The sequence below is a fragment of the Snodgrassella sp. ESL0304 genome, from assembly GCF_013344995.1.
GTDB classification, from domain to species: Bacteria; Pseudomonadota; Gammaproteobacteria; order Burkholderiales; family Neisseriaceae; genus Snodgrassella; species Snodgrassella alvi.
Genome location: NZ_JAAEDR010000012.1, coordinates 115,343 through 230,685, shown reverse-complemented (window position 1 = coordinate 230,685; position 115,343 = coordinate 115,343). Strand labels below are relative to the sequence as shown.

Annotated in this window: 97 protein-coding genes, 3 tRNA genes and 1 other RNA gene (2 of these 101 running past the window's edge); 33 read left to right on the top strand and 68 right to left on the bottom strand. The window is 40.7% G+C overall.

Translation table 11 applies throughout. The annotated features are described in order from the left end of the window. From hemL to GYX91_RS04610, 4 genes are all read left to right on the top strand, one after another. Window positions 1–947, top strand: the 3' portion of a protein-coding gene (hemL, locus tag GYX91_RS04625) for a glutamate-1-semialdehyde 2,1-aminomutase (RefSeq protein WP_100125622.1). 343 nt of this gene lie to the left of the window's left edge; 947 of the gene's 1,290 nt are visible here — the last part of the coding sequence; its start codon lies off the left edge, out of view; it ends in the stop codon at window positions 945–947. Between the two features lie 434 nt (window positions 948–1,381). Continuing rightward, the gene (locus tag GYX91_RS04620; protein ID WP_084551580.1) at window positions 1,382–1,642 is read left to right on the top strand and encodes a hypothetical protein; all 261 of its coding nucleotides are present in this window, start codon (window positions 1,382–1,384) and stop codon (window positions 1,640–1,642) included. A gap of 128 nt (window positions 1,643–1,770) precedes the next feature. Beyond that, window positions 1,771–2,433 (top strand): response regulator transcription factor, encoded by a 663-nt coding sequence (locus tag GYX91_RS04615; protein WP_084551581.1) that lies wholly within the window; start codon window positions 1,771–1,773, stop codon window positions 2,431–2,433. Continuing rightward, window positions 2,409–3,818 carry an ATP-binding protein gene (locus tag GYX91_RS04610; protein ID WP_084565571.1) on the top strand — a complete coding sequence of 470 codons (1,410 nt, stop codon included), beginning with the start codon at window positions 2,409–2,411 and terminating at the stop codon, window positions 3,816–3,818. The genes GYX91_RS04615 and GYX91_RS04610 overlap by 25 nt, the downstream gene beginning before the upstream one ends. 267 nt (window positions 3,819–4,085) lie before the next feature. On the opposite strand, the gene upp is transcribed toward GYX91_RS04610, so the two are convergent. The 6 genes from upp to murI all read right to left on the bottom strand — a co-directional run bounded on the left by upp (window position 4,086) and on the right by murI (window position 8,566). Next, window positions 4,086–4,718, bottom strand: coding sequence for a uracil phosphoribosyltransferase (upp, locus tag GYX91_RS04605; protein ID WP_084551583.1), 633 nt, complete (start codon window positions 4,716–4,718; stop codon window positions 4,086–4,088). Between the two features lie 75 nt (window positions 4,719–4,793). Next, the gene (gene grxD, locus GYX91_RS04600) at window positions 4,794–5,105 is read right to left on the bottom strand and encodes a Grx4 family monothiol glutaredoxin (RefSeq protein WP_174830052.1); all 312 of its coding nucleotides are present in this window, start codon (window positions 5,103–5,105) and stop codon (window positions 4,794–4,796) included. Window positions 5,106–5,127: 22 nt separating this feature from the next. Next, entirely contained in the window at window positions 5,128–6,390 is a 1,263-nt protein-coding gene (locus GYX91_RS04595) for an RsmB/NOP family class I SAM-dependent RNA methyltransferase (protein WP_174830166.1), read from the bottom strand. 9 nt (window positions 6,391–6,399) lie between these two features. Continuing rightward, complete coding sequence (locus GYX91_RS04590; RefSeq protein ID WP_174830051.1) at window positions 6,400–7,074, bottom strand: DUF3108 domain-containing protein; 675 nt, start codon at window positions 7,072–7,074, stop codon at window positions 6,400–6,402. Window positions 7,075–7,091: 17 nt separating this feature from the next. After that, the gene (gene purN, locus GYX91_RS04585; protein WP_174830050.1) at window positions 7,092–7,733 is read right to left on the bottom strand and encodes a phosphoribosylglycinamide formyltransferase; all 642 of its coding nucleotides are present in this window, start codon (window positions 7,731–7,733) and stop codon (window positions 7,092–7,094) included. Window positions 7,734–7,756: 23 nt separating this feature from the next. Next, window positions 7,757–8,566 carry a glutamate racemase gene (gene murI, locus GYX91_RS04580; RefSeq protein ID WP_084565570.1) on the bottom strand — a complete coding sequence of 270 codons (810 nt, stop codon included), beginning with the start codon at window positions 8,564–8,566 and terminating at the stop codon, window positions 7,757–7,759. A 235-nt stretch (window positions 8,567–8,801) separates the two neighbouring features. On the opposite strand from murI, the gene tsaE reads away from it, so the two are divergent. Then, the gene (gene tsaE, locus GYX91_RS04575; protein ID WP_174830049.1) at window positions 8,802–9,272 is read left to right on the top strand and encodes a tRNA (adenosine(37)-N6)-threonylcarbamoyltransferase complex ATPase subunit type 1 TsaE; all 471 of its coding nucleotides are present in this window, start codon (window positions 8,802–8,804) and stop codon (window positions 9,270–9,272) included. 3 nt (window positions 9,273–9,275) lie between these two features. Further along, on the top strand, window positions 9,276–10,598 hold the full coding sequence (locus tag GYX91_RS04570; protein ID WP_174830048.1) for an N-acetylmuramoyl-L-alanine amidase: 1,323 nt from the start codon (window positions 9,276–9,278) through the stop codon (window positions 10,596–10,598). 354 nt (window positions 10,599–10,952) lie between these two features. Here the strand turns inward: GYX91_RS04570 and GYX91_RS04565 are convergent, their stop codons facing one another. The 21 genes from GYX91_RS04565 to GYX91_RS04465 form a co-directional block, all read right to left on the bottom strand. Next, on the bottom strand, window positions 10,953–11,594 hold the full coding sequence (locus tag GYX91_RS04565; RefSeq protein WP_174830047.1) for a hypothetical protein: 642 nt from the start codon (window positions 11,592–11,594) through the stop codon (window positions 10,953–10,955). A gap of 9 nt (window positions 11,595–11,603) precedes the next feature. Further along, window positions 11,604–12,845, bottom strand: a complete 1,242-nt coding sequence (locus GYX91_RS11045) for a phage tail protein (protein WP_238791318.1) — start codon at window positions 12,843–12,845, stop codon at window positions 11,604–11,606. Beyond that, window positions 12,845–13,423: a phage tail protein gene (locus tag GYX91_RS04555; RefSeq protein WP_174830046.1), complete on the bottom strand. Its 579-nt coding sequence runs from the start codon at window positions 13,421–13,423 to the stop codon at window positions 12,845–12,847. Before GYX91_RS04555 ends, GYX91_RS11045 begins: the two co-directional genes overlap by 1 nt. Beyond that, window positions 13,416–14,561 (bottom strand): baseplate J/gp47 family protein, encoded by a 1,146-nt coding sequence (locus GYX91_RS04550; RefSeq protein WP_174830045.1) that lies wholly within the window; start codon window positions 14,559–14,561, stop codon window positions 13,416–13,418. Before GYX91_RS04550 ends, GYX91_RS04555 begins: the two co-directional genes overlap by 8 nt. Continuing rightward, window positions 14,558–14,929 carry a GPW/gp25 family protein gene (locus GYX91_RS04545; protein ID WP_174830044.1) on the bottom strand — a complete coding sequence of 124 codons (372 nt, stop codon included), beginning with the start codon at window positions 14,927–14,929 and terminating at the stop codon, window positions 14,558–14,560. Before GYX91_RS04545 ends, GYX91_RS04550 begins: the two co-directional genes overlap by 4 nt. An 83-nt stretch (window positions 14,930–15,012) precedes the next feature. After that, a complete protein-coding gene (locus tag GYX91_RS04540) occupies window positions 15,013–15,642 on the bottom strand; it encodes a phage baseplate assembly protein V (RefSeq protein WP_037475427.1) in 630 nt (209 codons plus the stop codon). After that, entirely contained in the window at window positions 15,626–16,723 is a 1,098-nt protein-coding gene (locus tag GYX91_RS04535; RefSeq protein ID WP_174830043.1) for a phage late control D family protein, read from the bottom strand. The genes GYX91_RS04540 and GYX91_RS04535 overlap by 17 nt, the downstream gene beginning before the upstream one ends. Beyond that, window positions 16,711–16,932 (bottom strand): tail protein X, encoded by a 222-nt coding sequence (locus tag GYX91_RS04530; RefSeq protein ID WP_025330549.1) that lies wholly within the window; start codon window positions 16,930–16,932, stop codon window positions 16,711–16,713. The genes GYX91_RS04535 and GYX91_RS04530 overlap by 13 nt, the downstream gene beginning before the upstream one ends. Window positions 16,933–16,934: 2 nt before the next feature. Continuing rightward, window positions 16,935–17,831 carry a phage tail protein gene (locus GYX91_RS04525; protein WP_084547233.1) on the bottom strand — a complete coding sequence of 299 codons (897 nt, stop codon included), beginning with the start codon at window positions 17,829–17,831 and terminating at the stop codon, window positions 16,935–16,937. Further along, the gene (locus GYX91_RS04520; RefSeq protein ID WP_174830042.1) at window positions 17,831–20,356 is read right to left on the bottom strand and encodes a phage tail tape measure protein; all 2,526 of its coding nucleotides are present in this window, start codon (window positions 20,354–20,356) and stop codon (window positions 17,831–17,833) included. Before GYX91_RS04520 ends, GYX91_RS04525 begins: the two co-directional genes overlap by 1 nt. Before the next feature lie 165 nt (window positions 20,357–20,521). Next, the gene (locus GYX91_RS04515) at window positions 20,522–20,728 is read right to left on the bottom strand and encodes a GpE family phage tail protein (protein ID WP_078474951.1); all 207 of its coding nucleotides are present in this window, start codon (window positions 20,726–20,728) and stop codon (window positions 20,522–20,524) included. Then, complete coding sequence (locus GYX91_RS04510) at window positions 20,670–20,954, bottom strand: phage tail assembly protein (RefSeq protein WP_025330546.1); 285 nt, start codon at window positions 20,952–20,954, stop codon at window positions 20,670–20,672. Before GYX91_RS04510 ends, GYX91_RS04515 begins: the two co-directional genes overlap by 59 nt. Window positions 20,955–21,075: 121 nt before the next feature. Beyond that, a complete protein-coding gene (locus GYX91_RS04505) occupies window positions 21,076–21,591 on the bottom strand; it encodes a phage major tail tube protein (protein ID WP_037475438.1) in 516 nt (171 codons plus the stop codon). A 9-nt stretch (window positions 21,592–21,600) separates the two neighbouring features. Further along, a complete protein-coding gene (locus GYX91_RS04500) occupies window positions 21,601–23,004 on the bottom strand; it encodes a phage tail sheath subtilisin-like domain-containing protein (RefSeq protein WP_084547230.1) in 1,404 nt (467 codons plus the stop codon). An 8-nt stretch (window positions 23,005–23,012) separates the two neighbouring features. Further along, the gene (locus GYX91_RS04495) at window positions 23,013–23,519 is read right to left on the bottom strand and encodes a Gp37 family protein (RefSeq protein WP_174830041.1); all 507 of its coding nucleotides are present in this window, start codon (window positions 23,517–23,519) and stop codon (window positions 23,013–23,015) included. A gap of 248 nt (window positions 23,520–23,767) precedes the next feature. Beyond that, complete coding sequence (locus tag GYX91_RS04490; protein ID WP_084547100.1) at window positions 23,768–24,145, bottom strand: hypothetical protein; 378 nt, start codon at window positions 24,143–24,145, stop codon at window positions 23,768–23,770. A gap of 256 nt (window positions 24,146–24,401) precedes the next feature. Continuing rightward, window positions 24,402–24,492, bottom strand: a tRNA-Ser gene (locus tag GYX91_RS04485). Window positions 24,493–24,560: 68 nt separating this feature from the next. Next, window positions 24,561–25,016, bottom strand: a complete 456-nt coding sequence (locus tag GYX91_RS04480; RefSeq protein WP_037475441.1) for a DUF441 domain-containing protein — start codon at window positions 25,014–25,016, stop codon at window positions 24,561–24,563. Between the two features lie 111 nt (window positions 25,017–25,127). Next, window positions 25,128–25,625, bottom strand: coding sequence for a DUF1841 family protein (locus GYX91_RS04475; RefSeq protein ID WP_174830040.1), 498 nt, complete (start codon window positions 25,623–25,625; stop codon window positions 25,128–25,130). A gap of 384 nt (window positions 25,626–26,009) precedes the next feature. Beyond that, window positions 26,010–26,363: an STY0301 family protein gene (locus GYX91_RS04470; RefSeq protein WP_084551596.1), complete on the bottom strand. Its 354-nt coding sequence runs from the start codon at window positions 26,361–26,363 to the stop codon at window positions 26,010–26,012. Next, window positions 26,350–26,667 (bottom strand): BPSL0067 family protein, encoded by a 318-nt coding sequence (locus tag GYX91_RS04465; RefSeq protein ID WP_174830039.1) that lies wholly within the window; start codon window positions 26,665–26,667, stop codon window positions 26,350–26,352. The genes GYX91_RS04470 and GYX91_RS04465 overlap by 14 nt, the downstream gene beginning before the upstream one ends. A 133-nt stretch (window positions 26,668–26,800) precedes the next feature. Here GYX91_RS04465 and ssrA point away from each other — a divergent pair. Next, window positions 26,801–27,161, top strand: a transfer-messenger RNA (tmRNA) gene (gene ssrA / locus GYX91_RS04460). A gap of 437 nt (window positions 27,162–27,598) precedes the next feature. Here ssrA and GYX91_RS04455 read toward each other — a convergent pair. From GYX91_RS04455 to GYX91_RS04435, 5 genes are all read right to left on the bottom strand, one after another. Further along, complete coding sequence (locus GYX91_RS04455; protein WP_078474177.1) at window positions 27,599–28,033, bottom strand: M15 family metallopeptidase; 435 nt, start codon at window positions 28,031–28,033, stop codon at window positions 27,599–27,601. Window positions 28,034–28,078: 45 nt separating this feature from the next. After that, window positions 28,079–28,420 (bottom strand): hypothetical protein, encoded by a 342-nt coding sequence (locus GYX91_RS04450; RefSeq protein WP_084549714.1) that lies wholly within the window; start codon window positions 28,418–28,420, stop codon window positions 28,079–28,081. A 3-nt stretch (window positions 28,421–28,423) separates the two neighbouring features. Next, a complete protein-coding gene (locus GYX91_RS04445; protein WP_078474179.1) occupies window positions 28,424–28,912 on the bottom strand; it encodes a hypothetical protein in 489 nt (162 codons plus the stop codon). A 298-nt stretch (window positions 28,913–29,210) separates the two neighbouring features. Next, window positions 29,211–30,113, bottom strand: a complete 903-nt coding sequence (locus GYX91_RS04440) for a phage antirepressor N-terminal domain-containing protein (RefSeq protein ID WP_174830038.1) — start codon at window positions 30,111–30,113, stop codon at window positions 29,211–29,213. 835 nt (window positions 30,114–30,948) lie between these two features. Further along, on the bottom strand, window positions 30,949–31,377 hold the full coding sequence (locus GYX91_RS04435) for a hypothetical protein (RefSeq protein ID WP_110414151.1): 429 nt from the start codon (window positions 31,375–31,377) through the stop codon (window positions 30,949–30,951). A gap of 378 nt (window positions 31,378–31,755) precedes the next feature. Here GYX91_RS04435 and GYX91_RS04430 point away from each other — a divergent pair, with 378 nt between their 5' ends. From GYX91_RS04430 to GYX91_RS04410, 5 genes are all read left to right on the top strand, one after another. Next, a complete protein-coding gene (locus tag GYX91_RS04430) occupies window positions 31,756–32,373 on the top strand; it encodes a LexA family transcriptional regulator (protein WP_174830037.1) in 618 nt (205 codons plus the stop codon). Between the two features lie 681 nt (window positions 32,374–33,054). Then, window positions 33,055–33,732, top strand: a complete 678-nt coding sequence (locus GYX91_RS04425; protein ID WP_078474570.1) for a LexA family transcriptional regulator — start codon at window positions 33,055–33,057, stop codon at window positions 33,730–33,732. Window positions 33,733–34,175: 443 nt separating this feature from the next. Beyond that, window positions 34,176–34,397 carry a hypothetical protein gene (locus tag GYX91_RS04420; protein ID WP_078474571.1) on the top strand — a complete coding sequence of 74 codons (222 nt, stop codon included), beginning with the start codon at window positions 34,176–34,178 and terminating at the stop codon, window positions 34,395–34,397. A gap of 395 nt (window positions 34,398–34,792) precedes the next feature. After that, a complete protein-coding gene (locus tag GYX91_RS04415) occupies window positions 34,793–35,041 on the top strand; it encodes a hypothetical protein (RefSeq protein ID WP_174830036.1) in 249 nt (82 codons plus the stop codon). 234 nt (window positions 35,042–35,275) lie between these two features. Further along, entirely contained in the window at window positions 35,276–36,010 is a 735-nt protein-coding gene (locus GYX91_RS04410) for a hypothetical protein (protein ID WP_084552749.1), read from the top strand. A gap of 169 nt (window positions 36,011–36,179) precedes the next feature. Here GYX91_RS04410 and argH read toward each other — a convergent pair whose 3' ends face one another. Together argH and tgt are read right to left on the bottom strand one after the other, a co-directional pair. Beyond that, the gene (gene argH, locus GYX91_RS04405; protein ID WP_084552748.1) at window positions 36,180–37,562 is read right to left on the bottom strand and encodes an argininosuccinate lyase; all 1,383 of its coding nucleotides are present in this window, start codon (window positions 37,560–37,562) and stop codon (window positions 36,180–36,182) included. 123 nt (window positions 37,563–37,685) lie between these two features. Next, on the bottom strand, window positions 37,686–38,801 hold the full coding sequence (tgt, locus tag GYX91_RS04400) for a tRNA guanosine(34) transglycosylase Tgt (protein ID WP_174830035.1): 1,116 nt from the start codon (window positions 38,799–38,801) through the stop codon (window positions 37,686–37,688). A 240-nt stretch (window positions 38,802–39,041) separates the two neighbouring features. Between tgt and thrS the strand changes: the two genes are divergently transcribed. The 9 genes from thrS (at window position 39,042) to GYX91_RS04355 (ending at window position 47,136) form a co-directional block, all read left to right on the top strand. After that, window positions 39,042–40,949: a threonine--tRNA ligase gene (gene thrS, locus GYX91_RS04395; protein WP_078474576.1), complete on the top strand. Its 1,908-nt coding sequence runs from the start codon at window positions 39,042–39,044 to the stop codon at window positions 40,947–40,949. A gap of 22 nt (window positions 40,950–40,971) precedes the next feature. After that, window positions 40,972–41,490 carry a translation initiation factor IF-3 gene (infC, locus tag GYX91_RS04390; protein ID WP_110414147.1) on the top strand — a complete coding sequence of 173 codons (519 nt, stop codon included), beginning with the start codon at window positions 40,972–40,974 and terminating at the stop codon, window positions 41,488–41,490. Between the two features lie 287 nt (window positions 41,491–41,777). Then, window positions 41,778–41,975, top strand: coding sequence for a 50S ribosomal protein L35 (rpmI, locus tag GYX91_RS04385; protein ID WP_025330522.1), 198 nt, complete (start codon window positions 41,778–41,780; stop codon window positions 41,973–41,975). Window positions 41,976–41,987: 12 nt separating this feature from the next. Then, complete coding sequence (gene rplT / locus GYX91_RS04380) at window positions 41,988–42,344, top strand: 50S ribosomal protein L20 (protein WP_025330521.1); 357 nt, start codon at window positions 41,988–41,990, stop codon at window positions 42,342–42,344. 276 nt (window positions 42,345–42,620) lie between these two features. Continuing rightward, window positions 42,621–43,610, top strand: a complete 990-nt coding sequence (gene pheS / locus GYX91_RS04375; RefSeq protein ID WP_078474578.1) for a phenylalanine--tRNA ligase subunit alpha — start codon at window positions 42,621–42,623, stop codon at window positions 43,608–43,610. A 341-nt stretch (window positions 43,611–43,951) separates the two neighbouring features. After that, window positions 43,952–46,309, top strand: a complete 2,358-nt coding sequence (pheT, locus tag GYX91_RS04370; protein ID WP_174830034.1) for a phenylalanine--tRNA ligase subunit beta — start codon at window positions 43,952–43,954, stop codon at window positions 46,307–46,309. A gap of 102 nt (window positions 46,310–46,411) precedes the next feature. Next, window positions 46,412–46,714 (top strand): integration host factor subunit alpha, encoded by a 303-nt coding sequence (locus GYX91_RS04365; protein ID WP_025330518.1) that lies wholly within the window; start codon window positions 46,412–46,414, stop codon window positions 46,712–46,714. Continuing rightward, window positions 46,698–47,024 carry a hypothetical protein gene (locus GYX91_RS04360; RefSeq protein WP_078474580.1) on the top strand — a complete coding sequence of 109 codons (327 nt, stop codon included), beginning with the start codon at window positions 46,698–46,700 and terminating at the stop codon, window positions 47,022–47,024. Before GYX91_RS04365 ends, GYX91_RS04360 begins: the two co-directional genes overlap by 17 nt. 35 nt (window positions 47,025–47,059) lie before the next feature. Beyond that, window positions 47,060–47,136, top strand: a tRNA-Pro gene (locus GYX91_RS04355). Between the two features lie 79 nt (window positions 47,137–47,215). On the opposite strand, the gene tssE is transcribed toward GYX91_RS04355, so the two are convergent. The 25 genes from tssE to panC all read right to left on the bottom strand — a co-directional run bounded on the left by tssE (window position 47,216) and on the right by panC (window position 87,287). Continuing rightward, entirely contained in the window at window positions 47,216–47,623 is a 408-nt protein-coding gene (tssE, locus tag GYX91_RS04350; protein WP_084550793.1) for a type VI secretion system baseplate subunit TssE, read from the bottom strand. A gap of 112 nt (window positions 47,624–47,735) precedes the next feature. Then, window positions 47,736–48,476 (bottom strand): type VI secretion system lipoprotein TssJ, encoded by a 741-nt coding sequence (gene tssJ / locus GYX91_RS04345; protein WP_078474582.1) that lies wholly within the window; start codon window positions 48,474–48,476, stop codon window positions 47,736–47,738. Further along, on the bottom strand, window positions 48,477–49,439 hold the full coding sequence (locus tag GYX91_RS04340; protein ID WP_084585984.1) for a type VI secretion system baseplate subunit TssG: 963 nt from the start codon (window positions 49,437–49,439) through the stop codon (window positions 48,477–48,479). Then, window positions 49,436–51,196: a type VI secretion system baseplate subunit TssF gene (tssF, locus tag GYX91_RS04335; RefSeq protein ID WP_174830033.1), complete on the bottom strand. Its 1,761-nt coding sequence runs from the start codon at window positions 51,194–51,196 to the stop codon at window positions 49,436–49,438. Before tssF ends, GYX91_RS04340 begins: the two co-directional genes overlap by 4 nt. 9 nt (window positions 51,197–51,205) lie before the next feature. Continuing rightward, entirely contained in the window at window positions 51,206–52,783 is a 1,578-nt protein-coding gene (locus GYX91_RS04330) for a TssA family type VI secretion system protein (RefSeq protein WP_174830032.1), read from the bottom strand. Further along, window positions 52,773–56,015, bottom strand: coding sequence for an ImcF-related family protein (locus GYX91_RS04325; protein WP_174830031.1), 3,243 nt, complete (start codon window positions 56,013–56,015; stop codon window positions 52,773–52,775). Before GYX91_RS04325 ends, GYX91_RS04330 begins: the two co-directional genes overlap by 11 nt. A 21-nt stretch (window positions 56,016–56,036) precedes the next feature. Then, a complete protein-coding gene (locus GYX91_RS04320) occupies window positions 56,037–57,158 on the bottom strand; it encodes a hypothetical protein (RefSeq protein WP_084550810.1) in 1,122 nt (373 codons plus the stop codon). Then, window positions 57,145–57,783 (bottom strand): tetratricopeptide repeat protein, encoded by a 639-nt coding sequence (locus GYX91_RS04315; RefSeq protein WP_025330509.1) that lies wholly within the window; start codon window positions 57,781–57,783, stop codon window positions 57,145–57,147. Before GYX91_RS04315 ends, GYX91_RS04320 begins: the two co-directional genes overlap by 14 nt. 13 nt (window positions 57,784–57,796) lie before the next feature. Further along, a complete protein-coding gene (locus tag GYX91_RS04310; protein ID WP_078474588.1) occupies window positions 57,797–58,570 on the bottom strand; it encodes a DUF4123 domain-containing protein in 774 nt (257 codons plus the stop codon). Between the two features lie 3 nt (window positions 58,571–58,573). Continuing rightward, on the bottom strand, window positions 58,574–61,003 hold the full coding sequence (locus GYX91_RS04305) for a type VI secretion system Vgr family protein (protein ID WP_174830030.1): 2,430 nt from the start codon (window positions 61,001–61,003) through the stop codon (window positions 58,574–58,576). Window positions 61,004–61,538: 535 nt separating this feature from the next. Continuing rightward, window positions 61,539–65,960: a DUF2235 domain-containing protein gene (locus GYX91_RS04300; protein ID WP_174830029.1), complete on the bottom strand. Its 4,422-nt coding sequence runs from the start codon at window positions 65,958–65,960 to the stop codon at window positions 61,539–61,541. A 23-nt stretch (window positions 65,961–65,983) separates the two neighbouring features. Beyond that, entirely contained in the window at window positions 65,984–66,739 is a 756-nt protein-coding gene (locus tag GYX91_RS04295; RefSeq protein WP_174830028.1) for a DUF3304 domain-containing protein, read from the bottom strand. Window positions 66,740–66,870: 131 nt separating this feature from the next. Continuing rightward, window positions 66,871–67,620 (bottom strand): DUF3304 domain-containing protein, encoded by a 750-nt coding sequence (locus GYX91_RS04290; RefSeq protein ID WP_174830027.1) that lies wholly within the window; start codon window positions 67,618–67,620, stop codon window positions 66,871–66,873. 31 nt (window positions 67,621–67,651) lie between these two features. Then, the gene (locus GYX91_RS04285) at window positions 67,652–68,404 is read right to left on the bottom strand and encodes a DUF3304 domain-containing protein (protein ID WP_174830026.1); all 753 of its coding nucleotides are present in this window, start codon (window positions 68,402–68,404) and stop codon (window positions 67,652–67,654) included. Window positions 68,405–68,953: 549 nt separating this feature from the next. Then, complete coding sequence (narI, locus tag GYX91_RS04280; protein ID WP_025330500.1) at window positions 68,954–69,643, bottom strand: respiratory nitrate reductase subunit gamma; 690 nt, start codon at window positions 69,641–69,643, stop codon at window positions 68,954–68,956. Between the two features lie 12 nt (window positions 69,644–69,655). Next, the gene (gene narJ / locus GYX91_RS04275) at window positions 69,656–70,291 is read right to left on the bottom strand and encodes a nitrate reductase molybdenum cofactor assembly chaperone (RefSeq protein ID WP_174830025.1); all 636 of its coding nucleotides are present in this window, start codon (window positions 70,289–70,291) and stop codon (window positions 69,656–69,658) included. A gap of 9 nt (window positions 70,292–70,300) precedes the next feature. Continuing rightward, window positions 70,301–71,854 (bottom strand): nitrate reductase subunit beta, encoded by a 1,554-nt coding sequence (gene narH / locus GYX91_RS04270; protein ID WP_037488730.1) that lies wholly within the window; start codon window positions 71,852–71,854, stop codon window positions 70,301–70,303. A gap of 13 nt (window positions 71,855–71,867) precedes the next feature. After that, on the bottom strand, window positions 71,868–75,563 hold the full coding sequence (locus GYX91_RS04265) for a nitrate reductase subunit alpha (protein ID WP_174830024.1): 3,696 nt from the start codon (window positions 75,561–75,563) through the stop codon (window positions 71,868–71,870). Window positions 75,564–75,661: 98 nt separating this feature from the next. Next, entirely contained in the window at window positions 75,662–77,032 is a 1,371-nt protein-coding gene (locus GYX91_RS04260; RefSeq protein WP_078474597.1) for a NarK family nitrate/nitrite MFS transporter, read from the bottom strand. Between the two features lie 12 nt (window positions 77,033–77,044). After that, window positions 77,045–78,268, bottom strand: coding sequence for a nitrate/nitrite transporter (locus tag GYX91_RS04255; RefSeq protein WP_110414136.1), 1,224 nt, complete (start codon window positions 78,266–78,268; stop codon window positions 77,045–77,047). Between the two features lie 189 nt (window positions 78,269–78,457). Continuing rightward, window positions 78,458–79,111 carry a response regulator transcription factor gene (locus GYX91_RS04250; RefSeq protein ID WP_174830023.1) on the bottom strand — a complete coding sequence of 218 codons (654 nt, stop codon included), beginning with the start codon at window positions 79,109–79,111 and terminating at the stop codon, window positions 78,458–78,460. 17 nt (window positions 79,112–79,128) lie between these two features. Further along, on the bottom strand, window positions 79,129–81,060 hold the full coding sequence (locus GYX91_RS04245; RefSeq protein ID WP_084550840.1) for a histidine kinase: 1,932 nt from the start codon (window positions 81,058–81,060) through the stop codon (window positions 79,129–79,131). Window positions 81,061–81,556: 496 nt separating this feature from the next. Then, on the bottom strand, window positions 81,557–81,934 hold the full coding sequence (locus GYX91_RS04240) for a DUF805 domain-containing protein (RefSeq protein ID WP_100125346.1): 378 nt from the start codon (window positions 81,932–81,934) through the stop codon (window positions 81,557–81,559). Window positions 81,935–82,707: 773 nt separating this feature from the next. Continuing rightward, window positions 82,708–86,394 (bottom strand): DNA translocase FtsK, encoded by a 3,687-nt coding sequence (locus GYX91_RS11040; protein WP_238791317.1) that lies wholly within the window; start codon window positions 86,392–86,394, stop codon window positions 82,708–82,710. A 53-nt stretch (window positions 86,395–86,447) separates the two neighbouring features. Next, entirely contained in the window at window positions 86,448–87,287 is an 840-nt protein-coding gene (gene panC, locus GYX91_RS04230; RefSeq protein WP_037391876.1) for a pantoate--beta-alanine ligase, read from the bottom strand. A gap of 243 nt (window positions 87,288–87,530) precedes the next feature. Here panC and GYX91_RS04225 point away from each other — a divergent pair, with 243 nt between their 5' ends. The 3 genes from GYX91_RS04225 to GYX91_RS04215 all read left to right on the top strand — a co-directional run bounded on the left by GYX91_RS04225 (window position 87,531) and on the right by GYX91_RS04215 (window position 91,104). Beyond that, window positions 87,531–88,328: a basic amino acid ABC transporter substrate-binding protein gene (locus GYX91_RS04225; RefSeq protein ID WP_084551603.1), complete on the top strand. Its 798-nt coding sequence runs from the start codon at window positions 87,531–87,533 to the stop codon at window positions 88,326–88,328. A gap of 183 nt (window positions 88,329–88,511) precedes the next feature. Next, complete coding sequence (locus tag GYX91_RS04220; RefSeq protein WP_084551604.1) at window positions 88,512–89,513, top strand: 2Fe-2S iron-sulfur cluster-binding protein; 1,002 nt, start codon at window positions 88,512–88,514, stop codon at window positions 89,511–89,513. Window positions 89,514–89,520: 7 nt separating this feature from the next. Next, entirely contained in the window at window positions 89,521–91,104 is a 1,584-nt protein-coding gene (locus GYX91_RS04215; RefSeq protein ID WP_174830022.1) for a phosphoethanolamine transferase, read from the top strand. Between the two features lie 222 nt (window positions 91,105–91,326). Here GYX91_RS04215 and clpA read toward each other — a convergent pair whose 3' ends face one another. Both clpA and clpS read right to left on the bottom strand, forming a co-directional pair. Continuing rightward, window positions 91,327–93,621 carry an ATP-dependent Clp protease ATP-binding subunit ClpA gene (clpA, locus tag GYX91_RS04210; protein ID WP_025330481.1) on the bottom strand — a complete coding sequence of 765 codons (2,295 nt, stop codon included), beginning with the start codon at window positions 93,619–93,621 and terminating at the stop codon, window positions 91,327–91,329. 145 nt (window positions 93,622–93,766) lie between these two features. After that, on the bottom strand, window positions 93,767–94,072 hold the full coding sequence (gene clpS, locus GYX91_RS04205; RefSeq protein WP_025330480.1) for an ATP-dependent Clp protease adapter ClpS: 306 nt from the start codon (window positions 94,070–94,072) through the stop codon (window positions 93,767–93,769). Window positions 94,073–94,298: 226 nt separating this feature from the next. Between clpS and GYX91_RS04200 the strand changes: the two genes are divergently transcribed. Next, window positions 94,299–94,502, top strand: coding sequence for a cold-shock protein (locus GYX91_RS04200; RefSeq protein WP_025330479.1), 204 nt, complete (start codon window positions 94,299–94,301; stop codon window positions 94,500–94,502). A 308-nt stretch (window positions 94,503–94,810) separates the two neighbouring features. Here GYX91_RS04200 and GYX91_RS04195 read toward each other — a convergent pair whose 3' ends face one another. After that, entirely contained in the window at window positions 94,811–96,031 is a 1,221-nt protein-coding gene (locus GYX91_RS04195; RefSeq protein ID WP_078474813.1) for a uracil-xanthine permease family protein, read from the bottom strand. A 201-nt stretch (window positions 96,032–96,232) separates the two neighbouring features. On the opposite strand from GYX91_RS04195, the gene GYX91_RS04190 reads away from it, so the two are divergent. From GYX91_RS04190 to GYX91_RS04165, 6 genes are all read left to right on the top strand, one after another. Continuing rightward, a tRNA-Thr gene (locus GYX91_RS04190) sits at window positions 96,233–96,308 on the top strand. Window positions 96,309–96,752: 444 nt separating this feature from the next. Further along, on the top strand, window positions 96,753–98,486 hold the full coding sequence (locus tag GYX91_RS04185; RefSeq protein ID WP_084551606.1) for an MFS transporter: 1,734 nt from the start codon (window positions 96,753–96,755) through the stop codon (window positions 98,484–98,486). A 17-nt stretch (window positions 98,487–98,503) separates the two neighbouring features. Further along, the gene (locus GYX91_RS04180; RefSeq protein WP_084551607.1) at window positions 98,504–99,763 is read left to right on the top strand and encodes an HlyD family secretion protein; all 1,260 of its coding nucleotides are present in this window, start codon (window positions 98,504–98,506) and stop codon (window positions 99,761–99,763) included. Continuing rightward, window positions 99,760–101,154, top strand: a complete 1,395-nt coding sequence (locus tag GYX91_RS04175) for an efflux transporter outer membrane subunit (RefSeq protein WP_174830021.1) — start codon at window positions 99,760–99,762, stop codon at window positions 101,152–101,154. The genes GYX91_RS04180 and GYX91_RS04175 overlap by 4 nt, the downstream gene beginning before the upstream one ends. Before the next feature lie 145 nt (window positions 101,155–101,299). Next, window positions 101,300–102,142, top strand: coding sequence for an RnfABCDGE type electron transport complex subunit B (locus GYX91_RS04170; RefSeq protein WP_110414125.1), 843 nt, complete (start codon window positions 101,300–101,302; stop codon window positions 102,140–102,142). Between the two features lie 90 nt (window positions 102,143–102,232). After that, window positions 102,233–102,667 carry an META domain-containing protein gene (locus GYX91_RS04165; RefSeq protein ID WP_078474818.1) on the top strand — a complete coding sequence of 145 codons (435 nt, stop codon included), beginning with the start codon at window positions 102,233–102,235 and terminating at the stop codon, window positions 102,665–102,667. Between the two features lie 134 nt (window positions 102,668–102,801). Here the strand turns inward: GYX91_RS04165 and fumC are convergent, their stop codons facing one another. Continuing rightward, window positions 102,802–104,190, bottom strand: a complete 1,389-nt coding sequence (gene fumC / locus GYX91_RS04160; RefSeq protein WP_084551610.1) for a class II fumarate hydratase — start codon at window positions 104,188–104,190, stop codon at window positions 102,802–102,804. A gap of 371 nt (window positions 104,191–104,561) precedes the next feature. Here fumC and GYX91_RS04155 point away from each other — a divergent pair, with 371 nt between their 5' ends. After that, a complete protein-coding gene (locus tag GYX91_RS04155; protein ID WP_084551611.1) occupies window positions 104,562–106,331 on the top strand; it encodes a sodium:proton antiporter in 1,770 nt (589 codons plus the stop codon). A gap of 205 nt (window positions 106,332–106,536) precedes the next feature. Here GYX91_RS04155 and sbmA read toward each other — a convergent pair whose 3' ends face one another. The 5 genes from sbmA to GYX91_RS04130 all read right to left on the bottom strand — a co-directional run bounded on the left by sbmA (window position 106,537) and on the right by GYX91_RS04130 (window position 112,850). Continuing rightward, window positions 106,537–107,739, bottom strand: coding sequence for a peptide antibiotic transporter SbmA (gene sbmA / locus GYX91_RS04150; RefSeq protein WP_100125337.1), 1,203 nt, complete (start codon window positions 107,737–107,739; stop codon window positions 106,537–106,539). A 480-nt stretch (window positions 107,740–108,219) separates the two neighbouring features. Continuing rightward, window positions 108,220–108,948 (bottom strand): 5'-methylthioadenosine/adenosylhomocysteine nucleosidase, encoded by a 729-nt coding sequence (locus GYX91_RS04145; RefSeq protein WP_084551613.1) that lies wholly within the window; start codon window positions 108,946–108,948, stop codon window positions 108,220–108,222. Between the two features lie 145 nt (window positions 108,949–109,093). Beyond that, complete coding sequence (recD, locus tag GYX91_RS04140) at window positions 109,094–110,875, bottom strand: exodeoxyribonuclease V subunit alpha (protein ID WP_174830020.1); 1,782 nt, start codon at window positions 110,873–110,875, stop codon at window positions 109,094–109,096. 36 nt (window positions 110,876–110,911) lie between these two features. Continuing rightward, on the bottom strand, window positions 110,912–111,607 hold the full coding sequence (gene lolD, locus GYX91_RS04135) for a lipoprotein-releasing ABC transporter ATP-binding protein LolD (protein WP_174830019.1): 696 nt from the start codon (window positions 111,605–111,607) through the stop codon (window positions 110,912–110,914). Further along, window positions 111,600–112,850, bottom strand: coding sequence for a lipoprotein-releasing ABC transporter permease subunit (locus GYX91_RS04130; RefSeq protein WP_037393993.1), 1,251 nt, complete (start codon window positions 112,848–112,850; stop codon window positions 111,600–111,602). Before GYX91_RS04130 ends, lolD begins: the two co-directional genes overlap by 8 nt. 470 nt (window positions 112,851–113,320) lie before the next feature. Between GYX91_RS04130 and GYX91_RS04125 the strand changes: the two genes are divergently transcribed. Next, window positions 113,321–115,343, top strand: the 5' portion of a protein-coding gene (locus GYX91_RS04125) for a flavocytochrome c (RefSeq protein WP_174830018.1). It continues 755 nt past the right edge of the window; only the first 2,023 of its 2,778 coding nucleotides appear in the window; it begins with the start codon at window positions 113,321–113,323; its stop codon lies off the right edge, out of view.

Sequence of the window (115,343 nt, the reverse complement as noted above, 5' to 3'; positions counted from 1 at the left end):
GTACAGAAGCAACCATGAGTGCAATCCGTCTGGCCAGAGGTTTTACCGGCAGGGACAATATCATCAAATTTGAAGGCTGTTATCATGGTCATTCAGATAGTCTGTTGGTTAAAGCCGGATCTGGTCTGCTAACCTTTGGTAATCCCAGCTCTGCCGGCGTACCTGAAGATTTCAGCCGCCATACCCTGGTATTACCTTATAATGACGTTGAGGCTTTACAACAAACGTTTGCCAGCAAGGGCGACAGTATTGCCTGTGTTATTGTCGAACCAATTGCCGGTAATATGAACATGATCCCCGCCACAACTGAGTTTGTTCAGGCACTGCGTGAACTTACAGAACAGTATGGAAGTGTTCTTATTTACGATGAAGTAATGACTGGTTTTCGCGTTGCTCTGGGCGGGGCACAATCTATCCATGGTATTAAGCCTGATTTAACGACAATTGGCAAAGTAATTGGCGGAGGCATGCCAGTAGCAGCTTTCGGTGGCCGTGCAGACATTATGGCCTGTATATCGCCTTTAGGTGCTGTTTATCAGGCAGGTACCCTTTCTGGTAATCCGGTATGTGTAGCAGCCGGACTAAAAACACTGGAAATCATACAACGACCGGATTTTTACACTACACTCAGCAAACATACCCGACAGTTGAGTGATGGTCTGACGGCAATCGCACGTGAAGCCAATATCCCTTTCAGCAGCCGCAGTGAAGGCGGAATGTTTGGTTTTTACTTTACTAATAATCTGCCATCCTGTTTTGCAGATATGCAAAATACCAATCAGATATTATTTAAAGAGTTTTTCCATGCCATGCTGTCACGCGGTGTTGCATTTGCACCATCAGCATATGAAGCGGGTTTTGTTTCAGCTGCTCATAGCAGTGAAATCATTGCAGATACACTGGGTTTAGCTGCCGAAGCATTTACGGAAATTGCACGCACTGTCTGAGACATTTATTCTTACCAGTGTATGTCAAAAGTAAAACATACACTGGTATCATAGATAATAATCAACTCTGAACTAATAATCACGTAATTTAAATATCTTTATATTTATACTTTTAGCAGTCACATATTAAGACAAGATTAAGTTCCATTTTCTATAAAAATCTCATTTATTTTTTATTAACGAATAGATTTCAATAGCATATAAATAATAGTCTTTATTCAATATATCAAACATAAACCATTATAAATGCATATTATTTTAAATTTTAAACTAATAAGCGAATCTATACTTACTCTAAATAATAACATTTAATTACATTAAATTAACAATAAACAACATTTAGCTAAGTCTTGCCTAAGTATTTAAAGCCATACTGTGCATCAACAAGAACCGAGATGGTTATTGTCTTTAATTACTTTTAATGGAGATCTGTCATGAAAAAAATCACTGCTGCTGTTGTAAGTGCTATCTTTGGTTTAACTGCTGCTGCTGCCTTTGCTACTCCCCCTAAACCAGCTACAGCTACCACCACTACTACAACCACTACAGCTGAAAACACCAGTGCTAAAACTGTAAAACCAGCTGTTAAAAAAGCACCAGCAAAAAAAGTACATACTAAAAAAGCACATGCCAGAAAAGCAGCTGCTAGTACTACTACAACTAAACAAACTACTACCACTACTGAAACTAACTAATCAGTCGCTGGTTAACGTTTGAATAAAACCGTTTCAGGAATCCTGAAACGGTTTTTGTTATCATAGATATCTCACAGTCTGAAACAATACAGACTGGTTTACAAGTCTATGCGGAAAAATGTTAACTCATGCGAATTTTACTTCTTGAAGACGACAAAATGATTGCAGAGGCATTAAGCGATATGCTGCATGCTGCCGGTTTTGCCGTTGATTGTGTTGCTAACGGTATTGCAGCTGAAAATGCATTGCAACCAGAAATTTATGATATTGCCCTACTGGATATTGGTGTACCCGGACAGGATGGTCTAAGTGTTTTACGCCACTTGCGTGTAAAAAACTGTGATTTACCCGTTATTCTGATTACTGCCCGAGACACAGTGGAAGAACGCATTAATGGTCTGGACAGCGGTGCCGATGACTATGTAATTAAACCTTTTTCGCCTTCCGAATTACTGGCGCGTATCCGGGCTTTATTACGCCGCCGTAGCGGACATGCAACTCCTATACTAAGCAATGGCACCATTACCCTGAATCCTGCTACTCGTGAAGTCAGTGCCAACGGACAGGTTACCCGGCTGTCAGCACGAGAATATGCTTTGATGTACAGTTTATTGCTCCAACCCGGCACGATACTGTCTCGACAGGAACTGGAAGAAAAGCTATACGGCTGGAATGAAGAAGTAGAAAGCAATGCCGTAGAAGTAGTTATTCACGGAATTAGAAAAAAACTGGGCAGTAATGTGATTAAAAATGTACGAGGACTAGGATGGCTGGTAGACCGACGCGGATAGTCTCATCACTACAGTGGCGCTTATTACTGGTTTTAACCATCGTAGTAACTTCAATCGCTATTATTGGTGACATTCTTGCCTATCAGACTGCTTTTCGGGAAACACAGGATTTACAAGATGCTCAGCTGGAGCAGATAGCCCATTTACTTGATCCGCGCAGTTCCATACTGCGCAGAGATACACAGGAAGATCTCAACTTTCCTGAAAGCGCCAGAACACTGCCCAAACCGCGCGTGCTGGCACAGACACTAGATTCACCTTATCTCAATATTCTGATGGGAGATGATAATGCTGTGCAGAACCTTCAGCAATTACCTGATGGTTTTCATAACTTTACTACGGTAGCTCGTCATTGGCGGGTTTACCTGCTCACCCGTGAACGTGAGCGGATTATTGTTGCTCAGCGTACAGCATACCGAAATCATATAGCCAAAGACAGTGCATTAAGTGTAGTCTGGCCATTTCTTATTCTAATGCCTATTCTATGGCTGTTTACAGCTATCTGGATTCGCCGCCTGTTTCGGGCAACGCAGGAAATGAGTAGCGAATTAACCGCACGCAACGCCAATGATTTATCACCTTTGGATACCAGGCACGTACCGACAGAAATCCGCCCTTTCATTACCGCACTTAACCGCCTGTTCAGTCAGCTACAGGCTGCAATGGAGCATGATAAAAAATTTATCAGTCATGCAGCACATGAATTACGTACACCAATTACCGCACTTACCTTGCAAATAGCACGTTTTGATGAACCGGAATTAACTATTCAGGATCAACACAAACTTATTGAACAAATCAAAGCAGGTATTGCAAGAACCGAACAGCTGCTTATCCAATTATTATCTATGGCCAGAGCACAGCATCAGCAGCAGCAACATCTGATAGCGAACAATGCTCAGAAAACTGCACTAATGCCCTTACTGCGTGATTTAATTGCCGAATTATTGCCGCTGGCCGAACAAAAAAAACAGAACTTAAGTTTCGACATTAGCGAAGATGTTTTTCTGCCAGTCAGCAGTAATGATTTATATACTATTTTGAAAAATATACTGAGTAATGCCATCAAATACACTCCTGTTGATGGGCAAATATGCATTGGCATTAGACCAACTACAGATAATAAAACGATTTTACTTATAGAAGACAATGGTCAGGGAATCTCTGAAACTGAACGCCAGCTAGTATTTGAACCGTTTTATCGTATTTTGGGCAACAATGAAAGCGGAAGCGGTCTCGGGCTGGCAATCGTTAAAACCCTGTGTGATCAGTGGCACATCAGTATCAGTCTGGCAGACTCTGGCCTGCGAAATTCAGAACAGAAAGCAGGACTGGCTGTAAGCCTGATATTCAGCCCAGATAAGCTGCAAGCACAAAACAAATAACATCTTAAATCTTACAAAATGATTGCATCAAATTGTAATTAACCGGCAAATATTTGATTTATCATCTTATAAACAAAAACTTATTTCTTATCCAACAAACCAATTCTATTTAGAATATTTATCTGATACCCATATCCATTTTTAAAAACAAATCTGGATTTAATTCAGCATAATAAAAAACACAGAATCTTCCATACAGAAAATTCTGTGTTTTTTATTAGCAGATTCTTTCAGCAATCAGACTGCATGAAATAATCTGAATTTAAATTACCAGTGCTTAGTACCAAAAATCTTGTCACCAGCATCGCCCAAACCAGGAATAATATAGCCATTATCATCCAGATGATCATCCAGAGCCGCTGCATAAATAGTCACATCAGGATGAGCTTCATTGACAGCCTTTACCCCCTCAGGAGCTGCTACAAGAACCAATGCCTTAATATCCTTGCAACCTTTTTTCTTAAGTAACTCAATAGTTGCATTCATGGATCCGCCTGTTGCCAGCATTGGATCAATGATCAATGCCGGGCGTTTATCCATCTGACTGACAAATTTTTCAAAATAAGGTACCGGTTCCAGCGTTTCTTCATCGCGCTGTAAACCTACTACACTGATTTTAGCTGTAGGGATTAAGTCCAGTACGCCATCCAGCATACCCAGCCCTGCCCGCAGAATCGGTACAATAGTAACCGTTTTGCCTTTAATCTGGTAAGCATCAATCTCACCACACCAGCCCTGCATTTTGACAATTTCCACATCAAAATCACGGCTGGCTTCATAAGCCATTAAGCGTGCCAGTTCTTTAGTCAGCGTACGAAAACGATAAGTACTGCAATCTTCTTCTCGCATTAATGACAGCTTGTGCTTCACCAGAGGATGGTCAATCACATTTATATTCATAGCCAGTTCCAAAAAATAATTGCTATAAAACCTGAATAAAACAGCTACCGGAAAATATTTCCGAACAAAACTCTGTCAGACAGACGCCAGCAAAGTCTGCAATTCACCTGCTTCGTACATCTCCAGCATAATGTCAGAACCACCGACAAATTCACCTTTTACATACAATTGCGGAATTGTCGGCCAGTCTGCATATTCCTTGATACCCTGACGGATATCTTCATCTTCGAGCACATTAACAGTATAGAACTCTTTTAAACCGGCAGCTTCCAATATTTGTACAGCACGGGATGAAAAACCACACTGTGGAAACTGCTTAGTGCCTTTCATGAACAACACAACCGGATGTTCAGTAACAAGCGTTTTAATTCTTTCCTGAGTACTCATGTACATTCCTTCTTATATCACTTTATTTAATGCGTGTAAGTACAGCGGCAAAAAAACCGTCTGTATGATGTTCACCGGTGTTCAATTGCAGATAGTCACCCTGCATATCGGGTAAGACATTACTTTTAAGCAAAGTCTGCACCGGTTCTATATGCCAGCCTGTATTGGCTGCCAGAAAATTATTTAACTGTTGCTGATTTTCCGTTTCCAGAATACTGCAAGTTGCATACACAAGCCTTCCGCCCGGACGTACCAGTTCAGAAGCTGCCTGTAAAATTGATTGTTGCTGCTCGAGCAACGTCTGGATATTGTCATTACTCTGACGATATTTTAAATCAGGATTACGGCGCAAGGTGCCCATGCCGGAACAGGGCGCATCAACGAGCACACAATCTGCCTTATGCTTTAATCTGGCAATACGGGCATCATGCTCATTATCAATCCGCTGCGGATGAATATTAGTGAGACCTGCCCGAACCATTCTCGGCTTCATATTAGCCAAACGTTTTTCAGCCACATCAAAAGCATACAGCCGTCCGCTGCCAGCCATCATTGCCCCCATCGCCAGTGTTTTACCACCGGCTCCGGCACAGAAATCGACAGCAATCTGACCGCGTTTAACGCCTGTTAGCAACGCCAGCAGCTGACTGCCTTCATCCTGAACTTCCAGCACACCGTCTAAAAACAGCGGATGCTTGTTTAAAGCCGGTTTATCAAATAGCCGGATTCCCCATGGCGAAAAAGGCGTAGCTTCAGCACGCAATCCTTCTGCCTGTAACGCAGACAGAATCTTATCACGTTTGCCTTTCTGAGTATTTACCCGTACATCCAGCGGCGCCGGCTGCATAACACTGCGACCGTAAGTAGCAATCTGATTATCATCCCAGCCCTGCTGTTGCAGACACTCAATTAACCATTGAGGCAGCTCAGCAGCTGTTGTCAGATCGGAAGCAAAAGCAGACTTTTGCTCTTTAACATCAATCAGCCACTGCTTTTCTTCTGAGTCACAAAGTGATTCTACACCGTGTACACTTATTCCCCGCCCTAAAACCAATGCAGCCAAAGCTGCCCGACGTGGTTTTTGATGCGGTTTTGGCAGCATCTTCTGAATTTTCTGCAAATGGCGGATAGTAGCGAACACAGTTTCAGCTATTTCCTGCCGGTCACGCATACCCAGCTTGCGCTCACGCCGGAAAAAAGCTGAGAGCACAACATCTGCAGGCTGTCTGAATGTTAACACCTGTGCCAGCGCAGAAGTAGTTAAATCAAGTTGTTGTGCATTTATCATAATTTCTTAAAAAACCTTCCCGTTAATCCGGCCGCCTTTCAGTTGCAATGTATATACTTTACCATTGTCCACATAGCTAATCCGTACCGGAATATTTTCAAGCTGGGGAGCGAATGCATATTCCACTACATCATCGCCACGACTGATACTGTACTGTCTGATCTCAATTTGCCGTCCGTTTAACATCAGCTGATCACTACCACGGCCGTTAACTGCATCCAGTTGGTATACTTTTTTACCATTAGTCAGATAAGTATTTGCGGGCAATTTACCTTGATTAAAGCCCAGCTGCCAGCCAAGAGCAAACATATCATATACCGGTCCATTCACCGACATATGTTTAACTGCTTCGGAAACCTTACCATAATCAACCCCATGCTCAGAAAAACGTGCCTGAGCATATGGTTTGCCAAAGCGGCTGTCAGTGTAGGAAAGCGGATTTAAAACTGAGTCTTTTACGGTTCCGGACGAAATAAACTGCATCTGGTAAAAAATCAAATTAATTTGCGTATTAATCTGATACTGACCATCCTTTTGCACAAAATCCATATTTACCGGCAAACCATAACTGTCGACAAACTGCAATTGTGCCTGCTGAGGCAGATCTGCTGCTTGTACCATAGGTATGAACAGCAAATTTATCCAGACAAATATCAAACCTGAATATACTTTCAACTTCATATTTTTCTCATAACATCTCAGTTTTTCAGGCAGGCCACATTATCCGTAACAGCATCAGCAAGATTTTTAACTCTGTTACCTTCAACTACCAGATTTCCAGCAACAAAATCAGCCACTGCTTTTGGTAAAAGCTGATGTTCAATCTTTAATACCCGCTGTGCCAAAGTTTCGGCTGTATCCCCGTTCAGAACAGGTACTACACCCTGGGCTATAATCGGACCGCAATCCAGCTCGGCAGTGACAAAATGAATCGTACAGCCTGCCACCCGGCAGCCACTATCCAGTGCACGCTGATGAGTATGCAGTCCGGTAAAAGCGGGCAATAATGACGGATGAATATTAATTAACCTGTCCGTATAATGTTTGCAAAACTCAGGTGTTAAAATGCGCATAAAGCCAGCCAGTACCACCAAATCAGGCTGATAAGCATCAATATGCTTTATCAATGCCGCATCAAATGCTTCACGGCCTGGATAATCATGATGGCTGATTGCCTCGGTTGTCAGCCCGTGTTGCGCAGCCCACAGTAAACCGGCTGCATCATACCGATTACTGATTACTGCCACAATTTCTGCCTGCGCAATATCGGCTTCTACAAGAGCCTGCATATTGCTGCCGCGACCGGAAATCAGAATCACAATTCTTTTTTTAGCGCTCATCTCTCACCTGTCAACCAAAATACCTAGCCCAAAGAAACCATTTCCAGCTGTTCCAGACTTCGCCCCAGAAATCGCTCACCAATTGTCTGGAAACGTAGCGGAATATCACTGACATAAAACCGGTATTGCGCACCTGAATGATCAGGATTAATCAGATTATGCTGTTCCAATGCCAATGCAGTAGCTTCAGCAGTCGTAATCGCCGAATCAACTAACTTCAGCTCAGGAGCCTCCTGACGGATTAATGGCTTCAGTAACGGATAATGAGTACATCCCAAAACCAGCGTATCCACCTCTTCTGCCAGAATCGGCTTCAGATACTCCCTTGCAGTCAAGCGGGTAACTTCATGATCCAGCCAGCCTTCTTCCACCAGCGGCACCAGCAACGGACAGGCTTGTGAAAAAACACGCGTTTGTGCATTCTGATTGTGAATCGCCCGGGCATAAGCATTACTATTAACAGTAGTACTGGTGGCTATTACACCAATGTGATTATTCTGAGTGGTTTCCAAAGCAGCCTGTGCACCTGCAGCAATCACATCCAGAACCGGCATTGTGCCTGCAAGCTGCCTTACTTTTTCTCTTGCCACCGCAGCTATAGTATTACAGGCCACAACCAGCGCCTTAACATCATGCTCAAGCAGAAAAGATACAATCTGTTCAGTATAAACTTCAATCGTATGTCTGGATTTCACACCATACGGAACCCGCGCCGTATCACCAAAATAAATAATATTTTCATTAGGGAGCCGTTCCATCAGTGCGCGAACCACTGTCAGGCCGCCTACCCCGGAATCAAATACACCTATAGGTTGTTGTTGTATTGCAGTCATTTGTCTCTTCATTATTGACCATGACAACTCAGTTCAGCATAAACTGAATTAATCGAATATCAGTCATTATTGTGATTATAGCATTGACCCGGAAATATACTCATAGCTTAGTACACAACAAATGTACATAAAAGAAGCCTGAATCCGGAAACAAGACAGACAGACTGAATTTTATTACTTTCGTTATTACAAACTTTATCGCATAATAACCCCGTTTTGATTAATTAAAAACACCATGTCTGCCACTGAAGTCCGTGAAATTTTTCTGGCTGATGAAAACGATACCCTGAAACTGGGCGAACGTTTTGCACAGCTTATCAGCCCTCCTCTGATTATCTGGCTGGAAGGTGATCTGGGTGCGGGCAAAACAACCTTTACCAGAGGCTTACTCAACGCTCTTGGTTACAACGGTGCGGTTAAAAGCCCTACCTACAATATAGTTGAAACTTATCCGTTTAAAGGCTTTAACCTGCATCATTTTGATTTATACCGTTTTCAAAATCCGGAAGAATGGCTGGATGCAGGGCTGGATGAACTGATTACAGCAGATAGTATTATTTTGATGGAATGGCCACAGCTTGGCGGCGATTTAGCACCTCCGGCTGACATTATCCTGACCATCACCATCAATGGTAGTGGCCGTACAGTACAGATAAATGCCGTTACTACAAACGGAACAAAAACATTAAATAAAATTACAGAATAAACTATGTCCAACCACATCAGCCGCCGGAAATTATTAATTACATCTACCGGCACGCTTTTAATCAGCCTGACTCCATTTGCACGAGCAGCCCAGACAGGGGCTGATATTGTGGCTTCACGCATCTGGCCGGCCACAGCCTATACCAGGATGACATTAGAATCCACAACACCCATCCAGTTTAAATATTTTCAGCTAAAGAATCCTGACCGTCTGGTTATTGATATTCAGGGGTCAGCCACCAATCAGTTTTTACGTGAACTGAGCAATAAAGTTCTCCCAATGGATCCCTATATTGCCAGTGTCCGCGTCGGACAATTTAATCCTGAAACCATCCGTATCGTGATGGATTTGAAAACCACCGTTAATCCTCAGGTATTTTCTCTTGCTCCGGTTGCCAACTTTAAAAACAGACTGGTAGTGGATTTATACCCTACCGCCACCGTAGCCATGGAACAGGAAAAAAACGATCCGTTAATGGCTCTATTACAGGATTACAGTCACGGTAAAGTAAACAGTGACGGCACTACCCGTCCTCAGGCTACAGCCTCCACACCTCCGGTAAAAAAACTGCCTGAAAATAAACCTCCAGTAACTCAGCAGCCTCCTCAACCATCACGTACGCCAAATAAACTGAATCGTCAGCCTGTAATTATGATTGACCCCGGACATGGTGGTGAAGATCCCGGAGCCACAGGTCCTTCCGGTCTGCGTGAAAAAGATGTGGTGCTCGCTATAGGGCGTGAAGTAAAAAAAATATTGGATTCGTATGGTTACAAAACTTATATGACCCGAAACGAAGATATTTTTATCCCATTGGGTGTACGTGTAGCCAAAGCGCGTAAACTCAGAGCAGATGTTTTTGTTTCCATTCATGCAGATGCATTTACCAATCCGTCAGCAAAAGGTACTGGTGTGTATGCACTTAATCCTAAAGGCGCCACCAGTGCAGCAGCCAAATATCTGGCACAAACCCAGAATGCAGCTGATTCGATTGGCGGGGTAAATTATTCAACTGATAAAAATGTCAACAACACACTGTTTGATCTGACTCAGACAGCTACCATCAATGATAGTCTGAAACTCGGTAAAGACGTACTGAATCAACTGGCCAAAATCAACAACCTGCATAAAGGCAGTGTCGATCAGGCAAATTTTGCCGTCCTGAAAGCACCGGATATCCCATCAATTCTTGTTGAAACAGCTTTTATTTCCAATCCGACTGAAGAACGCTTACTATCTAACAGCGATTTCAGAAAAAAAGTTGCAAACTCAATTAGTAGCGGAATTAAGGATTATCTGTCTACAGCTGTGCTGGCGCGCCGCTGATAAGAATCTTCGGAAAAACAAAAAGAAAATGACTAAATGATATTAATTTTAATCAATCAATATTATATAGACATAATAAAGACAAATCGGATACCTAAATATCAAAATAATTTATTTTATAAATTTAAAGTTTGAACAAATTGGTATCAAATAAAAAGAAATACAGAATATTGATTGTTGTTATTCATTCCGCCAACAATCAATATTCTGTAATAATTGAAAATTAGAAAGTATTAATATAATTATTAAAATAACAAAAAACAATTTATTTAATAAACTTGATAATATTTCGTAGCTATTAATAACGATGAACTTATCACAAAACTATAGATTAAATTATTAAAAATAATTCAGTTAAATATTAATGGCTTCATTCCATATATCAAATATTTGCTTTTCACCCAGATGCAAAACATCAGTTAAATATTTCCACCAGTTATCATCGTTTAAAGCAAAAAACTGAGTTTCCAGAATGTAATTGCGAATCTTGATTAAATCAATTCCCTTTAACACATCTTCTGCATCTTTCACTAATGCTTCTTTATTTTTATCCAGAGTGATTTCCAATTGAGAAAGCATTTGTGTGCGGGATAGTGAACCGGCATTATTGCGTTTATCCTGCAAGCGTAACTGTTCAGCATCCGCTTTTTCTATCCAGTTATTTGTTTTATCAGACCATTGATGATAAATATCAGGACAAGGTATTGTAGTTACAGTTGCTGGCAATACACCCAATCCATTGATTACCACCACTTCTCCGGTTTTCTTATTATAAACGGTTTCTCCGCGATGATCTTCAATATACTTCCATGTTTTACCCGTCCATTGAGCAACAAATCCATGTTTGAATTCCGGCTGTTCAGTCTGAATACATAATGCTGGAATTAAATAATGACCATTATTTACCAGAGGGTCTAAGTCAGCGATAGTCATTCCAACAAAATAATTATTTTCGTCTAACTGGCATACAGGAATAGTTTTTGCTTGTATTTCCATTTTCATTCCTTAAATTTTAATGCAGGCTAATAATGCAACATTCAATGGGCGTACTTCAGAAGATCTACCACCAATGCTTATCAAGTGGTCAGAACCAAATACGGCTGTTGATACCATATTTGTTTTATATATTGCTTCCTGTTGAAGATTGTTTTGTTCTATCAGTATTTTATTTTTATGATCTTTTGAATCTACTAGATAATATCTATTTGTCTTATCTTTATCTGAGAAAGTTTCATCTTGTTGCAAGCTTCCTAATTCACGGTTTTTATCTTTATCTAAACCTCGCCCATCATCCCATCCTCGCAAAAATAGACCACGTAAATCCGGTAAATTAAATGTTGTTGAGCCATCCCCCTCACCGAAGCGTGTGCCAATTGCAGCAAATAGATTTGCATATGTAGAACGTGATAAAGCTGCACCATTAGCTTTTAACCAGCCGACTGGTGCAGTATCCATAGCAAAAAACTGTACAGCTCCGGCAGGCGTAGTATTAATATTGGTATTGCCATCAAATGGTACACCATTTATTGTACATATTGTTTGCAATCTGGTAGCAGTAGCTGCATTACCAGATGTATCCTGATTACCTTTAATATTGACACCCGGTAAATCTATATCTGTTTTGGCATTAAATATAACTCCACCAATTTTTCTTGCAGCTATCTGAGCCGCGTATGAGGCAGTAGCTGCGTTACCGGATGTATTCTGATTACCGGGTTTATTTACTCCGGGTAAATCAATATCCGCTGTACCATCAAATTGCACATCACCAATTTTACAGGCCGCTTGCAATTTTGTTGCAGTAGCAGCATTACCAGATGTATCCTGATTACCCTTGATATTGACACCCGGTAAATCTACATCTGTTTTAGCATTAAATATAACTCCACCAATTTTTCTTGCAGCTATCTGAGCCGCATACGAGGCTGTAGCCGCATTTCCAGAAGTATTCTGATTTCCGGGCTTATTTACTCCGGGTAAATCAATATCCGCTGAACCATCAAATGCGACCCCACCCACATTTCTGGCTTTGCTAAGTTTGTCAGCTACCTGTGCTTTTTTAGCCAAATCTGCGCTGGCAGCTGTAGCTGATTTATCCAGTTTATTGTCTTTCAGCCATTTGGTTCGGTTGGCCAACTGTCGTGTCGGTACATTATCGATACCATTTTCCCCGCCCAATACCGGATCGGATGTTTCCCATTGATAAATACCTTCTTCCCAGAACGAAGATTCTTTTAAATTTGCCATTAAGCAGTTCCTTTGTTAAATGAGCCATCCCGCTGTGCCTTTCCGTTATGCTGTAGTGGTACAGCAGTATAGTCGAGACTGGAAAGCACACAGCGTGCCGGAGCAAAAGCAGCCAGAGTTTGACGTAATAAAGCTGCCTGTTGATTGGTAATCGGGTTATTCAGTAAGATACGGTAATGCGCCCAGTAACTATTATGTCCGCGTACATACATACCATCGCGCTGAATATTACCGTTGTGCCGCTGGTGATTAAGCCCTTCAATAATCGTTATTTCACCAAAGCCGAGGCGGCGGACAATCTCTCGTAACGACCAGGGTGTTCCTTTATTGCGATGAAGCTCGTATGCACCTTTAATCAATTGACGTTTGGCCTGATTGCTTTCTGCCAGCCAGTATCCGTTTACTCCGAGAATACAATGGCTTTCAGCCAGAAGTTCAAGATGATTGGGCAATACCAGTTCTACTAGCCGGGGCATAAGCTGTGGTGTAGACACCAAATCAAGACGTAATCCCAGAGCAGCCAGTGCCCGCATACGCTGATCACGCTCAATCACTGCTGCATAGGTCAGCCTAGCCATCCACTGCCTCCTCAGCTATGCTCAGGGTCAGATCAGTACAGTGTGCCCATGTATCAGCAGCAATCTTAGTCAACGCTAAATCCGGTGTGGCAACGTTATAAACACCATCAACTTTTAATAATGACTGTATAACTAACGGAACTACATCTACTCCGAGTCGTTGCTCCTGACTAATCTGATATTGCTGCCAGGCAGTTCGGGCTGCTGCAAGCACAGTTCTTGCATCAGCACCAATATACAAAGTTAATATTGCATTTACCTGATAAGTAAACGTTTTCGGAGCCCGTACAATCACCTGATCACATAGTGGACGTATCCGCTCATCAGACAAAGCTGTCTGAACCTGATTAACTAGTTCTGCTGAGGGCAAGCCGGTTTTTGTAAGCAAATTAACTGCTACAACACCCCCCAAGGGTTTACCTTGTTTATCAGTATCATTGGTTACAAAAACATCAATGATGTCCTGACTAACTTGTCTGGCAAAATATTCATAGGCTCCTACAGGTCCGGCAACCGAAAATGATTCAGGGGCAAGCAGAATACGTACCCGATAAGCATCATCGCTTTCAACATCTACTCCACCACTTGATGTCGTGACATTGCTGACCTTAATTTCAGCAATATCGGTCAAATGATCAGCTAAAGTGTTTATCTGGCCTGGTGACCAGCCATTTCCTATGATTCCCGTTGCCTGACAGACAGCATTGAGCTCAATGCTGGGAGTGGTTGCGGTAAGCATACCTGCTGCTGTAGTAGTAAATATCAGCGAGTCCACTGTAACTCTGGTTTCTTTCGGAATCACAATCTGCTCTTTACCTTTTAGTACAGCCTGAAAGCGCAGTGTTGTTTGTGCCGGCTGAGCCTGTAATCGCGGAGTGTTAACATCATCACCACATAAATCCAGCATCAGGCCGGTAGCAAAACGAACATGCTGCTGCCGGTAAGCCTCATTTACCTGTTGACGGGTTAATGCCTCGCGATAGGCGTAAGTATTAATCAGTAAGCGTTCAATATGCGCCGGCTGTAGTGTTTTGCCCGTACGATTCTGATAATCATTTATGGTATCGGCCAGAATCGTTGCCAGATCGTCCTCAACTATTTTTACATCTGTTCGTGAAAGCTTAGTTAAATCTGTCATTTTTGTACCAACCCAATATTTGTTTGATAAATTTCACCGGCTACCTCTTCTGCGATCCGCCAATGAACAGTTATCGTCAGTTTAGGTGCGTGACCAGTAAAAGATACCTGCTCCACTACCACACGCTTTTCCCAGGTTTGAATAGCGAGAATCACTTCACGGGTTACACCCGGAATAAAGACATCTTCTGGTGTATCCAGATAGTCCAGATGGTCTGAACCAAAAGTCGGCCGGGTTACATCTGTCCCTTTACGGGTTATTAAAATATTCAAAATACATTGATTAATATCATCAATACCGGTAACAATATCGCAGCCACTATTCAGTGGCGCTAGCTGCCAGTGGCGGGTACGCGGTGTTATGGTCATAGCGGTTTTCCAAAAAATAAAAATCCCTGTCAGAATGAACAGGGATATAAAAAATAAGAATTAGCAGAGCGTTTCGCTGATTATCAGTTTGGTTTGCCCGTATTTCCACCTGAAGTCAGATCAGGATGAGTATGACTCTTAAGACTTTTACCATCGGCTACCACATCTCCGTTTTCAACCTTAATTGTGCCGGTTATTGAGGCTGCCGTACCACCACCGCCGGAACCGGCCATTCCGCCCTGATAGGTCAGTTGCCCCTGTACCAGTAAGCTGCCGGTAGCAGTAGTAGTAGGTGCATCAAGAGTAATATCACCTGCTTTAACCAGTACCGTATCTGCTTCTACAATTACTGCTCCACCAGTCTGAACACATACTTCACCACTATTGCGATTATGGCTGATCACCGTACCATTACTGAATTTTTTCATCCAGACATTATTATTATTTACCGGTGTGCTATCAGCCTGATTGTATAAGGCTCCCAAAACCACACCATTTTCTCCCCGTGCATCCAGAATACAGGCTACCAGTTCCCCTCTGTCAGGCAGTGAATAAAAACTGTTTCCGCCTGCAGCAGCAGTCAGCATTGGCAGCCAGTCAGTATGAATATTTTCTAATGCCGGTAAACTGACTTTAAGCATATGCCGTCCGGCATCAATGGATTCAACAATACCAAACTGTAAAGTCGCACCAAATTCATACAGTTTCTGCATGTTTATCACCATCTGCGTCATCAGCAATATATTCAATCATATTTATTTCCAGAGATGTTACATAACCTGAACTGCGGCTCAAATTATGGCTTGCCTGCTTAATCTGGTAATTTCCCGACATTTTGCCATAACCGCTCAGACGAATAATCTGACCGGCTACCAGCTTGACATTACCAAAAAGATCCAGACTGCCGGTTACCTGACACTTGCGTGCATCGGCCAATGCAGCATCTGCACGTGCAGCTAATTGCTGCTGTGATTCCCCTTTATTAGCCACAATTTTCAGCTGGTCACCGCTTGCACCCTGTTTACTTTGCGGGCGTAACGGCTGTCCTTTACGCTTAACCGTACGTACTTGTTTAGCCTTAGGGTCGTAGCCGGAAGCAACAACTTCATTAGGAACGCCTTTGATCTGATCGCGAAAACTGGCTGACTCAATATCTTCTGGCAGCAACTCCAGTACCGGTTCCTGTGCAGTTAATTCCGTATTGGCAATAAAAGCCAGAGTCTTATCAACAATTTTAAAAGTATAGCCAAACTGTTTTGCTAGTCGCGCCAGAAATTCAACATCACTTTCCTGATACTGTGTGATACGTTCAATTTCCAGCTTGGCAATCGGATTTTTAACCACCAGTTGTAATCGTGCGGCTACTGTCTGTACAATTTTTTCCAAAGTGGTTTTTTCATACGCCTTAGGCTGTAAAGTCCGGCTGGCCGAAGTAATTCCCGTAGAAAGCGCTTTCAGAGTAATCACATTTGGTTTAAATGCATAATCGATATCCGCAATCTCAAAATTACCAAGATTCACCAGACCGGTAAACTGATCACCTAGAGAAAACGACAGCAAATCACCCTGTTCAGGATACCAGTTACGCAACCATCTGCCATCTGTATCTTCAAACGACACAGAAAGCTCATCTGATTGCTCGCCCAGATAATCCGTATAACTAATGCTGATAAGATAAGGCTTAATTGCTAATGTAATGTCTTTTTTTTCGTATTCGATAGTGAAATCCGGCATAGTAACCGGATGTGTTTTGCTCAAGCCGGATAATCCTTTTAACATATTTACCGCATCCATGGTGGCATATCCTCCTGAGCAGCATGAGTATCAGACCGGATAACCGGAATCAGTACAGTCAGATTTGCCGTAAATTGTTCAGCCAGCGCTAAATGCGGGTTGGCCGCAATCAGCCTGTCTATCATCGTGGCATCACCATAGTATTTATGTGCAATCAAATCCCAGCGATCCCCTTCACTGGTCTGATATTGCAAGACTGAATCAACCATAATCAGACCTCATCTTTTCTTGCGGCCAGCCACGCCGTCAATGACTGGGTACCTGCAGTTGCATTTCCAATACTGTCTTCTACCGTTGCTAACACTTGTTCACTGGTATTCAGCCAATCGCCCCACTCTCCGCTATCGTAACCGGTTTGTATTAAATTAATACATGTTTGCAGCTGACAGGCTGCCTGACCCGTGTAAGACAGAAAATCTGCTGCTCCGGCCAGATTTCCGAACCATTCACCAATCTCAGGTAAAGTATTCAGTTTATCCAGAGTCTGACCACCTATAGACAATACATCTGCAATCAACCCCATCCAGCCAGCAGTATTATGCTGAACAGTACGCGCGCGCGTAATCAGGTTCTGAATATCAGTAATATTCTGTTCAACAGAATGATAAATACGCACACCAGTCTGAACCGCTGCGGAAACTTTATTAACCGCGCCTTTAACCGACTCCGGTAAAAGAGCAAGCAGCGGATTCTGTCCGGTCATGATTCCCGGTGTTGGTAACGGATTATTCGGATCACCAACAAATTCAAGCAATTCAACACTAATTTCGCGCGCCGCCGTACGCCCTTTAGCATCCTGGATTAAAGTTGTACTGCTTAATTGCTGTATCACAAACCAGCCCGCAAACCGCCCGGAACCGAACACCAGTGCCAGCGCCTGCTGCGCTTCTTTAGCACTAATCAGCGCATTATAGGCATTATCCGGATTAGCCAGTTTCCAATGCAGCAGCATACCAAAACGTATCGTAGTCAAATCATTACCGGTAGCCTGCAGCCGCGGTCGCCCGGCCAGTACATCATGTTTGGCAAAAACAGCACTGTGCGTTTCTTCATAACTGGTGAAACTATCCAGCAGTTCAAAGCGAATATCCCCTAGCATTGCATACATCAGTAACTCCTCAACTCTTTTGCCTGCATCATGCGCCGGTACATCTGTTCAAATTCACGCTGGCTCAGTGCAAGCGCCTGCTGAATGACTGAACGGTCAGCATTACCATTAACCTGAATTGTTGGATTAAAATTAATGGTTACAGCACTTGAATCATGTCCGGCCGGATAACGGTTCTGTGCAAACTCTGCTGCATTTAGCTGCATTTTTTCATTTAACTGTGCAGTCAGCTTTCCGGAACCGGCTTTAAATTTCTGCTGTAAACGCTCAGCTACCTGACCTATCGCCGAAACAGGTTTATCCGCCCCGAGATCAACTCCCAGATGCATTCCCTCCATTAGCGAGCTGCCGATACTTTTAAATACCCGGCTGGGGGAGTTAATACCCAATACTGATTTAGCCTTATTAATAATTTTACTGGCAAACTCACCTACAGCATTAACAGCTTTACTGATACCTTCAGTAAAGCTTCGGACCAGACTATCAATAATATTGCGCCCGAATTCACTGAATTTAGCAGGTAATTCTCTGAAAAAATTCATACCGGCTTCAAATTTGGTCTTAACCGTATCCCATAAACCAATAAAGAATTTCTTGATTGGCTGCCAATATTTATAAATCAATAAGGCGGCCATACCAATGGCCAGCGCAACCCAGCCTATCGGTGACATCAAGAAAGCCCGGCCTACTGCCATAATTCCCTGACGCAGCAAATTAAGTACAAACCTGCCTTTACCTAAAACACTAAACCCCTTCCCCAAATTCGAAAAAACCGAAAACAGAGGTTTCACCGCCTTAGAAATCAGACCAAAAGACTGCACAATTTTTTTGATGGGAGCCATTGCTGCACGACCAATTGCACCAAATGCTTTTTTCAATAAACCTAATGCAGCACGACCTTTACTAAAAACAGTAAACTTTTTTCCAATGCCGGACAGCTTACTGCCAAAAGACATCAGTTTCTGACGCAATGAACCTGCAGATTTTCCTACTGAGGAAATTGCAGTTCGAAGACGCTTAAATACAGAACCACTTTGCTTAAGCTCACGTGCCACCTGAAAACGGGCAAAAATAGTACGCAGAACAGCCAGCGGACCGGTAACCATAGTAATCGCATAACGAACAGTCAGTAATACCATCCGTAAGCCTGCCATTCCAATACCAAAAGCCACTACAGATTTAATCAGCGTTGGATGTTTCTGAATAAAAGGCAATACAGTATTAAGCAGCACATCTTTAGCCACCTGAGCGAAAGTATTAATCTCCGGTGCCAGAATAGCACCAAAAGCATTCCCGACTTCAGCAACCGAATCTTGCAGATTTTCCATACTGACAGCCAGCGTATTTGTCTGCAGTTCTGCTCGCTGATCAAGAGAAGGCTGCTGATTTATTTTAGTTTGCATGGCCTGATAACCGGTATGACCACCTTTAGCCGCGGCTGAAGCAACTTGTCCGCCCTTCCCGCCAAACACAGCATCCATCATATTCAGTGCAGCGCGTTCACCATACTTAGTTTTAACAGCTTTAAAATTCGTTTCCAGCTCACCAATAACCACACGCATGTCTTTAAGTGAACCGTCTTTATTAAATAAATCAAACTTTACACCGGATTTCTGCATCATCTGGCGCATTTCCGCATTCATAGCTGACGTAGCCAGATGCATAGCTTTAGGTCCCTGCGCCAGCTTATTCAGAAATTCTTCCATCCCATCTGCGGCCACAGCTTTACTAATACCGCCTTGTATTGCCATACCTTCTAAAGCATATATTTTTTGCTGGTTCTGTAAACCGGTCAGATGAAGCCTTTGCAAAGGAGAGGCCATTGCACTTTGAAATTTTTCTATATCTTCCAAACTCATTCCGGTCGAATAAGCCATTTTCTGTACAGCGTCCAGACCGGCTGATAATTCAGTATCTTTCAGCTTATAAGTCTGCATCAGCCCTTTGGCAACAGAAATATCCTCAATTTTTTTACCGAATAATGCATTAAAACTGGCTATTGACTTCATACCTCCCTGCAGTAGCGAATCATCAGACATATTAGCCATCTTCATATTAGTGGCAAGACTGGTAAAATCATTTTTATTTCCCCGCTGCTCAAGGCTTAGCTGTGCTGTTCGGGCATTAATCTGATCAAATCCGCCTAATCTGCCATCATTTTGCATCATAGCCTGCTTCAGCCCGGTTTCAGATGTTTCGCGCTCCATATAAATTTTTACAGACTTTTCAGCTGGTTTCATCAAAGCTTGCAGCGTGCTCTTAGTTTTGCTTAATTCACTACCGATTTTAGTGCGCTGCTCCAGAACCTTATTTTGTCTTTCAATTGCCTGAGTTAATTTATCCTGAGCATTACCCGCTTTAGCCGTCGCTGCTGAAAAACTATCAATAGAGCGAATTTGTCCATGTAAACCTTGTAAAGCTTTTCCCATCTCCTCAACATGCCAGGTCGCTGTACTGATAGCAAAGCCAAAAGCCTTTACAGAACGGTGCACCTCACCAAAATCAGAAACGAATCCATTATCCATAACGGCACCAATATATTTTTCTCCAATTACCTAACTGTATTGGAATCTACTTATTTATATTATTTGTTGTTTCGATTACTGTGACTGTCAACTTATTATCACTTCATAACCACGCTTATAAGCTTACAACAAGTTAACAGCACAGTTACTTCAGACAGCAACCAGTTATAGTTTGCTGTATTTGGCTTTAATCTGCCGGTTAGCCTGTTGCTGCCATTGCAAAATTTCCTCCAGAGACATTTCATCAATATCTGCCGGAGAAAAACCAAACCACCACGCTAAATCCGCAGCTGCCTGATAAAAACTATCCCAATCAGTGAGTACCCAGACAAAACTGACGCACCTGCGTGTAATCCTCCCATGACAACTCATCAAAATCTTCACTTTGCAGACCAGATGCCATAGCCAGACACTGAGCTTCCTGTAATACTGCATTATCAGGATACTGTTCTGCAGCACGTTTAAAATCTTTAACCCGTACCCGGCGCAATGTCAGCTCCGTTATCGCACCACTTGGTGTTTGCAGTGGTTCGGCCAGTTTAATTACTTTGCCTGTACCCAATTGTTCTTGCAGATTTTGCGCTTCAGTTTGTGCCATATTTATTCCTCGACTAATCAATAATTACTGAATCAATTCAGCATATAAAAATACTTCAACCATAAAAAAGCTCACTCCGGTAATCAGAGTGAGCATTCAAATACATCAATACAAATAAAAATTACATACCAATATTTGCACGCATCTGCGCCAGCATATCCACACCATTTACCCGGTACTGATTGGTAAATGCGTTGTAATACAACACTTCACGACCAGCTACTGTCTGATGAATTTCGGTAGCCTGAAAAGTGCTGGCGAATTCAGCTTTTTCTTTCGGTTTATAAGTTCCCAACGGATTTTTGCTGAAAGTTGCCATTACAGTCACGACCATCGGAGCCTCAGCTGCAAGTCCAGAAGCATTAAATGCCTGCACATTGGCACGAACCATTAACTGACAAGCTTTGAAAGGGTTATATACTTTTGTAAACACATCCGGATAGAAACTATTCCAGGTGATTTCCCCTTCCAGTGCCTCAATCCCGCTAGGCAGTTTTACTGAGCCCACCAGACCCAGACCTTTAGTTTCTGTCTGACCAACAGAAATATCCGGTAATTTAAACTGACTGGCACGGCCTAACTGACTATTACCATTAACATAAACATTGGCATTATAAATTGCATTAAATTCTGTCATAACTCTTTCCTAAGCGGCAGACTGGTTACTAATCAAATTAGCCAGATAAGTACGGGTCATCACACTGGTATTAGTGATACGTTCTGCAGGCAGTTTAGGCGTATAGTCATACTTAATTGGTACCTGCCCTTTACTAAAAGCATCAGCCAGATCATAGTCATAATCCAGGCTGACACTAAAACCAACAATACTCTTCAGCGTACCCAGATAGGTGCGCACCGTACCCAGAAGGCTGTCAATCAGCGCATCATCAATCGGCAAATCAATATACTGTAACTGAGCACGGCGAATTGATTCATTAATCAAATCACCTGTACGCTGTGCAGTTTCAAAGTTTTTAATATGTGTTACTGTCGGGAAACAGGCCAGACGGTTACCCCATAAACGGAAACCAGTACCATAACTGTTAAATACCGTCGTAATACCCTTTTCATTCAGACGATTGGTTTCTGCCTGCGGATCATCAATACGTGCAGTCAGCGAAACCTCCATACCCGTTACTCCGGACAGTTCACGATTGGAAATACTGAACCAATAACCCTGTTCAACATCAGTTCGCATCCGTAAACCGGCTGCATGAGTAGCCAGACTTTCCAGCTCACCACTGGTACCGGTAACATAGGGATAAAATAATTGCGCCCGATCCGAAGACGTCTGAAAATTAATATTACCGAGCGAACCGCGCCCCTGAACAGCCTGACTAAGCGTTGTTCCTTTCGGCGCAGCAATATAGGCAATAGCTTCAAGCTTATCAGCCAGAGTAACCATAGCTGCCGCCACTGTCGCTTCCGCATCAAACTGAGGCACAATAATAATTTTTGCATCTGCTCCCAGCCGGGTAAAACCTTCCGTAAGCAGTTCCATCCCTTTGCGTTTACCGGTAGCTGCCTCGTAACCGCCGATAATATCCTTTGAAGTTACTTTACTTGGATCAAGATAAGTATAACTAATAGAGACATCTGAACGCATTTGAACAAAAGTCAGCTCACCTGTTTCATTATTCAAAGCATAGTCAGTACCCTCTGATAATGTCTGATTACCAGCCAGAACTGTATAACCTGCCTGTACAGCCGGATGTGCTGTTTTCGCAGTCAGCGTATCACCGTCAATAACCAGTAACTCAGAATCAACGACCGTTTTATGTTTATCCGGATCCAGTACATTCACTACATAGGCAACACCAGACTGATAACGAGTCCAGATATTGGCCGCATCAGGTAAAGTGAAACCTGCACCAGTCAGCAAACCGAACTGACTGAAATCTTTAACAGTCTGACATACAGTTAACTCATTAACCGGACCAGACATACCGGTACCGACAATTGCAGTAATTGCCCCGTCTACGGTATAGACAGGGCTGCTGCCACCATCAATACGAATTGTTTCAACACCATGCAAATAGGCTGCTGCCATGATGATTTTTACTCCTTCGAAATTACAGAATGTGAAATAGCTCTGGCCTTAATCTCACCACGAGTTGGTATAGACTTGACCAAATTTTGCTGATTAATCACCGGACGCTGCTCCACCTGAAGTGTCTCGGTGCGAGCGCGTAACCGGTATTGCCAGACCCCTTCGGCCTCACCCAGAAAGCGCTCACTCAACAATCGGATTTGCTGGCAATGTTCAGGCTGGAATCCCACTAATGCCAGACGTAAAGAATCGAGTAAATCCAGAACACCGTTTTCACCATCCAAAGCACGTGCAAAAACAATAAAACGCAATTGCAAATGCCTCTCCTGCGTAAGCAGGTCAGTAGTGCATGGCTTACTGAATTTACTGCGCTGATAACCAATCAGCACTGCACCCAACGGATGAACAAACTGATAATTCTTTAAATTATTTGGCATCAGCTGTACCGAATAATCCGGCAGAGCCTGCTGAATATGTATCAGAATATGGTTCAGAAGAGCCCTTGTTACAGCCATTGACATACCTTTCTTTAATGATCATGCTTCAAAATTTAAGCAATCTTCCCTATTCATCCCGTTCATTTCATTTAAATTGATATAAAAATATTGAATAGTTATGTTCAATGAATAATTATTGAAAGTTAGTTTTATATATATTAAATAAAATTAATCAAAAATCTTAAAATTAAAAAAAGCTACCATAAATTCAAGGCAGCTTGCATATCAACAATAAACTATTGTATTTTAAAACATCTAATTAAATTTCATTCAGCTTTAGATAATAAACAAATATTACGTTCAAACTTATCTTTATTGTTAATATAAAATTCTTGTGTTAAGGGATATCCTCCACCAAAACCACTAATTTTTTCGTTTGCTTTTGCACAAATTGAATAAATAATATTATGATTTTTATCAATAATATCTGTTCGCTTAAGTAACGATCCAACTTTAGGAAATGCAAAATTTCCACTTATTGGTGCCCACCAAAAGCCATTCTGTATCCATGTGGCTCCATCATTGTAAGATATACTGTAATAACCATATTTATAACCTGTGGAATTATTTTCGAAATCCGGTTTTGGAAAATCATTTTGTTCTTCACTATTTATAATGGTAGTCATGTCCAGCTTATTCTCCATAATTCAATCCTTTTATAAAAATTCAAACGGATGTTTTAGTTAAAATTACGTAGCAAGATTTTTTCTTAGTTATCTGCTATGTAATTTAAATTTCAACCTCCATAAATATGAGTATAAAATCACGCGAAAACCGCAATTTAGCAAATAAGTATTATTAATATTGATCTTAATTTATCAATATTAAATAAATATATAATTGCAATTTTTATACCCATAAAAAAATCCGCTTATTTCAAAGCGGATTTAATCTAAAATCTGGCGGAGAGGAAGGGATTCGAACCCTCGATACGCTATTCACGTATACACGCTTTCCAGGCGTGCGACTTCAACCACTCATCCACCTCTCCGTGAGAATGGAATTGCGCGCATTATAACGAGAGCGTATCTTTCTGGCAAGAACTTCGCAATCCGGCTACTATAAAATCAGCGATAACAATCCTGCCGCAATCAGAGGTCCGACCGGTACTCCGCGTAAAAAAGCCACACCAATAATAGTGCCAATCATTAAACCAGTGACAATGGTCGGATTAACCTGCATCAGATGAACACCGCGTCCGCCCAACCATGCCACCACTATACCTACCACTACCGCAGCCATGGTTTTCCAACTGGTTACCAGAGCTGCAATTTGTGCGGGCTGAACCTTACCAGTAATTAAAGGAGCCAGTACCCCTATCATAAGTAACATAATACCCAGTTGCACACCGTATTTTTCCAGTACAGGCGCATATTTAAGCAAAGGCGTTTGCTGCACCAGCAAAATAATCAGTGCAGAAATGGTTACAGAAGGGTTATGCCCGATAATACCCAAAGCCACAAACAATAATAGCAGCAAAGCATTTGCATTACTTGCCCAGAAAGACATATTCATCCCCTGATTTAAGATTATTGAAAATAAATACCCGTATCAATCCCATTGCAACAACATGGATAACTGATACAAATGAACAAAACAATAAACCATAATCAAAGCCTGAGCAATTCATGCTTGTATATCAGAAATTTTTCCGACTTCATGAGGGTTTAAACGAGCCTCATCTTCCTGCCCCAATCCGACCAGACTGCGTAAACGTGTCATATAATCATTAACATCCAGCCCCTGACCATATCGTTGCGCCTGCCATAAAGTTTCAGCCAGAACTTCTATCATATCGTGTTCCGCTTTTACCCAGTCGCCTGCATACTGCTGACACAAACGCTGATGAATAGCAGCAATCCCGAAAGGCTGATCTATCGCTACCTGCTCCTGTACAGACAAATGTAAAGATAAATGCAGAAACGGATTAGTTTCTCCTTCTTCAGGCCGCCATACCCGGGTTAAATACTGCTCGATATTTTCCAGATAAGGTGCATATTCAGTGTGTGCAGCAATAATTCTCAACGCTTTTTGTTGCAGCGCATCCAGCAACTGCGGCTGCTGACGTTTACGCCAAACATCCGCAAAAAAATGACGTACATCATTAGTATTGACATCATACATAACAGCACTCATTGCAGACAAAATAATGCAAATTATAAAACAATGACCTTATTACTGATAATTTATTACTTCTATCGCAACCAGTTTCTTCTTAATAATCCTTATTTCTGTAACAGCACATATTTTCAAAATAGATTAATAATCGGACATCAATAACTATTCATTAAATTGTATATCAATCAAAATATAGAAAAATTAGCTGATGTATACAGTAATTACTGCTAGCCTTACCGCAGCTGAAATAATAAACAAATCATCGATTTTTTATTTTCTTATAAGCCAGACTCATCCTATCAATTGGCATTATCAGATTGCCAGTACCGTAACTTCATAAAAAGCTGGCAAATAACATACGATATGAGTTAACTGTTTGCACTAAATGTGCTATGGCATACATTTTACCTGTACTGGTGCCGTTGTTCTTTCACAATAAGCTGCCCCCTTCGCATTAAGAACAATGTAATGAGGGATTTTCTCATACGCACAAACTACTGATGGATCCCTTAATGTATCTAGAACCCATACTTCTTTGTTTTTTTTATACTCAGGTACTAATGATGCTTTCATACATACTGGACCATCATATACCATTACTTCAGTAAGTTTATGAATACCATGTCCGTCAGAAAATGTTGGTGGACAACTCACAACAGGTGTCTGAGCATAGCAATTAAATGAAATTAGTCCAAGAAAATAGACTGAAAATAATATCGCATTTTTCTGATTATTCAATAACATAAAATTGATCCCCATCATTAGAAACGTAGCCATGACCCTTAAATTGGATTGAGCGAAAATGTAAAGGTACGCTATTCCATTGATCATAAACATTTATAGCGGCAGCTGTTCGACTAATATAAATTGCAGTATGGTCATAAAATTTACCATTATTATTGAATGCTGCTATATCTGTAACATATTGAATATTAATTATTTCCTTTAACCCTGGTGCCTTTTTCCAAAAACAAACATGTAGTGCTTTTGCAAAATATTTGACTACAGCAACACATTCATGCAAGTGATTCTCCAACCCAAATTCCATGCTCTTTAAACTCCTCAATTGATAATAATTTATCATTTTCTTCGGAAGTGAAGATTATTTTTCTGGGAAAAGAACCGGTAGCATAGATAACTATGCAAAATCACCAAAAAAAAGTATAATTGCCAGACCATCTGGGGGCGACCTTGGTTTCGACGGGGGTTGCAAAGCAGATGCGTGCATACCGGGGTCTCAGATTCCCGTTAAACACTGAATTTATATAGTCGCAAACGACGAAACTTACGCTTTAGCCGCTTAAGGCTAAACGTTGCAGCGGTTCGCCAATGGGCCGTGTGAGGCAACTCACCGCAACGACATTTACATTGGCTGGTTTAATGTCGTGTTGTCTGGCATTAAACAAGATTTATGGCAACTGGTTTACAAACAGCCTGTCTGTCGGCGGTTTGTGAATAAGATTCGAAGTTGGCAAGACTAAGTATGTAGATCGCTCTGTAGAGGACTTTCGGACGGGGGTTCGATTCCCCCCGCCTCCACCAGTCTTTCTATTTTTATTTCAAATTCTTTCTAATTTCTAAATATCTATATATTACAACCTGTCAAAAGTTATAAATATAAAGTTTCATTTCTTTGAAATGCAAAAAAGCTCCCTTGCGGGAACTTGTGTAATCAGCTGTTTAAGGTTAAGCATACCTGTTAATTTTTAAGAATTATAACATATTTTATGATTTAGTCAATAATATTTAAAAAATAAATTATATAATTAATCTTGCTAGACTTTTATCCAATAAACTAATAATCAAAATTATATTATTAAACAAAAATATACATACTGTTACCAGAAAAATATATCGTTTTATAATTATTTTTATATATAAAAAACTTTAATCAACTGATTTAATCTGATCTTTTTAGCTTGAAAAAAGCAAAAAAATAATTTAAATCAGATAAATTATCGCTATAATTATAAAAATATTTATAAAATTTCAAAATGAGGATAATCCTTACTGGTTTTCCAGTCTCCGCCCCAGATTATCTTCACTCCAAGTTCAGCAGCCGCTTGCTTCATTGCCAGCGCAATAGTCTGGAATTTGTTCAAATCAGTCCAGTCAACAGGATATGGAACCAGATCCACAGCTTTGCCTGTAACATGCTTACTGGCATAAGGATTATTTAACCAGGTCACCTTACTTAAATTTGGCTGAGCATATTTTACCGGTATTCCTTTCTGGCTGCATTGTTGTGCGGTTCGCCCCTTACCATAATTAATACAGCATTGCTCACGCGAACGCACCCCTTCAGTTACCATAAAATCCTGATTTGTTATCTGTATAGCCCGCTTTACCACGTTGGTCAGGCTGCAATTGACTCCATACAAACGCTGTAAGGATCGGTTACTTAATTTATACATATTTATCACTCAAAAAAAGCAGCCCAAAGGCTGCTTGATTTATATTTATTCTTTTGTTGATTTATCATTACCAACAAACTCTTCTGCTTTTTTACTAACAATATTCATTATGCGTTGTGCCAGTTTCGGTGCAGCAGCTTTAAATGCATCAAGAAACGATGTAGTTGACATTCCTGCAAATACACCAACTCCGGCAAAAAGCCATGGATGATTCTGTGGAAAAAAATAATCAGTTATTGCCGCAGCAAAAATCATTCCCAACAAGACAAATAAAATTGTCATAAACCAACCATAGCGTTTGTAATCTGTAACCAGTAAAGAACCAGCCAGCCCACCTACCAGCGCAAATAAAATACAGACGGAAAAAGCATCTTTTAAAAACTCCATACTTTATCGTCCTTTATATTTAGAATCTTCAATCCGTTTAGCGTAGTTGATCAAATTTCTCCCCGCCAGAGCACATACCACAGCCAGCACAGGATAAGTTGTCATTCCAGTTGTTAATGGTGGATAAGAGGCCCAGAAAGTAGCTGAAATTACAGCCCATATTAGTGCTGAAAAAATCAGCAAATATCCAGACAATACACTGCACCGATTAGACTTAAATATTGCAATAACCAGCTGTGTTAAAGCCACACCTATCAGTAACACAGACAGAGTTAAAGGATGCAATAGCAAAAAACCTTTATACAGTTTCAGATGAAAAACTTCGCTGCCACCCAAAATAAATATGCCAGCAAAACCTATCATAACCAGCGCACTGGTAACAGTAATCACTCTTGTACCTGTATCAAACAACCATCTTTGTAATTTATCTGGTAAAAATCTTAAATCTAACAGTGAATAAAGTAATTGAAATACCAATTCCACATTTTTCATAAATCTTCCATCAAATCCTCAAAAACAAAAAACCGGCTGAAAGCCGGCTTTAATACCAATAGTTTATAAATATCTATTTATAATCATAAATATAAATAAATATCTTCCAATATATTTTTAATCTTTTATGAAATTTAAAATACAATTTAATAATATAAAACTATATTTTATATTCATAATCCTGATTTAAATCGTTTGTAATATTGCGAAATATCTTTAACAAATTAGCCATACCTTTAATTTTATAAAGCATGGCTAAAACTCAGTGAAAATTAAAATACCTCTTCAGCCTGAATGTTTACATCAATTTAGCGAGGTATTCACGTGCTGATTCCTTGGCAGGAGAATCCGGTATTTTTTCAAATAAAGGTAAGAAAGCTTTATGACATTTATTAAAAATGCTATCCATACCATAGCCAAATTCATGAATTTGAGATTCATATTTACTACCCAGGATACGGAAAGCAGGTAATAAATGTTCATACATCAAACGCATTTTCTGAGAACAAACAAATGATTCATATAAATTTACCAGACTTTGTACCGAAACATGAATTTCGTCTGAACAGTTTTTTGTAACTTCCTTACTGTTAAAATTAACTTTTTTAACAGCAACCCGGCTTAAAAGGCAAATTACATCAATAAATTTAGATGATGGGACTTTTTCATAGCTGACACCATAACGTGTGCGTACAGCCTGCCATAATGTCATAGCCAGTTCAGTCTGTTTTTCAGGTTCAACAGACATTACCAGCTGTTTGTGCAAAGTCTTGATCATGGTAATCTGTGCCGGTAACAATCCAGAAGCGCCATTTTCTTTAACCAATCCAGGTCGGCCACGCTTTTTAGCTACTCTTGATTTACGCCAATGTGAATGAATGGCTTGAGAACACTCATTCTGATACACCCCAACCAATTCCTTCAAATTGTCTTTTACTTTTTTCGGATTAATGCTTTGCAACCAGTTAGTCAGTTTTTTTAACGGAATAACCAGAATTTTTTTAGTGCCACTTTTGTTTGGTATAGATAAAAATCCACAACCATATTTTTGGTAGCAGCCTTTTAATTTACGATGCTGGGTTGACCAATCCAGTCCAATCCCCTGCACCACGGATTTCATGCAAACGTAAATAGTATTTTTGACCTTGACAGTAGCCAAACTACTCCCATGAAAAGAAACAAATGTGATATCATTATCCATTCAAAACTCCTTAAATTAGTCTTGGGTTTTGTTTATTTAATACCTCATAGGTGGCAGCCTTTGAGGTATTTCCTTTTTAAAAATAAATTCTATGTATCTAAATTTTAGTTTTTCAATTTTAACCTTATACAAATTAACCAATATTTAATAAAATATATTTACAAACTATATAATAAGTTGATTAGCTGTTTTAACTTTATGTAAGTTTAAGGTAATATAAACTTAATTGGTTATTAAAATAACCATTTAAAAGCTATAACTTCTATGAATATCCAGATGAAATCTGTATCATTAAATGATATTGAATTAATCGGCCAAATCATTTACAGAGGAGGCTTCTTATAGACTCTTTAATTACAACCTCAATATTTATAATAAATGTTTTCATGAGATATTGAGTCGAGTACTAGAAATGTGCATTCGACTTAATATATAAATATAAAATTCTAAAAAATATTAATAAATTGACTTTTATGAATTACTGTCAATTTGAAAATTTCAACATTTATATATCTTATATTTTAAAATACAAATATTTAATCTATTTTATAAATATTCAATTTCAATTTATTAATATATAAATATTAAACTAAAATTAAATATAAAATAATTAATTAGATACTACTTTAAAAATAAAATATAAGCTGAGCTATAAACCTGCTTTAATTTTACTCATTCAATAACGAAATAAAAAATTTAACTTAATAGCAAAAGGAAGTGAAAACGCTATCTCAAGACGCAAAAAAGCTCCCTTTCGGGAACTTTAATTATCAGCTGTTTAAGGTTAAGCATACCTATAAAATATAAATGTATTATAATCATTGTAAACTAATTGTCAAGAAGAAAACCGAAAATATTTTTTAAAATCTGATTGTGTTTTCATTTCTTGCCAAAAAAGCCACAAACTTTGTTCAATTGACTCATTCCAGTCCTTACTGGAATAACGTCTACGCTGATTACGTTTGATTGTATTTTGGTTCTGACGTTTATATAAAGGACTTAATTTACAGTATTTACTGGATAATAAAGCAAAAGCTTCACGATTTTTGTAAAACAGATTTCCCATAGATGCTTTTACCATATCATACACTTCTGGCTGATAAGTAGGATAAAGTGTCTGCTGAACTTTTTTTTCCGGTGTATGTGCCTGATATTTCCACTCTATACTTCGGCAATGCCCTTTTTTGATTGTGTCTCTCATGCAATATTCATAAGCGCGCAATACATTTTCCGCCAGATCTACTTCAAATTTATAGTCTTTCATAGATATACCTTAATCTAATAAATATGCTATTTGATTTTATTTTACAATAAATGGTTTAATTTATTATATTTTTCAATTAGGAATTAATATTTAAAATATACACTCAGATTAATATTGGTTAAATATTTTTTTGTAAAATCATATGATTCCTTTTTTATATAATAGATATTCCTTATAAATTAAATTATGCATTTGTATTATCATATAATTTAATAAATATATCTTTACTTATGCCTTAAATAAAATTGATTATAATTAATAGAAGCCATAATTATCTATTAAAATTGTCATAATAATAAGTCTATAACTAATAAAATGCAAATCATTGCCTAATTATGAAACCACTAAATAAGATTAGGTATAAACTAAGGGTTAATTATGTATACTGGTAAAAAATTAGGTGAGGCAATTAAATCGGCGATTGAACTCAAAGGCGTCCGCAAAGCGGATGTAGCTCGTGCATTTGGAATCAAGCCGCCTTCAGTAACTAGTTGGATCCAGACTGGTCGTGTAGATAAAACACATATTGACAAGCTGGTTTCATATTTTGCCGATGTTGTTCAACCTGAGCATTTTGGTATTGGTTCATTTGAAACTAACGAAATTTTGTTTAATGGTTATAAAGTGCCCTTACTATCATGGGTAGATGCTAACAAACAGCTGGACAAAAATGCTCTAACAGAAAGCAATATTATCTGGGTACCAACACTACGCAAACCTGGAAACCAAGCATTTGCACTTGAAGTTAAAGGTGATAGCATGGAACCTGAATTTACTACAGGCGACAGAATTATTGTTGATCCAGAGCATTCTGTAAAAAATGGCTGTTTTGTTATTGTGCGTGAAAATGACAGCGAAGCCATGTTTAAGCAGTATATCAGTGAGGGTAGCTATCATTATTTGAAACCACTTAATAATCGCTACCCGATTATTAAAATGTCTGATAACTTTTATATTTGCGGGGTTGTCATAGAAAAATTTAAAATATATATCTAAAAATTTGACTTGTTTATTGCTAATTTTTGAATACTTATAGCATTAAATGAATAAACATAGAAAAATATTTATTACTAGCTTAGATATTTTGGAACCAAGGAAATTATCCCCTACCAATCTGAAAAAATCAAGATTAATTAAAATGAATTTTATTCATATAAATTCATATTTTCTGCAAATCAGTTTAATATAAATCAGCACAATGCGTAAAATTAATTCCGTCTTATTATGTGTTAATAAATTTTAATTTTACAATAAATATTTAAAATCAAAATATTATTTTTATAGCAAAATGGATGAATCAATTATCACTAAAGAATTGAACTATTAATAGCAAATTTGTGCAGCGTTTTTTATTGGTAATTATGACCATACTAGCTCTGATTAACTCTTAATACTTTACTAGTTAATATATAGCTCTAAATATTAATAGTAGCATATAGCATAGTTGTTACTATTTTTTAATAAAATGTGATGGGATTATAATTAAGCCAATATTTGATAACAAATCTGAAGCCTATAATAAATTCGATAACACTTTAAAATATAATATAACCGCTCATTTATGATGAATTATAAACAAATCTTTATATAAATTTATATTAAATAAATGATAAAATTAGGCTATTGAAGCATTATTACAAATGTGATAAATTTTGACTTTTATTCAGAAAGTGATCCATGACCACATTCGGCGAACGTCTGGCTAAGCTTCGTGAGGGTAAAAATCTTTCACAGGCTAAATTAGCAAAAATGGCAGGCGTTCCACAAAGTACAATAGCTCAAATTGAAACAGGCAGAAATAAAAGCACCAAAAAAATCATAGAGCTTGCAGAGGTTCTTGATACCACACCGAATTACTTATTAAACGGTGTAAAGGACTTAAGCGTCGTTCCGTTATCCTCTGAAATTGGTAGTTATTCTGACAAAAATATTAGTAACAGTATTGGGGCATATGTGAAGATTCCATATTATGATATTAGTTTATCTGCAGGTATGGGTAACGCAACCTGGATAGTTCGTGATACTCAAGATAAATTGCTTTTCAGAGAAAGCTGGTTACAAAGAAAGGGGCTTGATGAGTCATCTCTTAAAGCAATGTATGTCCGTGGCGAATCTATGGAGCCATTACTCTATGACATGGATACAATTTTGTTAAACATAAATGATCTGGAAATTGTAGATGGCGGTGTATATGCAATAATCTATAAAAACAGATTATATATAAAAGAATTACGCAACACAGAAAATGGTATAGATATTATTAGCTATCATCGTGACTATGAAACTATGCATGTTACACAGGAAACATATGATCAATTCAAAGTGCTTGGTAAGATGGTCTGGCGAGGAGGTTAAAAGTCTAAATTCATACCGCTATCCAATAGCGGTTTTTTTTACGTCATTCAATCACAAAATTAATCTTTAAAACATATAATAATCAAATAATTATAAAATTTACACTTAAATTATCACAAAAATGATTGCAAATATTTAATTACAATTGTAATATATACACATGGAAAAAGTTAAGAAACCAATGGCTTTAACATTAAACAAAACTTTAAAAAGGAAGAAATTTATGACGGAACTAATTACTCTTTTTCATAAACTTAGGTTAAATAACTTTTGTATATTTTATTTGTTAATTATTTTCTAAATAGACTTTAGCCAAAACAGAATTAAAGTGAGTTTAAAAACTACAGCATATTTGTCACATATAAGTATGTTTCAGTTTTTAGAACTTGGTAATAGCAAATTTTTTATTACTACCACTTAATCATATTTTCAAGGAGCTAATTATGTTGGAAATTGTCAAACCTTCAAGCGAGAGAATTACATATCCGGTAGCTCGCAGAGATCCGGAATATGGATTTATTGTTTTGTTTTTTTCTGAAAGCCATGGAGTAGTTATTTCTACAACTGAAGAAAATGAGTACAACATCGGTGACACATCTCTTAGTTGGTTATCTTGTAAAAATAGTGATGATTGGGAACCAATCGATATAACCATTTCTGGCTAAAATCAACTGTTATAAGTACTGAGAACATAATAAAATTAGATTTGAATAAAATTAATACACTTACCTTATTTTGATTAAAACATAAATAAGAATTTAAATAAATACATAAAAATATTAATTTATTAATTAATAAAAGCATGATGAAATAGTATATTTGCCAAAACACATAAGCAGGTCTACAAAGGAGAAACATTGATAAATTATTGATTATCATGTAGGTTAATTTTTTGACTACCTTTATCAGTATCAAATTCTTTTAATCATCTGAAAAATTGTGATAGTCAGTATTTAATAAAGAGAAACATGAGGAAATCAAACGAGGAAAAAAATAAGAAAAAAGTTATGAACAGTAAAGAATATAATCCTATAAGCGCTGTTATATGAGAGGCATAGTAATGATTAACAATAAAATAACTTTACGCCATTTTACAGACGAGGAACTGATTAACTATGTATGGCAAAATAGTGAAAAATTTACCAACACCTGTTTAGAAACAGAACTTTGTAAAAGCCTGGATAATCGTCTGAATTGGATAAATCCGCTGCTATTACAGCAATATGGCTATGCAGATTGTAGTGCTTTAATAGCAGATCTGGATATGCTTGCCCGACTACGCAACTACTTTTACCCTAATATTGAATAATAAAATAAATAAAAAGATATATGAATACATTCATTGTATCAGCTGCTAAAATTCTTTATGACATAATCGTAAATTTCTATGAAATAAACCCAACTGATTAAATGCTATCCATGATATAAGACTAATTACTGTTGATCTTAAATATAATAATAAATTATATAAGCAAAATTTATATAAATAATGATAATATGTTTTATTAATTGTCAGAATTCTTCTTAATTTAAAGGAATTTCTATGTGGCTGAAATTTAAAAAATGTTTTTTAATATTCGCAGTTGTAGAAATAGTTACTTCATGTAGCCATATAATTGAAAACTCACTAGATACAAAATCATCTACTCATGCATCAGATACCATACCTGACAATAAACGGATGATAAATAACAAGGATATTCAACCACCAATTTCACAGGAAACCATATCTGATATCTCTGTATCAGATTTATTAAAAAATTTACCCGATTATACATCTGATAGCTACGCCGCCGATCGAGGTGTCTTCAAAAAAGTAAATATTTATGACAGTTATGCAGCAATTAATCCCAATGCTTTCAAAAAGGTAAATGTTGACAAGTACGGCAAAAGGCTAAAGGCAAAATATCAGCTCAAGCTGAATACAGATAATATTGCAAGCTTGAAACATAATACTACATATCTTGATAACCTGAATATTTCTACGATATTAAAAGAAAGGTTATACAAAGCATATCCTGATAGTAAATATAAACTTGAGTTAGACGCTGCTGTAAAGAATATAGCTGCTTCATTATCTGATAGAAATAATTTTTTTATAAATAACTCAGATCAATTCGAATATCAATTTCTTCCAATGGTAAGCGATTTCTATTTTGATTCAAACGGAAAATTCATTAGTATAAGCTATCGTATTAAGATTCAAATAGAAATCAAAAATATAAACAAACCAATAAAAATAATTGTACCAATAGTATTCAGAGCCAAAAAAATATAATTATCTGAATTAATACTTTAAGCCGGTATGCACTGCATACCGGCTGTTTGATCCTGACAAATTATTCAGAGGAGATAATCTGAATTTAAATCCAATAATATAAATCAGACAAAAATATCTGACCCGTTTTTTAATATCCTCATAACCAGCTAAGCTGGTTTAACAAACGCTAAACCGCCTGCAAATACTGACGCCAGCGAGCAACCTGTGCGCGTACCTGAACCGGCGCAGTACCGCCAATATGATTACGGGCAAGAAGACTGCCCTCAGGAGAAAGTACCTGATAAACGTCTTCTTCTATCAAGCCGGAGAAAGACTGTAATATATCCAGCGGTAACTCACTTAATTCCCGTTGCTGCTCTTCTGCCAGTCGGACAGCACGTGCAACGACCTCATGACTATCGCGAAAAGGTAAACCTTTTTTAACCAGATAATCAGCCAGGTCTGTTGCTGTTGCAAAACCTTGCAAAACTGCCGCACGCATATTTGCAGGTTTAACGCTAACACCTCGCATCATCTCTGCGTAAATACGCAAAGTATCTGTCAAAGTATCAACTGTATCAAAAAGCGGCTCCTTATCTTCCTGATTATCTTTGTTGTATGCCAGTGGCTGTGATTTCATTAAAGTAATCAGCCCCATCAGATGTCCTACAACTCTTGCGCTTTTTCCACGTACAAGCTCAGGTACATCAGGATTCTTTTTCTGCGGCATGATACTGGAACCAGTACAGAACCGGTCGGCAATGTCAATAAAGCCAAAACGCGGACTCATCCAGTAAATTAATTCTTCACTCAGACGGGAAAGATGTACCATCAGAATGGATGCTGCAGCAGTAAACTCAATGGCAAAATCGCGATCAGACACTGCATCCAGAGAATTCTGGCAAATTTCTTCAAAACCAAGTAATTGAGCAGTTATCTCGCGTTGAATAGGAAATGTCGTTCCGGCCAGAGCAGCCGCACCCAATGGCATACGGTTTACACGATGACGGCAGTCCAGCATCCGTTCACTATCACGTCCCAGCATTTCCACATATGCCAGCATATGATGGCCGAAGCTTACAGGCTGAGCTACCTGCATATGAGTAAAGCCTGGCATCACCACTTCTGCATTTTTATCTGCCAGATCAACCAAAGCAGATTGTAAATCTTTAATTAACAGAACAATACTGTCTATTTCATCACGCAACCACAAACGAATATCCGTAGCAACCTGGTCATTACGACTACGTCCTGTATGTAAACGTTTACCGGCATCCCCTACTTTCTGAGTCAGTAAATGTTCCACATTCATATGAACATCTTCCAGATCTACTGACCAGTCAATTTTACCGGCAGCAATTTCTGCCAGGATTTCCTGCATACCGGTTTTAATTGCTGCAAGATCTTCTGCACTAAGCACGCCAGACTGATGCAGCATCTGTGCATGCGCCAGAGAACCCTGAATATCACATTGTGCCAAACGTTTATCAAAAGTTATTGATGCTGTGTACTGTTTAACCAGTTCACTTACCGGTTCATGAAAACGGCCTGACCAGGCTTTTTCACTCATACTTGCTCTCCACTATAACTCAACAATATTCAAAAAATTTACTAACTGCAGATTATAACCACTAGCCTGACATCATTTGCCTCTGTCATATAAAGACAATAGTCGCTACCGTGCTTTTTCTGATCACAATACACCCTGGGCACGCTCAGCATGAAAGCGTGTTTGAAAATCTTCGAATTTACCAGCTTCAATAGCCAGACGCATTTCTGCAGTCAGTATCTGATAATAGCGCAAATTATGTATCGTATTTAACTGTGCACCCAGAATCTCACTCACACGCTGTAAATGATGCAGATAAGCCCTGCTGAAATTGCGACATGTGTAACAGTCACAGCTTTCGTCCAGCGGACGCTGGTCATGCCGGTATATGGCATTTCGGATTTTTACATCACCAAAACGGGTAAACAGCCAGCCATTACGCGCATTGCGGGTAGGCATAACACAATCAAACATATCAATGCCGCATGCCACACCGTATACCAAATCTTCAGGTGTACCTACTCCCATCAGATAATGTGGTTTATGTGCCGGAAGTTTAGGTCCGATAGCACGCAAAATACGGTACATTTCAGGTTTTGGCTCACCCACAGACAGCCCGCCTACAGATAATCCGGGAAAACCAATTTCCTCCAGTCCGGCCAGTGATTGTTCGCGCAGATCCTCGTACATTCCACCCTGAACAATACCGAATAAAGCATTCGGATTATTCAGGCGTTCAAACTCATTTTTACTGCGTTCAGCCCAGCGCAAACTCATTTGCAGAGATTTTTCGGCTTCTCTGGCATCTACATTTCCGTCAGGACACTCATCCAGCTGCATGACAATATCTGAATTGAGTACCGTCTGAATTTGCATAGAAATTTCAGGAGACAAAAACAGCTTGTCGCCATTAATGGGACTGCGGAAAGTACAGCCTTCTTCTGTTAATTTACGCATTTGTGCCAGTGAAAATACCTGAAAACCACCGGAGTCTGTCAGTATTGGCCGGTTCCAGCCAATAAAATCATGTAACCCGCCAAAATCACGGATAACATCGAGTCCGGGTCTGAGCCACAGATGAAAAGTATTGCCCAGAATAATCTGTGCCTTGATTTCTTCCAGATTACGCGGCGACATAGCCTTAACTGAACCGTATGTTCCTACCGGCATAAATACTGGTGTTTCCACCGTACCATGATTCAACTCCAGAGTACCACGACGCGCAAAGCCATCCGTGCGCTTTAAAGAAAATTTCAGCATATTAAATAATTCAGAGGCAAAAATTATGACAGAATATATTATTATAGCCTAAAGCACCACATTTCGCCGACCAAGCATTGCCAAGCAAAATCCAAATCGCTAAAATAAATTATTTGACAGAAGCAAAAGTGCACTTAAGTAACTTTGGCTTCTATTTACCCTTATAAATATAATCAAAAGCAGCCATTTGATTTTCTCACTTGTATCAAGCGAGTCTGGTCTGTTGTTTGTGGAGTATGCATGCTGAACATCACCCTGCCTGACGGTTCTGTCCGTCAGTTTGAAGCGCCATTAAGCATAGCTGACATTGCCGCTTCCATAGGTGCAGGCTTAGCCAAAGCCGCAATTGCCGGTAAAATTAACGGTAAACTGGTAGATACATGTGATCAGGTAACAGAAGATGCACAAGTCAGCATTATTACAGCCAAAGATAAAGAAGGTGTCGAAATCATTCGTCACTCCTGTGCACATCTGGTTGGTCATGCTGTTAAGCAATTGTATCCGGAAGCCAAAATGGTTATCGGGCCGGTAATTGAAGACGGCTTTTATTATGACATCTGGTACGAGCGCCCATTTACACCCGAAGATATTGCTGCAATTGAAACTCGCATGAAAGAATTGATTGCACAAAATTATGATGTAATTAAAAAAGTTACCCCTCGCGAAGAGGTAATTAATGTATTTAAGCAGCGTCATGAAGATTATAAGCTGCGCCTGATTGAAGATATGCCCGATGAAAAAGCTATGGGTCTGTATTACCATCAGGAATATGTAGATATGTGTCGCGGACCACATGTCCCTAATACTCGCTTCCTCAAGAATTTCAAACTGACCAAGCTTTCAGGTGCCTACTGGCGCGGCGATGCTAAAAATGAACAGCTGCAACGTATTTACGGCACAGCCTGGGCCAGTAAAGAAGATCTGAATGCTTACATCCAGCGTATTGAAGAAGCAGAGAAACGCGATCACCGCAAACTGGCAAAACAAATGGATTTATTCCATTTGCAGGATGAAGCACCGGGTATGGTATTCTGGCATCCCAAAGGCTGGTCACTGTGGCAGGTTATTGAACAGCATATGCGTCGCGAGCTGTCTGCTGCCGGCTATCAGGAAATCAAAACACCCATGATTATGGATCGCACATTATGGGAAAAATCCGGTCACTGGGATAACTACAAAGAAAACATGTTTATTACTGAATCAGAAAAACGTGTTTATGCTGTAAAACCCATGAACTGCCCTGGTCACATCCAGATTTTTAATCAGGGGCTGCGCTCATATCGTGATTTACCGCTGCGTCTCGCTGAATTTGGTTCTTGCCATCGTAATGAACCATCTGGTGCCCTGCATGGCCTGATGCGCGTACGCGGCTTTACTCAGGATGATGCGCATATATTCTGTACCGAAGATCAGATTGTCAGTGAAGCAAAAGCATTCAATGAGCTGGTAATGCGTATTTACCGTCAGTTCGAATTCAATGATGTAGCGGTTAAATTATCCTTGCGTCCGGAAAAGCGCGCTGGCTCTGACGCCATCTGGGACAAAGCTGAACAAGGACTGCGTGATGCACTGACAGCCTGTGGTGTAACCTGGGAAGAACTGCCCGGAGAAGGCGCTTTCTACGGACCTAAAGTAGAGTACCATATTAAGGATGCATTAGGCCGCTCATGGCAGTGCGGTACCATTCAGCTGGATTTCGTTCTTCCGGAACGTCTGGGTGCAGAATATGTAACAGAAGAAAACGGACGAGCCCGTCCGGTAATGCTGCATCGCGCCATTCTAGGTTCACTGGAACGCTTTATCGGCATCCTGATTGAACATCATGCAGGTGCATTTCCACTGTGGCTGGCACCTGTACAAATGGTAATCATGAATATTACTGAATCACAAACCGAATATTGTCAGCAACTTGCCACGCGATTAACCGCAGAAGGATTCCGCGTGCATTTAGACTTGCGTAATGAGAAAATTGGATACAAAATCCGAGATAACAGTACGCAACGCCTACCCTATCAACTAGTTATAGGCGAGAAAGAAAAACAGGACAACAAGGTTGCCGTTCGCAAACGCGGCGGTGAAGATCTTGGTCAGATGGATATTGAAACATTCATTAGCCAGCTGAAACAAGAAGCCTTGTCTCTTCATTAAACCGTGAATAAGGAGTACGACCATCGCTCAAGAACGCGAAGCACGCATCAACGGTGAAATCACCATTAAAGAAGTGCGTTTGATTGGTCCAACTGGCGAACAGTTGGGTGTAGTATCGACTCAGCAAGCCCTGAAACTGGCCGAAGAGCACGATGTAGATCTGGTGGAAATTGCCCCCACAGCCAAACCGCCCGTCTGCAAATTAATGGATTTCGGTAAATTCAAATACGAGCAATCCAAAAAACGCGACGAGCAACGCAAAAAGCAGAAACAGGTACAGGTTAAGGAAATTAAATTCCGGCCTGGTACCGATGAAGGTGACTATCAGATTAAATTGCGTAACATTGTTCGCTTTTTGACTGACGGTGATAAAGTAAAAGTTACCTTACGTTTCCGCGGACGCGAAATGGCACATCAGCATCTGGGCGCAGAACTACTCAAGCGTATTCAGGCTGATTTAATCGAAATTGGTACCGTTGAGCAGTTTCCAAAAATGGAAGGTCGCCAGATGGTAATGATTATTGCAACGAAGAAAAAATAATCATTAACCGGAATTTCAGCCTGTCTTAAAAAAGTCTCATTTTATCTCAGTAAAATGAGACTTTTCATTTTATTAAAAACACAAATAATAACTTAACAAATTCGGGTGTGCCTGGCTATAAGTTATTATCGCTATATTGTCTTAGCAGTACAGGTATATTATAATCCGCTTCTTGTGCATCGCCGCTGTGCATGAATCAAATTTTAAGCGGCAAAAACCGTGGTGTGCGGGTTAAAGTGCTGAATTCAGCCACCCCTCGCCTGATCAAACAACAATGGAGTTTTCCCATGCCGAAAATGAAATCCAAATCAAGCGCGAAAAAACGCTTTAAAGTATTGGGTAACGGTGGTGTAAAACGCGCTCATGCGTTCAAACGTCACATTCTGACGAAAAAAACCACCAAAAACAAACGTCAATTGCGTGGCACCTCTATGGTGAATGAACGCGATATGGCTTCTGTTCATAAAATGTTACCCTACGCTTAAGGAGTTTAAATTATGCCTCGCGTAAAACGTGGTGTTACCGCTCGTGCACGTCATAAAAAAGTTTTAGCGTTAGCCAAAGGCTATCGTGGTCGTCGTAAAAACGTCTATCGCATTGCCAAACAGGCAGTAATGAAAGCCGGTCAGTATGCTTATCGTGACCGTCGTCAGCGTAAACGTCAGTTCCGTCAGTTGTGGATCGTTCGTATTAATGCAGCAGCCCGTCAGAATGGTTTGTCTTACAGCAAATTCATGAATGGCCTGAAAAAAGCTGCCATTGTTATTGACCGCAAAGTACTGGCTGATCTGGCTGTATTCGATCAGGCTGCATTTGCTCAATTGGCAGCACAGGCAAAAGCTGCTTTGGCCTAACAGACAAAAAGCTTAGCAAAAAGGAAACTTCGGTTTCCTTTTTTTGTATTTCTGCTTTAGTAAAAAATTTCCATCATTGTTCCATCAATATTTAGCATTGTTGAACAGATGAATTTCGCGCTAAAATAATCTTTTAGTACATATTTTATTATAAATTGTTATATAGCTCATTTAAGATCTGATATACGGTAATCGATAAAATACAGCTGCCATATTCAGCAAAACTAAAGAGCATCAAAACATTTTTTCATTATATTTTAAGTAAAGAATCTTGTTATGGAAAATGCCAACCGCATCGTTGCCGAAGGCATCGCTGCTGTTAATTCAGCCATTGATTTACCTGCATTAGAATTAGTAAAAGCCCGCTATCTTGGTAAAACAGGTGAATTGAATGCTTTATTAAAAACATTGGGTAAAATGTCGCCAGAAGAACGCAAAACAACTGGCGCACATATCAATGAGTGTAAAAACCAATTTCAGGATGCATACAACCGACAACGTGATGCATTAAATGAGGCAAAACTTCAGCAGCAACTGGCGGCAGAAGCGCTGGATGTCACCCTGCCCGGACGCGGACAAAATCTCGGGGGTTTGCATCCGGTTACCCTTACTTTGCAGCGTATAGTAGAACTGTTTCATAGCATGGGTTTTACTGTAGCAGACGGACCGGAAATAGAAGATGATTTTCATAACTTTCAGGCTTTAAATATTCCGCCAAATCATCCGGCCCGTGCTATGCAGGACACTTTTTATGTAGAAAATGGTAACGTACTGCGCACCCATACATCTCCTATCCAGATTCGTTACATGCTGGATAAAAAAGAGCCTCCGATTCGCATTATTGCTCCCGGACGTGTATACCGCGTCGATTCAGATGCAACACATTCTCCCATGTTCCATCAGGCTGAAGGATTATGGATAGAAGAAGGCGTTACTATGGCCGATCTGAAAGCAGTCTTTACAGACTTTATTCGCCGTTTCTTTGAGCGCGATGATTTACAGGTACGTTTTCGCCCTTCCTTCTTCCCGTTTACAGAACCTTCAGCAGAAATTGACATCATGGGTGAACGCGGCTGGCTGGAGGTAGGCGGCTGCGGCATGGTACACCCCAATGTATTAAAAAATGTCAATATAGATGCAGAAAAATATACAGGTTTTGCCTTTGGCATCGGTCTGGATCGCTTTGCCATGCTTCGCTATGGCATTAATGATTTACGCCTGTTTTTTGATAATGACCTGAATTTTCTTAAACAATTTCAGGATTAAGATTACTGATCATATAACTGACAGGTAATACTGAGCGGACTAAATCCCGTAAATATAGCGATTAAATAGTTAGATTTTACATTCAGCCAGTTATCAATTACTGATTGTACAGAACACCGGATAGCGCATTAAAAATGAATCTCTCAGATTTAACCGACCGGAAACTGCCAGAAAATTATTTAGTCCAATTAAGTAACCTGAACTAATTTCATTGATCAAAGATATTAATTCCAAAAGTAAAAAAAGCGTTTGTAAGGCTTTATAATCGTGTCACTGAGCATGCCTGAATCAGCCTCCGAACTTTTGGATTAAACCGAAACAGAATATATACTGGAAGCATCATGCAATTTTCTCAAAATTGGTTATATTCATGGATTAACCCTGAATTATCTGCACAAGAGCTGGCACATTTATTAACCATGGCCGGACTGGAAGTAGAAGAAACCACCCTGGCTGCCCCTCCATTTCATGGGGTGGTCATCGCAGAAGTTAAATCTGTAATCAGACATCCGGATGCAGACCGTCTCAATATTACACAGGTTGATGCCGGTACAGGAGAACTGATACAAATCGTTTGCGGTGCTCCTAATGTACAACCGGGAATCAAAGTACCTTGTGCATTAGCTGGTGCTGTCTTACCGGGTGATTTCAAAATCAAACCAACAAAAATGCGCGGACAAGTCTCTAACGGAATGCTGTGTTCTGCTAAAGAATTAGGTTTACAAGATGAAGTAAACGGCTTACTGATTCTGCCTGCCGATGCACCAGTCGGCAATAATATCCGCGATTATCTCAATCTGGATGATGTTCTGCAAACCTTAAAAATCACACCTAACAGAGCAGACTGCCTGAGTATAAAAGGCATAGCACGTGAGGTAGGTGCTTTAACCCAGAAACCACAAAATCCAATAGAGATTGTTACTAATCCATCAACACTGGATGCCAGCCAGCCTGTCACCATCGAAGCACCGGAAGACTGTGGCCGCTTTATTAGCCGGATAATTCGCGGAATTAATATTAATGCTGTAACGCCTGCATGGTTAAAACAGCGGCTCGAACGCAGTGGCCTGCGTAGCATTAATCCTCTGGTTGATATAGGTAACTATGTCATGCTTGAGCTGGGTCAGCCAATGCATATGTTTGACGAAGATAAAATCTCCGGCAAACTGATCGTGCGCCGTGCCCATGAAGGTGAAACACTGGAATGTCTCAATGATAAAACCGTAACTCTAAGCAGTAACACATTGGTAGTAGCTGATGAAAAACAGGTTCTGAGTATTGCCGGATTAATGGGTGGTGTTGACAGCTCAGTAACAGACAGTACGCGTAATGTTGTGATTGAAAGCGCATGGTTTACCCCGGATATCATTGCCGGAAAAGCACGGCAGTATGGGTTCGGTTCAGATTCATCATTCCGTTTTGAACGCGGAGTAGACTTTAATTTACAACAACAAGCCATTGAACGGGCAACTACGCTGATAAAAGAAATCTGTGGCGGTGAAATTGGTGCAATTACAGAAGCAACCGGTAATCTGCCTGCAGTTAAACAGGTAAAAGTACGTACAGCAAGAGTAGCAAAAGTATTAGGCGTTGCCATTGATTCAGCCAGAATTGCCATTATCCTGCAGCATTTAGGACTGGAGCCACAAGCTTGTGAAGATGGCTTTATTGTTACCTCACCCAGCTTCCGTTTTGATATTGAAATCGAAGCCGACTTGATAGAAGAAATTGGCCGCGTGTATGGTTATGAAAATATTCCCAATGATCATACCAATGGCAAATTGAATATGGTAGCTTTGCCGGAAACACAAAAGCCACTGTTTAGTGTTTACCATCAACTGGCTAATAGCGGCTATCAGGAAGTAGTCAGCTACGCATTTGTAGAAGAAGCATGGGAACGCGATCTGGCCGGTAATACTGATCCGATTCGTTTACTAAATCCGATAGCAAGTCAGCTCAGCGTTATGCGCTCTACTCTGTTTGGCGGCCTGATTGAAATATTACACAATAATCTGAACCGTAAACAAAACAGAGTACGATTATTTGAAGTAGCACGTGTATTTCATAAACAAAACCAGCAATATACACAAACCACAAAAATTGCTGGTCTGGCTTATGGTTCTGTCTTTCCTGAGCAATGGGCAGTACCCACTCGCAACACCGATTTCTATGATGTCAAAAATGATGTTGCAGGCCTGTTAAGTGCGCATAAAGTAAATTATCGCGCGGCACAGCATCCTGCACTCCATCCTGGCAGAACCGCTGAAACTATCATTGATAATAAAGTAGTTGGTGTTATTGGTGAATTGCATCCGCGCTGGACACAGAAATACGACCTGCCCTTGTCGCCTATTTTATTTGAGCTTGATTTAAGTGCTGTTCTGGCACAAGCCAGGATTACTTATCAGCCAGTATCTAAATTCCAACCGGTACGGCGTGATCTGGCCTTTATCATCTCCGAACAAACTACTGCTGAAGAGCTGATCAATGTGTTGTCTACTGTGAAACATCCAGCCATTCAGGAAATATCTGTTTTTGATGTTTATCGCGGTAAAGGTATGGCGGAAAATACGAAAAGTCTGGCGGTCAAAATTATTTTACAAAGTACAGAACAAACCTTAACTGATGAAGAAGTTGAAGAAATAATGACAAAACTCATTGATACAGCAGCCACAATTGGTGCACAATTACGTACTTAAAAAATTCAAACTGGGCAATTTGCCTAGTTAAAAATTTACATACTTGAAAACAAAAACTAATTTAGGGATAATAATGCCCTCTTTAATGAAAGAAATTCTGATATGACGCTGACAAAAGCTGAACTTGCTGATATTCTAGTTGAAAAAGTTGCCGGCATGAGCAAACATGATGCCAAAGAAATTGTTGAACTATTCTTTGAAGAAATTCGCAGTACTCTTGAAAAGGGCGAACAAATTAAAATTTCCGGCTTTGGTAATTTCCAGTTGCGTGATAAACCGCAACGTCCGGGACGTAATCCCAAAACTGGGGAAGAAGTACCTATTTCTGCCAGACGCGTTGTTACTTTCCACGCATCACAAAAATTAAAAGGTATGGTTGATCACTATAATGGAAAACAAGCCTAAGCAGTTGTTACCCATACCAGCACAGCGGTATTTTACTCTCGAAGAGCTATGCCGCCTTGCAGACATCAGTGCCGAGCAATTCTCTGTCTGGCAACAGACACATGGCATTATTGTAGGCTATGGCGGTAAGCACTATACCCGTGCTGATGTGATTAAAGTCAGACAATTGCGCGACAGCTTTACACCATATATAGACCCATTTACACGTAATCAGGTAGATGCTGATGGTAATCCCGTCATTAATGCACTGGAAACCCGTCAGCAAATTGAAAAAGTAGTAGATAACCTGAATAGTGTACTTGCTAAGTAATACGATTACTTTTATAATCGCTTCCTTTACAAAGTCGGAGTGTGGCGCAGTCTGGTAGCGCACTTGCATGGGGTGCAAGGGGTCGAAGGTTCGAATCCTTTCACTCCGACCAAAATAAATAAAAATACAGCCAGTCAGGCTGTATTTTTATTTTAACAATTTCACATATCGTTCGATACTGAATAAATTTATTATCGAAATACTCTAACCGCCTCATCACCATCAAATGTAGTAGAAAACCGAATATAACCAACCTCTTTTAATTGACATAATAATTCATAGGCAATAATAAAATCCGAAGATTTATTTTCAACCATCTGAATTTGCAAAGCCTGTACACGCGGTTCATATTTTAATAAAGTTAAAGTGATATATTTCTGCAATACAGACAAGCTGGAGGGTAAATGACGATAAATAATGCTTAAATCAGGTAACCCGTAATCAGGTATATGTTTCACACTTCCTCGACGCGTATTTAATATGCGCTCGATATTATTCATAACACTATAAATATAGCGTTCTTTAGGATCCAGACTATCAAACGGAACATCTCCAGAAAAATTTAAAGTAATTTTTTCCAATAAAGACGCATCAATCATAATAAATTTATTTACGCTTTCATAATATGAAATAATTATTTAGGTTTATTTAGTAAATAACCATCAGAATATTTTACTATTAGTACATCAATTATTTATGACATACTACACACTACTTCTTGACATCAGGTAATATTTTTTGCACCTTCTTCCCTATATTTTCCTGAGCTTTTTGTTTACCCTGCTGTTGCAATTTATCCAGCTGTTCCTGCATAGCCTGCTGAGCTTTTTTGGCCAACTCCTCCTGTTTTTTCTTTTCTTTTGATGCTTTTTTCTCCGCTTTCTCTGTTTTTTTCTGTGCTTTCTCTGCTTTTTTTTGCTGCTTAAGTAAATCCTTAACCTGTTTTTTAGATTTTAACTGAGCCTGAGCACCGTCCACCAGAATATAATTATTTCTAAATAATTTTAAATTATCTATAGGAATTAGTATTTTCCATGTTTTATTATCAGACTCTGGTTTATTAAAGAAAAACACTAATCCAAGATATTGTGTTTTACTATCTATATCTCCTTTTATATTCTGTGTATCAAAAGGATAAATCATACGTATATCTTTTTTTACCAGTTCGTCAGCAAGAGCATTGTCTGAATTAGTAAGTAAATCATAATAACTTGCCTGATTAAATAGATTATCACTATTTAACTGAAAGATTGCCATTCTGAAAGTATTTTGCTGTGAATTATCGGTCTGATTTAAAAGATGCGCAGAAACCACCCTGAAATCATAATGATAATGTTTTAACTCAACTGCATCTTTACCTACCTTGCGTGCATCCTCATAGCCTTGTTGCAATAATCCACAACCAGATAATCCTGCTAGTAAAATTAATACAGCCAAGAAACGAAAATTCATCTATAACACTCCAAGAAAAATCGAAAATAGCATACCGGTTTCTGGCTGACCAGCAGTAACACCAGCTCTGAGTTGCTGGGGATTACTACCATTTAATTGTGCCTGTGGTAATAAGTCGGCATTGATTTTCGCTACCAGCTCTACATCCAGAGTACATCCCACATATTTCCTGATTAAGGTCTTCAAAACCGTTCTCAAAGGCTGATCTTCATAAAGTAAATTTAATATTGCATAATCATTAAGTTGTACAGATACTCTTATTCGGCTGTTGGCATCGTACAAAAAGCGGCCCAGCACTGCAGTATCAAAAGCTATTCCCTCACCTATGGATCGTTGCGGTACAGGATATCTAACAGCAATAAACTCATCTATAACTACTTCACTGGCGGCAGGAAGTACATAATGAACAATTTCTTTTAAACCAAAAATATTTTTATTTTTTTTATTTAAATTTTTTATAACACCAAGGTAATAACGCGGGTCAATATCTAATTTGCTCTTACCGTGAATTAATGTCAGAAATGCCCGAGAAAGACTATCTGAAGCATCAGGTTGAAACTGAAATTCATAATGAAAACGTTTCCATATCTGATAAAATATAGTCATCATACGGTGATGGAACATATCCAGAAAAGCTACTAGATTTTCCATACCATCTTTTTTTTCAGCACCTTCTGCTATCAACCAGTTTGGCATAACACCGTCAGTACCGATTAATCCCATGAAAGTAGTAAAGACTACTGGTAGCTTGTAATCATATACAGATTCAGGCAAAGCATGCTTTAATTCACTGGCAGGAAAACCAAGATAAGGCCATGCACAAAATTGCAGCGTCAGTTCACTATCACTCTGCAAATCAGGTACGCGTAAGTTAACCTGATGCGACTCCAGTAAATGACAAAACTGAAAAAAATTATAGGCTTCTGGCGCCAGCATTAATCGATTGAATAAACTGGCATTCATAAAATTTTTTCATCCACGCTTACTGGCCAGCTAAAAATCATTGCTTCTGGCTGCAATATGACATTTACCTTTATAGCCAGATTTAATTGTGCATAAGCTATTAAATAACAGTTCAGTACATAAGCAAATAAAGCAGCATCTGCTTCATTGATAAATCCGGTACTATCCAGTTCGATATCAATTACTAGGCATCTAATCATCATACCATGATGCATAATATGTTGAATTTCAGTTTGAACAGAGCTAATAGCTGCTATATTTTTTTCATTTGCTGCTGCTGTTGACCAGTTCAATAAGCGCAAGCTATTTTTCAGGGTGCCGGTATCTAAGGTAGCCAGATAATTATTACTCATCTCAAACAATAACTGCCATTGCTGATTTTTATAATCAGGCGGATAATGTAAAGCAGTAGGTATCATTACCATCTGAGCATTTTTTACGCCTAGCACAGGTGAATGCAGGCTTAGTATTTTATTATATTTAGTTATCTGACGAGGCAGATTACCATTAGCACCAAGAATACTGATAGAAAAAATCTCTTCTTCTCCGGATTGCATTTCACCACTAAAAGTAATGAAATTATCATATTTATTACCGATTCCCTGACGTGTACGGATATAATAATAAGGTCTGTCCTTTTCAAGAATACTTAGCTGACGTTTGCCGTGCTTAAACTCATTAAAGGGCAAATAATACTTTCTGTTACCACTTATCTGACTAAATGACTCCACTTCGGTAACCCCACACACAGTTACCTGATCTGGAACTGAAAACATAGGTGATAGCCTATACTCAGTATGCAAAGGAGAACGCACAACCGGTTCTGCCTCCAAATCAAACAGATTAATTACAGGTACACAAAACAATTTTAAATAATTGCGGTTAAATACCAGCTCCAGAGGAAAATCGCGATTTAAATGAAAATTTATCAATAATTCATGTTTATCATTATTGAAATCTTTTCCACTCAGATTATTTAATTGAAAAAAAAGAAACTTTTCTTTAAAGAGAAAATATTCCATCAATAAATTATGTTCATTTGCCTGATAGTTCTGCAACCATGTAACTGAATTATAATTAAAATTTGTTCGATGCAGTTTTATTTTATCGCTGATAATGTTTAAATTTTCATCAACAGTAATATGTGACAAATAATTTATTAAGTAATGATAAATACTCAGTCTGGTTTCTATTTCACCAACAAGATGAAATTTGAGGGAAAAATTATCCGGTAAGCGAATATTCTGACCCGCGTCTGTTTGACGTAGCTGCAAACGTAACTGAATAACTGATTGCCCGAGATCATTGTGAACAAGACGGAAATCATTTATTTCAACAGGATAAATATCAACTGATTGAGTTGTCCGGTACTCACACGATATACCTGTATCAGAATCAACAGCAGTCTGCAATATTAAACCTGCGGGAATATGCTGATCATTCGTATAAATCTCTTCATTTAACATTAATTGCACTATCGACATGGAGGCAATAGGCTGAAGATGATGTGGCCACAGCAATGCTAATGAGCTTTCAGTTAACTCAGGCATATCATCATCAATTTTTTGATACAATTTTGCAGTTAAAAAAGCAAATCCTTCAAATAGCCGCTCAACCATCGGATCCCGCTCAAGAGAATCCTGCATTTTTAAATACTGTGCTGCATCAGGATGAACCTCTGCAAAATCCTGTCCAGCCTCTTTCAGATAACGCATTTCCGCTTCATAATAACGCAGAATATTGTCTTTTTTTTCCATATTTTTCACTTACCTATACAATAATTGATGCGCCAGAAACGGATTGAGTAATACCAGCTCTTTTTTCAGCTCTTCAACTTGCCCAGCTATAAACTCTTTATTACTCCCCTTTACAGTAATAAATTTCTGCTGTAAAAGTTTTAATAACTCTTGTTTAATTTGGAATGTTAATTTTTTATTCCATTCAAATAAAGGTTGCTGTGAAAAAGGCTGATTAAGCTTTTCCAGCAAAGATATTGCAAATTCTGATTTGCCACTTTTAATAGCTAATCGGGCAAGTAAAAATTGTTTGTAATATAACTGCTCAAGCCCTTCATCAAATTGCACAGTAGACAGCCATTCCATAGTTTTATCAAAACCCTGCTCTGCCAGAATTACAAATGCCTGTGCGTCAATATCTTCGGTTGATGTAAGCTTATTATCGGAAGACAATTGCATTTCTTCTACATTTTGTTGCTGAAAACGTGCATGAACGGCAATCCAGTCTAAAGCCTCGCCGGAAGCAAAAGGATGATTATCATTAAATGATAATGTTTCGAGTCCGGGTACACGGTTAAGCAGAAAAGCCATATCACTGCACAGCATATCAGCCCATACATTTGCTTCAGGTGCCAAATGCTGCATTGCATTCCAGCTCAGATATTGCAAATCAAAATAAAAATGATTGGAAGCCTCCATAAAACCAGCATGGCATTGTTCTAATAATCCGCTCCACTCCTTACGCTGATACAATGTCTGTAAGCGGTTTATCAGTTCCTGTCTCGGAGGAGGAATTTTTGTCAGTCCGTCCTGATGCAAAGGTAACTGTTCAAGCATATCCCACCGGAACTGACGCAACAATCTGTATGATGCATAGGGTTTCTGCTCTTTATCGGCAATGAACTGCCCTACAGTTTTCATTGTCTGCATCAAATCCTGAAAAGAACGTAAAATTACTTCATCATTATCAGTACTATTACTCTGGTTTGAATTATTATCAGTAGTTAGTGAATCAGCTTGATTAATAGCTGCCTGAGTTTCACCAACAGGCACAGGTAATAAGCTGAGCAAGCCATTGAGCTCATCTACTGTCGCTTCAAATTGTGCAGAAAAATTTTCCTGAATCAGCTCACATAATATGGTAATTACCTGATATTCGTTTGATGATAATGTACTTTGGCACAATAAAAATGCATCTTCCATTTTTGTGCCGCCCAGCCAGCGAAGCATCGTTTTAATAAGGGTGATACGTTGGGGCTGAAAAGTAGGCGTATATATTGCCTGCATTCCATATATTAATAATAAACCTTTAATCAGTCCCTGAAAGGCTTCACGACGAAACAATACATAAGTCAGATATACCGCTACGCGAATATCCTTACCTACGTTCTGGCAAAGATAATTGGCCGCGTCTTCAATTTTACCCAGCTGAATATCACTGACCTTTTCCAATTCCTGTCGGATATCCAGAAAAGAATCGTGATGTGTAACATCTTCCATCTCACCTTCCACAGGAACAAGAAGATATTCAATACTATCCCATAAAGGTTTTATATCTTCATAGATTTTCCGCTTCTGGAGAACTTTCAGTGCTGCACTAATTTGCATCTTGATCCACCTTGAAAACCTGTTGCGGCAAACTCGCCCCTTTTAACTTCAATAATGTAATCAGGTCGTTAGTTTGTAAATTCTTTAGATTCATTTCTACAACCCTATTTTTTATTGTCCACTTAAGATGATAAGTATCATCATCATTTTTGCGTGCCTGGGCCTTTTCAAGTAAACGCAAAATACTCAAATCACCAACTACTTCAAGCTGAGCAGTCTTATCTGTCACATCAGACCACTGAATTGAAGCCTTTTTATCGGTACTATCACTAACAGACCAATTCACTTTATGCCAGAAAGATTTTTCATTATAAAATTGAATTTTCTGTTTATTAAAATTAAATGTAATCTGTTTAACTTCGGGAGTTGGCAATGGCATTATTTCAAAAGAAGCGGTATTTGAGCCATCTGAAACAAATTCTAGTAACTGATTTAATTCATTTAAACCAGTTACAAACTGATCATCAATCTGAACCTGATCCATTACAGCAGGATTAACAATCCACTGATTACCAACAAGATTCAAAATTTTATTTAAATATTGCTGATTAAACTGTGCAACAACACCCTTTTGCGGATCAATAAATTTCTGTAATTCAGGCAAAGAGACATCGAGATTGCTGGAAGGATTCAGTGGATAACGATTAGCAAAACGAGAATTCCATTGCGAAACCACCATCTGCTGCCACAATGCATTAATATTGTTTAAAGCCGGAAGCAAAATTGCTTTTTTAGCATCAGCAAAAGGATAAGTAAGCAAAGTGTGCCCGATATCCTGCCATTCTTCTCCCAGATTAGCTACTTGTAAATTAATAGATTCTTCAGCTTTAGCCAGATTAGAACCATCATCACTATTCAAAATAGTATTGAAAGAAAGTTGTGAAGCAGAGGCCTGATTATTAGCCCCCTGAACTTTCTGTACTTCAAGATACATAGCCAGCAGATTTTCTTGATACTGATCCAGTTTACGGCTGGGTTGTTTATTCCTGTCTTCAACTGTTTTAATCAAATCTACAATTGGTTCAAATTCCTGTAAAACTCCTTTACCTTTTTCAGTCCGGTCTTCGGGATATCCGATACTGGCATTAAACTGAATGGCTGTTAGTAACTTAACAAGTACTGAATTCTTTTTATCTGAATATTTTTTCAAACGATCCATCTGTTTATTCAGACCAGTAACCGGTACCCACTGTATACCAGATAAAAATTGTGTCCATGCTTCAAAATAATCCTGCTTGTACAATGCCATTATCTGTTTACGGATATCCGTATTTTCGTTGCTTTCCTCAGACTCATTCAGCACCCATGAACCATTTTTAAAATGTTCAGGATTAAGTTTATCAATTTCCGGCTTAAACCATTCGTTCCATGCACGTGCAGTAAATGCACCATGCAATTTATTCTTATTTGTCCAGAATTGAGTGCTATCTTTGCCAGCCAGCTGCACTAAATCAATATCCCTATATTTCTCTAATGCAGAATCCAGCAAATTCTGATAAATAACGACATCTTCCTGCTGCTGATTAACAATATTATTCAATACTCCCCGACTTTCTGCCACCAAAGCAGAATCTTCACTCAGAAACCAGCTTCGATGCTTCATCATATTCCGGGTATAAAATCTGAATATATTCTGAGCAGCATCGGCTTTTTGTAAGCCTTGTGTCCGATATAGGCGTGATAAATAATCACTTAGAAAAATATTATCCAGACGTTTAGGTCGACGTAACATTAAATATGCTTTCAGAGCATTAAAACCTTCGTCCAAAGCAACTGCATTACTGGTTTGTTCTGCAATTTTCTCTGTTTCCGCCGCATTTGTTTCAATTACGTTAGGTAAAGTCTGAAGCTGCTGTAAAGAACTCAGAACCAGAATAATCTGTTGATCAGCGGGTTTTATCAGCCATTTTTTTGCAGCATTACCATAAGTTACAAATGCTTTATTCAGCAAAATATCATCATGATTGAATCCAAGACGACGGTAAAATGGTTTCGGAACATTATTTATTAATGCAATATGATGTTGTAAACTGAGTATAGAATTAATCGCATTGTTGCTGCCCGAAGATTTATTCACGCTGGTGATTTGGTTTCGGAATGACTGTGCCTGCCTGTAATTACTGGTAAAAGCATACAGAATCATTAAAAAGGTTACAGTACAGATTACCAGACCGGCTTTGGCCAGTCGCTGAGTAGCGGGCTGTAGAATCAATTTAGCAGGTTGCTGATTTAACTGCTCTGCCACCATCGCCCATGTTTCCCACCAGTTACTCTGTTTAGCCTGTATAGCCATACCAGTAAACCAGGGTTGCTGCTGTTCAGAATAATTTTCAGCCGGATTTAATTTAGTAATAGCAATGGAATCAATCAGAGACAAAAACTGTCTGTCCCGGCTTTTTAAAAAAGCCTGAATAAATAAATCCTCAGCTTTAATTTTGATATCTGAAACAATATTTTCTGTTGGCAATGACCAGGTAAAAACCTGATTAAGAGGAAATTTATTTAAATCAATCTCACTTTGAAATACATGGATAAACGGAATTTTCCAGTTTAACAGCTGATAAAATTTTTCCAGCCAGACTGAAGTAGTATCGTGAGTAACCGGAGTTTTGTTACTTTTCATATCACGCAATATTATTAATCCATCAAAAGGACAATGATATTTGCCGCGAAAAGCCGGTATGGATTCAATTTCATCCACATCATTAATCAATACCAGATAAACATTGTCAACCTGTACCCACCCTGTACGCTGTAGCTGCTCACTCACGTCGCTGAAAGCATCCGGTTCACCATGTACTGCAAGAATATAACAGCGATTTAAAATAGATAAAGGATATTTCTGATCCAAATAATTCTGAAAAGCCACCAAATTCTGCTGTGCAGGACTTTCACGTGTATATTTCGAACGCTCAATAAAGCGGATTGTCCGTTCCTGCCCGTCAATAACCACAAAAATACGCCAGAATAATGGCAGTATAATGCAGAGAAATAAACCGGCCAGTGCCAGTATTATCAAATGAAATTTATGATTTTGCAGCCATTTTTTATCATAATACCAATATAAAAATGCAGTTAATCCGCAGATAAGTATCAACCAGAGGAAACTGCATAATAACCATAATTTGAGAATTTTAGGGCGCTGGGTAATTTTCTGATTCACCTGCGCTAATTTGGATAATTGGCTATTTACACGTGAACTGAATTGTCTTAACGGGTTCCACCTTAACATAAACGCGCCTGTAATTGAATTTTACTTAACCTGGGAAGCAGGTATTATCTTTTCTTTATGATTAAATAGTACTACATAGGAATGTTTATGCGCCTGATAAACTGCCAGCAGCAATTGCATCCAGTCACTCGTATACTGTAATTTTTGAAAAAAATCCGGTTTATCTATACTATACGGCAAGATTTCATAATCTTTTGCAGTTAAATCTTCAGTCAATTCTTTTATTTCCGGCTGAGTTACTTCTTGTGCATGGCTTTCAATCTGGAAACCAGAAACTTTTTCAGTCATGGCTGTAAAAAAATAATCCTGATCCATACGCCACATTTGTGTATCAAAAGCTCGCTGTATTTTTGCTATTTTTCCTTTTCGGGCAAAAATCATTGCCAGATACAATTCAAACTCAGGCTGACACTCAAACCCGAGTAATAGAATTTTTTGATAAAGTTCTTCCTGAAAACGGTCAATAATCCAGTTTAAATCCTCAAACTTAACATAATAATCCGGTACCGCCGGACAATATCCGCCTTCAGCAATAACAAGCTCCCTAAATACCAGCCAGCTTTCTCTGTCTGCTGCCCATAGCCATAAATACTGTGTATATTGTTCAGTAAAATATTCTTTTGAAGATAATATCTGAACCAGTTGTGATAAAACAATATGCAAACGGTCAGAATAAACAGAAGAATTGCTCTGAACCGGTATTTCCATACTCATTGATTCAAATACAGATTTCTGCCGCTCTTCTGGAGACAGTCCTAGATATGTATAAAAATCGGAAGCATGATTTAACTGGCCGCAGTGCAATATTACCTCTTCCAGTACCATATATTCCGACCAGTACTTTTGATTATTCAAAATTTTTTCATTATAAACAAACTGATTATTACGCTGGTAAATTAACCATAACTGATACCAGATACAGCGCACCAGCAGAAGTAAAGTTACTATTACAACTGCCGGCATTACAGATATCATCCACTTTTGCCAGTGTACTGTGATTTCCAGTCCGAAATGGGTAATAATTGAATCTGCATATTTTTTATTAATACCAATTGCCAAAGCATATAAGGCCAGCCACGCAAGCCAGCGAACTGGTCTTGGCGGCAGCCATGTAGTCTGACGTTGTATACTATTCGTAATCATGCCAGCCTAAATAATCTAACATAATATCCATAGGCGGTTTTTTACTCTTTACCTGATGCAGGGCTTTAAAAACCACTTTACCCTGCTCAATTTCCGCTTTGGTCATTTTGGTTTCAACTACAGCAAGATTATGCGGTGCTTCTCTGTCTTTAAGAATCGCAGCACTGGCAAACAAAGCCCATGCAACAGAAATATTTTTGGGTAGAATTTCGCCATTAAGGGCCATCACCCCCAGATTGTTCATGGATTTGCCGTCACCTCTGTTCAGACCATTAAAATAATAGCCCATCGCCTTACCCCAATCCTTTTTTACACCTAATCCGCGCTCATACAATACGGCGAGATTACCATTGGCTTTTACATTGCCTTTTTTTACAGCCTGTTCATAATATTTTGCTGCGGTAGCATAATCCTGCGGTACACCCAAACCCATTTCATACAGCGTACCCAAACTGTTATATGCCCGTGCATCATCATTTTCATTAATGGCTTTCTGAAATAAAACTAAGGCTTTATCATATTGCCGGTTTTGAGCAGCAGCAGCGGCATCATCATATGTACCCGCCCAGGCCATTTGTATCAAAGCAAAGCATAAACAAAATGCTGTCAATATACGTCGTAACATCTTTCAGCCTTTCCTATATAATTTTCTGCAAATTATTCCTAAAAAACTGAACACGTTCTTCCTGGCTTAAAATCAATCTGGTATCAGCTTCCGCAGCAAGGACATATAGCTGGTTAATTAACATCCTTTCACCGCCATACTCATCTGCATCCAAAGCAATACCATAATTACGCCGGTAATTATATGCATCAGCCCATAACAACAAAGTATCATACTGTTTTTCAGTAAAAACAAAACCATTTACATCAAATTCATTCTGATCACACTGCGGATAATCGGCCTGATAAATTACCCACTCTCCGGAATCATCAACAAAAAACCAGCGCAACATATATTGATGCAGCCAGTTTTTTTGTGAATTTGTTAACACCATGTTAACCGGATCAAACATATCTGGTGCATAAAATCGAAGTAATCCCTCTTTTTTACCCCATTTCACTTGCATGGCACGGCGAAGATGAACTTCTAAGGTACCAAAAGGATAGTTGCTGTTGAAAGCCAGCAAGCGATTATTCATATGAGTAATTTCACATATTTTTTCCAGTATTTCCCGATGGTTTTCATTCCTGATATCAAGTGCCAGCAACAGCGGCCCTTCTTCCTTGATATGAGATTCGGGTGTTTGCTCAAATAGCAGAGAATACTGCAATGCCGGCTGCCAGTTTTCTATGGCAGCCAGAAGAGGATAGTCACAAGTACATAAATCGATAATCAGAAAAAGAGTTTTCTCATCAGTCTCATTAGTAAAATTGATAAATTGTGCCAGCACGTCACGATAAGTATTCATTGATTATCTCTCTACAATGCCAACACCTTGTGCACGTGCCTTGCGCAAGCACTCAAGACAAACTGAACCAGGTAATTCCGGTAACGGGAAATTACCGCCCTGTGGCCCCTGAAACTGATGATTACCTTTATATTCAATCGGACCGGGGCTATACAGGCTGATTTTTCCACCTTTAATTTCTATATAAGCACCACCGCTGGCCAGCTTGATACCGCTTTTTGCATTAACCAGTACCTCATCACCTACAGACTGAACAGAGATTTTTTTCGCCGCAGTAATTTCCACTGCGCTACCATGTGAAGCCAGACGCGCAGTTTTCTTGCCGGCTACCAGATTTAAATCTTCTGTCTGAGCCAATACCTGTACAGATTTGACGGCAGTTTGTGTAATGTTTTCACCTGCACCGGTAAATACATCTTTACCTGCCTGCTGATGAATATCCTGACCAACACTGTTAAGAATAGATTTTGGTGAAACCTGCGCCATTCCGGCGACTGCACTGGTTAAAATAACCGGTTTTTCCAGATAAGCACAGTTTTCACCTAAATCAGATAATGTCTCTAATCTGGGTTTGAGTGAAGTATGCTTGGCTGTCACGTCGGCAAGATGACTGGCCTGACTGAGTGCACCTTCAATTTCTTTGACTGCTACCGTACGATCCATTTGCATGCCGTTGGCGGCAGCCTGATTTTCAGTAGTCAGATATAATGCTCGTGCAGAACGCACAGCTCCCCAGCCATCAGTTCGCAGCTCAAAACCTTCTCCACGCTTATCCCGTCCGCTGTCTACCAGATGCCCCAGATTAAGCTGGGTTTTATGGTACTCAGTAGCCATTTTGATATGTTCATGACCGCTGAGGTCTTCCATGCGGATTTTATTATTTGCCCAGGTACGAATTACATTACGGGTACGCCATGTATTCGGAACATGATCCGGCTGAGTGCTGGTATGTAAAACGCCAATAATATACGGCCGGTCGGGATCACCGTTCTGAAAAGCCAGCTGTACTTCTGTACCTACATGCAGCGGAAAATGCTGCCCGTACTGCCCGCCCGCATAAGGCTTAGCCAGACGAATGGGTCTGCTTTCACCACCCGGCTGCCAGCCATCCATATCCAGATTAAACTTAACGATATAACGGCCCATCTCGTCAACCCAAGCATATGGCCCCTGGCCGGCATCACAGATGGTTCCCGGTATTGTCCCGTCTATAATCGGGTGCTTAATCGGCTCCGGACGCCACTGGCTGTCTGAGGGTATAGCGGAGAATGAATTAATGTAATCTTCATCGCGCGCACCAGAATGGTGAACACTGACCAGCAGCCACTGACGAATATTGCCTACTCTGGCATCAGAGGAAAATCCCATGGTAAAACCGGGAGCAAAGCTCTGAACATTACTTTTACCAGTGGCAAGAATATGGCGGGATACAGAATGCTCATGCAGAATTCGGGCATATTCCTGCGCCTGCCCGCTATCTTTATGATGAAAAAATCCGTAGATATAGGGCTGACCAAATGCAGCAGGCTGCTGCTCATTAAAACCGGCTTTGCCTAGCAGACTGTTATTGGCATCTCGGTAGTTATAATCCTTAATCTGTACACTTTCATACTGAGCTTTATAGCTTACATGAAATTCGGAAACAGAATATTTTGCTGTCAGCCCCTGCATTAACTGCTGTTTCAGATTATCCCTGATACCTTGTGCCGTAGCATTCACATCAAATGAAAGCTGCGCTTCCAGTTTGCTCTCCAGCCCGTCCAGATCACTTTCTAAACCAGCATCCGGTTTGAATGGTAACGCCTGCTGCCGCAGCTGGATATAATGGCTTACATCATCAGATACGGAAATTACCTCATTGGAAGCCGTTTGTGTAAAGGTAAACCATAATCCTTCACGAGCCAGTACACGCTTAATAAATGCATAATCGGTTTCCCGATACTGCATGCGATGTTCATAGCGCGGTAACGAACGGGATGATTTCAGCAGAAAATCTTCACTGGCAAAACCATGATGACGCAGAATTTTCTCAACAATACTCAGTGCCGTCTCATTCTGAAACAGCCTTGTGGTAGTAATACGGTTCAGTAAAGCCAGGCGGGGCACAATAGTAAATCGATAGCAGGTTTCATCAGCACTGGTTGCTATTTGTTCCGCACTCTGAATAACACCATGCCAGCGCCGGTTGTCAGAATCATCGAGCTGCTGCCGGGATACCTGCATCACTCCGCTCCAGTCAATATCCGGAGCCATCTCAAACATTACACGCTGATGAATAAAATTTTCCAGAGGTAAGTCAGCAGCCATATGCGTTGCTTCAAGCTGTAACACGTAATAATCATCCAGCTTTTCTTCCAGATTGAATCTTCGCACCGAAAACTGGTCAAAATTAGCCAGATTTGCGTTCAGTTTCAGATAATAACGCTGTTGCATTTAATCACCCTTTATTAAACCTTTATACATGACTGACAGTTCTGTTTCCGTATCAGCCGATATAGTGCTGATACGGAAAAATATTCCCGCATACAGGTTGCTGGCTACAAAATTTAAAAAATCAATACAATTGAAAATATATATTTACTCAATTTATATACAGTCCAGTCTGCCGTATACTGCCAACTATATTCCCGCATAAAATTTAAAAGCAAAACAAAAATATAATATCAGATTCAATCTGCACTTGTTCACAGATTCGGTTAGTTTTCACAGCAGCCAGCCAAATCCGGTTTGAATCTGAAATTACTTTTCAGGATTATAAGATGTAAATATTTTTGAAATTTACATATAACTGATTTAATAATTTTAACACAAAAATACTTATTTTATATATAAATCAACTTTTCAGTTATTTGTGCAACACTATTCATCATTTTGCTTCTTATAATTCAAAACCAAATCAAATAATATACTTTCACCTTTGCACAGTTTTATCAGACCGGCAGAGAAATAATCATGCCGGTCGTAAGCCTCAGACAAGCCAGCTTTCCAGCACTTTGGCCATTAGCTGCAAACGGTATTTCGGTAATGATTGCAATTCAGCCGGAACATTTCCGCTGCGCAGTTGCTGTACCAGCTGAATAATTTCTGTCTGGCTGCGGTTAGCAATATTTTCCGGTAAGAATTCATTCAGCTCCAGATCCGACATTCCCATACTGTTTAGTGTAGTTTTGCTGATGTTATTTACTGCCTGGTCAGCAATATCACCCTGCGCATTTCGGTAAAAGACCTGTGCAAGCGTCTGCGGATCATTGACGCCATTTTGCATAAGCGATACGGTAGCCTGAGTCTGCTGCAGCAGATTTTGCTGATATTGAGCAATCTGATTACTCAGATAATCTGCCATAGATTGCGGATTAATATCCGCCAGTTGCTGTTGCGCCGGTAATACATTTACCAAACTGCCATTCGGAACCGTTATATTTCCGGCTTGTATTGCATTTTGAGCTCCATTTAAAGCCTGACGGGCTTTATCCAGATTACTGAGATTGTTTAGATTTAATCCATTCACCAGTTGCGGATCAAGCTGTTTGAGTAATTCCTGAGCATGCTCCAGCGCACTGGCGTCCCCGCTCGTACCTGACGATTCCAGTAATGATTGCAGCTGATTAATATTTTTATCAATTTTGCTAATCATTGTATTTAGCTGTTGTTCAAGCTGAGCGGCTGTTTCGGCACCGCCAGCCTCGGCCTCATTGGCTTGTGCTTCGCTTGCCTTAGCCATTGCTGCTGCCTGGCTTTGTGTTAATTCAGCCTGTTTCTTTTGTTTTTCAGCTTCGGCAGCTGCTTTAAGCGCAGCCTTTTGTTCCTCCAGCAGCTGGCGAATCTGCTGCAGATTTTTTATTGTTTCATCGCCATATTTTGCTATTTCCTGAGTAATCTTATCTGCAAAATCACGTCCGTTCCATTCAGTCAGTTTTTCATGGGCTTCTTTTATCTTCTGAATTGATTGCTGCGAATTCTGATACAGATTATAAATATTTTTAATATTTTTACCGTTAAGTATAATTTTTCCGGTATCAGGATTGACTGCAATCGCATCAAATCCGTTAATCAGTGCTTCATATGCTTTGCGTTCATTCTCTGTTACAAAAAATTCAGGATTATTAAGCCCTAACAAAATATAAGCCGGATTACCATAGCGGATAGACATATAAGCACTGCGAGCAAGACCGGCGATACCAATAAGATTATTCTGCAACATCAGCGGTGTAATCTGTTTATTAGACGTTGAACCACTGAATACAAGCCGGTGTGCAAAATAACTGGTAAACGGTTCGCGGTCATTCAATATTGAATGCATATATTTGGCACGCGAATCATGAATCTGTTCGTCAAACAGCGTAACTATTTTTCCGAATGTTTTGGAATACTGCTCCGGTGTTTTTTTAATTTTATCCATTAATACCGTTACATCACGCTTATCTTTGCTATTAAGTCGCTCCCAGACACTGGATAAAATTGCCAGAGCATTATCCTTGCCGGATACCTTTTCCGGCTTTTTGCCAGACTTATCTTTTGCGGCTTCCGCTTTTTTCTTATCCTTATTAATTTTATCTTTTACTCTGTCTAATATAATGCCTGTAGCTACAGCACCAATATCCAGATTTTCAAACAGCCCGTCAAAAATAGAACCAGACTTATCCTTTTTATTAGATGATACTATCGGCGGTGTTGCTCCTGCTGCTACCGGATCACCTTCAAATCCATCATCCTGAGAAGGAGGCGGAGGCGGAGCTTTTTTTTCATTTTTTGCCGGATCTCCAAAATAAAGCTTATCGCCTTCTTCATGTATATTTTTAAACTCAGCTGCCTCATCAACATTATTGAGCATATAAATACTGCCGGCAAAAGTTTTCATTAAGAACCCTAATGACAGGAAAGATTCAAAACGAAATTCATGCAGATAATCTGCTTTGAATTCTTTGGCACTTTCCAGCATATCCCAACCATCATTCACCGGATCATAATTTTTATTAATCATGCCATTTAAAAAATCATCGCGTTTTTCTGCCGGTATGTCTCCCAAACCGGCCTGCTGCCATAATTTATCATCATCAGCAATTGAATCGGATGATACCGGCACTAAACCACCGGAGGCCTTAGAAAGTTTTTCGTTTGCCTCTTTGCGCCCCTGAGCAATGATTTTTTCCCGTGCGCTAACCTGTTCAGCATCTTCTTTTTCTCCCGCAGATCCTTTTTTGCGTGTAATGGCGAGACCCAGAAATGTAGCATAGCCATCTATTCCATCCTTAACCCAGCGCAGAATCCGCCAGGCCGTAATATGATGAACCTGCTTCTGCAAACTTTTCGTGATATTGTCGAGAACTGTTGTTTCCAGCCAGGCATTAAATCGCTGCACCATATCTGGTTGTATATCAAATTCATCACTAACATCTTTATCCATTAATTCATAGTTTTTCAGCTTAAATTTTGGTGTTTTTTTCAATTGAGCTTTTAATAAAGGATGTATATGCATCACTTGTAAAGGCATACCATGCTGCCAGCAGCGTGCATACATATCATGCAGAGTTATCTGGGCTACTACATGCCCCATACCGAAGTTACTTTTAAACTGCGCACCCGGCGGATAGCCGCCGCCTATATCCGCATGGACACCAGGATAAGTATACTCACGAAACTCAGCACCGCCGCCACGCGGATAACCGCCGTCAATACAGATACTTTCAACGGAAAAACTTCTACGCTGCTCATGCCCGGCCACAAAGTGATAGCAGCTTTTTACAAAACGTGCAGCCGCTGCCTGTTCCAAAGACATGGTGCCATGTGCCCAGCCGAAATGACCACTAATCAAGGAAGTTAGCGGAGACATACCTACATTGGCTACCGTATCGAACAAACCAGCCATTTCGATATAGATCGGAATACCTCTAAGCTTGAGATAGATAAATTCAGGTTTAGGTTCAGTTTTCTTATCATCCTTGCGATTGGCATTGATATTGCCAGACTGATTCAGACTGACCGTGGTGTTGGCACCGTTAATCGGACCGTTGTTTGAATTTTTACTCGTACCATTATTATTGTTTTGCTGATTACCCGTATTATTACCCGGGGCGTTAGACGGCTGTGTCTGTGGTGGTGTCTGCGCTGACTGCGGCCCTTGTCCCGGCTTGGCTCCGTTCTGTGTTGTATTCTGTTTAACACCGCTGCTAGCCGCTTTTTCCTCTTCTATTGCCTGCTTCTGAGCCTCTGCCTTTGCTTCCGGATATTTACGATAGTACTCGCGTAATTCTTTTCGTTGCTGGCGCCGCTGTTCCATCAATTTTTCCAGCTGTTCTTTTGCTCCGGCATTCTCCGGACGCTCCAGCAAGTATTCCAGCAGCCAGTTAATAAAGGTACGCCCCTCAGCCGCTCCGCGTGAAAATCCGATTACATACAGTTTGATTGCCTGTGGTAATGGCTGATTACTATTGGCAAAAACCAGCGATTCTATATACTCATCAAGCTGGTTTTTACGGCCAATTTTTGAATCCATGCCTTTAATCATTTTCTGAGCAGTACCTAAATCCAAACCTTTATCTACAAAAATCTTAGATTTACCAAGTGTGGCACACAAGCGTGTCAGTGCCCAGTTAATCCGCGACTGCCCATAGCGGGCGAATACCTCACCACTGAAACCCGGATCCAAATCACCGATTTCTTCAAAGCGCGTTCCCACACCCTGAATATAATGCCGGAACCAGCCATTTTCGATCATATCCGGATCCATATTATTTTCATCTGGCGTTCCGCCGGCACCCATACAGGCATGGAATAAACGAGCTACATTACTGGTACGAGGATAGGTATACGCAGCTATCATTTTGGCTTGCGGTGCTGCTTTTTCCTGTTTTTTCAGCTCCTCTTCAGTAGGCGCTTTGGCACCGCTGACTACTTTATCCGCTTTTTCATGATTATTGGTACCATCAAAGAAAAAGCTGATTTTAATGATTTTCTGACATGGTTTGTCTTCATTCGGACCTTTATAAAAGCAATCACCTCTATTTTCCTGAATTACCTCAATTGAAGCCGGCAGGCGCCCGCCCGGTTCTGTCGGAAAAACCTGCGGCTTATGCATAACCGGCCAGTCAAAATCAACATCTTTTAATGGTGGCAGCTCATCCAGTACCCCCTGAACTGCATCTATGCCTTTTTGAGCTATCTCACCTATACCTGTGCCAATTTCTCCTATTTTTTTACCGGCTTTATTAATTACTTTTCCGATAGCACTGGGTTTATCATTCGGGTCGTCGGTATTGACTTCGGGACGGTTTAAACCCAATATATCTTCTATCATATGCCCCAAATTAAATTGCTTATCGATATTTGAAGATTTAGAGCTGCCATTGGCTTTTGGTTTACTATCATCAGGCTGTTTTGCATTATCAGTCATAATAATCTCCCTTATTAATAAAATTATTGTGCTTTACTGCCACTTACCGGTAATTTACCTTCTGCTTCCAGTTGCTTGATATAACGCGGTAAGATTACCTGCGGAATATTTTTACGTTCCGCTTTCACTGCATCCATTCTGGCTTTGTTGCGGCGATAATCTGCCATCGATTTAACGCTCGGGCGTGGCGTACACAATTTCTGGCTTTCGGCAAACAGTTTCCAGTGAACCGGATTACGTCCTTCTTCTATTGTTCCGTATGTGATAAACAACTGATTACATGGAAGGAAATGTACTGTAATATTATCTACTTTTCCAAAATCATCACCGGCTGATGGTGGTGGTGGCGGTAAGGGTATTTCTGCTGAATAATATTCATCATACTGATCAATTATTCGTTTTTCTTCTTTATCTAAATTCACTCCTGCGGTATTTAGCATTCTTGGCACCCATCCCGGATAAGGTAATATTTTCCAATAAATCTTCATAGTCATACCCGGTGTCCATTTTGCCCTTAGCGCCGCTGCACCGCAGGTCGAGCCACCACCATAGCGTTTTTTGCCTACATCATAATCATCTATTCCCGGAGTATTAGGAATACAGCCTCCGCCAATACTACCCCCGCTCATATTTTCATAATTGTATTCAATGGCTTCTACCGGTGCGGCATACATGCGGTTTTTACCTGAGGTTATGCCGACAAAGGGTTCGAAATGACTGGTACAACCCATTAATTCAATTGCTGCCAGCATCGCCAGCCATGCCCATGTTTTTTTCATCTCTTCTGCCTTTCTTGTATTTATATATTTGTAGTTATTGCTGACTTTTTAAAATTCTATCTACCTATATCCTATTATTATAAAAATGATTTAACTTTGTTTATTGTCAATATTTATTTGATTATGAATCTTTATTTAGAAGTAGTTACCGGCAATTTGCCTTCCTCTTCCAGCTGTTTGATATAACGCGGTAAGATTACCTGCGGAATATTTTTACGTTCCGCTTTCACTGCATCCATTCTGGCTTTGTTGCGGCGATAATCTGCCATCGATTTAACGCTCGGGCGTGGCGTACACAATTTCTGGCTTTCGGCAAACAGTTTCCAGTGAACCGGATTACGTCCTTCTTCTATTGTTCCGTATGTGATAAACAACTGATTACATGGAAGGAAATGTACTGTAATATTAGCTACCTGACCAAAATCATCTCCGGCTGATGGTGGTGGTGGCGGTAAGGGTATTTCTGCTGAATAATATTCATCATACTGATCAATTATTCGTTTTTCTTCCTTATCAACATTTACACCCGCCTTGTTTAACATACGAGGTTTCCATCCAGGATATGGCAATATTTCCCATGTAATTTTCATAGTCATACCCGGTGTCCATTTTGCCCTTAGCGCCGCTGCACCACAGGTCGATCCACCTCCATAACGTTTTTTGCCAACCAAATAATCATCTATTCCAGGTGTGTCAGGGATACAACCACCGCCAATACTACCCCCGCTCATATTTTCATAATTGTATTCAATGGCTTCTACCGGTGCGGCATACATGCGGTTTTTACCTGAGGTTATGCCGACAAAGGGTTCGAAATGACTGGTACAACCCATTAATTCAATTGCTGCCAGCATCGCCAGCCATGCCCATGTTTTTTTCATCTCTTCTGCCTTTCTTGTATTTTATGAATCTTTATTTAAAGGTAGTTACCGGCAATTTACCTTCTGCTTCGAGCTGCTTGATATAACGCGGTAAGATTACCTGCGGAATATTTTTACGTTCCGCTTTCACTGCATCCATTCTGGCTTTGTTACGGCGATAATCTGCCATCGATTTAACTACTGGGCGTGGCGTACACAGTTTCTGGCTTTCGGCAAACAATTTGTAATGCATTGGTGTATTACGACCTTCTTCTATCGTCCCATATGTAATAAATATCTGATTACAAGCTAGAAAATGTACCGTAATATTTGCTACTTTACCAAAATCATCACCGGCTGATGGCGGTGGTGGTGGTAAGGGTATTTCAGTAGAATAATATTCATCATATCTATCTATAATATTTATTTGATTATGATCAAAATTCATTCCAGATGTATTTAATGCTTTTGGTCTCCAATCAGGATAAGGTATGACTTTCCAATTAATTTTCATAGTCATTCCTGGTGTCCATTTTGCTTTTAGTGCCGCTGCGCCACAGGTAGCTCCTCCTCCATAGCGTTTTTTACCAACCTCATAAATATCAACACCTGGTGTACCCGGAATACATCCTCCACCAATACTTCCACCATCCATATCTTCATAATTGTATCCATAAGACTCAACAGGTGCTGCATAGGTACGATTTTTACCTGAGGTTATGCCGACAAAAGGTTCAAAATGATTGGTACAACCCATTAATTCGATTGCTGCCAGCATCGCCAGCCATGCCCATGTTTTTTTCATCACCCTAACCTTTTTGATATTTATAGTTATTGTTGAATTGTACAAATTTTATCTATCAATATCCTATTATTATAAAAATGAATTAACTTTGTTTTTCGTCAATATTTATTTTATTAATCTTTATTTATGTGTCGTTACCGGCAATTTTTTCAAGCTGCCAGATATATCGCAGTAAGATTACTTGCAGAATATTTTTACGCTGTGTTTTCAATGCATCCGTTCTGGCTTTATTGCGACGATAATCTGCTATTGATTTAATGACTGGGTGTAGCTGACACCGATACTCACGTTGCTGAAATTATATGGTCAAATGATTCTTTTGCGAGTAAGTCTATTTCAGGCGGAAATGTTGATTTAGTAATTCTATCCACCAGTTTAAAAAAATATAGGTAAATTTTAATAATAGTAAGAAGACAGGAAAAACCAAAGATTTTCTGAAAATGAAATTTAAGCTGTAGAGGCAAATGAGCAGGTTAAATTTTAGATTGATTTTTAAATTATAAAAAAGGCAGTACTGAATACCAGTACTGCCTTTTTTTTAGAAACTATTTAATAACGTCTGCTTCTGACCAGCTGTGTTTTACGCTTCAGATAGACTAAAGTACCAAATCCGCTCCAGATATGCACCAGACGGGTAAATGGAAAGATTACAAATACACTCATACCCATAAAGAGGTGTAATTTAAAAATCGGGCTGACATGCGCAATAATATCCGCTGCACCGCCTCTGAATGTCACAATATGCTGAGCCCACTGCATTAGGCTAATCATTTCTGCTCCATCCAGATGATGCGCAGAAACATGGATAGTACCCAGCCCCAGACAAAGCGTAATCAGCAACCAGATTAATACCAGTTTGTCGCGCCAGCTACTGTTGGCCAGCAAACGTGCACAGCTGAAACGCCGGTAAATAAGCATCAGTAATCCGATTAAAGCAAGGGTACCCATTATTCCGCCGGCAATCATTGCTGTTAGCTGCTTGGCTTCATGAGTAACACCAAGTGTATCCCAAACTACTACAGGCGTAAGCAAACCGACCAGATGTCCGAAAAACAGTCCGAGTACACCAATATGAAACAGAATATTGCCAACTCGCAGCAGACGCGGATAAAGCAGCTGGCTTGATTCAGACTTCCATGAATACTGATTTGTATCAAAACGAATCAAACTGCCCAGAAAAAAAATACTGGCGGCAATATAAGGAAAAATGCCGAAAATAAATTGATTAAGATAATACATGCTGTCTCCCGGCTAACTGAATTTTTTATTGCGGAAAAATTGCACTTCCTGCACAGACGGCTGATTTAATAACGGTTCGAGCCCTTCTACTGTTGGTCCGAATTTTTCCAGAGCTTCGTCCATATTGCGTACTGGTGCAGCCTGTAATGGCTGCAGTTTAACTGGAGATAAAGCGACAACTGCATCCATAACCGGTGCATACACTGATTTACTCTGATGCAGGTTGTCAGCTATATAGCCAATCACATGTACTGCATCAGCAAGTAAATTTTTAGCTTCATCTTCGGCAACATGAGACAAAAATTCTAAAAATAAAGGCAGATAATCCGGCAATTCATTATCAGCCGGTTCAAAGCCGTGTTTCTGATACTCTGCCAGTAAGTCAACCATCGCCTGACCACGGATGCGATCTTCTCCATGCAGATGTTCAAACATGTGTAAAGCATGTTTGCGACTGCGATCAAAAGTAGCTACATATACTTCTTGAAGATCGATTTCATCATGCGTGCGTAAATGTTCAAAAAATGGCTGTAATACTGAAATCTGATTAGCAGATAACTGATCAGCCAGAATTGAATGCAATTCATCCGTATGGTCTAACCATTCCTGCCTTGGATAGCTTAGTAAAATGGATAAAATTTTATACATTTGTCTGTCCTATGAGGCCGACTGACGATTATTTTTTTTACGCAGTCCATGAAAAATAATCGGTGAAGCTTTACGTGTACCAAACAGGCTTTCTTTGCTGTGACCGTTATGGCAGCCATCTCCAAAAGAAAATCCGCAACTGGCTTTTTCCTCAAAAGTATTGCTGACCAGTTCTTTATGTGCACTTGGAATGACAAATCTGTCTTCATAATTGGCAATTGCCATTACCTGATACATTTCTTCAATTTGCGCAGCACTCAAACGATGTCCGGACAATTCCTGTAATGCCTGCTCTTCAGAATAAATATTTTTGCTGCGCATGTATTTACGCATATCAATCATGGTTTGCAGCGCATTAATAATGGGTTCGGTTTTACCGGCAGTCAGCAGATTGGCCAGATATTCAATCGGAATTCGCATATCTTTTATTTCCGGAATCAGACCATTCTGACCAATAACACCGGATTCAACCGCAGACTGAATTGGTGATAACGGCGGAATATACCAAACCATCGGTAAAGTACGATATTCTGGATGCAACGGAAATGCCACTTTCCATTCAACCGCCATTTTATAAACTGGTGAATTCTGAGCAGCCTGTATCCAGTCTGCCGGAATTCCCTGAGCCAGTGCTTCTTTGGCAATTTCAGGATCATTCGGGTCAAGAAAAATATCCAGTTGCTGTTCGTATAAATCCTGAGGATTTTCTATCGCAGCACTCTCACTGATCCGGTCTGCATCATAGAGGAGCACACCGAGATAGCGTATTCTGCCAACACAGGTTTCTGAACAAATTGTCGGTTGACCGCCTTCAATGCGCGGATAACAGAAAATACATTTTTCCGCTTTGCCTGCTACCCAGTTGTAGTAAATCTTTTTATAAGGGCAGCCAGAGACACACATACGCCAGCCACGGCATTTATCCTGATCAATCAGGACAATCCCATCTTCTTCACGCTTGTATATTGAACCGGACGGACAACTGGCCACACAGGCTGGATTCAGGCAATGCTCACACAGACGCGGCAAATACATCATAAATGTGTTTTCAAAAGCAGCGTAGATATCTTTCTGAATGCCATCAAAAAGTTTATCTTTAGAACGCTTGGCAAATTCACCGCCTAAATCATCTTCCCAGTTCGGTCCCCAGTGAATTTTATCCATTTTCTGCCCGGTTAATACCGAAACAGGCCGTGCTGTAGGCGGTGTTTGCATCAGCGGTGCATTTTGCAGATGCTCATAATCATAGGTAAACGGTTCATAATACTGGTCAATAGCCGGCATGTTAGGGTTGGCAAAGATATTGGCCAGTACTTTGAGACGATTACCCTGCTTCAGTTTCAGCTTGCCTGAATTTTCACGTACCCAGCCACCTTTATACTGTTCCTGATCCTCCCAGTTTTTCGGATAGCCGATACCGGGTTTTGTTTCTACATTATTAAACCAGGCATATTCGACCCCGTCACGACTGGTCCATACATTTTTACAGGTAACAGAACAGGTATGACAGCCAATACACTTGTCCAGATTTAACACCATTCCGATTTGTGCACGAATTTTCATGATTGTGTCCTTTTTATTCTGTCACCGGTGTTTTGGCCGGTTGATCCAGCCATTCCACTCTGTTCATTTTGCGTACTACGACAAGCTCATCACGGTTGGTACCTACCGTACCGTAATAATTAAAGCCCCATGATAATTGAGCATAACCACCAATCATATGCGTTGGCTTCATAACTACTTTAGTGACTGAGTTATGAATACCTCCGCGTTTACCGGACAGCTCTGAACCGGGCACATTGACAATTTTTTCCTGTGCGTGATACATCAGAATCATGGTTTCAGGTACTCGCTGACTTACCACTACCCGTGCGGTCAGCGTACCATTCACATTGAATACTTCCACCCAGTCGTTATCTTCGAGACCGGCACGTTTAGCATCAATTTCAGAAACCCACACATGCGGACCACCGCGTGATAAGGTCAGCATGCGTAAATTATCTGAATATGTACTGTGAATACCCCATTTCTGATGTGGTGTGATGAAATTCAGTACGATTTCAGGGTTGCCGTTGCTTTGATGGCCTTTCACGTTCAGCGTGGTTTTCAGATCTACAGCCGGACGATAGGAAACCAGTCCCTCACCAAACAGCCGCATCCATTGATGATCCTGATAAAACTGCTGCCGGCCGGTTAAGGTGCGCCATGGAATCAGTTCGTGCACATTGGTATAACCAGCGTTATAGCTGACTTTTTCACTTTCCAGACCAGACCAAGTGGGTGATGAAATAATCTTGCGCGGCTGTGCCTGCACATCGCGGAAACGGATAGCATCATCTTCACGGGCAATGGCCAGATGAGTATGGTCGATACCTGTATTTTTTGATAAAGCTTCCCATGCTTTAACTGCCACATGGCCATTGGTCTCCGGAGCCAGTGTCAGAATCATTTCCGCAGCATCAATAGCTGTGTGCAGTTTCGGCTGGCCTGTAGCCACACCTTCGGATTGGGTGTTGTTAAGTTTGCGCAGTAAATCTACTTCTGCACCAGTCTGCCAGCTAATACCTTTACCACCATTACCGATTTTTTCCAACAACGGTCCAACAGAAGTGAATTTGTCATAAATTGCACCATAATCACGTTCAACCACGGTCATTTTCGGCATGGTTTTGCCCGGTACCGGTTCACATTCACCCAGTTTCCAGTCTTTCGGGTCAAACGGCTGTGCCAGCTCTTCTGGACTGTCGTGCATTAATGGTGTTAATACCAGATCCTTACGTACTCCCAGATAATCTTTGGCAGTTTCGGAAAATGCTTTCGCCAGACCACGATAAATATCCCAGTCAGTTTTACTTTCCCAAAGCGGTTTTACTGCTTCACTAAGCGGATGGATAAACGGATGCATATCCGAAGTATTCAGATCATCTTTTTCGTACCAGGTGGCTGTAGGCAGCACAATATCTGCATACAGACAGGTAGTAGACATACGAAAATCCAGTACGGTAAGTAAATCCAGCTTACCCTCTGCTGCCGGACGCACTTGTACATCAATCGGCTTAATAGCATCAGTTTCATCACTCATCAGTGCATTTTGTGTGCCAAGCAGATACTTGAGAAAATACTCATGCCCCTTACCGGATGAACCAAGAATATTGGAACGCCAGACAAACAGATTACGCGGGAAATTCTGCGGATTATCCGGATCAGTACAAGCCATATCCAGTGCGCCCGATTTCATCTGCTCAACAGCAAATGCAATCGGATCTTTACCTTGTGCTTCTGCGTCACGGGTCACATCAAGCGGATTACGTCCCAGCTGCGGAGCAGAAGGCAGCCAGCCCATTCGTTCAGCTTTAACGTTGAAATCCAGCTGACTCATATCAGCCATCTGACCGGCATGAGTGGGCGCAATAACTTCCGACATCTTGAGTTTTTCATGCCGCCACTGGCTGGTGTGTGCATAGAAGAAAGAAGTACCATTCATCTGGCGTGAAGGCCGGTTCCAGTCTGCAGCAAAAGCCAGAGGCGCCCAGCCGGTTTGCGGACGTAATTTTTCCTGACCGACATAATGGCACCAGCCGCCACCGCTCTGACCGATACAGCCACACATCATCAGCATATTGATAATGCCACGATACGCCATGTCCATGTGATACCAGTGATTCAGACCGGCACCCACAATTACCATACTTCGACCATGTGTTTCATGTGCGTTTTGGGCAAATTCGCGTGCCACCTGAATCACCAGCTCCGGCTTCACGCCGGTATGTTTCTGCTGCCACAATGGTGTATAAGGCACATCAGCCAGATAATCATCGGTAACGCCATCACCACCAAAACCACGGTCAATACCATAATTGGCACACATCAAATCAAATACTGTGGTTACCAGTATTTTTTCGCCATCTGCATTAATTATCTGCTTAACCGGTATATTTTTAACAATTACTTCTGCTGCATCATCCCCGCCGAAGTAATCAAAAGATACACCCATGATGGCATCATGATTATCTTTAAGTGATATCAGCGCTTTGATTTCTGTACTGTCGGATTTTTGTGCCAGCAGATTCCATTTACCCTGCTCACCCCAGCGGAAGCCTATCGATCCTTTCGGTGCAACAATATCACCGGTATTTTCGTCGATAACCAGTGTTTTCCATTCAGGATGATTGCTTTCATCCAGCCCGCCTGCTATCTGGCTTGCACGCAGGAAGTAGCCCGGCAGCAGTTTGCCGTTTTCCTGATTAATCACCACCAGATTAGGCATATCTGTCAGACGACGACAATAATCGATAAAATATTCTGACGGATTCTGCAGATGAAATTCTTTCAGAATCACATGCCCCATTGCCATTGCCAGGGCAGCATCTGTCCCCTGTTTTGGTGCCATCCAGATATCACTGAATTTCACCATTTCACCATAATCAGATGAAACTGCTACTGTTTTTGTACCTTTATAACGCACTTCAGTATAGAAATGCGCATCCGGAGTACGTGTCATGGGTACATTTGAGCCCCATACCATCAGATAGTTGGCGTTATACCAGTCGGCAGATTCTGCAACATCGGTTTGTTCACCCCATGTTTGCGGGCTGGAAGGTGGTAAATCGCAATACCAGTCGTAAAATGACAGCGGTACACCGCCAATCAGACTCAGATAACGCGAACCGGCAGCATAGCTCACCATCGACATTGCCGGAATCGGAGAAAAGCCAATTACACGATCCGGACCAAACTCTTTAATTGTGAATGCATTGGCAGCAGCAATAATTTCATAAGCTTCTGTCCAGTCCAGACGGACAAAACCGCCCTGACCACGCTCAGATTTGTATTTTTTTGCCAGTTCCGGATTCTGAGTAATACTCTGCCACGCCTCAATTGCATTCAGAGTCTGGCGTTTTTCACGCCACATACGCAGCAGAGAAGAGCGAATCATTGGATATTTCACCCGCTGAGCAGAGTAAACATACCAGCTATATGATGCACCGCGCGGACAGCCCCGCGGTTCATGATTGGGTAAATCGGCACGAGTACGCGGGTAATCTGTCTGTTGCATTTCCCATGTAATCAAACCGTTTTTAACAAAAACGCGCCAACTACAGGAACCGGTACAATTTACTCCGTGAGTTGAACGTACAATTTTGTCATGCTGCCAGCGCTGGCGGTAAGCATCTTCCCATTCTCTGCTCTCAGCCACCACTGCCCCATGTCCGGCAGAAAATGTTTCTTTGGTTTTACGTAAAAAATTCAGTCTGTCTAAAAAATGGCTCATGAATTTGTGCTCCATAGAGGCAAAAGCCTCAAACAGTTTCTTATTGATTTATATTTTTTCTGCACCATTATCTATGACAATGGTGCGATCACTTCAAATTAACAACTCGTAACTGATTGTTTGCGAACATAAAACCAGTAATTAACTATCAGACAGCTTACATAGAAAACAATAAAGCCCCATAAAGCCACTGATGCGCTGCCTGTCGCCTCAATCGAAGAACCAAAACTTTTCGGAATCAGAAAACCACCATAAGCACCGATTGCGCCCATAAAGCCTAATACCGTAGCTGACTCTTTAGTGGCATGAGCTTCTGAGGTCTTAACATCGCCCTGATGCAAATGACGATGAAACTGAGAGAAAATCCGCGGCACCTGCGCATAAGTTGAACCGTTACCAATACCACTAAAGGCAAACAGCAACATAAAACTACAGAAAAAACCAACAAAACTGCCTTCATTGCCACCAATAGGCTGAAATACCAGGACGCCAATAACCCCGACAATCATCATGGCATAGCTGATTTCAGTAAGTTTTGCCGCAGACATCTTGTCAGACAACCAGCCACCCACGACACGCAGTACTGCACCAACAAACGGACCTAAAAAGGCAAACTTAACTGCATCCAGATGCGGAAAAGAATGGCTGATTAATAACGGGAAAGCAGCCGAAAAACCGATGAACGAACCAAACGTGCCCACATAAAGCCAGCATAAAATCCAGTTGTGCAACCGCTTGAAAATGACAAACTGTTCCTTTAGTGAGGAATGCATGCTGCCAATATCATTCATCCCAAACCATGCAGCCAGCGTACTGAGCACAATAAACGGTACCCAGATAAAACCCGCATTCTGCAACCAAACCTGTGCAGAACCTTGTGGCGTAGAAATTGTCTGAGACTCACCGCCCATTGCACCAAACAGGCAGCTAGTAATCGCCAGTGGCACAGCAATCTGTACTGCGGATACGCCCAGATTGCCCAAACCGGCATTAATCCCCATCGCCTGACCTTTTTCCGATTTCGGGAAAAACAGACTGATATTGGACATAGATGAACTGAAATTTGCTCCGCCAAAACCACATAAAAGCGCCAGAATGAACATCGTTGTATAAGAAGTATTCGGATTCTGTACAGCAAAGCCCAAACCCAGTGCAGGAATCAGCAAACTGGCTGTAGAAATTGTCGTCCATTTGCGGCCACCGAAAATCGGAATCACAAATGAATAGAAAATTCGTAAAGTTGCACCTGATAATGCCGGCAAGGCCGCCAGCCAGAACAGTTCATTGCTGCTGAACTTAAATCCAACCAGTGGCAGTTTTACTACCGTCACACTCCATACCTGCCAGATGGCAAACGCCAGTAACAATGCAGGAACGGAAATCCATAAATTTCTGCGTGCTATTGCACGACCACCTGACTGCCAGAATTGTTGATCTTCCGGCCGCCAATCTTTTAAAACTTTACCCATATCAAACTCACTTTATTGGTGCTTAGGGTTTTTCAGAGAAAAATGCATCCAGATTAAACTGATACATACCGTGCCAAACATCAGCATGAAGGAGGTAGAACGTACACCTGTCCAGTCTACTAACCGACCAAACATAATCGGCAACAGAAAACCGCCCAGTCCCCCGGCCAGACCCACTACACCAGAAACAGTACCCATATCATCCGGAAACTCATCAGAAATAAACTTGAATACCGAAGCTTTACCGATTGCCATAGCCACACCGACCACAAACAGCAGCACAGTAAATATCGTTGCATTTAAACCAATATGCATATCCAGATGACCATTCACTGTACGAATAGACATTTGTGTTTGCGGATAAGACAACAGAAAGAATGCAATTGCGCAAATCCACATTACAGCCCAGGTAACTTTATAGGCACCGTATTTATCAGACAGCCAGCCACCGAACGCACGCAGTACACCCCCCGGCAGAGAGAAGCATGCAGCCAGCAACCCGGCCTGTGCTAAGCCGAAGTTATATTCGTTAACATAGTAATTCACCATCCACAGCGAAATACCCACATAGCCACCAAACACTACCGAATACAGCTGACTGTATTTCAGCACTTGCGGATTTTTCATTAATAACAACTGAGCTTTCAGACTTGGCTGTTTAGCAGAAGCTGCTTTAGGCTCCGGATAACTGAAAAACCAGAACAGCACTGTAATAACCAGCAAAATTACGGCATATACGCGGGGTACAGCCTGCCAGCCATATGCTGCAATCAATGCAGGTGCCAGAAACTTATTTACGGCAGAACCAGCATTACCGGCTCCAAAAATACCCATTGCCAAACCTTGACGTTCCTTACGAAACCATTTGGCCACATAAGGAGTACCAACAGAAAATGAGCCGCCTACTAATCCCAGCCACAGCGCAATCCAGAGAAACTGACTGTATGTGTGTGCATATTCAAGCAGCCAGACTGCCGGAACACATGACAGCATCAGCAGAAAAAATACAATACGGCCGCCAAAACGGTCAGTCCAGATACCTAAAGGTACTCGGATAAGTGATCCGGACAGTACAGGCATCGCTACCAGTAAACCAAATTCAGCTTCACTAAGTTGTAATTGTTTTTTGATAGGTATTCCCAAAACAGCAAATATCATCCAGATCATAAAACAGACAATAAATGCAATTGTGCTGGAAGTAAGCACTGTTACCGATTTTCTAACACCAGAATCCATTCTGTACCCCCATTAATAATTCTCTTTAGTGTACGTAATCACCTTTTCATATCCAATTAGTCATCCGATGCAAAATCATTAACCAGAAAGCACAACGCCAAATAAGCAAAAAGACCTATTGACAAACTCAATAGGCCTTTATCAAATTCTGATATTCAGTAGTTATTACCTGATACTCAACTCACTTGTTTATTTATCCAGACCATGCTCAATGGCATAGACAGCAGCCTGCACCCTGCTGGCTACATTTAATTTGCGTAAAATATTCTGAACATGCACTTTTATAGTGCTTTCAGTTACATCCAGATTACGCGCAATCACCTTATTACTATTCCCACGTGCCAGCCAGCGCAAAATTTCCCGTTCGCGCGGTGTCAGTGGTTCAGTAATTTTTTCGTCAGCCTGCTCCTGCCTGCGCAACCTTGTTACCAGCTTACTTGTCATTTCAGGCGATAACACACTATCACCGCTAATCGCTTTTTCAATACTATCCAGCAAAAATTCCGTATCAATATTTTTTAACAGATATCCGCGGGCGCCCAGTCGCATACATTCGAGTAAATCGCTACCGTCTTCAGATACTGTCAGCATCAGTACCACCTGCTGCGGATTATGATTTATCATCTGCGGTAGTGCTTCAAGTCCTCTCATTACCGGCATATCCAGATCAAGGAGTACGGCATCCGGCTGGAGCTGTTGCTGCATTTTTACCCCTTCAAGCCCGTCTGTGGCTTCACCCACCACCTCAAAACGCTCACAACTATCAATCAGTGCACGCAAACCACGCCGAAACAAAGTGTGATCATCGACAATCAGAATCCGGTACTTATTTTTATTAAGCATTATTAAATTCCCAAAAATTATTCCTGCGCATGAATATACTGACGCGGCACCATCAACTCTACACATACCCCGTTATTTTCACGTGCAAATATTTTTAATTCTCCATTAATTTTGCCGGCTCGTTCTTTCATGATATGTACACCCACATGCCCGTGCAGCCCCTTCTGAATGAGCGTATCCTCGGCAAAACCTATTCCGTTATCTTCAATACAGAGATTCAGGCGATCAGCCAGATATACCAGCTTCACCCGCACAGCATCAGCATGCGCATGTTTACGTACATTTGATAATGCTTCCTGCACAATGAACACTACCTGCAATTGTACATCCGACTCTACCTCATACACATCGCCTTCTACCGACCAGTCTGCAACAATATCTGTTTGTTGTTCAAATCTTTTCATCACCTCCTGCAACGAACTGATTAGCCCTTCTGAAACCAGACGTACCCGGAAATTTGACAATAATTCGCGTACATCATCATAGCATTGCTGAATACCCTCATGAATAAAATCCAGAGTCTGTTTAGCCTGCTCTTGTTTCTGCTCTGCAAGAGATTTTTCCAGTACCTGTATCTGCATATTCATAAATGAAAGCGACTGCGCGATACTATCATGCAATCCTTGTGCCATCAGGTTACGCTCTTCCAGTATCGCCATCTGCTTATCCAGTTCATTCAGGCGCATACTTTCAATCGCTATCCCGAACTGGCTGCAAACAGTTGAAATCAGACGTTGATTTTCTTCACTCAGTGCAAATGGCTTCAATGCAAACAAGTGCAGCATACCGATTTCATCATCTACTGATTTCACTGCAAAAGTCAGACAAAACGGCAGAACCTGCTGCATCTGACAGCAATGATTATTTTCCTCATGAATGACCAGCGATTGATTATTGTAATTAACCACAGACTGATGCAACCGCACACAGCGCCCGCCATCACAGCGATAATCACGGAACATATCTACCTGCTCCTCTGTCAGCCCGTCCGAACCGGCTACTTCGAGCATCTGTGAATGGCGATTTTTTAACTGCACCACACAGGCATCCGCACCACTAAACGCCTTCATTTTATGCATAAATATTTGTACCAGCACCGTCAGATCATGCTGTTCCTGAAACAATGAGGTCATAGTATATAATACCGCTAGCTCACGATTACGCTTAACCACTGCCTGCGTTTGCTCAGCGACCCGGTTTTCCAGCGTGTCATATACTTCATACAATTTGGCGGCCATCAGATTAAAACCCTGTGCTACCTGCCCGAACTCATTGGCCGTACCCACTTTCAGGCGTGTATCAAAATAACCCTTACCAATCTGACTGATGCCCTGATTCAGACGTAATAGCGGCGAAATGACCAAATGATGCAGTAACAGCAAAGACACAATCGCAGATAGTACAGCCATCATTAATACTAGCGCCTGTAGCCAGCGCAACAGCCTAATATTGTGCGTATTATCTTGCTCAATAAGCAAAACCAGCCGGTCAATTACCGCAGTGAATTCTCTGGCCTGAGCAAGGAAAGCTTCTCCGCTTAGTCTGCCCTGTAAATAAGCTTCACGGTCAGCAAGAAAATCCTGCAACTGCTCCTCAATTTCCTGAACTTGGGTTAATAACTGTTTATGGCGCTGGCCGTTCATAACACCGGTATCATGCAATTCGTATAAATGACCAAGTATTTCCTTAAATTGACGCTTTTCATCCGCAAACTGCTGCTCTGCACCCGGTGTTTTCGTGACCAGTACCATATAAAACACCCGCTTGCGCAGACTGCCGGCTTCATTGATTGCCATTCCCAGCTCTTCCAGCCGCCATGAGGTATTCAACGACAACCCTACCAGACTGGTAGCCAGAAACAGCCACACAGCAATCAGCACAACCAGGACTTTTGATAACTTCTGTCCGCGTAAAAACGACCGATCAAACTTTTGCCACAGATTTTTCATAACACCCCAATCAGAAAACTGGCAGCACTATAACGCAAAAGTCAAAATATATCTTTGATATTTATTTAAACTTTGATAAGAGTAAATTTATACATTGTTTAATTTTGGATTTTATTAAGTATTGCATCTCCGAATTTGATATTGAGCAAACAGACTGGTCTGCTTATGGAACCGCCATATTTTATTGTTCTGAAAGTATTAACATTATTGATATTGGCTGATAAAAGTATTCAGCAATGGAAAATATTTGATTCAGTGTTAATGAGCCAACGCAGAATATGAAGAATGCTCAATGAGTGCTGTAGATATCTAGTATCAAAAAATTATTTAAATCAATAAATAATATATTTTTAGCAATAACAATTAAGATATTTATCCAGCAGCTTAATTTCAAGTGAAATAAGCTGCTGGTAAAAAGAAAAAATAAGACTAAGCTATCAAACGGGCAATTTAAGTAATACTGAGCTATTACTGTAAACCAAATTACCAAAAAGCACTAGAATAATCTTTGCTCAAAACGGTTTGGCCTACCTGGCAACAACATCAGTATAATAAACCAAATTTGCCCGATGACCGGTATAAGAGTAATCAGAATCCACCATGCAGAACGGTTTGTATCATGCAGCCGTCTGAACTGAAGTGACAAAGTCGCTATCCACACAGCAAAGCAGACTACCAGAAAGACAAAATCAATCGTCCAGTCGCCCCATGTATAGATATCATTAATCGGATGTCCGAGCATTTTTTCAACTGCATACGTCAAAATTATTCCAAGAACATAGTTAATCACAATCGGCCACCAATAATCAGCACGATTAGAAGTCCCTGAAAAATTCAGAATGTTATGCCAGAATCGTTTGTAAGATTCAATCATAAATTCATCTCCAGATAATTAATATATTTTCATTTATATAAATATATAAATTTTGAAATTAGGATTTATATTTCAAACATTGCCGATTTATCTTAAGACTTATCTATAAACGATTCAAACAACTTAACTTTAAAAACAATTACTTACAATATTTATTTATTAATGAGAATTGATATATATATATTTTTATAATTTATCAATTATGAGAATTTATATACTTTAATTAATATATTTCTATATTTATTTGCGTTTTTATACGTACAAATCAAAATTAATTAATTGTTTGACATTATTTAAGCATAGACCGCGTTTCAGCGTAGCAGACAATTCTTAATAAATATGACATTTTATTAAAAAAAGGCTGTAAAATGTATAAATTAAACAACATTATTACAATCAATTCATTTTAATCATACAAATAAATACAAAGAATTAACTCAAATACTTAATTGGTTTAATATTCAGACTGAAAAATTTAGTTTAAATCTTCTATTTATCGTTTATTTTATAAATATCTACATATCAGTAATTGAAATATTCAATACTATAAATTGATACTAAACATACTTTACTACTAAATATTATTTTATTAAATTTTTCATCAGATGCTGAATACTGATATTAACTATTATGCAGCAATACTGTTTTTTAAAATCATCACTTTAATAAAATACTTGTACATAATATAGGGTTACATTTCATATTGATATAAAAAAACGCATATAAAAATATGCGTTTAAGAAATCGGCAGAAACAAACTTATTTTTAAAAGATTATCCATCCAGATGATTACTCTGCGGAGCCAGCACGGTACGATTGCCATTGCCTTCTGCGGCAGAGACAATTCCTTCTGCTTCCATTTGTTCAACCAGACGTGCAGCACGGTTATAACCGATGCGCAATTGTCTTTGTACAGAAGAAATACTTGCCTTACGAGTTTTAATTACCAGCGCCACTGCTTCATCATACAGAGGATCAATCTCATCATCGCTACTGCGTGACGATGCATTGCTGAACATATCATCATCACTGACCCCGGCAGTTAAAATATCATCAATATATTGGGGTTCGCCAAACTGTTTCAGATAATGTACTACCCGATGCACTTCTTCATCGGCGACAAAGGCCCCATGTACACGCTCCGGATAGGCGGTACCCGGTGGTAAAAACAGCATATCCCCCTGTCCGAGCAAGTTTTCAGCGCCCATCTGATCAAGAATGGTGCGACTGTCTACTTTACTGGATACCTGAAAAGCAATACGGGTTGGAATATTAGCTTTTATCAGTCCGGTTATAACATCTACACTGGGACGCTGGGTAGCCAGTATCAAATGAATACCGGCAGCACGGGCTTTTTGCGCCAGACGCGCAATAAGTTCTTCAATTTTTTTGCCGGCTGTCATCATCAAATCGGCAAATTCATCAACAATCACAACAATAAAAGGCAATTTTTCCAGTGGTTCAGGATTATCCGGCGTAAGTGAGAACGGATTAAACAGTTTTTGATTGCGTGCACCCAGTTCAGCAATTTTCTGATTGAATCCGGCCAGATTACGCACACCTGCATGACTCATCAGCCGGTAGCGTTTTTCCATCTCGTTTACGCACCAGGTCAGCGCATTGGCAGCCAGCTTCATATCCGTAACCACAGGCGCCAGCAGATGAGGGATACCTTCATATATGCTCAATTCAAGCATTTTCGGATCAATCATAATCAGGCGTACATCTTCAGGTGTGGCTTTAAACAGCAAAGACAGTATCATGGCATTAACACCTACCGACTTACCAGAACCTGTTGTTCCGGCTACCAAAAGATGTGGTGCTTTAGCCAAATCCGTTACCACAGGCTGACCGGTAATACCCTGACCAAGAGCGAGCGTCAATTTAGAACGGGATTGCTGAAATACCGAAGCTGAAAAGATCTCACTAAGACGGATAATCTGTCGTTTGGGGTTAGGTAATTCCAGTCCCATACAGGTTTTGCCCGGAATCGTTTCGACTACCCGGATAGAAGCAAAGCCCAGACTGCGTGCTAAATCTTTTTCCAGATTAACTACCTGACTACCGCGAACGCCCTGTGCCGGTTCAATTTCATAACGAGTAATGACCGGGCCGGCAAATGCATCGATGACACGAACTTTGACTTTAAATTCAGCCAGTTTTTCTTCGATGGTGATACCATTTTCCAGCAAGGTTTCTTCACTTTGTTGTGCCGCGGGATCATAATATGGTGGTAATAATAAATCCATCCCCGGCAGCATAGGTTTTAACTGTGGTTTATGCACCGGTGTGACGGCCGCTGTCTTATGTAAAGCTTTTTGCAGTGCCATACCGATAGCAGTTTGCGATGGCTGAGCACTATAGTTTTTTTGTTCTGTGGGTAGTGACTGCCGGTTATTTCGGATAACTACTCCGGCGCTTTCGACAACCGGTACTGATTCAGTTTGTTGTTCATCTTTTTCAATGACTTCGACATGATTAACAACTTCCGAACTGTCTTGCGGTTGAGTTTCAACCTTTGGCAAAAATGCAGATATATCTGTATTAGCTTCTTCTTCGTTGTAATGTTCATGCAAAGGGAAATAATCTGGCGTTTCTGTCTGCTCTTCAATTTCAGCGAAAAACGGATCTTCTGTAGCCAATATCGGAGTTTCCGCCACAGCAACATCTCCATCACTATCATCAGATAGATAGGAAGCGTTTCCAATACTAAAATCAGAATTCTCATAATAAGAATTTTCTGAATTATTATTGACAGTTACTGCCTGCTTTACTGTTGGCATATCCTGAGAATAATGAAACAGACTTCTTCTCGGGCGCAGATTCTCAGTGAAATTTTCATTCTGCTGTACTGGCTGCCGATTAAAAGAATCGCTATAGTCAGCATTACTGCTGGTGTAATTTTCTGCTACAGGAGCATTTCCAGCCGCAACTGTAGTAATAGATGTTGGCGGCATGGAATGAAAAGGTGTAAATCTGGTTGACAGTGGTGCCTGTGCACTGCCGGCGGCATCGGTAAAACCTTTGTCTGCAGACATATCAGCTACGGGTGCCGTCATTTTTACTGTATGGCTTTTACCGATACGTGCAGCTGCCGGAATAACACTTTCTCTGACTACCGGTCGCTGAAATTTCTGTTTGTTCACCGGTGAATCGGTTTTGGCCAGATTCGCATATATTTCATCTTCAGCTATTACTGGTATGCTATAACCAGAATTAAACTGCTGGGCATTTTCGTGATGGCGCTGTCTTGCCAGTCGCTGACGCAGCAGATTCAAACGAATATCTTCTTCGTTAATAATTTGCACACCATTATGTTCTCTCCCGAGTCTATGCTCATGAACTGACTGCTCAGGAACAGTAGTTACAGAATGCGGCAGGTGCGAAGGAGCACCAACAGAATTACCCAGTTTGTGATGGGTAGCCTGTTGTAAATCATCCAAATCAAAATTTTTTAATGCCCGGGCTTTTAACAAAGCAGCCTGTTCGGCTTTAGTACGCGAACGAACTTTATTTAATATCGGATCATCGACAGTAATTTCTTTCGCATTGCGATTGCGCTGCTGATTCTGACTGTTTAAAGGTTTGTACTGCCATTTAAGCTGAATAACTTCAAGAGCAGGCGCCTGTTCACTAACCGTATCAGTAAGCGGATGAGTTGCCACTTTACGGGTAGCTTCTGCCAGAGTAATTACTTCCAGATTTTTATCCGGAGGGAACACCACAGCGGTTTCAGCATGCTCATCACTGGTAATCAGTATGTTTTGATCTGTCTGATCATCATTATCGATATCAGTCTCTTCGTCTGTATCCGGCAAAATATTTTCTTCGGCCACAGCTTCAGCATGAATATCATTACCATCGGCAGCATCTTCTTTTTCGGCAGTATCTTCTTTTAAAGATTTAAACAATTTAACCGGAAACAAAGGGTTATCCTTTATTACCGGCAATTCATTATCAGTTTCGGCTGTGTCTTGTAAACTATCTTCATTTTCACTGACTGTTTTTTCCGTTTCACTTTTTACCGGTATAGGGGCGGATTCAATAACTGTAATCTGAGGAGTAACCGGTTCAGATTCCGATTTTTCAGTCTGTTGTTCTGGCTGACAGCTCTCACCAGTACTATTAGCCGGTACAGCCGAGTGAATTTCTTCATGATTATTTACAGTATCTATTGCTTCAGATTTAGTCTTTTGCAGTTCTGATTCTGACGGTTGTTCTTGTTGCGCTGAACTTTGAACTGTCTGATTGCGCTGTACAAGCTTTTGCGCCAGATAAGAAATACGGCTTTTCAAAGAGGGTCTGGCAACCTTCAATACCGGAAACTGACCTGCCTGAAACCGGTTTTCATAGCGAGTCAGATAGGTCAATTCCAGTTGCCATTTGCGTTCCTGAATATTACGCCACCAGAATAAAGCGCCTATAGCAATAATTAACAGTATTAATACAATCCACCACATACGTGTTCACGCTGCCTTATGGTTAATATCTGGTTAACAGACTATTTTTATTATTAATGCGACAAATTGACTTCTATATTATCAATTAAACGGGTAGTTCCCAAGATTGCAGCAGCCAGAATAACCAGATTTTTATCGGATATCTGAGCTTTTGTCAGCGTTTGTGCCTGCCTGATTTCAATATAATCAACCTGCCATCCATTTTGTTGCAAATACGTTGCGGCACTATTTTCCAAAGCCGAAAAGTTAGTATTTCCCAGCTTAATTGCATCGGCAATATTTTGTAACTGTGCAAACAACTGTGCTGCCTGTACATGCTCCTGTGCCGAAAGATAACCATTACGGCTGGATAAAGCCAAACCGGTTTGTGCTCGTTCAATTTCTACCGGAATGATTTCTATATTCATATTCAGATCCTGAACCATGCCTTTTATCACAGCCAGTTGCTGATAGTCTTTTTTACCAAAACAGGCTACATCAGGTTGAACAATATTAAACAATTTAGTTACTATTGTCGCCACCCCGCGAAAATGACCCGGACGGCTGCGCCCGCATAACTCATTCTGGATTGCCGGCGGTTCAACAAAATAACTCTGCACACCATTTGGATAAAGCTCGCTTTCATCAGGTGCAAATACCACATCAGCACCAGCTGCTTTAAGTTTTTCTGCATCCTGCTCTAAAGTACGCGGATATTTATCAAAATCTTCCCCGGCACCAAACTGTATCCTGTTAACAAATATACTTACTACCACTGAATCTGCATAAGCTTTAGCTGTACGTACCAGTGACAAATGACCTTCATGCAGATTACCCATAGTCGGTACCAGGGCTACGCGTTTAGCCTGCCTGCGCCATGAACGCATTTCAGCAATGGTATGTATTATATGCATAAATTATCCTGTAAAACTAAAACACACATAATTTATATACTGTTAATAAATGTCTTGTATATGTGAGAGTGAAATTATAACACTGCAAACCTACATTACAGAGTATCTGTAAAGCTTGTGTCATCATTTAAATATGTTACTATCAAACCAGACATGGCAGTAAGGATGCATATTATCAAATGTAAATTTTTGTATAGAACATCTTCCTTAGCCAATTAACCCATCTGAACTTAAGGAGCATTTATGAAAATCAAACACTGGTTCGCCGCTGCGGCCATGTGCTCTGCACTGGTGCTAACAGCCTGTGGCGGAAGTAAAAATAATTCAGAATCTGCATCTGCACCTGCACAGTCTAGTGCCGATAAAACTTATATTGTGGGTACAAATGCCGAATTTGCCCCTTTCGAGTCACGTACCGCTAATGGTTCACTTACCGGTTTTGATATTGACTTGCTTACCGCAATGGCTAAAGCCGGTAATTTCAAAATACAGTTTAAAGACCAGCCCTGGGATGGTCTGTTTGCCAGTTTAAATAATGGCGATTTAGATATAGTAGCTTCCGGGGTAACCATCACTGATGAACGTAAACAAAGTATGACTTTCAGCGATCCGTACTTTGATATTTCTATGATGGTACTGACACCGAAAGCAAAAACCTTTCATTCTCTGGCAGAGTTAAATAATATGCAGCGGGTAGCTGTTGCAAGTGGTCAGACCGGTGATCTGGCCGTTCAGAAAATACTTGGTGCCCAAAGTACCAAAATTGCCCGTTTTGATAGTGTACCTTTAGCCATTAAAGAGCTGGAAAATGGCGGAGTTGAGGCCATGGTTTCAGATGGTGCTGTTATCAGTAATTATGTTAAAGCCAACGGTGCTGATAAATTTACTATTAATAAGGTACCGGAATTTGGTGTAGACCATTATGGATTCGTGGTACGCAAAGGTGATACAGCCACAGTAGAAAAACTGAATGATGCATTGAAAAAAATTCGTGCCAGTGGCGAGTACGACAAAATCTACGCCAAATACTTTTCTAATTAAATCTTTCCCTGCCTTTTCAGGCAGTATTCATGATAAGCCTGTTATTAACATAACAGGCTTTTTTCATTAAATAATAATGTAATCTGCGCTGCGGCATTTATTATCACTTTTTACCTCCTGATTTGGCTTTTATCTGGCAAGGTTCTAAAATAGCCGTTTTCTTTAAAATAATATAAAACAGATATGAGTTATCGGATAACTGTTTTACCGGCAAGTGAAACTTTTTACGCAAAACAAGGGGAATCACTGCTTAATGCGGCTATTGAAAACGGTATTATGCTGCCGCATGCCTGTAAAAGTGGCTGTTGTGGTGCCTGCAAGGCGCAACTGACCGAGGGCAAAACTACTGAAATCAATTCACAGGCGGCCTTGAACAGTAAAGACAGCAATCAGCAGGATATTTTATTATGCTGTCAGAGTGCTGAAAGTGATATAACACTTTATCTACCCAATTATCTGGGTAAAAATAATCAGCCGGTTCAAACGCTGAATGCGCGGATTGATGATATTCGCTATTGTGCCAATGTAGCCATTGTTACCCTGAAACTGCCGCTAAAAAAACAGTTTAATTTTACAGCCGGACAATATGTCGATATTGTTCTCGCTGATAATTTACGCCGCAGTTACTCCATCGCCGGTTTTAATACTGATACTCGTCAGCTGGTTATTCATGTCCGCCGCCATACGGGTGGTGTTTTTTCTGAACAATTATTTGACGGACGGCTTCAGCAAAAAGATATTATTCACATTCACGGACCTTTAGGCAGCTTTCAACTGAGTAAACAGCAAAAACCATTAATTATGCTGGCATCTGGTACTGGTATTGCGCCAATTGAAGCTATGCTGAATACTCTGGCTGAACAACAATACCGGCAGGCTATCCATGTATACTGGGGAGTAGCCGCAGAAGAAAATTTGTACGATGCTACCTTATTGGACAAACTCTGCGCCAAATTGGTTCAGGCAAAGTGGACAGCGGTACTGTCCCGTCCGGAATCAGCCTGGAAAGGAGCTCGAGGGTATGTACAGGATATCGCTTTAAATGATTATCCTGACATGAGCAACCATGAAGTATATGCATGCGGACATCCGCAAATGATTGCCAGCGCACAATCCTTATTCTTCAAACAGGCTGCTCTGGCAGAAACAGCTTTCTTTGCCGATAATTTTACTCCTGCATCCTGAGTTATTTATGAAACTGACACCTCGTAAACATTATCTGCTGATGATTTTGTTATTACTTATTTACAGTCTGGTAATGATTTATGCGCTGGCTTATCCGCCGAATCCTAACCGGATTATTGAAACCTGGCTGCTTATGCTGCTTTTACAGCGTTTCTTCCCGAGCGTATGGCGCTGGCTGATGTGGTTAAGTGCTATTATTATTCTTTTATACCACCCTACTGCTACTCTGTACGGCCGGCCAAGTTTTGGTATTGTTGCTTCGTTATTAAGCACAACCGCCAGTGAAGCAAGTGAATATATATGTGCTATTCCATGGCACACCTACCTTGCTACTATTTTACTGGCTGCCGTTCCGCTGTTTATTGTACGTTTTAATCGTAAAGCCGCAGCACCTCGCTGGCGCTTTTACTGGAGTATTCCGCTGGTACTGATTCTAATAGTAATGACAGTACAGACAGCACGTAAGGGCTATACAACCGGTGGTTTTGCGTTGCGCGCACAACCAGTGGAATTTTTAGCAGATGCCTATCTGCAACCACGAGCCTATTTTGCTGCACTGGCAAAAATGAAGCAGGATTTAGCCAAACCTGACAACTGGCAAATCAGCAGCAGCCATCAGATTTATCGTAACTATGTACTGATTATCGGTGAAAGTGTACGTGCAGACTATATGCATCTGTATGGCTTTAAATATGCAGATACACCATTTCTGGATAAACATGCCAATATTGTTATGGATAATATGCTGTCTGCCGGCCCCAACACGCCTATTTCATTATTATACGGCTTAACGCTAAGCCATGGCAAACCTTTCAGCATTCAGAATAATGTTATTACTCTGGCTAAGAAAGCCGGTATGGATACGGTCTGGTTATCTAATCAGGGGGCTCTCGGACAATACGATACATCAATTTCCACTATTGCTCATCAGGCAAATCAGGTGACTTTTCTGAAAACAACCGGATACGATTTTGGTATACGCAGCTTTGATGATCAACTTATTGCACCGCTGCAAAAAGTTTTAAATCAGCCACTGCCTGCGAATCGGTCACGGCTGATTGTGCTGCATATCATGGGTTCTCATCCTAATCCGTGCGACCGTCTTCCACAACCAGCGCATCACTATGTCGATAATAACAACAGTAACTGCTATATTGACACTATCCGGCAGACAGACAATTTACTAAGTCAGATATATAGTGCATTACAGCACAGCGGTCAGCCATTCAGTATGTTGTATTTCAGCGATCACGGTTTAAGTCACGATAAAAACAGTTATGAAAAAAACAGCATCGTGCGTTCTGAAAGTATTCTTCGTCATAATGATCACTTCTATCAGAACTATCATGTTCCATTAGTGATTATCAGCAGTAATCAAACTGGACAATTACGTAACAAAGCACGGCGCAGCGGTTTAGAATTGCTGGATGGAGTTGCACAATGGCTGGGAATCAGCACCCCACAACTGCCGTATAGTAAACAATTTTTCAGTGAAACGGACAGTACTCAGCTAGAGGTTCTGGATCTCAATCAGCGGTTACAACCTGTAGATAAGCTGCAAAACGATCCTCTCCCTGCACAATTGCAGTGACAATTACATAAAAAAACAATCTCTCTGTTTTTTTACAAAGCAGAGAGATTAAATTTTTCAAATAATTTCAGATTAAAGCTTTACATTTGATATGAATCAAAACACTTCTGAACAAAAACATTATAATGAATTTACTTTGATTGGTTTCCTCTTGATGTGTGTGTTTAAGTGTGGCTCTTCGCCACACTTTTTTTTATCTTAATTTTGACATTCTTAACATAATTATTCAATTGTTACTGATTCAAATTTGTTCTGATCAGCTTCCTGAGAATCCGCAAAATCCAGTACTACTTCATCTGACTGCGGAAGATAATCTATAAGCACAGCACCGCCCTCACTTAACCTTCCGAACAGCAATTCATCTGCCAGCAATTTACGGATACGTTCCTGTATCAGACGATGCATCGGACGCGCACCCATTGCTGCATCAAAACCATTTTTAGCCAGAAAAACACGCAGAGCCGGTGTAAATTCTGCCACAACCTGTTTAGACAATAACTGCTGTTCCAGAGCCAGCAAGAACTTATCAACCACTTTCGCAATAATTTGTTCATCCAATGCCTTAAATGGAACAATAGCATCCAGGCGATTGCGAAATTCAGGAGTAAAAGTATTCTTAATAGCAATCAAACTGTCAGACTGTTCACGCTGACCGGTAAATCCAAGATTCGGTCTGGCAAGCTCGGCAGCACCTGCATTAGTGGTCATAATGACAATTACATTACGAAAATCCGCACTACGTCCATTATTATCTGTGAGTTTGGCATAATCCATCACTTGTAACAGCACATTAAATACATCAGGATGGGCTTTTTCAATTTCATCCAGCAGTAACACACAATACGGCTGTTTATTCACCGCGTCAGTTAACAATCCACCCTGCTCGTATCCAACATAGCCCGGCGGTGAACCAATCAAACGCGAAACTGCATGCCGTTCCATATATTCAGACATATCAAAGCGTAGTAATGGTAAATCCAGCAACTGCGCCAGCTGTCTGGCAACCTCAGTTTTACCGACGCCGGTAGGCCCGGCAAACAGAAAACTGCCAATCGGCTTATCAGCCGGTTTCAAACCGGAACGAGCCATTTTTATTGATGCAGCCAGTACATCAATAGCCTGATCCTGTCCAAAAACTTTTGCTTTCAGGTTATCGGCCAGAAAACGCAATACCTGCTTATCATCATGAGAAACAGCAGTTTCCGGAATACGTGCCACCTTAGCGACAATAGCCTCAATCTCAGCCCGTCCGATAACTTTACGCTGTCTGGATTTCGGCTGAATTTTTTGTGCAGCAGCTGCCTCATCAATGATATCAATCGCCTTATCAGGCAGAAATCGCTCGTTTATATAGCGTGCGGATAACTCAGCAGCAGCCTGTAATGCTGCACGGGTATAACGTACCTGATGAAAGTGCTCAAATGCCGGACGTAAGCCCTGCAATATCTGTACCGTTTCCGGTACGGAAGGTTCTACTACATCTATTTTCTGAAAACGCCGGCTTAATGCATGATCCTTATCAAAAATAGTACGGTATTCCTGATACGTAGTGGCGCCAATACAGCGCATACTTCCTTTAGCTAACGCGGGCTTAAGCAGATTGGATGCATCCATTGTCCCGCCGGATACACTGCCGGCTCCGATGATGGTATGAATTTCATCAACAAACAATACAGCTTTATCCAGCTCACTTAATTCTTTGATTACTGCTTTCAGGCGTGCTTCAAAATCACCACGATATTTGGTACCGGCCAGCAGTGCGCCCATATCCAGAGAAAAAACTACTGACCCCTTAATAGATTCAGGTACCTTTTCATTCACCAGCAGATAGGCCAGTCCTTCTGCCAGAGCAGTTTTACCTACACCAGCCTCACCTACCAGTAATGGATTGTTTTTGCGCCGTCGACACAATGTCTGAATCAGACGCTGCATTTCTTCATTGCGTCCGATTAACGGATCAATACGTCCGGCCATTACCTCCATATTAAGATTCACTGTATACAGTTCGAGTGCTTTTGCCTCTGCTTTGGCTGCTTCTGTTTCATTATTCTGCTCGGTATTTTTATCCTGAGAAAAACGATGATTACCCAGTGTCAGATATCGCAGCACATCCAGACGGGTTACTGATTGCGATTCAATAAAATAGACAGCATGACTGTCTTTTTCCGACATTATCGCAACCAATACATCAACCGGCGTTACCTCTCCTTTTGCCTGAGCCGCACGTACATGCACGATAGCCTGCTGTAAAACCCGCTGAAAACCCAGTGTAGGCTGTAATTCAGACTGTTCCAGCTCATTATCCGGCAAAACCGGAGTGTTTTCATAAATACTCTGTTGTAACTGTTTAGCCAGCAAATGATTGTCTACACCCACAGCCTGTAATACTTCACTAACATCTTCACTTTGTTGCAACAGGCCGAGCAATAAATGTTCCACTCCAATAAATTCGAAGGCACGGCTACGAGCCTCGGCATAAACATATTGCAGAATTTTTTCAAGCTGTGCCGAAATCATATCCGACCTCCTGACAAAGTAACGTTATCAATAGCGACTGCAACCAATTTTATTCACTTGTATAAACAACATGAAGCATACACGATAAAATTCAAGTAGCGCCCGCAGAACTAATATTTCACCCGTAATTACCCAAACAGGCAATTCAGGCCTCTTCTACCAAACACTGTAAAGGAAAACCGGCTGCTTCCGAGCGTGACAAAACCTGATTACATTTTGTTTCTGCAATATCTTTTTGAAACACACCGCATATCCCGCTGCCTGATTCATGTACCATCAGCATAATAGCTATGGCCTGCGTATGTGGTAAATGAAACACATCCATTAAAATTGCAATTACAAAGTCCATTGTCGTGTAATCATCATTCAGCAAAACCACTTTATAGCGCTTTGGCGGCATTATCATGGATTTCTGGCTCTGGCTAACAATTTGTATCTTCGAATTTGACATTGTCTATTAATCTACATGTATCTGTGGGTTTTTAGTAACGGTTTTAATAATTTTATCATTTTTCGGTAAGCTTGCTTGACGTTAGTTCTTAACCTATGTAAAAAGACTACTTAACAAGTCAGACATAGACTGCCAGACAAACTGTTGTACAGTCGTTCACTATTTTTTTGGCCTTTTTGTGTCGTAAACTTGTTCTTTATTTTGTTTTTTATGTATAGGAAGTTTCATGGCAACTGGTATTGTTAAGTGGTTTAACGACGCTAAAGGTTTTGGTTTTATTACCCCAGATGAAGGTGGCGAAGATTTGTTTGCACATTTCTCTGCAATCAACATGAATGGTTTCAAAACCTTGAAAGAAGGTCAACGTGTATCTTTTGATGTGACCACCGGTCCAAAAGGTAAACAAGCGGCTAATATTCAGGCAGCTTAATCTTAGCCGGTTGTCCGGTTAGTCTAAAATAGCGGCAAAAGCCGCTATTTTCTGTTTGAAATTGAAGAAATTGTCTTTTGCAGGATAATGACCTAAATATTTATCTGTATCATTAATCTCTATTTAACTGGCCGTTGATATTCAGACAGTTAATATTCCTGCACGTAATTTGTCCTGAAATTCCTGTATCTGAATTGATATATTTCTTACTGAAACTATCTTAAAAGACAGAATTAATATCCAAATACAAAAACCGCAGCAATAAACAAGCTGCGGTTTTTTACAGGATAAATCGTTTAAATAATCTATCAGGACTGAACAGATGATTTAGCCGGTAACAGCAAATTAAGCACAATCGCCAGTAAAGCGCACAAACCCACACCAGCAAAAGCCATCGTACCAATCTTCACAACCATACCGCCGATACCGACAGTCAGTACGGAACTGACAATCACCAGATTACGCGGTTCCATCAAATCCACTTTGGCATCAATCAGCGTTTTCAAACCTAATGAAGCAATAGTACCAAACAGCAACAACATAATCCCGCCCATTACCGGCAACGGAATAGAGCTGAGAAATGCATTAAACTTACCAAAAAAAGCCATAAAAATTGCAAAAACGGCTGCCCAGGTCATAATTACCGGATTACTGTTTTTAGTAATCATCACCGCGCCGGTAACCTCTCCATAAGTAGTAACCGGAGGGCCGCCAATCAGACCGGCCACACATACACCCAAACCATCACCCAGCAAAGTCCGATGCAAACCGGGGTCTTTTACATAATCGTGGCCTGTTACCTTACCAATCGCCATGATTCCGCCAATATGCTCAATAGCTGGTGCGATAGCTACGGGCAGCATAAACAGTGCAGCCTGCCAGTTAACCTCAGGTGTAGCGAAATGCGGCACAGCAAACCAGGGTGCCGCTGCCATGGCACTGGTATCTACCATACCGGTAAATAAGGCCATAATATAACCGGCAGCCACACCGATCAGAATCGGAATCAGCCGCATCATTTTGCTGCCGAATACTGTAACAATAACCGTTACAGCAAATGTGAAACCGGACAAAAATAATGAATGAGCGTAATCAACCACCTGCTTATCACCGGATCTGCCCATAGCCATACTGCTCGCTACCACAGCCACCGATAAACCTATCACCATAATCACCGGACCAATGACCACTGGTGGCAGTAAACGATGTACTGAAGCCAGACCGCGCCATTTAATTAATGCGGCAAAAACAAAATACATAAAGCCGGCAGCAAACAGACCAAACATAGTTGAACCAAGTCCCCATTCCTGCATGGCATAAATAATCGGTGCAATAAACGCAAAAGAGGAACCAAGATAAATCGGTACTTTACGTTTAGTACAAAGTTGAAATAATAAAGTACCTATACCTGCACCCATTAATGCCAGTGCCGGATTCAGCCCTGTCAGCAACGGTACCAGAACCATAGCACCAAATGCTACAAACAGAATTTGCGCGCCGGCAAGCGCGAGTTTCAAATGGTGTCCCACCCTGACACTCCCGATAAATAAACAAAACCCAGTATTATAATATAGGACGTTATAAAAAATAGTTATAGTTTGTCGCCATCAGGCTAAAACTTGAATATTTTATTTAATCGTTAAAACAGCAGTTTAATTGTAAATTTAAAAAATAATCACCAAAAAGGCTTGCACGATTTAATTTTATTGCGCATAATGCGCTCCTCTTTCGCCGGCATAGCTCAGTTGGTAGAGCAGCTGACTTGTAATCAGAAGGTCCCGAGTTCGACTCTTGGTGCCGGCACCAGTTAAAAACAAAAAAGCATAATCTCAGGATTATGCTTTTTTGTTTTTAACGACCATCTACTCTTCTGGATTTTTTATTAACAAAATAAGTTAATACTTATGAGTGATTATCACTTATGCCTGTCTCTAAAAAATCAATCAGTAATTACTGAACTTTCGTCCTATCTTACATTAAACTAATATGCGGCCTTGTCTGTTTTAATTATCGTATATTTATGTAATCGTAATTTATCTTTATCACTTGAGATTTATTGACAGACACAATAGTTTTATATTTATACAATGATAAATAATTTTAAAAATTAACAATTTATATCCGTTATTCTAAAGCAGAGTTATTATCACAGATATTAAAATATTGTTAGCAGAAACTAAAAATTTGTTTTAGAATAATTACACGCTGAACGTTTATCGCCCATCCATCTGAGTTAATCAGGATTACTGGATGGCATTTTTAATTGTAGCGGCTTCAGCATATGTATATTGCAGTAAAAAATCCATGTCTCAAAATATCTATCAGTTAAAACCGCATGAACGCCCCATGATGGCGGGCTCACCGTCATTTCCCGACCATCCGTGGAAAAGGCGTTTATGCTACGGCATCATTGGAACAATCGTTGGCTTAACTGCCGGATTTACCAATGGCATGATGCTGGCTAACATTCCCCAGATTCAGGGCTACTTGGGACTGACACCTGAACAGGGCGGCTGGATACAGGTATCTTATTACATGTTCAGCGCCATTATCAGTGTATTACTTTTTAAAATCCGCCAGAATTTCGGGTTGCCGCGTTATGTAGGCTATATCATTCTTGGGCTGATACTGACTAATTGCCTTCAGTTTTTTTTCCATGATTATTATATGGAATTATTCGCCCGTGGTATGAGCGGGTTGGTAGGCGGCAGCTTAAACAGTGTAGCCATGTATTACATGATGCAGGCGATGCCGGCTATTCATCGTGGTAAAGGCATGATATTCGGGCTGGGGCTTACTCAGCTCAGCCAGCCGCTGGCCAGATTTATTTCTCCCCTGCTTTTACAGCACGAACAGTTTCAGCTTGTATTCAGCTTTCAGCTAGGTATGGCATTACTGGTATGCGGTGCAGTATGGCTGTTACCTATTCCCTCTGGCTATCTGGAAAAATCTTTCGAAAAAATTGATCTGATAAGCTTCCCTTTGCTGGCTGCCGGAATTGCCTTTATTTCTGCAGGAGCGGTACAAGGCAGGATTGTCTGGTGGGACAAAGACTGGATTGGCTGGCTGTTTGTAGCCGGCGTCGTATGCTGTATGCTTTCCGTGATTATTGAATACAACCGCAAACACCCGATGCTGGATATCAAATGGATGATGCATACCAACGGTATGCTCCAGATACTGATTTTCGGTTCACTGATACGGGTTGCCTTATCTGAACAAAATATGGGTGCGGCCGGTCTGATGACAGTTTTAGGTCTGAGTAATGACCAGATGATACATTTTTATGCTGTTGTTTCCTGCGGTGCTGCACTCGGATTGCTTACTAGTGTATTAACATTCAATCCTCTTGATATTAAATTACCTTTGGTCATTTCATTTGCCATTATTGCTATGGCCAGTTTTATGGAAGTTGGACAGAATCAGTGGTCACGGCCGGTTAACTTCTATATTCCCGAGTTTATGATTGCCTTTGCTTCGCTGTTTTTTTTCGGGCCGGTTATGATGGAAGGACTGATACGGGCTCTTTCCAAAGACCCTGTATACATCATGAGTTTCTCGGCAGTATTCGGTTTTTCACAAACTGTCGGTGGACTAATCGGTTCAGCGTTACTTAATGCTTTCATTACGATCAGAACACGCATTCATCTGATTAACAGCGCAGACAGTGCATACCTGACAGACCCGCTAGTCAATCAGGCAATTCAGAAGAATGCTCTGGCCAGCCAGCGCTTTAGTTTTGATAGCAGCTGGAATCATGCCTATGGTGTCAGTAAACTGATTCAACAGGACACCATGCTGGCACAAATAGCTGCTTACAATGATTTATTTGTTTTGGTGGGAATCGGTTCGTTAATCTGCTTTCTGGTTGTCGGCGCACATCGCTGGTGGCATCAGATACACGGTACCAACCCTATCGGGCGTGAACTGAGAAACTATGCGGCTGCCCGCCAGCGTGCAATGCAAGAACCGCCAAAACAATAAAATAAAGAAGGACAATAATGACTGACACACAACAAAACAATCCGGATCAAAATCAGAAAACAACCGGCAATCAAACTGTACAGTCTGCTCCGGCAGCAAACAAAACCGCTAAAGAACAGACATCTGCTCAGCCAAATACGAATCAGGCGGGCACGAACCAGCAAAACAGCTCATCCGCTTCTGCCGGTAAGGCTAATCCCTCACCTGCCCAGCCGGCAGCCAGTCAGTGGCAGCCTCCTAAACGTAAATGGTTTGTAACAGCTATTCTGGTACTGGTATTAATGCTTGGTGTCCTGATGATTTTACGTGCATGGAAATTACCACCATTCCGCAACTCAATGGTATCAACTGATAATGCATATGTACGTGGTCAGACTACCATAATCAGTCCTCAAGTAACTGGTTACGTTACTAAGGTATATGTTCAGGATTTTGACGACGTTAAGGCTGGACAGCCACTCATACAGATTGATGACCGCATCTACAAACAAAAAGTTGCAGCCGCTGAAGCCGGAATTGGTTTACAGGATAGCTCTTTAGCCAATTACGAACAGAATCGCCGCAGTAAAGAAGCAACTCTGGCAGCCCGTGAGGCAGATATTGCCAATGCTCAGGCGCAACTGGAAAAAGCTCAGGCTGATATGGCCCGGGTAAATATTCTGGTTACGGATGGTTCGCTTTCCTTACGTGAACGTGACCAGACAAGAGCTGCGTTAAAACAGGCTCAAACCGGAGTTGCGGAAGCTAAAGCACAATATCGGGTTGCTCAGGAAGATCTGAAAAGCACTCATGTTAACAAGAGCGGCCTGAAAGCAAACGTTGATAATGCACATGCACAGCTCGGACTGGCTCAGATTGATTTATCCAATACCGTTGTCCGGGCGCCTGAAAGTGGCCGGCTAAGTGAAATCAGCGTCAAAAATGGTCAGCTGGTAAATGCCGGAACACAATTAATGTTTCTGGTACCCGCACGCAAATGGGTAGTCGCTAACTTTAAAGAGGCACAGACAGCCAATATCCGCGTTGGTCAGCCAGCATGGTTTACAGTGGATGCCCTGAACGGAGCCAGAGTCAAAGGTACCGTAGAAAAAATTTCTCCGGCTGCCGGCAGTGAATTTTCTGCAATCAAACCAGATACCACTACAGGTAACTTCGTTAAAGTACCACAGCGTATCGCTGTCCGCATACGCATTGATACCAGTAATGATCTTTTTGAACGTCTGCGCCCGGGCATGTCTGTGGTAGTAAGTATAGATACAACCAGAGTGAAAGCATGAAAACACCTTTAATCAGACTGTTTACCCTGATCGCCCTATCAGTCAGTGCCAGTGGTTGTATTCCCAGAATTCCGAACATTCCGGCAGCTGCGCGGGTCGACGTTCCGGTACAGTGGCATGAACAGTATCATCACTCCGCTCAACATGCAGATGCACAATGGTGGACTCAGCTTAATGATCCGGTTTTAAACCGGCTTATCAGTGAAGCACTTGCTAATAACATTGATATCGCTCTGGCACAAACACGAATACAGGAAGCACTCGCTCAGGAACATGCTTCGCGCGCATCCTTACTACCCAGTCTGGAAGCCAGCGGCGGTACTTCACGGCAAAAAAGCCTGAATGCTTTTGGTATTGCTACCATTAACCGGGTAGAACAGCCAACATTTCAGGCTGCATACGAACTGGATGTTTTTGGTCAAAACCGTAATGCATGGAAAGCACGTCGTCTGAACCGGCAGGTCAGTGAAATTGCCGAAGAAGCAACCCGTCTGAGTGTCATCACAACTACGGTTAAATCTTATGTCACTCTGCGTGCACTTGATGAAAAGCTGAATTTACTGCAAAAAACTCTGGAAGCGCGTCAGCGAGAGCTAAAAATTGCTCAATCTAAAGCTAATGTCGGCTATACATCCAAGCTGGAACTGAATCAGGCACAGGCTGAATATGCAGCCACACTGCAACAGATTCCAGTAGTTCAATCCAGTATCAGCCAGCAGGAACATGCTCTGAGTATGCTGACAGGCAGTAGCAGCCGTACCATTGAACGCGGTTTATCCTTATCGGAACTGCATGCACCGGCTATACCTGACATACTGCCTTCTGATCTGATGAAAAATCGTCCGGATATAGTTCAGTCAGCACTATTAATAGCTGCCAGTGATGCCAGTCTGGCTTCGGCTCAGGCACAATTTTTACCTTCCGTGAAAATCAGCGCTACATTCGGCCGTCTGTTTACCACTTCACCAATTAAAGAACCGGTTAATTTATGGAGTATAGGCGGCAGTATTCTGGCACCTGTATTCGAAGGCGGACGATTAAAAGCAAATTTTGATCTGAATGTAGCTAAACGTAATGAAGCTGTCTGGAACTATCGCAAAACTGTGCTGACTGCTCTGAAGGAAGTTGAAGACCAATTATCCGGCAGTTATCGCCTGCAGGAACAGGAACAAGCTTTGGAAATGGAACGAAATGCACTGGAGAATGCCCTGCACCATGCAACAAATCGTTATCGTGCAGGTTATTCTCCTTATCTTGATGTTCTGGACAGCCAGCGCAATTTACTAAGCGTACAAAGTCAGCTGATTCAGAGTAAAGCAGATTATCTGAATTCACAGGTTTCACTTTATCAGGCTCTTGGCGGAGGCTGGACAGCACCTGCAGGTAAATAATTTCAGCCACAACCGCACAGGATTGAATACAAAGCAGAATAAACAGACTATAATATTTAATAAAGTCTGCTTATATGTATAAATTTGCTGTTTTAGCTTTATGTTAGAATAGTTCTTTAAGTATTAAAAACTACGTAGTTTTATCATGTCTATTGCTTCTGAACACATTGACCGGCTTTTACCTCAGACTCAGTGCAGGCAATGTGGATATCAGGGTTGTTTGCCGTATGCTCAGGCATTGAGTCGCGGAGAAGCTGAAATTAACCTTTGTACACCGGGCGGTACTGCTGTCATCAGTGATTTAGCTAAACTGTTAAAAGTGCAGGTTCTTCCTCCGGCTGATGCGCTTAAAGCTGCCCTCCCTAAAGCAATAGCTGTAATTGATGAAACCGAGTGTATCGGTTGTACGGCATGTATTAAAGTCTGTCCGGTAGATGCGATTATGGGCGCAACCAAACAAATGCATACAGTAATCAGCACTGAATGCAGTGGTTGTGAATTATGTATTGCCCCCTGCCCGGTTGATTGTATCGATATGCAGCCGGTACTTGAACACTGGTTACCACGGTCAAGAACACTGACCGATGGGCAGGAAAGTGACCGTTTTGCTGCTGCTACTCAGGCAAGTCTGCGATTTCAGCATCGTACCGAACGTCTGCAACGCCTGCAGCGTTTAAAAGAGGAGCAACTGCATGCACGCAAAGCTAAAGAGCCTGCAACAACCACAACTTCTGCAGCAAAGTCTGCCGGAAAAATTAATCCGGCTGCCCTGATTGCAAAAGCAATGGCTAAAGCACAAACGCAACAGATACACAGAAGAGTGCCTGATAATCAAGACTCTTTTCAGCAGCAGCAAATTGCCAAGGCACAGGAGCAGGCTGGTTACCGCCGCGCCATGCGAGATTTACAATATGGAAATGATCAGCAAAAAACAGAAGCTCTTGAATGGTTACGTTTGTATAAACAACAACGCGAATCCGAACAATAATGCGCAAAATCTGACAAAATTGAATAAAAATGCTAAAATACTAAAATATGTCAAAATTAATTGGCTATATAAGTAAATGAAATTAAAAAGATGAAGAAACTAACATTCTTTCTGGGTTGTATGGCTGTTTTGCTTATAACTAATGCCTGTGCTTTTGCAGATAAGCCTGATACCAGATTTTTATCCGGTAACTGGGAAATCCGTTCTCTGAATGGAGAACCCACACCAGATACTTCTTCTCGCATTCGTTTTGATCCGAATACACACCAGTATTTTGCTTATTTCGGCTGTAATCATATAAACGGAACCTATCGCGACTATCGTCATACATTGCGATTAAGTAAGCCTTTCGGCATCACTAAACTATGTGCCAATATAGAAGATGAACGGACTGGTACCGGTACATTAGGTTTTGTTAAATCATGGCGTATAATCAATGATACTACTGGTGTACGTCTGCAATTACTGGACAAACACCGCTATGTAAGGTTAGAAGCGCGTTTAATTAAAAATACAGCAAACTAACTAAAATATACAAAAAATTTATTATCAGATTGTAATCAATTTTAAAAGCTTAATCATACAACCGATAATACTGAGTTTAATATCAAAAAGCCGCATGGAATTAATTCGATGCGGCTTTTAATCAGATTACACCATTAGTGTGGTGCAATCATATCTTCAGGAATAACCCATTTATCAAACTCTTCTGCTGTCAGAAATCCCAGCTCTATTGCTGCCTGTTTCAGGCTTGTATTCTGTGCATAAGCAGTTTTAGCAATTTTAGCTGCTTTTTCATAACCAATATGACGATTCAGCGCAGTAACCAGCATCAGTGAATGATGTAAATTGGCATCAATTTTTTCTTTTACAGGTTCAATTCCCTGTGCACAACGCAGATTGAAACTATTGCATGCATCAGCCAGTAAACGTACTGATTGCAGAATATTAAACACCAGTACAGGCATAAATACGTTCAGTTCAAAATTACCCGAAGCACCCGCTACTGTAATAGTCGTATCATTACCCATTACCTGAGCAGCTACCATAGTCATGGCTTCACACTGTGTCGGATTCACTTTACCCGGCATAATACTTGAACCAGGTTCATTTGCCGGAATAGTAATTTCTCCGATACCGCAGCGAGGTCCGCTGGCCAGCCAGCGAATATCATTGGCAATCTTGTTCAGGCTAACCGCCAGAGTTTTCAGGCTTCCAGAAGCGAATACCACTGCATCACGTCCGGCAAGTGCTTCAAATTTATTAGGTGCACTAACAAACGGTAAACCGGTTAACTCAGCCAGTTTAGCTGCTGCTTTTTCTGCATACTGCGGATGACTGTTCAAACCAGTGCCTACAGCCGTACCACCCAATGGCAATTCATATAACCAGTGTAATGCCTGCTGCAAACGCTCTAGTCCATGATCCAGCTGGCTGACATAGCCACTGAATTCCTGACCCAGTGTCAGCGGTGTTGCATCCTGCAGGTGTGTACGACCAATTTTAACAATATCTTTAAAAGCTTCTGCTTTAGAAGCCAGCGTGTCACGTAAAGCCTGCACAGCGGGAATCAAATGCTTATTAATCTGAATCGCTGTAGCGACATGAATAGCAGTCGGAAATGAATCATTGGTAGACTGAGCATGGTTAACATGATCATTCGGATGTACTGGTTTATAATTGCCCCGTGGCTGACCGGCTATTTCATTGGCCACATTAGCCAGAACCTCATTCATGTTCATATTACTCTGCGTACCAGAGCCGGTTTGCCATACTACCAATGGAAACTGGTCTGCCAGTTCACCAGCCAGAACACGTTCAGCAGCCTGTACTATTAAGCCGGCACATTCTCCGCTGATACGCTCAAGCTGCTGGTTGGTTAAAGCTGCTGCTTTTTTCACCAAAGCCATTGCCTGTATCATTGCCGGAGGCAAAGTTTCGCCGCCAATATCAAAATTCTGCAGACTGCGCTGCGTCTGCGCACCCCAGTAAACATTTTCAGATACAGCGATTTCACCCATGCTGTCATGTTCAATACGTGTATTCATATCGTCTCCATGATTGCGTGCTTGCATTATTGAATAAAAACAATAATTTGCGCACAAGTCAGGCATTAATTACATTCACAGAAATCCGGAATATACTTAATTCCCATTATAAACATGCATAATTGTGCAGCGATTCAACCAATTTAGCTACAAATTAATTGTATTTATAAACATAAATTAATATAACCTAAAGATATACATGTTAATTTCCATTAATATGTATTTGCCTGCCAAACAATCAGTCTAAGTTTGATAATCTGTCAATATAAATATCATTTAGTTAATACATAATCGTCACTTCATCGAAAATAATAATAGCGAAACAAGTTTGTGGCAGAATAGCAATTCTGAGAACTACACAAATATAAGCAATGGATATCGCTTTTCAGTTATCGATATTACTGGCTCTGGGCATGGGCGCTCAATGGCTGGCATGGTATTTAAAACAACCGTCCGTACTCTTTTTGTTGTTTACCGGAATCATGATTGGTCCGGTTCTGGGCTGGTTTCATCCTGATACAGTGCTGGGAAGTCTACTTTTTCCTTCTATTTCACTTGGCGTTGCCATTATTTTGTTTGAAGGCGCACTGACCCTGCAATTTCATGAAATCAGCCAGCACGGGCGAGTTGTGCAGAATCTGGTAACGCTTGGAGCAGTGATAACTATTATCTTATTATCGCTGGCGGCATACTGGCTGTTTAATCTGGATTTTCGGGTAGCTCTGTTATTTGGTGCACTTGTCTGTGTAACTGGTCCCACTGTCATTGCACCCATGCTGCGCAGTGTGCGTCCTCGTTCGAAAATTGCCAATATTCTGCGCTGGGAAGGGATAATTATTGATCCAGTAGGTGCCATTGCAGTTGTACTGGTATACGAATATATCGTTTCTGACGGACATGAAAATTCTCTATTGCTTTTTAGCAAAATTGTACTGGTAGCATTTATTTGCGGGGGTCTCGGTGCAGTATTTCTTGCCAATGCCATCAAACGCTACTGGCTGCCTGAATACATGCGCAATGTCGTAACATTTGCCTTTGTTTTAATTTTGTTTTCCGTATCCAATTATCTCGAAAGCCAGTCTGGTTTGTTAACCGTTACAATTTTAGGGCTCGCCCTGGCAAACTGGCCGCAATTTCCCCGCCAAAGTATTCTAGCTTTTAATGAATCTTTAACTTTATTATTTATACCTACGCTGTTCATTATTCTTGCCGCCCGTATGGACGTTACTGCATTACTGGGTTTAGGCTGGCGTGGGCTGGCTTTGCTGTTTATCGCAATGTTTATTGCACGTCCTCTGGCTGTATGGTTCTCTTCTTTTAATTCCGGCCTAAGTATCCAGGAAAAAATAATGATTAGCTGGATAGGTCCGCGCGGTATCGTCGCTGCATCCATTGCTTCATTGTTTGCATTACGCCTGCAAAATCAACATTTATCCGGAACTGAGCTACTGGCACCAATGGTTTTTCTGATTATTATCGGCACTGTCCTGATACAGGGACTTGGTGCCAAAACCGTTGCCGGTATACTAAAAGTCCGTGAACCCGGTAATAACGGTGTACTGATTGTAGGCAGTAATGAAGTAGCCCTGATGCTGGCTACAACACTTAAGCAGCTTAATATTGATGTTTTAGTTGCCGATTATCACTATGTACAAATTGCCCGTGCGCGCATGAAGGGTTTGCGTACATATTTTGGCAACCCTGTTTCAGAAAATGCACAAACTGAGCTTGACCTGATAGGTATTGGCTATCTGTTTGCTGTTAGCCGAGATAAAGAACTGAATACATTATGTGAACTGCAATTTCGGCATGATTTTGGCGAACAGAATATATATCGCATCCGTTTTAATGAAGAACAGGATTTAACTTCGCGTGCACAAAAACAGTATCAATATGTTTCCCGCCAGCTTTTTGGCAAAGATGTGACTTTCAGAAGGCTGGAAAATATGCTTGGTAAGCAGACAAAAATTAAAATTACCAATATTACCGCTACCTATGATTATCACCAGTATTGTCATGATCATCCGCAGGCTATTCCGCTTTTTTTACAGGATAAAAATAACATTTTGTATATCATCAGCTCTGAATTTCAGCCAGCAACAGCTATTGATAAAAAATTGATTGCACTGGATTATCAATAAAAAAACTCTGCAAATATAATCAAGATTTATTTTGCTTAATTACAACTTGTAAATTTAAATTTGAGAAATATCCAATAAAAATCTCATGTAACTCTTGGTTACATTATCACTAATCTTTCTCTATCGAAATCGGAGCAAAATGATAAAATTCTATGGGTATCCGGTCAGAGCCGGATACCCATAGAATTTTCTAAACAATCAGATATCAATTTTTGTCATTCAGTATAGATTCAAAAGCCTTCAAACGTTTATGAATTGACAGCAATTCAATAATGGTTTTCCATGAATTAATAAGATACTGAAATGATTCACGAACATTATTAAATACGTTAAGAATTTGATTGATTAAGCCCAGAGTCATGGTACCCGCTGCAATGGATGGAAATAACATAACAAGCCCATATATACCATCCAGCTGTAAATACCATATACTCACCATATTGAAATAGGCATAGTGAAAATACAGTCTGTAGTAATTAACCTTTACCCGTTCGAAAAGCTCTTTCAATGTCGCCGGCTGAGCACGTTCACTATCATCTTCCCCATATACCAGCTCTTTACGATATGCAGCTTCTACTTTTTGAATATTAAACTGAAGTCCGGGTAATTTAATACCGACCGCAACTAATAAAACTGTACCAAACAAGGACCAGCCCAGTGCTGCCCAAACCAGTGAATATTTTACTTCACCAATTATTGGTAATGCCGGCACATGGCTGGATAACTGAAACAGTAGAGGTAAAAATGCAATCAATACCATAACCGCCCGAACCAGACTGACACTCAACTCTTCTACAATAGTGGCAAAGCGCATTGTATCTTCCTGAACACGCTGAGAAGCCCCTTCAACAGTACGCAGTTTCGACCAGTTTTCAATATAGTAATAATTCATGGCTGTACGCCAGCGAAATACATAATGACTGACAAAAAAAGTATTTAATACAAATACTGTTACTGCAACCATCGCAATCTGCAAAAATGTTAGTATATTCTGATACAAATCACTGATCGGCCCACCCCCATTACTGAGCATCTTCTGAATCATATCCCAGAAAGGACCATACCAGGCATTAATCGTTACGTTTATCTGTACACTAAACCAGATATTAAAAAGAATTAAAGCAGAACCCCATATTGACCAGCGCTGCCACGGATGTTTTGCTACTACTGACCAGAAAACAGCAAAAATGATTGTAGCCAGCAAAAACCAGAGATAAAACCACAAAAATGCCGGCGACCAGAAACGCGAAAGACCAATAGTCAGAGGTTTGTCCGCATAGCCTTGCGGCCAGCCAAACCACTCTCCGGCACTCTCCCCACCACAATACCAGAGGGCAATATTCAGGCCTATCCACAATATGGCAGACGGAAAAAACCAACGTGGCTTTGGAAAAAATGAATGGAACACAATCTCATCCTGATGAAATAAATGCCGGTTAAAAATAAGCTATTATTAGTCTTAATTTTCTATAGCTGCGGGCAGCACAGTAAATACAGTTATTACATAACCAGCTATATTGTAAAGAAGCTATTAAATAGTGGCTTGTCTACAAAGTCAATTAATAATATTTAAATTGTTTATAATCAAATTTTTTCAAACAAAAATTTAATGTAATCACACAGCACCTGTATCAAATTCGATATCTGAGAAACCGGCAAAATTAAATTTTAGCAATGTAATGCTTTTAAGAAAATTTTCTGCATAAACATGCTCAAACAGATAATCCAAATTATTTATTATTTTCTGCCAAGACTAATAAATGTCAAAAGATTGACAGTACCCAACACTATATTAAGACAATTCAGAGCAAGAAATAAAAAAACAGAGCAGTATCAGAATATTTATTTATCTGAATATCTACTCTGTTTTCAGTATCACTACTCTAATTTACTTGTTTTCAAAGGCAGATTTATTCAATCCTGAAGTAATTAAGTTGATTACCATTTGTGCAGAATTACCGGCAGCCTGTTGCAGAAACTGATCAAAGCTGACAGAAGCATTTGCATCACCATTATCTGAAATAGCACGAATAATCACAAAAGGGATATTAAGCTGATAGCAAGTTTGCGCAATGGCAGCGGCTTCCATTTCTACAGCCACAACATCAGAAAATTTTTCTTTAATCAATTGATTTTGTTCAGCAGTACCAACAAACTGATCACCACTGACAATTAAACCAGTATAGATTTCTGCACCTGTAAATACGTGTGCGGCTTTTCTGGCTGCATCAGCAAGATACTGGTTAGCGTTAAATCGTGCCGGTAATTGTGGTACCTGCCCCGGCACATAACCAAAAACAGTTACATCAACATCATGATGAGCTATTTCGCAACCTACAACAACGTCGCCAATCTGAATACCGGCTTTCAAACCACCGGCACTACCAGTATTGATAACATAATCAGGTGTAAATCTTTCAATTATTACTGCTGTTGTCAGCGCCGCATTGACTTTACCAATACCACTCAGTGCAAGTATCACTGGTACGCCTTTAATTTCACCCTGATGAAAATGAACAGCACCAGCCTGACTATCCTGCCGGTTATCCAGTTGTTCAAGCAGGTAATCCAGCTCAGGCTGCATAGCCGCAATAATGGCAATTAAAGGTTTTTGCATAATTGAAACTTTATTCTGTAACAGAATCAAACAGAATAGCATAATCTTATTTTATTCACCACATGGATGTAATGCACAACAATTTAATGATTAACAGATGAATTATTTGAACAAAACAACCAATGCGGATTCAGATTCCGCCAACTCAGAATAAAGACAATTGCGTCTGTTTCCTCAATAATTGAGTCAGAGCTGTACCTAATCCACTATGCCGCTGCTGGTTATTTTTTATACCTTGTACTAGCTGTTTAGACGCACCGCAAAAAGTAAACTGTTTTCTGGCTCTGGTTAATGCGGTATACAAAAGAGAACGGTTAAACAACGAATCATCAGCTGCTGCGCGCAACTGCGGAGCCAGCAACCAGACATCATCATATTCTGATCCCTGACTTTTATGTACCGTAATGGCAAAAGCTGCCTCATGCTGTGGTAAGCGGCTGAGGGAAATTGAACGATAATTTGTCCCTTCAGCAAAATAAGCGAGTAAATGCCCACTATTATTCTGTTCAGGAAGAATCACGCCGATATCACCATTAAACAAACCCACACCATAATCATTCTGAGTAATCAGAATCGGCATACCAGCAAACCAGCTATCTGTATTCTGATGTAACTGAGTCCGTAAATAGCTTCGGTATTGCTGATTAAATGCTTCTGCATCAGTACGCCATGCAGTCAGCACCATAATATCGGTAAGATGGCTGAATACTTGAGTAATATTATTTTCAGCCACTGCCTGCCACCATAGCTGTTGCTGTGAATATAATTTGCGACACAGTACTTGTATATCAAGTTGGTGCAGTTGTAACTGCTCCGGAAAACTGTTTACTGCATTAAGTGCAGCCGTCGCGTCACCGTTGATACAAGCGGAGGCCAGAGCACCAATACCCTGTGTCGCATCAAATCGGTAACTGTGAGTTAAAGTTGCAACATATTGAGCTATACCGGCATTATCGCTGACAGGAGGCAAAAACTGTTCGGGCAATAAAGCCGTAAGCTGTTTTTTCAGTTCAGGAGACAGTACTGTCGGCTGGGATAATTCAGCCAGCACATTTCCTGCGCCTACAGCAGGCAGCTGATTAGCATCTCCCAGCAAAATGATACGAACATCAGGCTTTAAAGCACGCAACAGTGCACGAAACAGAGACAAATCCAGCATCGAAGATTCATCCACCACCAGTATATCAACCGGTAAAGGATGTTCTGCATCAAATGGGCCTGTTAATAATGGAGGCTGTAACTGTAACAGGCGGTGAACCGTCTGACCTGATAAATCCGCCAGCAATTGTCTGCTGTCATCAGATAATGGCAGCTTATCCAATGCACGTTGTAAAGCACTGGCCATATGTGCCGCTGCTTTGCCAGTTGGAGCTACCAGTGCAATTTGCGGCGGACGTGATAAATGCCAGGTATGTTTCAGCAATAAACCCAGTATTTTGGCTACAGTAGTCGTTTTACCTGTTCCGGGCCCGCCATTAATCACTACAAAATGCTGAATAAGAGCCAGTGCCGCAGCAAAACGTTGCTGGGTACCGTCTGCATCAGGAAACCAGTCTGCCAGATCAGCGGCTACATCCATATTTAAATGAATAGGCGGAATACTAGCCAATGCCAGCATAGACTCGGCTATATCCTGCTCAAGCTGCCACATTCTTCCTAAAAATAAATGATTGCTTTGCAAAATGAATGGCGTATAAGTACCAGCAGCTCCAACAAGAATTCTGCATTTACGAAGCGCCTCCGAATGCTGTCGGGGAACAATAATATAACTGTCTCCACGATTCAGCGCCCATAACAGCTTATCAGCCCATGGCTGAATAATTTCCCACTCATGCTGGGCAACCACCCGAAGCACATGCTCAATTGCAGCGAGTGCCGGATGTGCAGACTGTTCCTGAGTTTCTGCCGGATTGATAGCTTCAGCCATATTTAATCAATCAATACAACCTAATACATTCATACATCAACGAACATTAAAGGGTACTAATCTACCATCTGTCACCGTTAAGACTTCATCAAAACGCTGAGCAAGCTCATCATCATGGGTAACAACTACCAGACTTGTATTCAGTTCATGTTGTAAATCCAGCATCATATCCAGTACATTGCCGGCATTTTTCCTATCTAGATTGCCTGTAGGTTCATCAGCCAATATACAGGCGGGATGAGTAACCAGTGCACGGGCAATAGCAGCCCGTTGCCGCTCACCGCCGGACAATTCACCGGGGCGGTGGCTCATACGCTGCTTAAGCCCTACTTTATCCAGCATTTCCTTAGCACGTTCTTCTGCCTGAGCTTTCGGTATACGCCCAATCAGTAAAGGCATCATTACATTTTCCAGCGCAGTAAACTCTGGCAACAAATGATGAAATTGATAAACAAAGCCCAGATACTGGTTACGCAGCTGACCTATGGCTTTCTGCCCAAGACGGGTAATATCTTGTCCCATCAGACGTATAGTACCGCTACTGGGTGTATCTAGTCCGCCAAGTAAATGCAGCAAAGTAGATTTTCCACTCCCGGACGCACCAACTATACTCACACTTTGACCGCATCTGACTTTGAAATCTAAATCATCCAGTACAGATACCTGTAAATGTCCGTCATCATAAGTTTTGCTGACATGCTCACATTCAAGAACATATTCTGGTTTATTCATAGCGCAGAGCCTCCGCCGGCTGAGTTTTGGCGGCACGCCAGCTTGGATATAAAGTAGCAACGAAAGCCAGTAATAATGAAATAACAGCAATCATACAAACATCAGAAAATTCCACATCTGAAGGCAGATAGCTTACAAAATACACTTGCGAAGGAATCAGGTGCTTACCAGTCAGATGTTCAAAAAAGGCAACGATCCGGCCAATGTTCAGCCCGAGTGTCACACCAAAAAATACACCAAAAAAAGTACCGAAGAATCCGGCTATGGCACCCTGAATCATAAAAATACGCATGACGCCGCCCGGCGAAAGTCCGAGGGTGCGCAATATAGCAATATCAGCCTGTTTTTCGGTAACAGCCATGACTAAAGAGGAAACCAGATTAAAGGCAGCTACAGCAATGATTAATAACAGGATAATAAACATCATCCGTTTTTCCATCTGCACTGCATCAAAATAACTGCGATTTTGAAAAGTCCAGTCGCGAATCCAGATTTCATTGTGAAGTTTTGCCGGTACAATATTTTGAATGACAGACGGGGCATTCTGCGGATCAGCCAGTTTTAAACGCAATCCGCTTACATTATTTCCCAGCCGGTACAATTTCTGTGCATCCGTAATATGAGTTAAAGCAAGTGTATTATCCACTTCATAGATTTTGGTTTTAACTACACCTACTAATGTAAACTGCTTCAGCCGTGGCACCATACCAGCCGGCGTAACATTGCCATCAGGGGTTATAACGGTTATCTTATCTCCGATATTAGCACCCAGTGCATCGGCTAAATCTTTTCCCAGAAGAATACCAAACTCTCCCGCCTTAAGATCAGCAAACCCATTTTTGGGCATACCCTGACCATAATCTGCAACTTTACCTTCCAGTGCCGGATCTATTCCGCGTATTTGCACACCACGAACTTCGCCGGCATTAGCAAGCAAAGCCTGATCAGCCACATAAGGAGCTGAGCCCAGTACTTGCGGATTACCTTTAACAAGCTTCTGCAAATCCTGCCAGTGCTGGTCCAGACTATTTTCATAGAAACCCATTTCAGCATGAGGAGCAACACTCAAGAGCTGATTGCGGATTTCTTTTTGGAAACCATTCATAACAGATAAAACAACAATTAATGTTGTCACTCCTAATGCAATACCAACTATTGATACTGCTGTAATGAATGACATAAACCCATTACGTTTTCTGGCACGTAAATAACGTAAACCAATCCATGTTTCCAGAGATGCCATGAGTACTGTATTTCAATAGAAAAAACAGATTGTACCTGAGCGCAGCAGACAAAGTCATGCTTATACAGCAAATACCTGATTATTAATATTTGTAAAAAATTAATTTTTATCTTTTCAGCACGTTAAATAATATGCAGAACCAATCCTAATTATGCTCTGCTGATAATATCTAGTTCAATAATGAAAACCGCAAAGCCGGATGTGGCTCGTATGAATCAGTATGCAGTACAAACTGTTTAATATAAGAGTGGTAGTGAACAATCTCACTCATAGTTAAAGAAGTATTTAAAACTGACCCAAAACAAATTATTTACCCGATTTAACCCGCTTAATTTGATAAACATCAATGCAATATATTATATATATGTCATTGTAATATATAATCCTTTTGCTTAATAGATGATTATTAGCGTTTACGCTACCATATATTTAAGTCTTTTTATCCCGTTCTGATGAACTCGTATCAAAATATGAATAAGCTATCTTCGCCCCTTTTCAATCCGCTGACGTTACCGAATGGTACTGTATTAAAAAACCGTTTAGTTATGGCTCCAATGACAACCTGCTGTGGTTTTTATGATGGAACTGTAACAGATAATCTGATTGATTATTATCGTGAACGTGCCGGCAGTATTGGCACAGTAATTGTTGAATGCGCGTATGTTGATACTTTAGGACCGGCTTTTCCGGGAGCAATAGGCATTCATAATGATGATTGTATCGAAGGTCTGAGCCTGTTAGCCACAGCCATAAAAGAGCGTGGTTCCAAAGCTGTTATACAAATCTATCATGGCGGGCGAATGGTTGAACCGCAATTAATCGGCGGTCAGACACCTGTCTGCCCCAGTGCGATTGCTATTCCACGTCCGAATGCAACGGTTCCTGTAGCAATGACAGCCGGCGAAGTTGAAGATATGATTGAGAAATTCGGCGAAGCTGTCAGGCGCGCAATTGCCGCGGGTTTTGACGGAATCGAAATACATGGCGCCAATACTTATCTTATCCAGCAGTTTTTTTCACCACACGCCAATCAGCGCCAGGATAAATGGGGCGGCAGCCGCGAAAACCGCGTCCGCTTCCCGCTCGCCATACTTGAAATCAGCCGGCAAATGGCTAAAAAATATGCTTCTAATGAATTTATTATCGGTTACCGGTTTTCACCGGAAGAACTCGAAGTGCCGGGCATTACTTTTGACGATTCATTGTTCCTGCTAGACAAACTCGCTCAAATTGGTCTGGACTATATACATTTTTCTATGGCTGCCACACTGCGGCCATCCATCATCGACAGCAATGATGAAACACCATTAATTGATAAATACATACAATTACGCTCTGCCGTACTGGCTAAGATACCGGTTATCGGCGTCGGTAATGTCGTGAATAAAACTGATGCAGAAACAGCAATGGCACATGGCTATGATCTCATCGCTGCAGGGCGCGCCTGTGTGGCCTATCCTGACTGGGCTGAACGCATTCAGAAACATAATGATTTACAGCTATCCATGAACAGCGATCAGCGTACTAACCTGAACATTCCCGAACCATTATGGCGCTTTCCGCTTATTCATAGCATGGTAAGAGAAATCAATACCAAAAAATTCCATGCCGGCACCTATCAGCAAACTGTCAGCGACGATTTTGATAACCAATTTGTCATAAATGTAGAACTGGGGCAAGACTTTATCAAAGATTTGTCTTTAGTCAATGCCGAAAAACTGGATCATGTTTCTATACGTAATTTCAATGAAATTAAAGAACGGATTCTGGCAGCCAACAGCCCTTATGTAGATGCAATCAGTGGCGCTACATCACAATGTGATGCATTTAAAAAAGCTGTAACCAAAGCCATATCAACCTCATATAAAGTAGCGACAATTGTAGAAGGCGGTGATGCTGATGATAAATCCTGTGACGTAGTCGTCGTCGGAAGCGGCGGTGCCGGACTGGCCGCAGCTATTGAAGCACATGATAAAGGGGCTTCAGTAATTATTATTGAAAAAATGCCGGTTATCGGCGGCAATACCAACAAAGCATCCGCAGGTATGAATGCGGCTGAAACCCGCTTTCAGCAGCAGGCAGGAATTACCGACCATAAAGAATGGTTTTATAACGAAACCCTGAAAGGCGGTAAAAATAAAAACAACCCGCAATTATTACACTACTTTGTAGAACATGCTCCGGCTGCAATAGACTGGCTGGATGAAAAAGGAATCCGGTTAAATAACCTGACTACCACAGGCGGTATGAGTGTAGACCGCACTCATCGTCCCGATAATGGTGCCGCAGTCGGCGGTTTTCTGATTAGCGGTCTGCTGAAAAATATTAATGACCGCGGGATAGAGGTAATGCTGGATACCTCTGTAACGGATATTGAAATGAAGGACGGACACATTAACGCAGTAATCGTGCGCGACGAAGAAAGAAATGAACAACGCATCAGCACCAAAGCAATCATTATCGCAACCGGTGGCTTTGGAGCCAATGCACAAA

What these genes read in the sequence shown, in the direction of transcription:
- GYX91_RS04255 (WP_110414136.1), bottom strand. Translation starts at nt 78,268, where the DNA reads ATGGATTCTGGTGTTAGAAAATCGGTAACAGTGCTTACTTCCAGCACA.
- GYX91_RS04530 (WP_025330549.1), bottom strand. Translation starts at nt 16,932, where the DNA reads ATGGTTGATTCAGTCTTGCAATATCAGACCAGTGAAGGGGATCGCTGG.
- GYX91_RS04440 (WP_174830038.1), bottom strand. Translation starts at nt 30,113, where the DNA reads ATGGATAATGATATCACATTTGTTTCTTTTCATGGGAGTAGTTTGGCT.
- pheS (WP_078474578.1), top strand. Translation starts at nt 42,621, where the DNA reads ATGGAAAATGCCAACCGCATCGTTGCCGAAGGCATCGCTGCTGTTAAT.
- GYX91_RS04170 (WP_110414125.1), top strand. Translation starts at nt 101,300, where the DNA reads ATGTCTATTGCTTCTGAACACATTGACCGGCTTTTACCTCAGACTCAG.
- GYX91_RS04320 (WP_084550810.1), bottom strand. Translation starts at nt 57,158, where the DNA reads ATGATTACGAATAGTATACAACGTCAGACTACATGGCTGCCGCCAAGA.
- GYX91_RS04535 (WP_174830043.1), bottom strand. Translation starts at nt 16,723, where the DNA reads ATGGATGCGGTAAATATGTTAAAAGGATTATCCGGCTTGAGCAAAACA.
- narH (WP_037488730.1), bottom strand. Translation starts at nt 71,854, where the DNA reads ATGAAAATTCGTGCACAAATCGGAATGGTGTTAAATCTGGACAAGTGT.
- GYX91_RS04455 (WP_078474177.1), bottom strand. Translation starts at nt 28,033, where the DNA reads ATGTATAAATTAAGTAACCGATCCTTACAGCGTTTGTATGGAGTCAAT.
- recD (WP_174830020.1), bottom strand. Translation starts at nt 110,875, where the DNA reads ATGGCTGAAGCTATCAATCCGGCAGAAACTCAGGAACAGTCTGCACAT.
- GYX91_RS11040 (WP_238791317.1), bottom strand. Translation starts at nt 86,394, where the DNA reads ATGTGGTGGATTGTATTAATACTGTTAATTATTGCTATAGGCGCTTTA.
- GYX91_RS04505 (WP_037475438.1), bottom strand. Translation starts at nt 21,591, where the DNA reads ATGACAGAATTTAATGCAATTTATAATGCCAATGTTTATGTTAATGGT.
- GYX91_RS04240 (WP_100125346.1), bottom strand. Translation starts at nt 81,934, where the DNA reads ATGATTGAATCTTACAAACGATTCTGGCATAACATTCTGAATTTTTCA.
- tssE (WP_084550793.1), bottom strand. Translation starts at nt 47,623, where the DNA reads ATGATTGATGCGTCTTTATTGGAAAAAATTACTTTAAATTTTTCTGGA.
- GYX91_RS04545 (WP_174830044.1), bottom strand. Translation starts at nt 14,929, where the DNA reads ATGACCATAACACCGCGTACCCGCCACTGGCAGCTAGCGCCACTGAAT.
- GYX91_RS04450 (WP_084549714.1), bottom strand. Translation starts at nt 28,420, where the DNA reads ATGGAGTTTTTAAAAGATGCTTTTTCCGTCTGTATTTTATTTGCGCTG.
- GYX91_RS04435 (WP_110414151.1), bottom strand. Translation starts at nt 31,377, where the DNA reads ATGAAAGACTATAAATTTGAAGTAGATCTGGCGGAAAATGTATTGCGC.
- panC (WP_037391876.1), bottom strand. Translation starts at nt 87,287, where the DNA reads ATGCATATAATACATACCATTGCTGAAATGCGTTCATGGCGCAGGCAG.
- GYX91_RS04520 (WP_174830042.1), bottom strand. Translation starts at nt 20,356, where the DNA reads ATGGATAATGGATTCGTTTCTGATTTTGGTGAGGTGCACCGTTCTGTA.
- pheT (WP_174830034.1), top strand. Translation starts at nt 43,952, where the DNA reads ATGCAATTTTCTCAAAATTGGTTATATTCATGGATTAACCCTGAATTA.
- GYX91_RS04475 (WP_174830040.1), bottom strand. Translation starts at nt 25,625, where the DNA reads ATGTATGATGTCAATACTAATGATGTACGTCATTTTTTTGCGGATGTT.
- GYX91_RS04465 (WP_174830039.1), bottom strand. Translation starts at nt 26,667, where the DNA reads ATGGAATTTGGGTTGGAGAATCACTTGCATGAATGTGTTGCTGTAGTC.
- GYX91_RS04165 (WP_078474818.1), top strand. Translation starts at nt 102,233, where the DNA reads ATGAAGAAACTAACATTCTTTCTGGGTTGTATGGCTGTTTTGCTTATA.
- clpA (WP_025330481.1), bottom strand. Translation starts at nt 93,621, where the DNA reads ATGATTTCGGCACAGCTTGAAAAAATTCTGCAATATGTTTATGCCGAG.
- GYX91_RS04180 (WP_084551607.1), top strand. Translation starts at nt 98,504, where the DNA reads ATGACTGACACACAACAAAACAATCCGGATCAAAATCAGAAAACAACC.
- GYX91_RS04590 (WP_174830051.1), bottom strand. Translation starts at nt 7,074, where the DNA reads ATGAAGTTGAAAGTATATTCAGGTTTGATATTTGTCTGGATAAATTTG.
- GYX91_RS04315 (WP_025330509.1), bottom strand. Translation starts at nt 57,783, where the DNA reads ATGTTACGACGTATATTGACAGCATTTTGTTTATGCTTTGCTTTGATA.
- GYX91_RS04340 (WP_084585984.1), bottom strand. Translation starts at nt 49,439, where the DNA reads ATGAATGCCAGTTTATTCAATCGATTAATGCTGGCGCCAGAAGCCTAT.
- GYX91_RS04185 (WP_084551606.1), top strand. Translation starts at nt 96,753, where the DNA reads ATGGCATTTTTAATTGTAGCGGCTTCAGCATATGTATATTGCAGTAAA.
- GYX91_RS04425 (WP_078474570.1), top strand. Translation starts at nt 33,055, where the DNA reads ATGACCACATTCGGCGAACGTCTGGCTAAGCTTCGTGAGGGTAAAAAT.
- GYX91_RS04480 (WP_037475441.1), bottom strand. Translation starts at nt 25,016, where the DNA reads ATGAATATGTCTTTCTGGGCAAGTAATGCAAATGCTTTGCTGCTATTA.
- GYX91_RS04610 (WP_084565571.1), top strand. Translation starts at nt 2,409, where the DNA reads ATGGCTGGTAGACCGACGCGGATAGTCTCATCACTACAGTGGCGCTTA.
- narJ (WP_174830025.1), bottom strand. Translation starts at nt 70,291, where the DNA reads ATGTATAAAATTTTATCCATTTTACTAAGCTATCCAAGGCAGGAATGG.
- GYX91_RS04155 (WP_084551611.1), top strand. Translation starts at nt 104,562, where the DNA reads ATGGATATCGCTTTTCAGTTATCGATATTACTGGCTCTGGGCATGGGC.
- GYX91_RS04430 (WP_174830037.1), top strand. Translation starts at nt 31,756, where the DNA reads ATGTATACTGGTAAAAAATTAGGTGAGGCAATTAAATCGGCGATTGAA.
- clpS (WP_025330480.1), bottom strand. Translation starts at nt 94,072, where the DNA reads ATGTCAAATTCGAAGATACAAATTGTTAGCCAGAGCCAGAAATCCATG.
- GYX91_RS04295 (WP_174830028.1), bottom strand. Translation starts at nt 66,739, where the DNA reads ATGAAAAAAACATGGGCATGGCTGGCGATGCTGGCAGCAATTGAATTA.
- GYX91_RS04415 (WP_174830036.1), top strand. Translation starts at nt 34,793, where the DNA reads ATGATTAACAATAAAATAACTTTACGCCATTTTACAGACGAGGAACTG.
- GYX91_RS04620 (WP_084551580.1), top strand. Translation starts at nt 1,382, where the DNA reads ATGAAAAAAATCACTGCTGCTGTTGTAAGTGCTATCTTTGGTTTAACT.
- GYX91_RS04175 (WP_174830021.1), top strand. Translation starts at nt 99,760, where the DNA reads ATGAAAACACCTTTAATCAGACTGTTTACCCTGATCGCCCTATCAGTC.
- GYX91_RS04365 (WP_025330518.1), top strand. Translation starts at nt 46,412, where the DNA reads ATGACGCTGACAAAAGCTGAACTTGCTGATATTCTAGTTGAAAAAGTT.
- GYX91_RS04325 (WP_174830031.1), bottom strand. Translation starts at nt 56,015, where the DNA reads ATGTTAAGGTGGAACCCGTTAAGACAATTCAGTTCACGTGTAAATAGC.
- GYX91_RS04225 (WP_084551603.1), top strand. Translation starts at nt 87,531, where the DNA reads ATGAAAATCAAACACTGGTTCGCCGCTGCGGCCATGTGCTCTGCACTG.
- GYX91_RS04615 (WP_084551581.1), top strand. Translation starts at nt 1,771, where the DNA reads ATGCGAATTTTACTTCTTGAAGACGACAAAATGATTGCAGAGGCATTA.
- GYX91_RS04510 (WP_025330546.1), bottom strand. Translation starts at nt 20,954, where the DNA reads ATGGCACAAACTGAAGCGCAAAATCTGCAAGAACAATTGGGTACAGGC.
- GYX91_RS04445 (WP_078474179.1), bottom strand. Translation starts at nt 28,912, where the DNA reads ATGAAAAATGTGGAATTGGTATTTCAATTACTTTATTCACTGTTAGAT.
- thrS (WP_078474576.1), top strand. Translation starts at nt 39,042, where the DNA reads ATGCTGAACATCACCCTGCCTGACGGTTCTGTCCGTCAGTTTGAAGCG.
- GYX91_RS04540 (WP_037475427.1), bottom strand. Translation starts at nt 15,642, where the DNA reads ATGCAGAAACTGTATGAATTTGGTGCGACTTTACAGTTTGGTATTGTT.
- GYX91_RS04265 (WP_174830024.1), bottom strand. Translation starts at nt 75,563, where the DNA reads ATGAGCCATTTTTTAGACAGACTGAATTTTTTACGTAAAACCAAAGAA.
- GYX91_RS04310 (WP_078474588.1), bottom strand. Translation starts at nt 58,570, where the DNA reads ATGAATACTTATCGTGACGTGCTGGCACAATTTATCAATTTTACTAAT.
- tssJ (WP_078474582.1), bottom strand. Translation starts at nt 48,476, where the DNA reads ATGAATTTTCGTTTCTTGGCTGTATTAATTTTACTAGCAGGATTATCT.
- GYX91_RS04570 (WP_174830048.1), top strand. Translation starts at nt 9,276, where the DNA reads ATGTCCAACCACATCAGCCGCCGGAAATTATTAATTACATCTACCGGC.
- fumC (WP_084551610.1), bottom strand. Translation starts at nt 104,190, where the DNA reads ATGAATACACGTATTGAACATGACAGCATGGGTGAAATCGCTGTATCT.
- rpmI (WP_025330522.1), top strand. Translation starts at nt 41,778, where the DNA reads ATGCCGAAAATGAAATCCAAATCAAGCGCGAAAAAACGCTTTAAAGTA.
- GYX91_RS04500 (WP_084547230.1), bottom strand. Translation starts at nt 23,004, where the DNA reads ATGGCAGCAGCCTATTTGCATGGTGTTGAAACAATTCGTATTGATGGT.
- tsaE (WP_174830049.1), top strand. Translation starts at nt 8,802, where the DNA reads ATGTCTGCCACTGAAGTCCGTGAAATTTTTCTGGCTGATGAAAACGAT.
- lolD (WP_174830019.1), bottom strand. Translation starts at nt 111,607, where the DNA reads ATGAATAAACCAGAATATGTTCTTGAATGTGAGCATGTCAGCAAAACT.
- GYX91_RS04260 (WP_078474597.1), bottom strand. Translation starts at nt 77,032, where the DNA reads ATGGGTAAAGTTTTAAAAGATTGGCGGCCGGAAGATCAACAATTCTGG.
- upp (WP_084551583.1), bottom strand. Translation starts at nt 4,718, where the DNA reads ATGAATATAAATGTGATTGACCATCCTCTGGTGAAGCACAAGCTGTCA.
- GYX91_RS04145 (WP_084551613.1), bottom strand. Translation starts at nt 108,948, where the DNA reads ATGCAAAAACCTTTAATTGCCATTATTGCGGCTATGCAGCCTGAGCTG.
- GYX91_RS04410 (WP_084552749.1), top strand. Translation starts at nt 35,276, where the DNA reads ATGTGGCTGAAATTTAAAAAATGTTTTTTAATATTCGCAGTTGTAGAA.
- GYX91_RS04555 (WP_174830046.1), bottom strand. Translation starts at nt 13,423, where the DNA reads ATGGCTAGGCTGACCTATGCAGCAGTGATTGAGCGTGATCAGCGTATG.
- GYX91_RS04565 (WP_174830047.1), bottom strand. Translation starts at nt 11,594, where the DNA reads ATGGAAATACAAGCAAAAACTATTCCTGTATGCCAGTTAGACGAAAAT.
- GYX91_RS04495 (WP_174830041.1), bottom strand. Translation starts at nt 23,519, where the DNA reads ATGGCTGTAACAAGGGCTCTTCTGAACCATATTCTGATACATATTCAG.
- GYX91_RS04490 (WP_084547100.1), bottom strand. Translation starts at nt 24,145, where the DNA reads ATGGAGAATAAGCTGGACATGACTACCATTATAAATAGTGAAGAACAA.
- GYX91_RS04245 (WP_084550840.1), bottom strand. Translation starts at nt 81,060, where the DNA reads ATGAAAAATCTGTGGCAAAAGTTTGATCGGTCGTTTTTACGCGGACAG.
- GYX91_RS04515 (WP_078474951.1), bottom strand. Translation starts at nt 20,728, where the DNA reads ATGAGTTGTCATGGGAGGATTACACGCAGGTGCGTCAGTTTTGTCTGG.
- GYX91_RS04220 (WP_084551604.1), top strand. Translation starts at nt 88,512, where the DNA reads ATGAGTTATCGGATAACTGTTTTACCGGCAAGTGAAACTTTTTACGCA.
- GYX91_RS04200 (WP_025330479.1), top strand. Translation starts at nt 94,299, where the DNA reads ATGGCAACTGGTATTGTTAAGTGGTTTAACGACGCTAAAGGTTTTGGT.
- GYX91_RS04470 (WP_084551596.1), bottom strand. Translation starts at nt 26,363, where the DNA reads ATGTTATTGAATAATCAGAAAAATGCGATATTATTTTCAGTCTATTTT.
- argH (WP_084552748.1), bottom strand. Translation starts at nt 37,562, where the DNA reads ATGAGTGAAAAAGCCTGGTCAGGCCGTTTTCATGAACCGGTAAGTGAA.
- purN (WP_174830050.1), bottom strand. Translation starts at nt 7,733, where the DNA reads ATGAGCGCTAAAAAAAGAATTGTGATTCTGATTTCCGGTCGCGGCAGC.
- grxD (WP_174830052.1), bottom strand. Translation starts at nt 5,105, where the DNA reads ATGAGTACTCAGGAAAGAATTAAAACGCTTGTTACTGAACATCCGGTT.
- GYX91_RS04250 (WP_174830023.1), bottom strand. Translation starts at nt 79,111, where the DNA reads ATGCTTAATAAAAATAAGTACCGGATTCTGATTGTCGATGATCACACT.
- GYX91_RS04290 (WP_174830027.1), bottom strand. Translation starts at nt 67,620, where the DNA reads ATGAAAAAAACATGGGCATGGCTGGCGATGCTGGCAGCAATTGAATTA.
- GYX91_RS04420 (WP_078474571.1), top strand. Translation starts at nt 34,176, where the DNA reads ATGTTGGAAATTGTCAAACCTTCAAGCGAGAGAATTACATATCCGGTA.
- tgt (WP_174830035.1), bottom strand. Translation starts at nt 38,801, where the DNA reads ATGCTGAAATTTTCTTTAAAGCGCACGGATGGCTTTGCGCGTCGTGGT.
- murI (WP_084565570.1), bottom strand. Translation starts at nt 8,566, where the DNA reads ATGACTGCAATACAACAACAACCTATAGGTGTATTTGATTCCGGGGTA.
- tssF (WP_174830033.1), bottom strand. Translation starts at nt 51,196, where the DNA reads ATGGAAAAAAAAGACAATATTCTGCGTTATTATGAAGCGGAAATGCGT.
- GYX91_RS04550 (WP_174830045.1), bottom strand. Translation starts at nt 14,561, where the DNA reads ATGACAGATTTAACTAAGCTTTCACGAACAGATGTAAAAATAGTTGAG.
- GYX91_RS04215 (WP_174830022.1), top strand. Translation starts at nt 89,521, where the DNA reads ATGAAACTGACACCTCGTAAACATTATCTGCTGATGATTTTGTTATTA.
- GYX91_RS04130 (WP_037393993.1), bottom strand. Translation starts at nt 112,850, where the DNA reads ATGGCATCTCTGGAAACATGGATTGGTTTACGTTATTTACGTGCCAGA.
- GYX91_RS04330 (WP_174830032.1), bottom strand. Translation starts at nt 52,783, where the DNA reads ATGCAAATTAGTGCAGCACTGAAAGTTCTCCAGAAGCGGAAAATCTAT.
- GYX91_RS04360 (WP_078474580.1), top strand. Translation starts at nt 46,698, where the DNA reads ATGGAAAACAAGCCTAAGCAGTTGTTACCCATACCAGCACAGCGGTAT.
- GYX91_RS04525 (WP_084547233.1), bottom strand. Translation starts at nt 17,831, where the DNA reads ATGTATGCAATGCTAGGGGATATTCGCTTTGAACTGCTGGATAGTTTC.
- narI (WP_025330500.1), bottom strand. Translation starts at nt 69,643, where the DNA reads ATGTATTATCTTAATCAATTTATTTTCGGCATTTTTCCTTATATTGCC.
- GYX91_RS04300 (WP_174830029.1), bottom strand. Translation starts at nt 65,960, where the DNA reads ATGACTGATAATGCAAAACAGCCTGATGATAGTAAACCAAAAGCCAAT.
- GYX91_RS04305 (WP_174830030.1), bottom strand. Translation starts at nt 61,003, where the DNA reads ATGCAACAGCGTTATTATCTGAAACTGAACGCAAATCTGGCTAATTTT.
- GYX91_RS04285 (WP_174830026.1), bottom strand. Translation starts at nt 68,404, where the DNA reads ATGAAAAAAACATGGGCATGGCTGGCGATGCTGGCAGCAATCGAATTA.
- rplT (WP_025330521.1), top strand. Translation starts at nt 41,988, where the DNA reads ATGCCTCGCGTAAAACGTGGTGTTACCGCTCGTGCACGTCATAAAAAA.
- GYX91_RS11045 (WP_238791318.1), bottom strand. Translation starts at nt 12,845, where the DNA reads ATGGCAAATTTAAAAGAATCTTCGTTCTGGGAAGAAGGTATTTATCAA.